The organism is Pedobacter agri, from assembly GCF_032678665.1.
GTDB lineage: Bacteria > Bacteroidota > Bacteroidia > Sphingobacteriales > Sphingobacteriaceae > Pedobacter > Pedobacter agri_A.
On sequence record NZ_JAVTSH010000002.1, the window covers coordinates 115,344 to 230,686 of the forward strand.

The window sequence follows — 115,343 nt, forward strand, 5'->3', positions numbered from 1 at the left end:
TGCACCAACTGCGTAACCTAAAATTATCCGTGTTAGTGGGCTGATCATGTCATGGTCGATGGCATATTTTGCACCAATTGCTACACCTAAAATTAGAATCAGTATACCAATTTTACTAATTAGGTTCTCGCCAATGAATTTTTCAAAGTCAGATTTAACCATGTTTTCACGCTTAAACCGATCGGAAAAGTTACTTTGCGGTTGATTTGAAGGCGGTGGAAATGAGGCCGGAACTGGCTGCGGTGTTGCAGATTGTTGACTTATAGTGCTGGGAGGTGTATTTCTTGGCGGCGGCACAATAGCGGGTTCAGGTGCCTGCACGGGTTTTGTAGGCGTAAAGCCCGGCGATTGCATGGCCTTCACTTCCTGTTTTAGCGCCTCAATTTCTGCCTCAAAACCTTGTTGCCTAAGTAATAAATTTTCGAGCTTAACTAATAGTAAATTTAATCTTTCGGAATTATCCATTCTATATTTTTGGTGCGTAACTTATTTAATAAATATAGGAATGAATTTTACAAGGTTAGTGAAAAATTATCGCTTACTTTTAGATGTGAAATTATTTTTCATCTTGTGGAGCATAAGTAACGATATCAATTCCAACTCCATTTGGGTCTTCAATGGCAAAATGTCTATCGCCCCAAGGTTCGTTTCTAATCTCAATTTTGATGGAAATATTTTGCTTTTTTATGCGCTCATATATCTCATCAACGTTATCAACCTCAATGGTTAAATACATTCCCTTACCAAGAAACGGCTTATGAAAAAATGATTGCTGACTTGGGTGATTAGGCAAAAGAAAACTAATTTCAGAGCTTTTATCTGGCGTGTGCAAAAGCAAATAAAACTCGTTTTCGAAAGTGATTCCAAAATTTAAAACTTTAGTATAAAAAGCCTTGCTTTCGGCTATTTTATCTGTTACAATTCCTGCATTTAGTTTCATGGTGTGCTGCTTTTTTATATTTAACTTGTTTTGCGAAAATACATTGCCACATAAGAACAATAGTATTAAAAGAGTTAAAATTCTATTTTTCATCCTCTTAATTATTTAAATCAAAGTTGATGAAAATGAAAGCACTAAGATTGTAAAAAACGGACAAACTTATTTTCGGAATGCATGATTTGGCGTTACACCATAGAAATTTTTAAAATTTTTGATAAAATGAGCCTGGTCGTAGTAGCCTTGCTCCAAAAATAACTTATTCGATTTTAAACTTTGGATGGATGGTTTCGCCTTTAAGATGTTTTGAAAACGAACCACCTGGCTAAACGTTTTCTGGCTATCGCCGATATAAAATTCGAATAATCTACGGAGTTGCCTGGAGCTTAACCCAACATCTAAATCTTTTTCGATATTCAACACACCGAAATTTTTTAATATGATATTTATGGCATTCTGTACCCTGTTATCATAATTAAAAGAATGTTGATTGATGTAATTTTTAAAAAAAGTATTCAACAAATGAGCTCTTTGAGATTTGTCTAATTCATTGGAAAAATTATCAGAAATAAACTTAGAAATTGATGGTGCAACAGCATCTAGATTTTGAGCATGATTACTTAAATCTTTAGCGTTGATGTTAAAAAGCGCCGGGAACATCGTTGGTAAAAATCTTATACCAATATAATGAAACACATTCTCTAACTCAAACTCTGTATATTTTTTGCAAAAGCCCATTACAAAACTTTCATCAGGATTATTTAAGTCGAAAAAAATATCAATACATCCATCGGCCACAACTCTATAATTAAATTGCTCCGCTAACGGTTGATTTGTTTCTAATTCCCAAAAGCAATAAATGTACGGTTGAAGCTGGATATCGGGAAGAATCTCATTGTAATTTACAGCATCGGCCATTTGTTTAACGGTTGGCTGTATGGGCGTGTAAAGATTCCTAATATTAAATTGACTTTCCAATTGAGATAAAATCGATGTATGATGACTTAGAAAATCTAAATTTCGTAAATTCGAATTAAAAAAAACACTTTATGGATTTATCTTGTCCAATTTCGGTAGAGAGAATTAATGAAAATGTAGTTAGGATTATTGCTTTTATGGTTGCAATAATTGCGGTTTGCTGCATTTTATTTTCGAACTATTGGGCAATATTTTTTTTGGCATTCGATTTTGGGATGAGGGCATTTACGAATGGAAAGCTTAGTTTTTTGAAGTTTTTTGCAATGAAAATTTCGAAGGCGATGAATTTGAACCCAAAACTGACAGATTTGGCACCTAAAAAATTTGCGGCAACCATGGGCTTTGTTTTTTGCCTTTTGATTACCGCTACATTTATATTCAATTTTTTTCCAGGAGCAATTATTCTCACATCAGTTATGACGATTTTTGCCCTACTAGAAAGCCTTTCTGCTATTTGTATTGGTTGTTATGTTTATACTTTTTTACAAATACTGAAAAACGATAAAGCATAATTTACTTCTTCAAAGCTTCTCTAACTTTTGGTGCAATCTGTGTCCCGAAGATTTCAATTGATTTCATCATGGCTGCATGAGATGGGCCACCAACATCCATGTGTGCTGAAAAACGCGTTAAACCAAAGCTTTCCTTCATGGCCAAAATCTTATCAATTGATTCATTAGCGTCGCCAATAATTAAAGCACCATTGCTTCCTCTTCCGGCCTCAAATTGGCTTCTTTGAAATGGTGGCCATCCACGAGTTTTGCCAATTCTATTCATTTGTGCAGAATATAAGGGGAAGTAATAATCAGAAACCTCCTGGCTATTATCGCCAAATAACGAATGCATGTGTACACCAACTTCAAATTTATCCATATTATGGCCATAAGCCTGATATACTTTTTTGTAGTAATCGAATAATGGCTTAAATTGTATCGGCTGTCCACCGATGATAGCAAACATTACCGGCAAACCTAATCTGCCAGCACGTTCAACTGATTCTGGTGTTCCGCCAACGGCCACCCAGATTTTTAAGTTATCATTAACTGCTCGTGGTAAAATCTCCTGATTCGCCAATTCAGGACGGAATTTTCCTTTCCAGGTTATTTTTGGCGCTGCGTTTATTTTTAAAAGCAGTTCTAATTTCTCTTCATAAAGCTCGTCGTAATCCTGAAGATTATAACCGAATAATGGAAATGATTCGATGAAACTTCCCCGACCAGCCATTAGCTCTGCTCTGCCGTTCGAAATTAAATCTACGGTAGCAAAATTTTGGTAAAGTTTTACAGGGTCTGAAGAACTTAAAACCGATACCGCACTGCTTAATTTAATGTTTTTGGTAACTGTTGCTGCTGCAGCTAAAATAATTTCAGGACTCGAAACGGCATAGTCTGGACGGTGGTGTTCGCCAATGCCGTAGAAATCTAATCCTACTTCATCCATTAATTTAATTTCTTCTATAATTTCCTGAAGCCTTTGTTGTGCGGGTTGAATTTCTCCTTTTGCATTTATTTGCAAATCGCCGAACATGCCGATACCTAATTCCATATTGCTAAAATTTGTTAAACAAAGTTAATAGGATAGGAGCAGCGAATTTTTGATGTATGGTAAGAAAGTAAAATCAAAACTTGTTAAGCAATCCAGGTATCTTGAATTTGATCAATTATCCATTTTTCATTCCTTTTTTTGATGAAAATTGTAAATCCTTCCCCACATCTACTGCCACAATAATAAGCAGCAGTTAAAACGCCAAAATTTCTTTTTTTATCAAAATAAATCCTTGAGATAGCGAACGAACCAGAAAAGCTTGAACCATATTTGCTGAAAACGCCATCATCCTTATTTATTTTAGGCATTTTTAATGAATTTCGAAGTCTGAATTTCTTTTTTGTCCTGAAGTTTTGATGGAGAATTGTTAGCGACTCATTTCGTCGCTCTCCCTTTTCATTTTTGATTTTAAAATGAGTAAATAATTCCTTTTTATATTTTTCATTAACATCTTCTAAAACAGGATTAAACTCCACGTATAGGGTACTCGTGTCCTTATCTAAAGAATCCAGTCTTTTTTTAAAAATAATTGAATCCTTTGCTAAATCGGAAGAATCAAATCTGATGAACTTATGATTTTTATCATAAATTGATTTAGGTACAGGTGGTCGAAATTCATAGACCCTCAAATCCATGCAGGCTGTGTCAATTAGCGTAGGGAGAAGTGCAATTATAATATTTTCTTCCTCCTTATCCTTATCTTCTTTTGTTTGGCAGCTTGCCAAGAGAAATAATAAGAGCATAACAGAATATAAACTTTTCATGTTAGATTTTATGGAGTGATGAATATATCCACATTTTTCCATAAATAAATCAAATTTGAAACGAGACATAAAAGGTGATGACGTTAAAATGCGTTAGCAGATAATATCATCAGACTTCAGACTGCTGACCTCTAAACTAATCTATCTTCTTCCCCTTCATCGCGGTAGAGATTGCGGCATCCATCACACGCTCTGCAAACGGACGGGTAAATTCGTTCAGCTCATCGGCTTTTTTCAAAATTGTATCTTTTTCTTGTGATGCTAAAGCTGTTTTCAAAGCCTCAATATGAACTTTAGTTTCAGAAATTTCTTCTGAAGTTAAGTGCTCTGAATGTTTTTCAATGAAACGTTCGGCTGTGTAAAGCAGTTGCTCGCCCTCACTACGGGCTTCAATCAGCATCCTTTGTTCTACATCACTTTGTGCGTGTTCAATGCTATCCAACAGCATTTTCTCCACAGTATCATCGCTCAAGCCATAGCTTGGTGTAATTTCAATTTCCTGTTTCACTCCAGAACGTAATTCAATCGCCTGAACAGTTAAAATTCCATCGGCGTTGAGCAAAAAATTAATATCTACTTTCGGTAAACCCGCAGGCATCGCCGGGATTCCTTTCAAATCAAATTCAGCCAATTTGCGGTTCTCTTTCACCAAATCGCGTTCGCCTTGATAAACCGAAATTTTCATGTTCACTTGTCCATCAACAGAAGTGGTATATTGGCGTCCGGCTTTAGTTGGAACTTTGCTGTTACGGGCGATAATGACATCCATTAAACCACCCATGGTTTCAATACCGAGTGATAGTGGAGTAACGTCCAATAGCAAGATATCAGAACGATTTCCAGCCAACACATCAGCCTGAATGGCTGCGCCTAAAGCTACAACTTCATCAGGATTGATATTATCCTGAGGTTTTTTGCCAAAGAAATTTTCTACAGCTTGTTTCACAAATGGCGTACGGGTAGAACCACCAACCAAAATCACTTCATCAATATCAGCAGCAGTTAAATCGGCATCTTTCAAAGCATTTTTACACGCCGTGATGGTTTCTTCAACTTTTGTAGAAATCAATTGTTCGAAAGTCTGTTTATCTAAAGTACACCAGATTTCGCCAACTTTTTCGTTGTATAAATTTTGGGTAGATAATGCTTTCTTAGCGGCTTCTGCCTGCAAACGCAGCGTTTGCATCAAAATAGTATCTTCAGCTAAAGCCTTAATATCTAAGTTGTTTTTTTCAATCCAGTGATTTAAAATCGCCCTGTCGAAATCATCGCCACCTAAATAAGTATTTCCATTAGTTGCCAAAACTTCAAAAATTCCATTTTGAATTTGCAGGATAGAAACATCGAAAGTTCCTCCGCCCAAATCGTAAACTGCAATGGTTTTTTGCTGCGATGGATCTAAACCAATTCCGTAAGCCAAACTTGCAGCTGTAGGTTCGTTTACAATACGCATCACATCCAGGCCAGCGAGTTTACCCGCATCACGTGTTGCCTGGCGTTGGCTATCGTTAAAATAGGCCGGAACAGTAATCACCGCCCTGTTTACCGGAGTTTTCAAAGCATGTTCCGCTCTTGCTTTAAGTTCCTTTAAAATCTCTGCCGATAACTCGATTGGGGTATAAAAACGGTTTCCTGCTTGGATTTTTACCAGTGAATCCGAATCATCATCAATAATTTTGTAAGAGAAAATATCTTTATGTTCTGCCACATCTTTGTAAGAACGACCTAATAATCTTTTTACAGAAAATATGGTATTTGATGGGTCGGTAGTTAAAAATTCTTTCGCCTCGTTACCTACAACGGTTTCATTTTGACTGTTGAAATACACCACCGATGGCACCAAAATTCCTTTGCCAGAATCGTTAATTACTTGTGGATTTTTATCAGGATTAATGAAAGCCACCAGACTATTTGTGGTACCTAAATCTATTCCAACTATAATTTCTTCCTTTTGAAACGAACCTGTAGCAAGGTTAATTGATATTTTTGCCATGGGGCGAATTTACGGAGATTGTTGCAATGTTTTAAGGTTGAAATGTTTTAATGTTGTAAAGAAAGTCTGAAAGTTCCTAGGTTCAAATTCTAAAAAAAAATAGCTTAAAAACCTTAATTCATCTTATGATTCAAGAATTTTAGTTGGAAATGATTGGTTCGGTATTCCTTAGGAAGCTGTAGCCCTGCTGTACACTATAGCCGCTCCCGATTGAAAATATCGGGAGCGGGCTGCCGTTTCCATCAGGTTTATAAACAAAGACAGCGGCTTTTAGGGAAGAAAACCACTCTAACCATTCAAATCATGTTTTAAGAATTTTATCTTAACCTCATCGTCGCTGAATTTATTTCAGCATCTTTTTTGTATGAAAAGCCTTGAAATAAATTCAGGGTGACGAACACCCTAATTAAATAAAAAAAAATTCTTAACGCGAACTATATCTTCGGACTTCAGCCTAAAGACCTCGGACTACCTCTTATTTTTCTCCTCAATCCACAACGACATATACTTTGTACTTTGAACCGTATGATGATTCAAAATCTGGCCAATAAAATTCTGCTTGCGATGTGAAGTTAAATCCAATTTTTCAATTAGGGTAATAAATTTATCAGCAAAATGCGAAGCAGAATAGCGCTCATTAATAATTTTCACTCCATTTTGTTGCGCTGATATCCAGGCAGCTTTATCATTGTACAACAAAACTGCTTTCTGAATAAAATCATCCAAATCATCTTCAATAAATCCATTCCAATCTAACGAACCTTTCATCGCTTCTGCACCTACAGATGTAGTGACCGATGGCGTACCAACCTGCATCGCATCAATAAATTTTCCTTTTACACCGGCTCCAAATTGGATCGGAGCAAGCAAAATCCGGTGCTTTGAAATTGTCTCCTGAGCATCAGCCGCTCTTCCGCGGATAAAAAATCTTTCGTTTTTATTCTCCAATTGCAGAACTTTTTGTGAGGGGTAAGCGCCATAAATATTCATGCTTACACCAGGCAATTTCTTCCTTAATGCTGGCCAGATTTTAGTTTTTAAAACCTGAACAGTATTCCAGTTCGGTTCGTGGAGGAAATTTCCGATGAAAACAAAATCTGCCCGGTCTTCGAACAAATTCCAGCTTTTAACATTATCTGCGGTAATTTCATTTTCCAGAAATGGGAGGTAATAAAGCAACGAGGAATCGATTTTAAAGGTCTCTTCCAGGATTTTCATTTCCACTTCCGAGATGATTAATGAAAGGTCGCAACGTAAAATGGAAGCAATTTCTCGTTTGGCGGTGTCAGAAAATAAATCAATTTCTGTTTGTTTTTTATCACTTTGCTGACGGGCATTTCGCAGGCAATGTAAATCTTCGGTATCTAAAATTTTAAGTGCATCCGGACATTCCTGCTGTACCCGCCATCCGTATTGTTCCTCCACCATGAATCGATCGAACATTACCATTGTTGGGTTCAATTCTTTTAAAAATGAATTAAAGCTTCCGTCGTTGAGTTTTATTTCTTGTTCGGTAACAGCAATGCCAGAGAAATCATAACTAAAATCACTTTTTGAAGCTGCAGAGGCAAAAGTGATTTCATAACCACTGCGCAAAAATAAATCAATTAATTGAATCATCCTTGTTCCTGCAGCCGAAGAGGTGGGCTCAGGCCAAACTAACCCAATAATCAATAATCTTTTTGTACTCATGGTTTAAAATTTGTGCAAAATAAAGGTTTTTTATTTGGGGTGAATTCATTTTTCGCAGATTTGAGCAAATAAGGTTCGCAGATGAGCGCAGATTTAATTAAGGATAAAATTCCATTTCAATCAGTGGTTTTTAAATCTCCGTTGATCTGCAGGAAATTCTTAATTTTGCAGCTCAAGTACACCACCACATGTTAGGATTAAAATTATTGACAGACCCCCGTTGGGCAAATATTGCAGAATCGAATTTAGAGGAAATTTTGTCTGACCATGCCTGGTGTGAACAAAAAGCAGCCTCGAACGCCATTACTTTAATTACACAAAATTCTGAACATCAGGATTTAGTGGATGAATTAACAGCTATCGCGATTGAAGAAATGCAGCATTTTCAGATGGTAATTGAAATCATTAAGCAACGCGGATATACGCTTAGCCGAGAGCGTAAGGATGATTATGTGGGTCGTTTAGTAAAGTTTAGCAAAAAAGACGGAAGCAGAAACCAGGCATTTATTGATAGGTTATTGTTCGCTGCAATGATCGAAGCCAGAAGTTGCGAACGTTTCCGTGTACTTTCTTTAAACATTAAGGATGAAGAATTGGCTAAGTTTTATCATGAGTTAATGGTATCTGAGGCTGGTCACTATACAACATTTTTGAATTTTGCCCGTAAATATGCTGTTGATGTTGATGTAGAAAAACGCTGGAAAGAATGGTTGGAGTTTGAGGGCGAGTTGATCCAAAGTTTTGGAAAGAAAGAGGCGATACATGGGTAGCGTGTTGCGGGTTACAGGTTACAGGTTTGGAGACCCAAACTTTAACCTTAAACTTTCAACTTTCAACCTTTAACTTTCAACCTTCAACTTTCAACTCATTCCTATGTATATTCCACAGCCAAATTACAATATCTTGATAGCTGTTGATTCCTTTTTTCTGGTTATTGAGTTTTAAAAAACTGTCAAAAGCGGCATCCATATAGCCGAACATGTCGCCGTTATATTTTCTCCAGAACTCTTTTTCGGCTTTAAAATCAGCTAACACACCAGCGGATAATTTATCATGAAGAAGCTTGTAGTCATCGGGAGATTTCATCCTGATTTCGAACAGAATATACCTCAACATCTCGTAATTGGCAGAATATTGATAATTTATATCAGGGCTATTGCTTGCCGTTAAATAACCCAAAAGGTTAGCTTCGTCTTCGTAGGCAATACCCAATTGGTGCGCAATTTCATGGCAGGAAACGTAAGGTTTTACAAAATCAGGAAGATTCATATTCATATTTGCCTCGCCTGTTAATGGCGCATAATAGCCCTCAATTCCAATTTTGCTTATTATCCAGGAGTTTAAAACTGATTTTAAACATAGGTTTTGATAACGAAATAATGAATTTTGTTTCTCCATCAAATTGTAAGCCTTTGCTGAATTCGTCTCTAGATCACTAATGGAATATGTTGGGACTTTAGTTTGTTTCAGTTTTAAGTTATTCGTTTTATTGACAAAATAATCACCTAATAAAACCAATTCTTTTACGCTATATTTTTCGTTTCCGATTCCTAATTCATCACTTATACTTGGTCTGCTGTAATTTAAACCCCAAACCAATTTGAAGATGATGTAAAGAATTAAACAAAAGTTTAAAATTTGAAGCGGAACGATAACTCTGTGCGCTCTAACTAAGTCTTTTCTCCTTTTAACAAACTTGATGATCTTGTAAAGGATAAACCCGATTATCAAAGCGTAAACGATATCGCCGATAGCAAAAGGAAAAATTGTTGAGATAAACCTCAATGAAGAAGATATGTATGGATAGATGCCTGTTGAATAATATTTCTGGACGTATGCAGGGAAGAGCCCGAAAATGAAAATCAGAATGGATGTACTGACTACAATGATTGTTTTTTTTAATATTGAATGGTTTATCATTTACTATTTGTAATGACCTCTTAAAGAATAAATATTTAAAACATTGTTTATTACATCGTATATAATTCTATGTTCTTCATTTATTCTTCTTGACCATTGACCTGACAGGTTATATCTCAATTGTTCTGGTTTACCAATGCCCGTGTAAGGATTTTCTTGAATGGCTAGGATTAATTGTTCAATCTTTTTTTGAATTGCCTGATTTCTTCCAGAATTCAAAGTCAACAATTGCCTGTTCATGTAATTCTATTTGCATACCAATAGCTAGATTAATTGGGATGCAATAAAATAGGGTAAGACTAGAAGATTATTTCCACATAGTTTTAGTATCGATAATTTTTCCCGACTTGCCAGATTTTCTGGCATTTACTCCTTGTAAAACTTTATTTACAAACTCGGGATTATAAGGGCTTTCTTCAGTTTCAAAATCAATTTTTAAAACTTTCATCACTGCTTTCAGAGCAGTAGCTTGTTCTTCGTTTTTAGGATGTGCGATTAAAGTTTCCATTTTGATATTGCTTAATAAACAAATATAACAAATCTATCTGGCAAAAGTTAGGCGCTTACCAATCTGGTCGGTAGTGAATTTGCCTTTTTGATAGGCTAAATTTCCTGATACGAAAGTGTGTGTAATGCTGGCTTGAAAAGTATCACCATCAAAAGGACTCCAGCCACATTTGTAAAAATTGTTGAGCTTGGTAACTTTCCACGAGTCTTTCAAATCAACCAAAACCAAATCTGCCCAATAACCTTCACGGATGAAACCACGTTTTTCGATATCAAAGCAAATGGCCAGATTATGGGCTGTTTTTTCCACAATTTTTTCTAAAGAAATTTTGCCTTGCAAATGCATTTCCAATAAAGCAGGCAAAGCATGTTGAACCAACGGGCCACCCGATGGAGCCTGTGCATAAGGTTGGTTTTTTTCTTCTAAAGTATGTGGTGCATGGTCAGTAGCAATAACATCGATGTGATCACTCAAAACACCAGCTAATACTCCATTTTGGTCTGCCTCTGTTTTAACCGCAGGGTTCCATTTTATAAAATTTCCCTTTGTGGCATAATCTTGATCATTAAACCAAAGGTGATGAACGCAGGCTTCGGCGGTAATTTTTTTATCTTTTAATGCGATGGTATTATCAAATAAAGCAATCTCTTTAGCCGTGGAAATATGTAAAATATGTAAACGTGTCTGGTATGTTTTTGCCAATTCAACGGCTAGCGATGAAGATTTATAACAAGCCTCAGCACTGCGGATGAGCGGATGCATGTCGATGGTTAAATCATCGCCGTATTTAGCTTTAAATTCTGCCAGGTTATGACGGATAGTTGCCTCATCTTCACAGTGTGTAGCCACCAAAATGGGTGCCTTGCTGAAAATGTTCTCTAAAGTTTTTTCATTATCAACCAGCATATTCCCGGTTGATGAACCCATGAAAACCTTAATGCCGCAAACATTTCTGGCGTCCGTTTTTAAAACTTCTTCAATATTATCATTGCTGGCGCCCATGTAAAAGGAATAGTTGGCTAACGAAGTTTCTGCGGCAATGGCGTATTTATCGGCCAGTAAATCTTGCGTTAAAGTATTCGGAACAGTGTTTGGCATTTCCATAAAAGATGTTATTCCGCCCGCAACTGCAGCCATGCTTTCGGTGAAAATATCGGCCTTATGTGTTAAACCCGGCTCACGGAAATGAACCTGGTCATCAATCATTCCTGGTAAAAGATATTGGCCCTCGGCATTAATTTCCGTTGCACCTGCAGCAGAAAGATTATGACCGATTTTTGCAATAAATCCATCTTCAATTAATACATCTGCCACAATTTTTTGTCCTTCGTTTACAATTGTGGCGGCTTTTATCAGGTAAGAATTCATGGTTTCAAAGGTAGTGTTTTAGTAGAAAGTGGAAAGTAAAAAGTGGAAAGTAAAAAGGCGAAAGTAAAAAGTAGAAAGTATAAAGTAACGAGATTGGGCGGATGAAAGGTGCGGATTAGGTTTGATGTTGCTGTTTTGAGTTAAATAAACCTGATAAAGTGGAAATACTTTTTGGGGCAGGTCTTCACGATGCTTGCACAAACAATCGCAAAAAGATTGGAACGGTAGCAGGACTATCGAAGCCAAAGAATCACTGGAATTGCTTTACCCTTAAAACACTTTAAAGTGTTCGTCTTTATATTTCAGACTCGCGACTTCAGACTCCGAACTTCAGACTAATTTAAGCCTTTCGGCTTAAAAAACCTATCTTTGTGCGCTATGGCAAAATCGTTCGAAGAATTTAAGTTAAACAGGCAAATTTTAAATGCAGTTGCCGATGCAGGTTATACCGTTGCCACACCTATACAGGAAAAAGCAATTGCACCGGTTTTATCGGGACAGGATATTTTTGGTATAGCTGAAACCGGAACCGGTAAAACTGCCGCTTTTGTTTTGCCAATTTTAATGCAACTGAAATACGCTCAGGGCGAAAATCCGAGGGCTTTGATTTTATCGCCTACACGAGAGTTAGCGATGCAGATTGCCGAGCAGGTGAAGTTATTTTCCGTTTACACAGATTTACGTTCGCTGGTTATTTTCGGCGGAATTGGTCCGAAAACGCAGAAAGAACAAATTGCCAAAGGCGTAGATATTCTAATTGCCACACCGGGAAGATTCCTTGATTTATATTTGGCAGGAGATATCAATACGCAAAGTTTAAAATTTTTGGTGTTAGATGAGGCCGATAAGATGATGGATATGGGCTTTATTGGCTCCATTCACCGGATCTTAGAAATCGTTCCACGTAAGCGTCAAAACTTATTGTTCTCTGCAACCATGAGCGATTTAGTTCAAAAAATTGCAGGAGATTTTCTGAACAATCCACTGGTAATTGAGGCATCGGCACAAGCTACACCAGCGGCAAACGTAACGCAAACTTTATATTACGTTCCGAATTTTAAAACCAAAATTAACTTATTGCAGCATTTGCTAAAAAATGATGAGACTTTTAACCGTCTGATTATTTTTTGCAAAACGAAAACAGTTGCTGATAATATTTTCAGTTTTATTGAGCGAAGATATGGTGCTGATAATGTTCGCGTAATACATGCCAACAAAGGGCAAAATACCCGGATTAATTCGATTAATAGTTTTAAAGAAGGCAATATTAGGGTTTTGGTAGCTACGGATGTGGCCAGTAGGGGCATTGATGTGAGTGATGTGAGTCATGTGATTAATTTTGATGTGCCGATAATTATCGAAGATTACGTACACAGAATTGGACGTACAGGTAGAGCCTTTGCCAAAGGAGATGCGATTACTTTTGCTACCGATGCGGAGAAATATTACATCCGCAAAATTGAAAAATTGATCCGCCAGTATATTCCTGTTGCTGAAATTCCTGAAGGTGTGTATGTTGAAGAAACACCTTACGAGGAACGCCAACATATCGCAAGGGAAATTGATATGCAAAAACGCAAGGAAGATCCTGATTTTAAAGGCGCTTTCCACGAGAAAAAACATGCTGCAGCGATTGATAAGAAGGCTAGAGAGAAAGCGAAGGCAAAAGCGGGAAAAGAAATCAAAAGTTTTAAAAAAGGTAAACGTTTCGATAAGAAAAAGTAATGAAATTGAGGATTACACCTTTGAATATTATTGGTGCTATAGGTTTAGGTTTAGCGGCATTTAATATTTTAAGTGAAAAGGATACAGCACCACGGCAGGTAGATATGAGCGGTTTTTACCTGCTGATATTAGGTTGCCTGATTCTGGTCACCTTTGTTACCGATTTGATTTTTCGTTTTACGCTAAAAGATTTGAAAAGGATCTGGATTGTTGAATCTGTTTTTATTCTATTTACAGCAATACTGATCTTAATCATTCAAAAACTAACGTAAAATATTTGTAATCATTAAACGCTGCAGACTATTCAATCTGCGGAATCGCTAAAATTTAATCATCTTTGCACCCGTAAAGATAAACCGATAATCTGTGTAATCCTTTTATCGGTGTAATCAATTCTAAAAAAAAATGAAGACAGCAGAAATAAAACTAACAGTAGAATTAGATGAGGCCAACAATCCCGATAACATTCTTTGGGAAAGTACAGATTCAGGAAACGCTGATAAAGTGCCGGCAAAGGCCATGTTTTTATCGGTTTGGGATCATAACTATAAAAACACTTTGAAAATAGACCTTTGGACAAAGGATATGCCTGTTGATGAAATGAAACGTTTCTTCTACGAAACTTTGCAAACCATGGGCGATAGTTTTTTAAAGGCTACAAATGAAACTTTGATTGTTGAAGATTTACGCGATTACTGTGCACACTTTGCAGAGAAGATGGGGATTATTGAGGGACAGTAGGTTGAAGGTTGAAGGTTGAAGGTTGAAGGTTGAAGGTTGAAGGTTGAAGGTTGAAGGTTGAAGGTTGAAGGTTGAAGGTTGAAGGTTGAAAAAATAAGCCAAACAAGTTAGTCAATTTTTGTTTACACTAAACAACTAAACAACTAAACAACTAAACAACTAAACAACTAAACAACTAAACAACTAAACAACTAATCAACCAACTAAAAAACAAAAACAAAAATGTTAATACTAAATAAATTCAGGGCTTGGTTAGGCATTTTATTATGCGTTATTGCAAGTTTCTGCCCGATGTTAAAAGTGCCTATAAAAGGCAACTGGAACTTGTATCAGTCTGATGCTCGTTTGTTTATAATTACTTACGCGATTCTTGCACTTTCTGTTTTGATACTTTTTATCAGAAAAGCCGGAGCATTTCGTTTCATGAGTTTTGTAATGGCAATCTGGTATGTTTTAGCGGTTGGGGCAGTTTATTTTACAGCAAATAATTATACCAAATATGGCTTCGCGAATAAGCTAATAGGCAAAGTTGTTCATTTCCAATGGGGATGGATTGTACTCTTAGTTGGTGTAATTTTTATGCTGTTCAGCACTAAACGAGGCGAAAAAATCGTAGTCCAGAATACTAGTCTTTAAATTGTGAAGTAAGCTTATTCACTTCATAACCTTTGGCCTTACAACGGGCCACAATTTCATCATGAGTTTTTTTCGGCATGGTTTGATTACGGCTCATGATGAACAAAAACTTATGATCCGGATGGCCAACAACTACATAAGAATAATCATCCGCCAGTTCAATAATCCAATAATCTATCTTTATTGGCCATACAAATTGAGCTTGTAACTCTCCATTATTTCCCTCTTCCGATGGAAACATTTTTGAATTTCTTGAATAAACCTTCTCATCGTTAGGTTTCTTATAGGTAGTTAATACGTTATAATAACCTTCCTTATTCAGCGTATATTTTGTCGTGGTTTCTCTACTTCCTTTATCGAAAATTGTTGGAATGGAGTATAGTGAATACCAGGTGCCGGAGTATTTTTTCAAGTCGAGTTTAGCTACAGGAGTATTTTTCTCTATTGGTAAATAGGTAAGCAAGATTAAAAATATTGAGCATATTGTTTTCATAACATCGGTAGGTTTTGATGTTACTTACGCATTATTGCAATTTGTGGTTCTAAACAGTGTAAAATTTATGCTGCTTTTTTCACAATTGAGATACAGTTTTGACTTTATGGTAAGATATTGTTGACTAGCTGATTAAATTAGGGTAAGCAAAATTTACCCATGACTTTTGACGAAAAAAAAGATTTAATCGGCTGGGACATTACGAATTGGTTTAAAGCTATTCCATATTGGGAGAGGCATATTAAGATTGAAACGAGAGATAAGGTATGTTTGGAGCTTGGCGCCAGCAATGGCGGCTTGTCGCTTTGGATGGCAAGACATTTTAATACCGTAATATGTTCTGATTTAAAATTGCCAGGAGCAGCTGCTTTGAAAATACATTCGAAATATGAATGTAAAGACCGCATTCGCTACGAAGCTGTTGACGCAACAAACATTCCTTACGAAAACTATTTCGACGTAGTGGCTTTTAAATCAATTGTTGGCGGAATAGCTGGGTTTTATGGCAGCAATGCATATAAAGCCAAAACCATTAAACAAATTTATAGGACATTAAAACCTGGAGGAACGCTGGTTTTCGCTGAAAATTTAAAAGCAACCAGGTGCCACGCATTTCTAAGAAAGCATTTTGGAACCAAAAACTGGAATTACCTGCACCTTGATGAATTAAAAACTGTGTTTTCTGATTTTAAACAGGTTCAATACACCACAGTTGGTTTTTTTGGTTGCCTGGGAAGAACTGAAAAACAGCGAAATATCCTCGGAAAAATTGATTCATTTATTGAGAGATTTATACCATGCAGCTGGCATTATATCGTAATTGGTGTTGCCAAAAAGTAAATTAATGGGCAGTAAAATAATCTTCAGCTTCATCTGCCAAAGGAATGTAAATCCGTTCCCATTCATTACCATCTAAAATTTCCCAGCTATGGCCATCGCCTAATGTATCTGCGGCTATTAAAATTATTCCCGGCTCAATGATAAAACTCTCTCCATTGGTAACTGAAAATTTAAGTTTACCCTTTATTGTAATCACATACTGTCTTCGAGGTGCCGGATGTGGGCTATGCTGTAGCGCAACATCATTTTTTGCGAAAAAATGGCTGGCATTGATGTGTTGCAGCACAGGTATTTTTCCAATCTCGAAACTGCATTTGCCATCTTCGATATTGATTAAACGAATTGCTTTTAAATAATTTTTGGTATCGGCTTGATCTAATGTATTCATGTTAAAATTTTAATGCTGTTTGTCCTTGCTGTGAAATCTCGCGTTCGTGTTGTAATAGCCACTGTTTTCTCCATAAACCACCAGCATAGCCTACCAGTTTTCCGTTGCTGCCAATTACTCTATGGCAAGGAACCACTATCGCTATGTTGTTTTTTCCATTGGCTGCGGCAATGGCTCTGATCGCCAAAGGGTGATGTGCCGAAAATTTCGCGTATGAAATGGTTTCGCCAAAAGGAATGCTCAATAAATTCTGCCAAACGCCTTGTTGAAATTCAGTGCCTTTTTGATTAATGGGAAAATCGAAATCTTTTAGATCTCCACGAAAATAAGTCTCTAATTGCTGTGCAGCGTTTTTAGTTAATTCATTTTCGCTTAATCCATCAATGTTTTCTTCTGAAAAAGTGATTGCGCATACGAACTCATCATCAGCTAAGATGGTTAACTTGCCAATTGGCGATTCAATAGTCGATGCGTATTTCATAATTTTTTGCCACGGAAGCACGGAGGTCACGGAATGAAATAAATTAATTTTCCGTGTATTCTGTGTTTCCGTGGCTAATCTTTTTTGACTAATTTTTAAACAATGTTACAGTTTTTTGCCACGAAAAACACTGAGCTGACGGAATTAAAAGAATATTTTTAAGTGTATTCTTTGTTTCCGTGGCAACCATAACAAAGGCCAAAATTCCAAACAATATTACAACAATCCAACAAATTACCCTCGCAATATTTATCAATAAAAGTATCTTTGCGGTTATGCAACTGGCCAAAGAGGTTAAATATTTAATCCACAAGGAAGTACTGTTAGAGTGGCGCTCCAAATATACCATCAATGGTGTATTGTTATATGTGGTTTCTACTATTTTTACCTGCTATTTATCTTTTGTCAGTTTAAGCGATAAACTTGCCTGGAATGCTCTTTTTTGGATAATCCTACTTTTTGCATCAATCAATGGCGTTTCTAAAAGTTTTCTCCAGGAAACCAAAGGACAACAATTATACAGTTATATCCTGGCTAGTCCAGCTGCGGTATTAATTTCTAAAACAGTTTATAATATCATATTGATGCTGGTATTAACCACCATTGCATTGGGTTTTTATACACTGGTTTTTGATTCATTTACACCTCCCGATTTATTGCTCTACTATGTTGCTGTCGTACTGGGAAGCATCAGCTTTTCAACGGTTTTCACCATGGTGTCGGCGATTGCAAGTAAAGCTGGCAATGGGGGAATGCTGATGGCAATTTTAAGTTTTCCTATTATTATTCCGGTATTGATCCTTCTAATAAAATTAGCTAAAAATGCTGTCGATGGCTTGCCATGGGAGAATAGCTATGATGAAATAGGGATGCTTCTCGTTGTGAATGTGCTTACAGTTGCCACTTCATTATTGCTATTTCCTTACCTTTGGAGAGACTAAAAAATTAGTGAATGAGAGAATTAGTGAATGAGAGAGTGGGAATATAAATGAGAGAATGATAGAATGAGTGAATTTTGAATGAGAGAATGGGAATACAACATTCATTAATTCAATCATTCACTAATTCAAAAATAAATACATATGAATAAAACTTGGTGGAAAATTTTAGGTTCAGTACTGGTAATTTATACTGCAATTGCAGGTTTGTTACTTGGCGTGCCCCGTTTGCCTATTTTAAATGAATCAATCCGCAATTTGTATTTCCACGTACCGATGTGGTTTGCAATGATTGTATTGTTCTCAATTTCTGTTTTCTACAGCATTAAGTCGTTAAGTTCTAAAAGTGAAATTGATGATTTAAAAGCAGTTGAAAGTGTAAATGCAGGTATCATTTTCGGTCTTTTAGGTTTAGTAACCGGAGCCATTTGGGCAAAATACACCTGGGGCCAATTCTGGAGTTTCGATCCTAAACAAAACTTTGCCGCCATTTCCGTTTTACTGTATTTTGCCTACTTAATTCTTCGCAATGCGATAGACGAGGAACAAAAAAGAGCTAAAATTTCAGCGATCTATAACATTTTTGCTTTCCCAATGATGGTGGTTTTATTGTTCGTTTTGCCACGGTTAAAAGATTCGTTACACCCTGGTAACGGCGGAAATCCAGGTTTTAATAGTTACGATTTAGATAGCCGTATGCGCATGGTTTTTTATCCGGCCTGCCTGGGTTGGATATTAATTGGCTATTGGGTTTACACCATTCGTTTCAGATTACGTTCTTTAGAAAACAAACAACAACACAATTGAAGGATTAAGGAGCAAGGACAAAAGATCAAGGATCAAAGATAAAAGACAAAAGATCAAAGATTAGTCTTACAATCATTATACGTTAACTTTTCAACATTACAACCTTCACAATAACCTTTCAACATTTAAACATTTCAACTCAGCACAAAATCAACATGAAAAAGATAATATTCTCACTAATATTAATGTTAACCACCATCCAACTTTTCGCTCAGGATAATGGCGTAGAGATGGCCGATACACTGCGTAGCAATGGTAAAATTTACGTTGTGGTAGCCTGTATCGTTATAATTTTAGTTGGTTTATTGGCTTATCTATTCTCGATTGATAAAAGATTAAAAAAAATCGAAAAAGAAAACTCACCTAAAAACTAAGTTTAAACTGTTTAAAGCTGTTTTTCTTTAACAAACTTACTGGTGTTTGCTATACACTAAGTGTTTTTTCATTTGGATATATGCGGTTTTTTTAGGCAATTTTGCGGCATACTTAATTCATAAAAAATAAAAAATGGCTAATCTAGCAGACGAGAACAAGTTTTTTGCAGATGTATGCAAAAACTTTGACAGTGCGGCTCAATTCACCAACCATCCTGAAGGTTTATTGAACCAGATTAAAGCGTGTAATAGTGTGTATCGTTTCCAGTTCCCAATTCGTCGTGGAAATGGTTTCGAAGTAATTGATGCATGGCGTGTAGAGCACTCGCATCACATGAGCCCAACCAAAGGTGGTATTCGCTATAGCGAAATGGTTAACGAAGATGAAGTAATGGCGCTTGCAGCCTTAATGACATATAAATGTGCCATCGTAAACGTTCCATTTGGTGGTGCAAAAGGCGGTATTAAAATCAATACTAAACAATATAGTGTAGCTGAGTTAGAAACCATCACCCGTCGTTACACTACAGAATTAATTAAGAAAAATTTTATTGGCCCTGGTATCGATGTTCCTGCTCCTGATTATGGATCTGGCGAACGCGAAATGAGCTGGATTGCAGATACGTATATGACCATGAATCCAGGTCAGTTAGATGCTTTAGGCTGTGTAACGGGTAAACCAATTGCATTACATGGTATCCGCGGACGTAAAGAAGCTACCGGTCGTGGTGTGGCTTATGCCGTTCGTGAGTGTGTAGATGTTGCTGAAGATATGGCTAAAATCGGTTTTAAGGCTGGTTTGGGCGATAAAAGAGTGATTGTTCAGGGTTTAGGTAACGTTGGTTATCACTCTGCAAAATTCCTTGCTGAATTTGGTGCAACAATTGTTGGTTTATGTGAGTACGAAGGTGCAATTTACAATCCAAATGGCTTAAACGTTGATGAGGTTTTTGCGCACCGCAAAAATACCGGTTCAATTTTAGGTTTCCCTGGTGCAACTGATTTCAAAAATTCAATGGAAGGTTTAGAGCAAGATTGCGATATCCTGGTTCCTGCAGCTTTAGAAAACCAGTTCACAGAACACAATATTCGTAACATTAAAGCTAAAATTATCGCTGAAGGAGCAAATGGTCCAACTACGCCAGAAGCAGAAGCAATTTTTACGGAAATGGGCGGTATCATTATTCCAGATATGTATTGCAACGCCGGAGGTGTTACAGTATCTTATTTTGAGTGGTTAAAAAACCTTTCACACGTGGCGTTCGGTCGTATGGAAAACCGTTATGCGGCAAATTCAAACGCTAACTTAATTGCAACGTTAGAAAATTTAACGGGTAAAACCATCCTTCCTGAACACCGCTTAATGATTGTTAAAGGTGCTTCAGAAATTGAATTGGTAAACTCTGGTTTAGAGGATACCATGATTCATTCGTATCACGAAATTCGTGAAACCAGAATGGTTAAGCCAGATACGAAAACATTAAGAACAGCTGCTTTTGTGAATTCAATTGATAAGATTGCAGTTTCATATATGAACTTAGGCGTTTGGCCATAGCCTAATTGCCTTCATTGCGAATCTCGATTTTTCTTCGAGATGTAGCAATCTCATTCGAAAGCGTTGTAGAATTATCTGCAACGCTTTTTTATTTTGAAAATGGATGGTTCCGTGTTTTGTAGGGTAGGGCTGGTCCCGCTTTCGTTCCAATCTTTTTAAAACAAATTCTGTCATTCTGAGGCACGAAGAATCTGTGTCATCGGTTGCAGATGCTTCGTACCTCAGCATGACAATGATATTTGCGCCACTAAAATTTAAAAAGTATTTCCACATCAATCGGGTTTAAGATCAACGGTCAGTTTAGCAAATTCACCATGAATGTTCGTTATTGTGAGGGACCGCTTATCCCGTCTATTTCGTGAAAGCAATTTCTTTTGCCAAAAAAATGTTTCGAATGAGATTGCTTCGTCGGCCGAAAAAGCCTTCTCGCAATGACGACCGACTAAAAATGCTAGTCCACATATCAATCGTGAAATTATAACACACAAGCGAAACGATTGCGCCAGCAGTTGATTCAAACTAATCTCCTTAATCCGAAGAAGAAATACTCAATTCCTCCAGATCCAGTCGCCATTCTTCTTTCCTGATGATATCATCATCATAATTTTTGTTGCTTTTCAAAAGGTGCAATTCATCCCGTTGAACCTGGATCAATGCCAACATAATTTCATGATAAGCTTTTAAGTCTACCTGATCGATTTCCCCATTTTTGAAAGCTTTTAAGGTGTCTTTTTTCTCCGTTAATGAATGTTGAAGTTCAGCCTTTAAATTAACCATCAATTCATTGTGTGTACACTGATACTGATAGTCGGCCTTCAATTTATCCAGGGAAAGATCAATTAGTTTAAGCTTAATCTGGCTGGTTTGCTCCTGTTCAGAAAGTTTATGTTTTGGTTCAGGTATTTTTAGCCATTTAATAAATAGGGGTAAAGTTAATCCCTGAACCACGAGCGTAACAAAAATCACCACAAAGGTGATAAATAAGATCAGGTTTCTTAATGGGAAAGGAATTTGCTCCGATATCATTACCGGAATAGAAAGTGCTGCCGCTAACGAAACCACGCCCCGCATGCCTGCATATACAATAACCAGGGTTGAATGCCAGGTCATATCCTGATAACGTATCCTTGTTTTTTTATTAAAGAGTGCAGTAACTCGTGAAGTAGAAAAAATCCATAAAAAACGGACGATGAGTGCCAGAATGCTGATGCCAACACCATAACCAATCGCCTTCGCAATTGGATAATCGGGACCTAATCCAGCCACGATATCTGGCAAGGCTAAACCAATTAAAATAAACACTACACCATTTAATAAAAATATCAGAGCAGACCATACAGAAACAGTTTTTATCCTTGAACTGGAAGTAAGGATAACGTGTTGCTGGCTAGAAAGCAGCAGGCCACCTGAAACCACAGCCATCACTCCTGAACCGTGAAAATGTTCAGCAACGATATACATAAAATATGGCGTAATTAAGGTAAGTACCGTATCGATGTTTTCTGTGGTAGGCAACCAACGGTGTATGGCATAAAATATTCCACCTATCGCTAAACCCACTAAAACACCACAACCAGCTACCGAAACAAAATCGATAGCGGCATCATGAAGTACAAATGTTCCGGTTGCAACAGTGGCCAAAGCGAATTTAAATACGATTAAACTTGATGCATCATTTACCAGGCTTTCGCCTTCCAAAAGCGAACTAACCATTTTTGGAATTTTCAAGCCCTTAAGTACAGCTGCGGCAGCTACAGCATCTGGCGGAGAAACAATTCCACCCAGTAAAAAACCCAGCGCCAACGTAAAACCCGGAATAAAAGCAACGGATGCATAAGCTATGGCAACTGAAGTAATAATGACTAAACCTACTGCCATTAAAAAAATAGCACCCTTGTATTCCCAAAAATCCTTCCATGAGGTAAACCAGGCCGCTTCGTAAAGTAGGGGAGGCAGAAATAGTAAGAATACAATATTAGGATCTATTTTAAGATGAGGTATTCCAGGGATGAAACCAATAATTAAGCCGGCTAAAACAAGGAATATAGGATAAGAAATTTTTAGTTTCTGGCCAACCATCACTAAAATGGTTACGCCAAGAAGCAATATGAGGATTAAAATAAGGTTATCGTGAAGCATGAAATAGATATTGTTTGTAGGTTTATGCGCTAAATTTATTAAGAAATCTGGAATTTGAAAGGATAGCTACATAACCTTCAGGATTTGGTAGAGCGTATTGATGTTTTCATTTACGAAAGTCAACGTTCCTTCTATTCGAATTTTATTATTACTGGTAGCTTTTCCTACAACATTTAAATGCTTAAAACTTTTGAAGTAAGGTTTAAAGAATGGAAAGCTTGCTTGCTTATTTAAAGGCTTAAAATTGATGTTCAATCCAAAAAAAATATTTGAAGAAATAAAGTTTGAATTGAGATCAGCAGCCTTTTTAGTGCTTAAAATTAATTTTTTATCGGCTTCACTAACAAAAAGTTTATAGAGCGGGAAAACAGATTTATTAATTGTTCCGCTATCTAAATTCATCACATTTTGTCGGCTGAGATAATTTTTAAATCCCTCGACAGCATCAATACTCATCACTAAATTTGGTATTTCGCGTTTTTGCACTGTTATTTTTTCAACCTTTTCGAAATCATCATTGTATTCGTAAGTGATAATTGAATCCAGCTGATGTGTTGTTCCTGTCCATTCAAAATCCATATAGCCATTATAGTATTTTGTTAAACTATCGCTATCCAAACTTATATTTTTAAGCCTATGAGTTTTATTAGAAGTACTAACGAAATCTGCATTGAACCACATATTCATTACACTTTGATTATCAAATTTTCGGTGTGTTGTTTTTTTTTGTGGCACAATTGTTTCTGATACAAAGTCATTTTCGAACTTCAGTAACCCCTTTTCGAAATTGATCGACGCATTATTTTTAATATTGTAGAAAGCAATATGGTCTGTTGATTGCGATATATATTTAAATTTACTCTTTTCAAGCTGGATTTGATTTTTCTGGTTTAATATTTCGGTTAACGTAGCAACATACTTTCCTGCTTCATTTGAAAAAACAATCGCTGCGTTGTCGGCATTATATAACACTTCTAAATTTCCTAGCTTGGATTTTCCATGATTTAGACCATCTTTTTTGGAAAGCTGCAACTTCAACGTGTTTTTAATAAAAAGTTCAAATTTCTTAAAATCATCGATGATTAACCTGGAAAACAAAGCTGTTGTGGGCTGGTCTTGAATCGTGTATAGGTAAATGCTTGATGGAATTTTTAGGCCGTGATCAAATTTATTAGTTTTTGAAAGGCTATTTTTCTTCAGATCTGATTTTAAATAAAAACCCGGATGGGTAATCATATTCAAGGCCAAACTTTTATACATCTCATCAACACTAATTTTAATTAATGTCGTAGTGTTCTTTGGTATCAATATCTGACTGGCCTTATACTGCCTGTATTTAAAGGTGCCGACAAAAAAAATAAGCAGTGATAATACAATCACTGCCGTTATCTTTAAAAATTTCTTCATGGTTTATTTTTGCCACAGATTTGTACAGATGAACAAATGGTGACAGCTTAAATCTGTCTTCATCCTTCTGATCTGTGGTTAATAAATATTATTTCGCTGCATTCTCGATTAGGGAAAACAAATATTTCAAAGCATTTTCATGCCCGTTAGGAATTTCGGCGCTAATATCTGCAGAAACGACATTTCCTTTAATCGGGTTGGATTTCATGTACACATTCCCCATTTTACCCAAAGTTTCATTAAATTTTTTCGCTGTTTCTTCGCCGCCAATTTCCGAATCAGGTACTTTTCCGACTAAATTTTTAGCGTTGAACAGGAAGCTGAAATTGTTTTTAGCCAATAACTTTTTGTGCATTTTGCTTATGCTCGAAACGTAGTTATTATTGCTGATACCTTGCATTTCGGTAAGCGAATTTCCAAAGAATACAATACCATCTTTGATCATAAAGTAAATGTCTACCGGGCTTTTCTTCTCTTCGATTTTATAAATGTTGTTGTTAAGCGTAACATAATTTTTGTTCATGCCATATTTAATCAACTTATTCATCAAACGATTATCTTCTGATGAAAACATGAAAAGGAAATCAGGTAGGGTTTCTTTTTTTGTTTTCGTTACTTCTTTACGGTTGTAATCATCATCATAATCGTAAGTGGTGTAAGTAACATCTCTTGTATTTAAGCCGTTAATTACAAATAAGGCATCTCCTTTAATTACCTGGCTCACTGCTTCCTCATCCAGTAAAAGCGAAAATAAATCGGTGCCCAGCTCAATTTCTTCTTCCATATTCTTACCCAGAAACGAGCCATAAGTTTGTTTCATCAACTTAGGGAATTCTTCTAAATAAGCTTTCGTATCGATGCTATATCCCATAAAACCAATTGCTTTCTCACTGTTGATATATTTTAGAAACTTCTTATTCAACTTCCGGTTCATGATTTTTTTATAAGCATCGGCTTGCTCTTTAGCCAGTTCTAAACCTGTTGAAATCCTAAAACTTTTATCATCCATAAAAAGTTTAGCACCTAAACTACCGTAACCTTTCATCAAACCATTTTTACCATAGGTTCCTAATTCTGGAGAAATTGAATTGTAGGCGTCTTGCAGGCTCGAAACCCAAATTTCGGCAATTGCTTTGTTGTCCAAGCTTTCTGAGTATGATTTATTGCTTTCGATGGATTCGTAATTGGTAGTGAAAATTTTATTGGCTTCGGCAGTCATCCAAACCATTGCCAGTTCTTTTTTCATGCTATCCTGCTTTGCTCTCTCTTTTTGATATTCATCATATCGATCATCAGCAGCTCCGGTTTCTGTTTGCATCACAACATCCTCAGCTTCCTGGTATTCGCCCGACGTCGCAACATCAGTTATTTCAACCTCTTTTATTTCTTCAATTTGTTTAACAGGAGGATTTTTCTTCGCTGGTTTCTTTTTGCCTGGTTTCGTAGAGGATGCTTTTTTGCTTGCCTTTTTTTGATTTACTTTTTTATGCTGATTGTATGGTTTCGATGAAACTGGTGGTGGTGGAGCAATAATTACATCAGCAACCATAGGTTCTGTTGTGGTGGCATAAGCAGAATCTACTACAACAACCGTACTGTCGGCTATTTGATCATCATAATTACCTTGATACCTGATTTCCTTAATTCCGTAGCGAGCAGAATTTGCTGAATCGGCAAAGAATGAACCCTTGATGCTTCCGGTGATGAAATACATCATATCGTTATTCCATTTGATGATGAGCCCGCCATTATCAGGCATGTTTAAGGTTCTAATATCACCCGCTCTTTTAATTTTTTTATCCTGATCAGTAATTAGGCTTTCGAATTTTGCGGCATCCTTTAGCGGAATAAGAAAGCAATTATAGCTGATACTATCGCTCAGTTGATTGAAATAGTACATGTTTTTCTCCAGATTGATTCCGAAATCTTCAATGCTGGTCAAGTTTCTATCCAATGATTTTGAGGTTTCCGTCAGTAATTTCTTTCCTAAGAACGATTCGTTAAAATCTTTTACAAACATGAGTTTGAAAACATTATCGCCCTTTATGGTGGCCACGGTAAAAGCGTTGGCTGGAATCTTTTTCACCAGGTCTTGAGCGTAAGTTAGCTTGGTTAAAAAGAAGAGAGCGGTTACAATTAGAATTTTTTTCATTTTATCTAGATAGTTGTATTTGATTGGAAACGTTAACTTTCCCGTTTATTAAATCCATAATGCTGCTTTTCAGCATTACAGCTTTTTTCGATTTTGATACATTTGATGCCGGATTGCTGGTACTTGTTACAAGCGACTCAAAACGAAAAATACTGGTATAATTTGCGCCATTAAAAACAGCCTTATCCTGGCTTTTTAATTTATTAAATTCGGTTTTAGCAGTAGCTACAGGCTGATATTTTCTAAAGAAAGTTTTGGTGACTTTATTGTAACTGTAAGTTGAAGTATTGGTTGCCTTGATTTTTTGTTTAGCCAGGATGTTTTTAGTAATGTTATTGATGTTTGCTACATCTTTAAATGTAAAACTAATCGTGGCGATGTAATTGTTAAAGTCACTCGTGCTCTTCACATTTGAAATTCCTTCCGTTTTACGTAGGTAAGCTACAGCTTCATTTAGTTCTTGTTGAATTTTCTGTTTACTGGGTACTTTATATCCCTGAACGCTATCCAAAAGCATTACAGATGCTATTTTAGTTTTACTTTGACTTAAGTTAATGGTTAATAAAACATCGCCTGTTCCATCATTTTTCATCGTAATTTCTTCAATTACTTGAAAACAAGAACTTAAGGTTGTTGTCAGCGAAATAAATAAAATAAAAACGTAGAGCTGCTTACGGTTCATATCGAAGAATTTTGAATTTTACGAGGATGTAAAAGTGAGAATGATCTGATGCCTCAAACATAATAATTTAATGTGGAGTTTTGTTTATCCCGTACAACAGAAGATCTGTTTTATCCTCAACTCAAAAAAACTAAGATGCTTTTTAAGTCATTCTTCAGACCGATTATTGATTACCATAATAAATCAGTCCAGATCATGGAAAATAATCAGCTAATTGTCAATATAAAGACAAGAAAAATGTTAATGAATGTTCACTATGCCTATTTTTCTATCTTTGTTGCCAGCTTTTACAACAATATACAAAATGAAAAAAAGTGCAATCATTGGTCTGATTACCATTGCAATTTCTGTGGGAATCTTATTTAGCTTAAACGCAAATACTGATACTTATTCTAATTTTAAAGAAGCCTCAACTTCTGGTAAAGAAGAACACGTAATGGGCTACTGGGAAAAATCGATGGGCATGTATTATGATGCGGTAAAAGATGCCAATCACTTTTCATTTCACATGAAAGATGAAAAAGGAGAAATCCGTGAGGTGATTTATAGTGGAACTAAGCCTCAGGATTTTGAAAAATCTGAAAAATTGGTGCTAATCGGAAAGATGGATAAGGACAAATTTTATGCGTCGAAAATTTTAATGAAATGCCCATCTAAATATAATGATAATCTTGTTGAAGTAAATAAAGATGGGAAAGTGGATACAGTAGACCAGAACGGCGATAAAAAATATAATTAATTTTAATGGACATTCAATTTGTAGGCGAAAACCTGTTACCGGGTAAAATCGGACAGTTTTTTATTGTGTTGGCTTTTAGTGCATCGTTACTTTCAACAATTGCATATTTTTTTGCCAGTCGCAAAGAAAATTTAGAAGATAAATCCTGGAGAAATCTCGGTAGAATTGGATTCTTAGTTAATTGGGCCAGTATTGTTGGTATAGGTATCACCTTATTTTACCTTATTCTTGGCCATTATAACGAATATAATTACGTTTATTTTCACTCTTCAAAAGCACTTCCTATTTATTATATTGTTTCTGCCTTTTGGGAAGGACAAGAAGGAAGTTTCTGGCTTTGGGCTTTCTGGCAATCATTTTTAGGTGCGCTATTAATCTGGAAAGCTAAGACCTGGGAACGCCCGGTAATGACGGTAGTTGCTTTTTCACAGGTTTTTTTAACCTCGATGATGTTGGGCGTTGAGATTTTCGGCGAACGCATTGGAAGTTCTCCTTTTATTTTATTGAGAGATGCTGTTGATTTAAAAGCAATGGCTCCAGTGGTATTTGCCAACCCTGAAAATTTTGCAAAATATTTAACTTTCATAACCGATGGAAGGGGATTAAATCCATTGTTGCAAAACTACTGGATGGTTATTCACCCACCAACCTTATTTTTAGGTTTCGCCAGTATGGTTGTTCCTTTCGCTTATGGGATTGCTGCTTTATGGCAAAAACGTTATAAGGACTGGATTAAACCTGCAATGCCCTGGACGCTTTTTGCGGTAATGGTTTTGGGTACAGGTATTATTATGGGGTCGTTTTGGGCCTACGAAGCGCTAAACTTTGGTGGTTTCTGGGCTTGGGATCCGGTAGAAAATGCATCACTTATTCCATGGCTAACGCTTATCGGCGCCGTACACGTAATGATCGCTTACAAAAACACGGGTCATGCTTATTTTACAGCCATTGCACTCGTTTTCTTAAGTTTCTTATTGGTACTATATGCTTCATTTTTAACCCGAAGTGGTATTTTGGGCGATACGTCTGTTCACTCATTTACGGATATGGGTATGTTTGGGCACTTAATCTTGTACAACGTGGTGTTCGCAGCACTAGCGGTTTACCTGATTATCAAAAGGTGGAAAGAATTGCCAATTACTACAAAAGATGAGGAAACATATTCACGTGAATTTTGGATGTTCATTGGTGCGTTGGTGGTAACTGTTGCCTGTATTCAAGTGATTTTTTCTACATCAGTTCCGGTATTTAACAAAGCATTTGGAACAAACTTTTCGCCACCGATTGATGCTGTAAAATACTACAACAAATGGCAGGCTCCGTTTGCCGTTTTAATAACGTTGATTTCAGGTTTTTCTCAATATTTAAAATATAAAAGAACAGATCCACGCAAATTTTACAGCAGTTTAATTTCTGTGGTGTTGTTTTCAATTGTTCTAACCGGGGGTTTGGTATATGTTGCAGACATTTATACCAATACCATGTACATTTTGATTACGTTTAGCTGTTTGTTTGCGGTGTTTTCAAATGCAGCAATATTGTACCAGGCATTCGGTGGCAAAGCAAAATTGGCTGGTTCAGCCATTGCGCACATCGGTTTCGCCTTTTTAATTCTGGGCGCACTAATTTCAGCCGCAACCAATAAGCCACTTTCTATCAATGCCAATAAGTTCATTCCGGTTAAAGATTTCGAGAAAACGGAGAAACCCGGAGAGAATATCATGTTATACAAAAATGAGCCTAAACAAATGGGCAAATACACGGTAACATATGTAAGTGACACCACTAAGGCGCCAAATACGATTTATACTTTAAACTTTAAAGTTTTAGATAAAGAAGGCAAGGTTAAAGAAGATTTTAATCTACATCCACATGTGCAGGATAATGAGAAAATGGGATTAATCGCTTCGCCGGATACAAAACATTATTTAACCTATGATGTGTATACGCATATTACAAGTGCGGCAATAAAAAAGGAATCTCACGATGATCATGAAGGTCATTCAGATGATGAGAATTACAAAGCGCCGAGAATTGTTAAAGTAGCGGTTGGAGATACGATCCATACTTCAAGTGGTGTTGTAACGGTAAAAGCTTTAAATAACAAACCAATTGTAAAAGATTTAGTATTGGCGCAAGGTGATTATGCAGTAGGTTTGCCATTGGAAATTAACTCGGCTGGTAAAATTTATACGGCAGAGCCGATGTTCTTAATAAAAGGAAACAACACATTCGATTTTGCCCGTAAAGTAGAGGAGCTGGATTTGAAATTCAGGTTTGCGCAAGTTTTACCCGATGAGAAAAAGGTAGAACTTCAAATTTTCGAAAAACCACAGCAAGCCAAGGATTGGGTTGTTTTTAAAGCGATTGAATTTCCATTCATCAATTTATATTGGGCAGGTACCATCATAATGGTTGTTGGTTTCTTACTTTCTATTTTTAGAAGAAGAAAAGAAGCTAAAATCGCGTAAATCATGAACATTGTTTTACTAGGTTCGGGAAATGTAGCCACGCATTTAGCTAAAGCATTAAAGGCTAATGGTGAAAACGTATTACAGGTTTATAGTCGGAATCTGGTAAATGCCAAATGGCTTGCCGATCAGTTATCTGCAGAAGCGGTTGATGACCTGTCACACATTAATCAAAGTGCTGAATTATATATCATTTCAGTAAAGGATGATGCGATTGAGCCTGTAGCGGCATCATTAGCTCATGTGAATGGACTGGTGGTTCATACATCTGGCACAACTGATATTCAGGTGCTTGCTTCACATGTTAAGCAAGCTGGAGTTTTTTATCCGCTACAAACATTTTCTAAACTTAAAGATGTTTCATTTTTGAATATTCCGCTTTGTATAGAGGCTACAGATCAAGCTACGCTGTTAATATTAAAGCAGTTGGCTGCTAAACTAAGCGAAAAGGTTTACGAACTGGATGGGGAAAAAAGAAAAGTACTTCATTTAGCAGCCGTTTTTGCTTGCAATTTTCCTAATCATTTATATGCCATGGCGAATGAAATTCTCCAGGAAAATGGTTTAGATTTTGATATCATCCGGCCGCTTATCGCCGAAACTGCCGATAAGGTAATGAACAATTTGCCTGAAAATGTGCAAACCGGACCGGCAATAAGAAACGACGAAACCACTATGAGTAAACATTTAGGGATGTTAGAAAGCAAACCTGAAATGAAGCACATTTATCAAACATTAAGCAATAGCATAAAATTAATGCTGAAATAGCATTATTACGGCTTTTGCTTCTTACTTTTGCAAAATAATTATGAGCATTTTTAAACTAAAAATAAATTTTGAAGAAGCAGATCACGCCCCTGTAGAATTACCTATAGCTGCTGGTGAATCTGTTTTAGATGTTTGTCTGGATAACGGCATTGAACTTCAGCATAACTGCGGAGGTGTTTGCGGTTGCAGTACTTGCCACGTTTACGTTACGAAAGGCATGGATAATATCGAAGAAATCTCAGATAAAGAAGAAGATTTTATTGATAGAGCAGTCCGTCCGAGAATCACTTCTCGCCTGGGTTGCCAGTGTGTGGTTATCGATGGCGATATAGAAGTAACCATTCCAGATCAATCTGGCTTTATGGGGCACTAGTTAGTCCGGAGTCTTTAGTTCGGAGTCCGATAATTTTGAGACTGATTTTCAACTTCCCAGCTAACATTACAACATTTAAACTTTAAAACTTTTCAATCTAACAAACATGAACAACGATAAATTTGCCTTACCCTTTTACTGGAATGATTACGAAGATATAGCAATGTCTTTATACGAAAAGTTTGGCGATGAGTTTGGCGAAACTAAAATCTACCGAATCCGTTTTACTGAACTTTTAGAATGGGTTTTGGAATTACCAAACTTTAAAGGCACTCGTGAGGAAAGCAGCGAAGGCCATTTAGAGCAAATTCAATCTGCCTGGGTTTACGAGTGGAGAGATAACCAGGATTAATTGAGTTACAAGTTTCAGGTTATAAGTTAGCGGTTTGGATCTATAATTTTATAGCCCTAAACAGTATCCCTTATCTTATAAATAGCTAATGTGATACGATTTAATGACTATGCCTGCAAATCTGATTTGTAACTCCAAACTCCAAAAAGGGAGTATCAAGATATTAAATTAAAAGTATTATGACCGCTGGAAATTCAAAGTCCCCTTCAGGGGATTTAGGGGTTATGTTTCTTCAAAAGCTAAAAAGTATCACCACTTTCATTTTTGATGTTGATGGTGTGCTTACAGATGGTTCTGTTCAGGTAACTGATAGTGGCCAATCTTTACGCACATTTAATATCAAAGATGGTTATGCCATGCAACTGGCCGTGAAGCGGGGGTATCATGTTTGTATCATTTCCGGTGGTGATGGCATTGCAATGGGGAAACGTTTTTTCAATCTTGGTATTACCGATGTGTTTTTGGGTACGGGAGATAAGGTTGCAGTTTTTAATCAGTATCTTATTGATAAGCACATCAATGCAGCAGAAGTGCTTTACATGGGTGATGATATTCCTGATTTAAAAGTGATGAAATTGGTTGGCTTACCAACTTGTCCGGCTGATGCCGTAGAGGAAATTAAAGCCATTGCTACATTTGTTTCTCCTTACAACGGAGGTAAAACTGCCGTTCGCGATATTATCGAAAAGGTAATGAAAGTGCAGGGAAGGTGGCATGATGAAAACCCGGCAGCCTCCGATTCTGGTAAATAAAGCATCAGCAAAATTGATCAGTTTAGCGCAGGCAGAGCGCTGATACCACCAAATATTTTAACGCCAATCTCACTAATTCTGCAACAAGGAAGTTACACCATCAGTGTTAAACTATCCAGCTAGGATTTACTCCAACAAGTCTAAATTTCAAAACAAAAAACATGAAAAAATTAATGATGATTTGTGCATTGTTATTCTCGGTAATAACTTATGCAAGTGCGCAGCAAGGTGGTGGTCGTGGTGGTATGATGATGAAACCTGAAGACAGGGTAAAACAGCTGGACGAAAAACTGAAACTGAGCGAAGAGCAAAAAACAAAATTAACTGCTGTTTTTACTGAACAAGCAGACGCAATGAAAAAAATGCGTGAGGAAGCGCAAGGCGGAGACAGAGATGCGATGAGAGAGAAAATGCAAAAATTTCGTACAGATAGCGATGTTAAAGTGAACGCAGTGTTAACTGAAGATCAGAAAAAAATGTACAAAACCTGGCAGGATGAGCAACGTGCTGAAATGCAGAAACGCATGCAGGAACGTGGTGGAAACAACTAATTTGATAATAATATCAATAACAAAAGCGGCTTATCGGCCGCTTTTGTTATTTTAGCGCTTTTTAAAATTCGTAGTTATGCTGTACAACACACCAATTATCCTTGCTTCAAAATCGCCACGCCGTCAAGAACTTTTAACATTGATGGGATTAAATTTCAAAGTTGAGCTTAAAGATGTTGATGAAAGCTATCCGGAAGCGTTAAGTCCGGCCGAAATTGCAGTTTACATCTCAGAACAAAAAGCCAAAGCATTTAAAGCAAACGGTGAAATCGTAATTACTGCAGATACCATTGTGGCTTTGAATGGAGAAATTCTGGGTAAACCACGCGATCGGGCACACGCACAGGAAATGCTCGCGAAACTATCGGGCAGTAAACATGAAGTTTTCACAGGCGTAACGCTTGTTAAGGGAGCGCAAATGGTTTCTTTCTATGATCGTACCGTTGTTTCTTGTAGAAGTGTTACAAGCGAGGAAATTGATTTTTACATCGATAATTACAAACCATTTGATAAAGCCGGCAGTTATGGGGTACAGGATTGGTGGGGAATTGTGGTGGTGCAAAAAATTGAGGGTTCTTACACAAATGTTATGGGCTTACCAACGGAAAAGCTATATGCTGAACTTCAAAAGCTGGTATAATTTCAAATCAATTATGGAATCGTAAAATATTTTTCATCATGTAGGCAAATACTTCAAAGATGAAAAACACGCAAGCCATAGTTACGATCGATAAACCTTGTGCCCAGAACTGGGACGAAATGGAAAAAAAAGATGGGTTTAATTTTTGCGAAGCCTGCAATAAGTGCGTAATCGATTTTACAGGTTACACTAATGCCGAAATTATAAAAACATTGGCCAATGCTTCATCAGAAGTTTGCGGAAGGCTTAGTGAAAATCAACTGGCTCAGCTCAACTATCACTTAGCTGTGGTTCCGCCAAATAGAAACTGGATGAAATATTTAGGTGTTTTGGCTATTGGTGTAAGCATATTTGGTCAAAATTTAAACGCCAGTGCTGCCAATTTTCCGGCTCATACAGAAATTTTAAGTGAGTTAAAGGGTAATCCTGATGAACTTAAGCCGATTAACATCAAAAAACTGAGTGGCAGAATTATCGGTGCCGATAAAAAACCCTTACAAGGCATCAAGTTAATAATTCCAAACACAAAATATTATGCCTTAACGGATAAAGATGGGCGATATGAAATTAAATTCGCCCAGGGTATTGATCCAAAAAACAATATTATCGTTGTGCAGAGTTTGCGGTTTGCCGGTGAGATATCAATTAATTTTTCGATGGAAAAACAAAGAGATTTATTGGCTCAGGAACGGGAGAAGATCATTATGGGCGGTATGGGTTATCGACCTCTAAAAACGAGCGATAAAGTTATAAAAAGTTAGCCAACGATCCCATTTTTAAATCGTAGGTAGATAATGTTAGCTGATTTATTTTAGTACGACCAAGAATATAATTGGTGATCAGTGCAGCCATCACAATCATATCTACCCGTAACGGGATCATTCCGGGCAAGGCAGCCCGTTCACTGTGGTTAAGATTTAAAAGCCGAATTGCAACTTCGATATAATCATCAAAATTGAAAACGTAGGTTTTAGCTTTGCTAATATCAACCTGTTGATTTTTTTTATTGATGATTAATTCTGCGAAAGTTTCGAATGCACCAGCCGAGCCAATTAAAGTTTGTGGTTGATACCGTTCGCAGATCTCGAAAAGATCAACCAGTTCGCTCTGAATGTGATATAGAGTTGCATTTCTGTCATTATCACTGATTGGATCTGAATTGAAAAATTGCTGGGCCAGGCGAGCAGCACCAACATTGTAACTTTTTTTCCAGATGAGCTTCTCGGTATCGCAAAGAATAAATTCTACACTGCCGCCACCAATATCCATAATTAAGGATAAATTTTGAATCGCCCCACTTAGTTTTACTCCCTGATAGATCAATTCCGCTTCATCATCACCGGAAATTATCTCAATAGTAATACCTGTTTTTTCTTTTACAGCTTGTACGAAATCCTGCCCGTTTTGTGCGCTGCGAACAGCTGAGGTTGCAGTCGCTCTAACCTGATCTACCTGATACGCAGCCATGGTTTCACCAAAACCCGTTAAACACGCCGAACCTCTTTCGAAAGCCGCAGGAATAATTAGGTTCTCATTTATTTTTCCTTCCCCCAGCTTAACCGGAACATTTGTTTTATAAATAACTTCAAAGTTATTTTGCTTTATTTCGGCAATTAACAGGTGAAAGGTATTGGTTCCGAGATCGATAACGGCAATGCGCATATTTTGAAATATGTTTTACGGTGCACTATAAAAACTTAAATAGTTGCAATGAATGATGTAAACTAAACCGGATTGAAGCGATATCTCCCGATTCTTCATCGGGAATTTAGCGGAAAGCCGGGCGGTTTTAACCTAAAAGTGATGTGCCTGCTTTACTACATCAAAACAGATTTCTTAAGCCATCAAAAATACTTTCGAAAAATGTACCGATATTTAATCCACTGCTATGGTTAAAGTAAACAAATATCAGGAACGCCACTACTACAAATATGATTAGTTTCCGGAAGGCAAAAGCGATAATTACTAATGCGATTGGAATGATGAATAACCATAAACTGTTGATGGAATAGGGCGTTAGATCGGTATCTTTTTTGTAAACGTAAACCAATTTGCTGTGTGTACCGGTATCGTTTTGGTGTTTGATGTACACGAAAGTAGATTTATCAATTGGTAGCGGTAACACAGCGATTCCATCATTAAATTTTAAAATTTGTGTAAATCCGCTCACGCTAAACGTGTATGTGCCGTTGATATTCTCGTTGGGTACATTTAGCGAATCGGCTGCAATTATGGCCAGCTTATTGTTTTTAAGCAGGTTTTCTTTAACCAGAAAATTATTAATGGCAGCAGTTTGAGCAAGGCCTAAGCAGCTAACTAGGCAGAGCGAAAATATGAGAAGTATTCGTTTCATTCGATAGAACGTTTATTGTATATGAGGTAACCGATGTGCAATAATACACCATTTCTTTTTATTGCGTCATTATATAAATTATAGCTTAAGCTCACGGGGCCAACTGGTGTATGGTAAACTAGTCCGGCTGTAGCAGCATAGCGTATTTTACTGATGGCTTTCGCGTAATCTATATCTTGAAAATTATTTAGTTCGAACTCTTTGTGCGGTAAAAATAAATAACCTTCCAATCTAAAGTCTAGATTTTTTTGAAAATTGTAAATGTTTTTGATTCCGCCGGCGGCATAAGTAGTGGCCCTGAATTTATCTAAAAACAACGAGCGGCTATCTTGCAATGGGTAAAAAGCCGGAGAAACCAACAAGGTAGAATAGTAGTTGTTAAATAAAGGTTGATTAGAAATTACGCCTTCTACAATATAACCCAAAGTATATTTTTTAATGTGAAGGAAGTAGTTTTCCTGAGTGAGTTTAATGGCTCCCCATTGCCGTAAATTGCTTGCGCCTGGAGCTTTAATCAAACCTGGCGTATTACGAAAAATATTGCCGGGATTATAGTTTTCCCTGCCGGTGGTGTAATTTACACTTAACGAAAAGCTCTGGCCATTTGTGGCATACTGTTTTCTATTTAGCGAATTTTTCTCCAGGCTTATTGATCCTCTAAAGCCGTTGAAAATGGTTTGATCGAGCAAATCGCCTACGGCAAAGGTGTTATTAGGGCTATAGCGATCATTATTGTTTATAAAACTGGCGTGAAGCACTACCTTAGTATTATAATTTAAGGGTGCGCCCATGGCTAAATCTATCTTCCGATCAGATTGTTCGATGTAGATGGGGCGGGGGTTTTCGATAAAAATTTTACTGGTATTGTAGAAATTCCAGTGGTTGTAAGTGAGTTCTGCAGCCAGGAACAGCGGTAGTTTCGTGGGATAATCTATGCGTCCGTTTACTTGCACAGATTCGTAAAAGCGTCCGGAATAAAAGCTGGTTCCAAATGTATAAGCCTTTCTGTTGAGATAATTGTATTCAGCGCCTAAAAAAACATTGCTGATTGGCCTGGTGGAGATATTGCCTCCCAGGTCGAGTTTAAAACTTTTTTTGGGCTGAGCCACCACTTCGAAGGTATAACTATCGCTAAGCGGCTGATAAGTGATTTTCGGATAAATGGTTTCGAAGGTTTGATCGGCAACGAGCTTATAATACCCACGTTTAATATCCTGAAGATTAAAAGTAGCTTTATCGCTTTTAAAAAGCCTTTCTACATATTTCTTTTGCTGGCTGTTAACACCTGAAACAGTGATGTTGCTGAAATTTAAATCTGGTTTTTTAGCATTGAACTGCGCTCTTTTCTTTTCCAGCGCCGCTGGATCAACCCTGTTTTTAATAAGTGCTTTGATCCGGGGCATGTCGGCCATTGTCGCGTCGTAACCTTTTTTAATCAAATCTTCAACAGGAGCAAAATTGGTTACGCTATAATCGCCCAGATCGGGTTGAATATAAACGCCATTTTTGCCAATCATTGTTGAGTCAGACTTGGATAAAAACATATATACCAAAAAACGGTTCATCAGGCGGTCATCAATATTTTTGGGGTATTCATTATAGGTTTTTGAGGAAACATTTACACCAATTACATAATCTGGCTTAAATTCCTTTTCCATTACATCGGCTGGGAAATTATTGTATAAGCCTCCGTCAAACACATATTTGCCATCTAATTTAATAGGACGATAGATGATTGGGACGGTCATTGTTGCCCTAACGGCCTCAGCCAAATTCCCTTTGCCGACAGTAATACTTTTTTGCGACAATACATCGGCTACCATGCATCTGTAAGGCACAAATAAATGGTCGAAATTATTTTTTGAAACTGCCGAAGCTTGCGAAAACAATTCGAGAAAGGCAAAGTTTAAGGGAATATCGTTGATGATATTCGAACGAAAGCTAAAATGGAATCCGGTATCAATAGCGACTTTAGCGGTAAGCATTGATGCATTTGGTGCGTTTTTTTGAAAATAATAAGTGTAGTCGCTGGTGTAGCGCCCATTTACCCAGTTTTGGAAATCCTTGCTTATGGCAATTTCCTCAATTTGTTTTGGAGAATAACCCGCTGCATACATGGCACCCACAATACCACCCATTGATGTACCTGTAATATAATCTATTGGGATATGATTTTCTTCCAGGGCTTTTAATGTTCCAATATGCGACAAACCTTTGGCGCCGCCTCCGCTAAAAACCAAACCAACTTTTTGTGCATGCAATTGGGTACAGCACAAAACGAAAAGGATCAGCAAAAGTCTCTTAAAAGCTACCACTCTTCTAAAATAGTGTTTTCTTTTAAAATTAATTCAATATGAAAATGTTATAGGTTAAAAATGATGCAAAACTTACCCAGAGTATATAAGGAATAAATAGATAGCCTGCCCATCTATCTATTTTATAAAATGTTATGGCATTGGCAATGATGACCATTAGTAAAAGGATGATTTCGAATAAAGCAAATCCTATCTCATGCAAATAAAAGAAAATGAAAGACCAGGCCAGGTTTAAAATAAGCTGAATAAAATAAATGGCAACTGTTCTGGGCAGGTGTTCAATTTTGTCTCGCTTAACCCAAACCAGATACGCAGCAATGCCAATTAATATATACAAGCTTGTCCAAACAGGCGCAAATAGCCAATTTGGCGGATTAAAAGAAGGTTTATGAAGTGTAGGGTACCATGTTTTAACAGACTGTGCTGTTGCCCAGCCACCTAAGGCACCTATACCCAGTGTAATGGCAATATTAATAATAAATGCTACTGGCTTAAATTTCATGATTCGAGTTTGGGATTAAACACTGGCAGAACCCGAAAAGTTTAACGCCCTATTCCTGGAACCACAGGTAAACTCTCATTACCATCCTGGCCAACGCTTTGTACGGCAAATAAATAATTGTCTTTACTGTAAGGAATCCGGAGTTCGGTTGTTGTTGTAAAAAATTTCTTTTCCCAAACGGCACTGCTGGTTTCACGCATTAACACATAATAACCTTTTGCAGTGCCGTTAGCGGGTGCTTTCCAATACAAATAAGATGAATTGCTTAGGTTTTTAACATCTATCTTTACCTCTGTAGGTGTAGATGGCGCTGTTGCCAGATTGGCTAAAACTGCAATATTTACTGCGGTATTTTTACGTAAATATTCAAAATCCATAAACTCTTGTAAATCTCCGTAGCGTACGCCGTTTTCCGTTCTTAAATCCTGGTGCTGATGCTCGAAATTTTCATTCATTTCTGTAATGCGAACTGCTGGGAATCCATTTTCTACAAAAGGCGTATGGTCGCCGCCACGTAAAAAACGATCATTTCTGTAAATCAGTTTAATTTCGAGCTGATCTACATATCTCTCTCCAATTTCCTTTACATAACGTGCCAGCTGACGGCTTTTTCCGTCGTTTTCCAAACCAAACTGGCGAATTGATTTTGCATTTTTATCCAGTTCGTAGCTTGGCAAACCTTCGCTAAAAACCCTTAGCCTGGTGTTGTCTATAATTTGTGTTTCGCTACTATTGTTGCTGCCAATCATGTCATTGTTTAACATGGCATCAATATTCCAACCTTCTTTTTTTGCCTTTGCAGCCATAAAGCCAGAGCCTAATAAAGATTGTTCTTCGCCACTTACCGCAACAAAAATTACGGTGGCCGCAAATTTATGCTTACTCATTATTCTTGCAGCTTCGATTACGCCTGCTACGCCACTGCCATCGTCATTGGCGCCAGGTGCATCACTGGTTCGGTTCATCACATCCGTTACGCGACTGTCGAGGTGGCCACTTACTACATAAACACGTTTATCATTAGCATCTGTCCCTTTTAAAACCGCAACGGCGTTGCCAAGCAGGGTAGCTTTGTCTACCCTTTTTCCATCCGGCTGAAAAGTGGTGGTGTCTAAAAAAGCAGTTAATCTTCCGTCACTCTGTTTAGCGAATTGATTGAACTTGGCTACAACCCAGTTCCTTGCTGCGCCAATGCCTTTAGTTTTACTTTTAATATCGCTTAAAGTATTACGGGTGCCGAAAGCAACCATTTTAGTAATGTACGATTTTAAAGAATCCTGGTTAACCGATTTGACCATATCGTTGATGTCGGCACTGCGGCTGATAATGGTTTGCGATTGAGCAGAAATGCCAATAAAGGCTAACAACAGGTAACATAAGAATTTCTTCATCGAGGAATAATTGAGGAAGCTAATATATTGAATGATTAGCACAACTATAACTAACTAATCGTAATACCTGTAACATTTTTAAACAAAAAAGCCCTTTGGTTTTATGCAAAAGGCTTCATGTTTTAAAAATAATTCGGGACTATTTTGCTAGTGCATGATTTTGTTTATGGTTATTCCATGTGGCAAAAGCTTTTTTTGCAGCTATTTTTGCAGCATCTAATTCTATATTGCCGGCTATCGTTAAATAGGTTTTCTCTGGAGAAATTTCGTTATAAAATTCTTTAACATCATTTAGCGTTAAATTACCAATCGACGTTTCATTTACAGTTTGATCGTAATCATAATCCTGTAATTTAATGCTGGTTAAAAGTTTTGCTTTAGCGGTATTAAAAGTTTGCTGATCAATGTTTGCATTTTGTAAAATGGATGCCATGTTGGTTAATTCCTTATCGAAATCAATAGCGGGTACCGCCAGTTTACCCCCGTTATCTCTAAAATTTAAAACACTGTTTTTTGTGGCATTTTCATTTAACACGGCATTCAGCATTTCAACAATGCCATCTTTTTTATTACTGAAGGCTTTATTATCTAATGTGAAACTTGCGTAAGCTTTTGGCGAACGATTGCTTTCAGAAACAATGATGTTCATTCCATTCTTCAATTTGAAACTTACAGGTTCTTTAAAGGTTTGAGCGTAGATAGATGTTGTTAAAATTACACTGAAAAGTGAGAGAGAAAGTGTTTTAATGGTATTCATTTGATGTGTATATGTTTTTTTATGAATGATTTTATGGTTTCAAAATTATTTCTAAACGCTTGATTACTATAGAAGTCATCGCTAGAAAGGCATTTTTACCAGATGAAAGGGCATATATACGGGTTTAAATTTCACCTGGATTTTCAAAAATGAAAATTTATTCATTTTATTCATTATTATTCCGAATGGACTGATTGCAAGTGGATATTGCTAGTTTTATTATCAACGCTAATCTGATAAAATGAATTGCCTGATTGTTGATGATAATCCGATTGCTTTAAGTACGCTTAAAAACTTGCTTAAAATTGAGGAATCTTTACGGCTTGTTGGCGAGTGTGAAAATGCAACCGATGCCTACAAAATATTAGCCACACAACAAGTTGATTTATTGTTTCTGGATGTAGAAATGCCGGGCATTAGTGGAATTGAATTGGTAAAGGGCTTAGGTGATAAAAAACCACTTATCATATTTATTAGTACCAAACGTGATTACGCTTCTGATGCATTTGACCTAAATGTAATCGACTTTATTGCCAAACCAGTAACACCAGATCGCTTTCTAAAAGCTGTTATTAAGGCAAAAGAGATCTTTAAGAATCACAATTTATTCGTGGCTTCAAAAAAAGATGAATTTATTTTCATCCGTGAATCTAATATTATCAGGCGTTTAAAATTCAGTAATATTAATTACCTGGAAGCCCAGGGCGATTATGTTAAAATCTATCTGGAGGATAAAAGTTATTTGATTCATTCCTCTTTAAAATCAGTTGAAGATAAATTACCGATGGATATGTTCTCCAGGGTTCACCGATCTTTTATCGTAAATATTGGGAAGATAGACACCATGGAAGGAGGAACTTTAATTATTAATCAAAATTTTGTTCCGGTTTCTGATGCTTACAAAGCATCATTAAACAAAAGGATGTTGATCTTATAGTACCTGGATAATAGTAATTGTGAAGATTTATGATGCAGCAAGTTGACGTATTAATAGCAGAAGATAACCTGATCGATCAAAAAATATTATCCACTTATCTGGCGGAGTATGATATCACCTATATGGTTGTAGATAGTGGCGAAGCGGCCTTGAGAAAACTACAGTCCGTTGCTTTTAAACTGTTGCTTTTAGATATTTCTTTACCGGGAATTGACGGCTATCAACTTACAAAAATGATACGGGAAGAGATGGAGATAGATACGCCAATAGTAGCCATTACGGCTTACAGTATTGATGAAGCCAAGGATAAATGTTTTGCTAGTGGCATGAACGCTTGTTTTAGCAAACCCATCAGTAAAATTGAATTGGTGGGTATGCTTACTCAATTTCTACCCAAAGAAAAATTAACTTCAGCTCAAAGCCGCAAATTCGAAGTGATTAACTTAAGCTATTTAAAAGAAATAAGTTTAGGAGATCTGGATTATGAAATGGAGATTACCGATAAATTTGTTGAAACAATTGAAAGTGATTTGTTAGACCTGGAAGACAGTTTTCTGAGCAAAAACAGAAAGCAGCTCAGTATAGTAGCACACCGTACGCTATCAACAATATACATTATGGGCTTAAAATCGAAATTAGAAAGCACACTATGTGCGATAGAGCGGGCAGATTTATCCTATAATGAATTGAAAGATAATTTGGAACATGTTTACGAAATATGCCAAATGGCTAAAATTGAAGCACAGCTATTTATCGAAGATCTTAAAATTTGTAGGCATTACTAAGTGTAAAGTCTATTGGTTGATCATTAACCTTTTTACCTTCAATAAAATCTTTTATTTCCCTGATGGTTTCTTTTGGTTCACTAATATGCGGAAAATGACCTGTTGCCTTCATAACCACTAAAAAATTATCTCTGGTATTTTGATGTATATATTCTCCCGCCGACTGGGGTGCCATCATATCATTGCTGCTTTGAAGTGTTAAACTGGGCACGCGAAGGTTTTTTATTTGGTGTCGGTAATCAGCCTTGAATGTTGCCATTGCAAATGCTAAGGCGATGCTTGGCTCAGTTTCTTCAAAGCACTCTTGTAAAAAATCAGCAAGTTCGGGCTGTTCAGCTTTATCCATCACAGCAGGTGAGATGCCTTTTGTCCAGCCTACATAATCTTCAGCAATCTGGGTAAAAATAGATTCAATATCTGCCGATTCGAAGCCGCCAATATAATCTCGATCGTTTAAGTATCTGGGCGATGGCCCGATAAAGATAAGTTTCTTAAAAGATTCGGGTATCTGTAAAGCGGCGATCATTCCAATCATACTGCTCACCGAATGACCAACAAAAATAATGTCTTTTAAACCGAGTGCTTCAATTATATCGATAACATCGCAGGCATAACCTTCTAAAGTGGAATATTTATGATAATCATACTGGTTTTGATCCGATTGTCCGGAACCCACGTAATCAAAAAGAATTACCCTGTAATCTTCCAGAAAAGCATCTGTAATATATTTCCAGGAACTTTGTGCACATCCAAATCCATGTGCAAACATAATAACCTGACTACCTTGGCCAAGAATTTTTACATTATTTCTAATTAATATGGTGTGCAAAGCTCAGAAATTTAGATGAATACATAGCGAGTCTACATTTGAATTTAGAGAATTGTTTTCCCGTTTAAAAAATTAAAAAAAAATGAACAGACAAGTTCGTTTAAAGCTAATCAGGGTAATTTTTTGAGTTTTTTAATACACTTGATGTATGTTGTTCATTTTCTTAATCCTTCGGTCTGAGCTGAAATGATAAAATAAAAACGCCAGGTAACTCTCTGAAGTTATCTGGCGTTTTATTTAGCAACTTAAATTTACTTTTGTACTTTAATTTCAGTTCTTCTGTTTACAGCTCTTCCTTCTTCGCTGGCGTTTGAAGTTATCGGATCTTTTTCTCCATGACCAACAATCTTAAATTTATCGCCGCTTAAACCAGCATTTACAAAATACGATTTTACAGCATTAGCCCTGTCAACAGAGAGCGACATATTGTGTTCTGGTGTACCTTCAGCCGAAGAATGTCCATGTAGTTCAAACTTAGCATCAGGCGCTTTTTTCATCTCAGCTACAGCTTTATCTAAAATAGCAAAAGAAGATGTTTTAAGAACAAATGAGTTAAATTCGAATTGAATATTATCTAAATTGAAATTTGCTTTTTCAACAGGTGCTTCCTCTTCTTTTGGTGGGGGAGGTGGCGTTGGTTTTTTTTCTTCTACTGGCGGAGTAGGTTTCGAAACCGGAGCTGGATCTGGCTTGGCAACTAATTTCTTCGATTTGCAGGAGTACATCATCAAAGTAGATGCGCCAATCAGTGCGGTAAAAAAAAGTTTTTTAGTGATGTTCATCTTTTAAAATTGGTTTTAGGTTAATTTGTGTTTGGTCAAAACTACAAATAATGATTAAACCTATAACGCAAGTTTTCAAAAGAACTTATGTTAAGCTACGTGAGGGAGTCCTGCTTTCTTATTTTGCGCTTCCTATTTGTGTAATAAACTGCGCTATAATTCGATATCCATTCTGTTGATCAGGCCATTTGTAAAAGTATAGATGTGTTTCACATGGCCATCAAAAATTAATGTACCGCTTAAATCTTTAACCAATTGATGTACCAATACCTCCAGCGTTCCATTTTCCCGTTGATGGAATGCAACCGGTTTAACAATGGGGTTAATTTCATTCCATTGCCTTGTCCAATATTCCCTGATTGCTATATGCCCGCTAATGTAACCCCCTTCCCAGGCTTTTGACCATTCTACATGTTCTTGCATGGTTGCCAATGCCTTATTGATATTACGTTCATTAAATGCCTTGTAAGCTTGTTTAATTGTAGGCTGGTTTTGCATCATTTTATTTTATAATTCGGTGTTAATTTTTTCGTTGGCCAGCTCGAGGTCTTCATTGGAAGCTTCGGGAACGTCATTTTTCGTCGCCGCTTTAGGGTTGTACTGTAAATCTACACACATCGGAAAATGATCGGAGCCGCAGCTTGCCAAACGATTAATGCTGCTTAGGGTAAAGCTTGGCGAACAAAATATATGATCAAGCGGAAAACGCAAAAAGAAATATTTTGCGTTAAAGCTGTTGAAAAAACCCCTTCCCCTGCGGGGATCTAACAAACCACTAACCTTACCAAAAAGTTCAGTGGTATAACTCCAGGCTACATCATTCAAATCGCCCATTACGATCACAGGATATTTTGATTCCTTTGCTTTTTTAGCTACCATCAAAATTTCCATATCCCGCTCTGTCGATCTGGGGTTTTCTTGTGGTACCGGAGGTTCGGGATGGAGGCAAAATAATTTTACCAATTGTCCCGACGGTAATTTCACCAGCGTCTCAATAGAAGGAATATCTGATTTTACCAGATACTTAATTTCACCATCCTGAAGTTCGAATCTTGAATATAACAACATTCCATAAGTGTTGGCTAGTGGAATTTTCAATTGGAAAGGGTAACGTTTTGTCAGCGTATCCATTTGTGTTTGCCACCACTTATCGGTTTCAACCATCAATATTACATCCGGATCGCATGTGTTAATTTCTTTATGATATTCAGAAGCTTTTTTGTTTTCTTGATAAACATTGGCAATGAACACTTTCAAATTGTTATTGCCTGATCTCTCTAAGCTGCTGATAATTTGTTTTTTACCGAAAATGGTGAAAGGAAAAATCAAATAAACCAGATAAGAAATGTTTATAAGCATTGCAACGAAAACGAGGTAGTCGGTAGTTTGCTGCGGATATGCAAATATTAAAATTGCTACAATGACCAAAATATTCAATACCAGTTTTTGTAACCTTGGATACTCAAAAATCCTAAAAACCCAGAAATCATGTCTTATAAATGGAACAAGGGTGGAAAGAATAACGGCAATACTCAGGTAGAAAAGGATTTCGTGAATCAATTTGTTAGATTTAGCTTGTTCGTAATTGATTGAAAATTTTAATATTCGTTAAAGTTGAGTAACAAACGTATGTTGCTATAATATTGTTTGCCGAGAGGCTGTCAAAAGGCATTTTTATGGAAACTACTTGATTGCCATCTCGTGTTAAGCCGATATCAATATAAAAAATAATTGGATGAATATGATTACGGGGCACCGTTGACGATGGTTTTTTATTATCATACATCAATGTCTGGGGAAAATACAGGCACTATTTTTGAAAATCATTTACGGGAAATTAATTTAACTAAAACTGATATCAAATGAGAAAATTATTTTTTGCGCTTCCTGCGCTTTTACTCCTTGCATCATGCGGTGGATCTTCAACTGATAATGCAAAAACCACTAGCGAACAAACCGCTGCAGAACAAAAAGGGGAAACCTTAACACTTGATACTGTGGCAACAAAAGTTGATTGGAAAGCAACCCACAAAGGAGGTTTAGCTCCGCGTTGGGGAAAGATTGGTGTTACTTCTGGATCGGTTTCCATCAGTAATGATTCACTAAGTGGTGGCGAGTTTACCATTAATTTGGCTTCACTTTATGTTGATCCGGCTTCTGTAACAGAGAAGGATAAAAAATCTACTGATTTGGAAGGTCACCTAAAAAGTCCCGATTTTTTTGATGTGGCAAAATTCCCGACGGCGAAGTTTGTGATTACAAAGGTGGCACCTTTTACAGGTTCACAACCGTCGAGTTTAATAACTGATCCAAACTACTTAATCAGTGGAAATTTGACCCTTAAAGACAGTACGTTGAACATTACATTTCCATCGAAAGTGGCCATTGCTGGATCAGATGTAACGGCTACCGCAAAGTTTATTATCGATAGAAGCGCATGGGGAATTAATTATAAAGCAGAAGGAAGTCCGGAAAACTGGATTATTTCGAAAGATGTTGAAATTGGACTAACGCTAAAAGCTAAAAAGAATTAAATTTTATTGAGATTGTTTTGCAGACAATCACCGTCTCGATTACAAATCATAAAAGCGCCCAAAATAAAAATGGAGCGCTTTTTTTACTTATAATTTTTTATTGCGTTCTAATTTATTCATTTGGCTTATTTGCCGTTAACAACGCACCAAGTTTTTTGCCCCGTTCTGTTTCCTTTATACTTGAGCTAAAAGATGAAAAGATTTTCTCGTAATCCAGTGCTTCGCTGTATTTGATAAACATCTCATTAGTTCTCAGTATAAACAAAGCGTGTAAAAAAGTTATGGAAATCGGCGAATCTGTATGGGAAACAAAAAAATCGTTATATTTTAAGCTTTTTATGGCAGCTTTCATATCTAAAAGATCACTATTCAACTTTCCACCCTTTACAATGGCATCATCAATGGAACCCGAAATGAAAATTTTAGTACCTTCTTCTAAAGCGATTTGGCGGGTTTCCGGATCAACAAAGGCAAACCTTCGCCTTGCATCCGCAAAGGTACGGGTAGAATCTTTTCCAAAATAAAGACTCACAATTTTGTTTTCTAAATCGGAATTTTTCGAAAATATAAATTCAAATTTTTTCTCAATAATTGGTTGGATATACCGGGTTTTGGTATCCGCATCATATAAAAAGGCATATTTATATTCTGATAATGAGCTTATCTCTCCAGATAATAATATGCTTTTTGTTTGTGCGAATAGCTTTGATGTTGTTACGATAAGAAGAAAGAGGAGAAAACGTTTCATTTTAGATTATTTAATACTTTCTAAAATAGATAAAATATTATTTACCTGGGCGCCCATTCCGCATTTTGTTTTTTTGCGCTTGATTATTTATTGCTTTTTTTTGAATAGCAATGCTTCAACAATGTGAAAATTTATGACAATAAAAAAGGAGGCAACACGACTAATGTTGCCTCCTTTTGTGCTCCCGACGAGATTCGAACTCATATCGATGGTACCGGAAACCATAATTCTATCCATTGAACTACGGGAGCGCGGGTGCAAATATAGAAAATCAAAATGTTAGTTTCTTGTAATAAGAAGCCTAAAATCAACTTTGTTTGTGTCAAGTTCAAACAAGAGGTTTGGTTTGCTGTTGGTTTTTGAAGATAGCATGGTAATAATGTGGCAGATAGAATGCCCAGGTATTAATTTCTGTTGCATAAAAAGGTGGCTTTAATTGAGGTTTTTGATGAGCGCTGATGGAATTTCATTAGTTAAGGAATTGATTTTCGCTAACCGAAGCATTCAAAAGACAATCTGAAGAGGCGAACTAAACCTTATTGCAGCGATATCCTTTTGAGCCCTTCAGCGAGAAAGATAAAGCGGAAAGAAGGACTGCCGAAACCGAAGGGTTAATGGCCTTGCTTTACTAAAAATTAATGTGCGCTTAACTTCGAAATTGGCATTTCTAAAAATAAAAACGCACCTTTGCGAACCGTTAATGAAGGTTTTGGCATGTAAAAAAAATAAAAATTGTTTATGGAAGAATTGGTTGTAGAAGAGATTCAGGAACTGCTTGAAAAGGAGAATGATAAGGCGCTTAAGCATTATCTGGATGAACTGAATATCTCGGATGTTGAAGAATTAATTGACGAACTTCCGCAATATGCAGCCAAATTTATTGAAACCATTTCACTGAACCGGGCGGTTAATGTTTTCCGAATCCTCGATTTTCCAACTCAGGAAAGAATTATTAAAAAACTTACGGGGAATAAGCTGAATCAGATTATTAAAGATTTGCCACCAGACGACCGTACGGCACTTTTTAGTGAGTTAAAAGGCGATGTGGTAAAGAAAATGATTACGCTTTTACCTCCCGAAGAACGAAAAGAATCGCTTGCGCTTTTGGGCTACAACGAGTATAGTATTGGCCGGTTAATGACGCCTGATTACATTGCGGTTAAGCCTGAGTGGACAATAGCAAGGGTTTTGGCACACATTAGGCGTTACGGTAAGAATTCGGAAACCATTGATGTGGTTTACGTAATTGATAAAGATGGGGCGCTACTGGACGATATCCGAATAAGGGAAGTTTTATTGGCCGATCCGGAAGCGGTTATTGGCGAATTAACCGATAAGCGATTCATTGCACTAAAGGCAAACGATCCACAAGAAGATGCAATTAGTATTTTTAGAATGAATAATCGGGTGGCTTTACCCGTAGTTGACGAAAATAATATTCTTTTAGGTATTGTGACGGTTGATGACATCCTTTGGATTGCCAATGAAGAATATACAGAAGATATTCATAAAATTGGTGGCTCGCAGGCTTTAGATGAACCATACTTGGATGTGCCTGTTTTTGAACTGTATAAAAAACGAATTGTTTGGCTCATCGTTTTATTTTTTGGTGAGCTTTTAACAATTGCAGCCATGTCTAATTTCGAAAACCAGATTGCACAGGTGGTTATTTTAGCCACATTTATTCCTTTGATTATTTCGAGTGGCGGTAACAGTGGTTCTCAGGCAGCAACGCTTATTATCCAGGCCATGGCCCTTGGAGAGGTAACGGTTAGAGATTGGTGGAACGTAATGCGAAGAGAGATTTTTTCGGGAATTTTACTGGGCTGTACTTTGTGCCTGCTTAGCTTCGCTGTAATTGGTGCATGGCAATTGTTTTGGCCAGGCTTTACTGATCATTACATCAGGATTGGCTTAGTTGTAGGCTGCTCATTAATTGGCGTGGTGCTTTGGGGTACTTTAATGGGCTCGATGTTACCACTATTGCTCAAAAAAGTTGGTGCCGACCCGGCGGTGTCTTCTACACCTTTTGTAGCCACCCTTGTTGATGTAACCGGTTTAATCATTTATTTCTCATTCGCCATCCTGTTTTTAAAAGGCGTTTTACTTTAAACTATTATGCAAAAGAAAATTACCACACTTTTTACCGATATCGGCGGCGTATTGTTAACGAATGGTTGGGACAGGCAAGCGAGGGGAGAAGCTGCAGTACTTTTTAATCTCGATTCTGTTGATTTAGAAGAACGCCATCATTTAACCTTTGATACTTACGAGGTAGGTAAGCTAACGCTTGATGAGTATTTGGAACGCATTGTTTTTTTCGAAGAACGTTCGTTTTCTTACGATGATTTTAAGGAATTTATGTTCAGCAAATCCTTGGATTATCCAGAAATGATTGCCTTGGTTTGCGAATTAAAGAAGAAATATAATTTAAAAGTAGCAGTAATTAGTAACGAGGGAAGAGAATTGAATCAATACCGCATCAGCACTTTTAAACTAAATGAATTTGTCGATTTTTTCGTGTCATCGAGTTTCGTTCATTTTCGTAAACCTGATGCTGATATTTTCAAAGTAGCGATTGATATTTCGCAAAGCGATGTAGAGACGAGTTTATACATTGATGACCGAATGCTTTTTGTTCAGGTTGCTGAAGGATTGGGTTTGAAAGGAATTCACCACACCACTTATGAAGATACCAAAGCGCAATTAGCGGGTTATGGATTAGAAGTTTAAATGGTATCCCGCAGATTTAGCTTAATTACGCAGAGGAGATCATGAAGGATATTGGCTTGCAAAATTTAAGTCATTCATCTTTCCTGATTTACAAAAGTTTAGAAGGTATCCCGCAGATTTAGATGATTTACGCAGAATAGAGAACTAAGGATATTGGCTTACAATAATTCACCTCACTGATCTTTCTTGATCTCTAAATAAAAATCTGCGGAAATTTGCGTGATCTGCGGGAAAAAACATAAAAAAGAACCAACAAAAAAGCCACTCTCTCGAATGGCCTTATACTTATCAAATCCTCCTTCAGGGGTTGGGGAATTATACGTTAAACCTGAAATGCATGATGTCGCCATCTTCTACCACATAGGTTTTACCTTCTACACCTAGTTTACCAGCATCTTTACAAGCATTCTCAGAACCTAAGGTTACGAAATCATTGTATTTTATTACTTCAGCACGGATAAAACCTTTTTCAAAATCGGTATGGATTACTCCAGCTGCTTGTGGCGCTGTAAATCCTTTGGTAATTGTCCAGGCTCTAACTTCTTGCACACCTGCAGTGAAGTAAGTGTAAAGGTTTAATAATTTGTAAGCTGCACGAATCAATTTGTTTACGCCAGATTCATCCAAGCCTAAATCGGCTAGAAATTCCTGACGCTCCTCATAGCTTTCTAACTCTGCAATTTCTGATTCAATTTTTGCAGAAATGACTAACACCTCTGCATTTTCATCAGCAACATTTGCTTTTACCAGATCAACATATTTGTTTCCTGTAACAACCGATGCCTCATCAACATTGCAAACATACATCACCGGTTTTTGAGTCAAAAGACCTAAATCTTCGATAAAATCAAAATCTTCCTGTGCCAATGGCGCAGTACGGATCGATTTTCCACTTTCTAAATGTGATTTAACAACAGTTAAAATTTCATAGGTACGTTTTGCATCTTTGTCTCCGCCGGTTTTAGCCATCTTCTCAACTTTTTGAATGCGTTTTTCAACGGTATCCAAATCTTTAAGCTGCAATTCTGTATCAATAATTTCCCTGTCGCGAATCGGGTCAACTGAACCATCTACGTGAATTACGTTTCCATCATCAAAGCAACGTAGAACGTGTATAATTGCATTTGTAGCACGGATGTTTCCAAGAAACTGATTTCCTAAACCTTCACCTTTTGAAGCACCTTTTACTAAACCTGCGATATCGACAATTTCAATTGTGTTTGGTTGTACCTTGTTTGGTTTAACCAGTTCAGCAAGCTTAGTTAAACGCTCATCAGGCACAGTGATTACGCCAACATTTGGTTCAATTGTACAAAACGGAAAGTTTGCTGCCTGAGCTTTCGCGTTTGATAAACAGTTAAAAAGAGTCGATTTTCCAACATTTGGTAAACCTACAATACCACATTGTAATGCCATTTATATTATATTGATTTTATTATTTAAGATTTACGATTTACGATTTCACCTTTCACCTTTCACCTTTCACCTTTCACCTTTTTCAGGCGGCAAAGATAAGCTTTTAAACCTTTATTTAAAGATGGCAATTTGTGGTACATGGATATTTTATCTAAGTTTATAGAAAATTAAAACACATTATGGAAGAATTTGAGCAGCAGAAAGCGGAAGAAGTAAAATTGGTGGTTACCGAAGACATGCGCAGTTATCTTTACGATATTACCAAATGGGCTAAGTTTCTTTCGGTTGTAGGTTTCGTTATTTCTATTTTTATTATTATTGCTGCATTCAGTATCCCTGCATTGGTAGATAATAATCCGGCTATAGCGGCACAAATGGGGCCACTAGGCGCTAGTGGAGCAACAATTATCACCGTAATTTATTTTGTAATGGGCTTGCTGTTATTTTATCCGAGTATATTATTAAACAGAGTGGCGAACAAAGGAAAACAAGGTGTATTATTTGGCGACCAGGAAAACTTAAATCAGGCGGTATCAAATTTAAAATCGCTTTTTAAATTTTGGGGCGTAGTAACGATCGCCATTATCGCATTTTATTTTTTAATGATATTTTTGGTTGGTGCCGGAATGGCCGTAGCCTAGGTATATTTGATCGATACACCTCATGCAAATAAGAAAGCCTTTGTCGATGTAACAAAGGCTTTTTTATTGAAATTATATTTACTTAAAATGAAAAATCATCGGTTGCTTTAGTGCTGTGCTCTCCGTTTTCAGAGTACTCGTAACGTTTTTCAACAACATCCTGGTGAGTTTTAATGTAATCAACAGTTTCGTTTAAACCTTCTGCAAATTTCTCGAAATCTTCCTTGTATAAAAAGATTTTGTGTTTAACGAATACACCGTCTTCTAATCTTTTCTTGCTCTCGGTAACTGTTAAATAATAATCACCTGAGCGAGTAGCCTTCACGTCGAAGAAATAAGTTCTCTTACCTGCTCTTACTTTCTTTGAAAAAACTTCTTCTCTTTCCTTGTTGTCGAATTCTCCCATGGTTGGTATTGATGTTGGTTTTTGGTTTCGGTAAATATAAAGCAAATATTTAAAGTACAAAATACAATTTTAATACAATTTAAATTGTTCTTGTTTCTTCTTCCAGGAGTTGATTGTTATAAAGCTCGGTATAACTGCCATTTAAGCTAAGTAATTCATTGTGTGTGCCTTGTTCAATGATTTTTCCGTTGTCGAGAACTAATATTTTATCGGCATTTTTTATAGTAGAAATACGGTGGGCAATTAATATGCTGGTTCTGCCCAGCATTATTTTACCTAAATTTTGTAGGATTTCTTCTTCAGTTTTGGTGTCAACAGCCGATAAACAATCATCAAATATTAAAATTTTAGGCGATTTGATTAATGCTCTTGCAATGGAAACCCGTTGTTTTTGTCCGCCAGATAATGTAATGCCGCGTTCGCCAAGCATCGTTTGGAATTTTTCTTCAAATCCCATAATGTTATTGTAAACCGAAGCGTTTTTCGCCGCATTAAAAACTTCCTCATCCGTTACCTGATCTAAACCAAAAGCAATATTATTTTTAATGGTATCTGAAAAAAGAAAAACTTCCTGGGGTACAAAACCAATCTGGCTGCGGTAATTCTTAAGGTTAAGCGATTTTAGATTTTCTCCGTCAATGTTAATACTACCGTTTTCAACATCATACATTCGCATCAAAAGATTCGCCAATGTTGATTTTCCTGAACCTGTTTTTCCAATTATGGCAACAAATTCTCCACTTTTAATTTGAAAGTTAACGTTTTTCAATGCTTCAATTCCGGTATCAGGATAGGTGAAACTTACGTTTTCAAACTTGATATTGCCGTTGATTTCCTTTTCTGCTGTATTTGTAGATTGAATATCAGATGGAATATCCAAAAATTCGTTAATACGCTTTTGAGATGCAGCCGCCCGTTGAATGAGCGAAGTTACCCAACCCAACATGGTTACAGGGAAGGTTAACTGATTAATGTAAATGATAAACTCTGCAATATTTCCGGCAGTAATGCTTCCATTCATCACCTGGTTGCCACCAACGTAAATGGTAAGGATGGTACTTAATCCTATTAGTAACAACATGGTAGGATAAAAAAGCGCTGAAACCTTCACCAGGCTCATTGAATCTTTTTTATAATCATTACTTTGAATTTCAAACATATTTCGGGTGTAATCTTCTCGTACGTAAGATTTTATAATCCGAATACCTGAAAAACGTTCTTGTACAAAACTCGATAAATCTGATAATCGCTCCTGTATTTTTCCACTCTTCTTAAATATCAGGGTATTTACATAGTAGATGATGATGACCAGAAAAGGTAGTGGGAGCAGGCAATAGATTGCCAGTTTGGAATTCACATCAAACATCGACCAGATGATGAGTACAGATAGCACAAACGTATTGATGGTATACATAATTGCCGGGCCCACATACATTCTAACACGGTTTACATCTTCAGTAGCACGGTTCATTAAGTCGCCGGTATTGTTCCGGCGGTAAAAACCTAAACTTAATTTTTGATAGTGCTGATAGATGTCATTTTTCATGTCAAACTCAATATGCCTAGACATGAGAATGATCGTTTGACGCATGAAAAATAGAAACAATCCCCGTAAAACATATAATGCGATGACAAGCAAGCCAAAGTATAAAAGATTGCTGCTGAAAATATCGTAAATAATTTGCTGGCGGTTAAAACCATTAAACAAATTGTAAACCTGAACATTTTCTGTAATTAAATCAACAGCATAACCGATAACCTGCGCTGGTACCACGCCGAAAATATTCGAGATCACCACGAAAATACTGCCCGGAATAATCCACCATTTATATTTTAAGAAGTATTTGTTTAATCTGCTCAGATGTTTCATTCCTGACAAATTTAGCCAAAGCAGAGATAATTTTGTTATAGTTTCGTGAAATAGGTGTAATAATGGTTTTTTATTTTAATTTTGCAGCAGGTTAGCCGAACGTTCATTATGCCAGCAAATTCTTCGTCAGATTCATCCATTCTAGAGCAATTGAGTGCTTACGGGCATAAAAAATTGGTTTTTTGTAATGATCCCGATACAGGTTTAAAAGCTATTATTGCCATTCATGATACAACTTTAGGGCCTGCTTTAGGCGGAACCAGGATGTGGAGTTATGCAACCGAAGGTGAAGCGCTTGAAGATGCGTTACGCTTATCTCGCGGTATGACTTACAAGTCGGCCATTACAGGTTTGAATTTGGGTGGCGGAAAAGGTGTCATCATCGGCGATTCTCGTAAAGATAAAACTGAAACTTTAATGCGTAGCTATGGCAGGTTTATTAAAAACCTCAATGGCGAATTCATCACCGCTGAAGAAATGGGAACCAATACGCGTGATATGGAATATATTCGTATGGAAACCAATTATGTAACCGGCGTACCAGAATCAATTGGAGGTGCAGGTAATCCTGCTCCCTTTACTGCTCAAGGTGTTTATTTAGGTATTAAAGCAAGTGTAAAAGAGGTTTTCGGTACTGACATGTTAGCCGGTAGAACCATTGTTGTACAGGGGATTGGAAATGTTGGCGAACATTTGGTTGCTTTATTGAGGAAGGAAAATGCTGAGGTATTAATTAGCGACATTAATCAGGAACAATTGACTTATGTAGCCCGTAAATACAAGGCAAAACCTATCGAGGCTGACAAAATTTTTGGTTGCGATGCAGATGTTTACGCCCCTTGCGCAATGGGTGCCACGGTTAACAACAAAACCATCGAAAGGATGAAGTTTGCAATTATTGCAGGCTCAGCAAACAATCAGTTAAAAGATGAAGTTTTAGATAGTGAGTTACTGCTGAAAAAAGGAATTCTTTTTGCCCCGGATTATTTAATTAATGCCGGCGGATTAATTTCCTGTTATTCGGAATGGACTGGTTTTGGAAAGAAGCGTACTGTTCAGCTTACGGAGAATATTTACGATGCTACACGCAGTGTGATCAAATTGAGTAAAACTGAAAATATATCAACAAATATTGCTGCAAACCGTATCGCTGAAAAGCGTATTGCAGATGTTAAAAAAATCAAATCATCATATTAAATAATTATTAAAACAGGTTTTATAAACCGCACTCGTTCTTACATTCATGTTAAACAGAAGGCACTTAAGAATCAAAGCTTTGCAAAACATTTTTGCATGGCACATGGCAGACAAAAAAGACATTAAAGGTGATCTTAAAACTTTAATGCAAAGCATCGATAGCGTGTACGAAATGTACATCTGGATGTTATCACTAATGGTTGAAGTTACCGAGTTCACAGCCAATGATGCTGCAGAACGTGCTAACAAACACCTTAAAACAGCTGAGGATTTAAATCCGAATATGAAATTGCTACACAATAAGTTTAGCGTTTTAATGCAGCAAAATCCTGAGTATGTTTCAGCAGTAAAAAAGTACAAGGTAGATTGGGGTTTCGATCCGGAAATTCGTAAAACGGTATTTAACTCTTTAAAAGCATCAAAAGAATATGCAGATTACCTTGCCGATCCGAACGAAAGTTTAGAATCATCAAAAGATATCATCAAATATATTTTCAGAAAAATCATCCTTAAAAACCAGGGAATTATTCAGGTTTTTGAAGAGAAATTTATCAACTGGCAAGTAGATCACGAAGTGATGAAAGGTATGGTTGCCAAAACACTGAAGAACTTTACTTTTGATGATCCTTTTAAAAACAAATTAACTGAAATTAGTGCCGACTGGATTGAAGACAGCAAGTTTGTTCAGGATTTATTTGTTTACACTTTGCAAAATGATGCAAAATATCAGGAGTTGATTGCAGAGCGTACAAAGAACTGGGAGTCGGAGCGTATTGCGCTAATGGATACCATTTTAATGAAAATGGCGATTTGTGAGTTGTTAAATTTCCCATCAATTCCGGTAAAAGTTACCATCAACGAGTATCTTGAATTATCAAAAGATTACAGTACACCGAAAAGTAATTCGTTCATAAACGGTATTTTAGACAAAATTTTAGGTGATCTTAAAAAAACGAATACGATCAAAAAGATCGGTCGTGGTTTAATTGAAGAGTAAAATGAAAAAAATATTCATCCTTGCCATTGCGGCTTTATCATTTACTGCTTGTCGCAATGCTAATAATTCAACAACAGCAGTTGCCGGAGGTGATTCATCGGGCACCACAATTGCTTCACCAGATGCAGCAGTAATTGTGTTTGAGAGCGATATTTTTGATTTCAAAAAAATCAATCAGGGCGAAAAAGTTCAGCATGATTTCAAATTTAAAAATACTGGTAAAAGCCCTTTAATTATTTCGAATGCTACCGCTACTTGTGGTTGTACCGTTCCTGAAGTTCCAAAAGAACCAATTTTGCCTGGCAAAGAAGGTGTAATTAAAGTGATTTTTAATAGCGAAGGCAAAGAAGGCATGCAAGATAAGGTAGTTACGGTAACTTCTAATGCAAACCCAACCATTGCCACCGTACATTTGGTAGGAGAGGTACTTACCAAAAAATAATAAATTGAATGATGATGAGTTAACTACAATTAGCCATAATCAACTTTATAAATATAATAGATAAGAAATGACATCAACAGTAATTTTACAAGCAACAGGTGGATTTGGCCAGTACGGACAATTAATCATGTTAGGTGCTATCGCGGTAGTGTTCTACTTTTTCATGATCCGTCCTCAGGTTAAAAAAGCAAAAGACCATAAAAAACTAATCGAAGGATTGAAAAAAGGTGATAAGATTATTACCACAGCGGGTATTCACGGCCGTATTGCAGATATGAATGATACCACTTTCTTAATTGAAGTTGAAGGTGGAGTTAAAATTCGTTTCGATAAATCAGCAGTTTCCTTAGATGCCACTAAAGCGGTTGTAGCACCAGCGGCAAAAGCATAATTTAAGCTTATCTTTTTTGAAGAGGGTGTTCAGATGAATTGGACACCCTTTTTTATTTTATAGTGTTGATAAACTTCAAAAAGAGTTAGTTGATTAGATTATTTTTGAGCCACTACTTAATTTGCTACATTTGAAACAATTGTTACCTGAAACAGAAACTTAAACGCAGTTTGGTTTACTTTACAATATGCCCTTTATTAGATTAACTCAAGTCGAGAGACGCCGTGCACTTACACTTTTAGCCTGTTTATTTCTGGCTGTAGCAGCATGGCTTTTTATGGCGTTGAATAACAAATACAATTATATTGCAAAAACGGTTATTGTCTTCAAAAATAATCCAACCAAGCGGGCGTTTTATCCTTTACAATCTGATACTGTTGATTTAGAAGTTGAAGGAACGGGTTGGCAACTGCTATTCGCCAGATTGAGAATCAGTCCTCCATCTATTTCTGTCAACCTGAGTCAGCTGAATACTAAGGATTTCATCGTGTTTTCTGATCAGCTTTACCAAGTGAATAAACAGGTTGGCAGTGCTCAAAAAGTTATTTCCGTTAAGCCAGATACGCTTTATTTCGATTTTACCAAAAGGGTAGTGAAAAATGTTGATGTTAGGCTGGTTAGCAAACTCGAATTTGCAAAGCAGTATGGTTTGGCTAAAGAAACCATTCTCAGCCCGAGGAAGATAAAAGTAGCCGGTCCGATGGAAGAATTAAGCAAAATTGAGTTCTGGCCAACTGATACTTTGAAAATCAGTAACCTGCAAAATAGTAGTACTGTTAGGATAGGGTTGCAGCACAGCATTCATAAAAATGTAAGTATTTATCCATCGTCAACGGAAGTGAAATTGTCGGTTGATGAATTTACAGAAAAAACTGTTGAAGTACCTTTGAAGATCATTAACAATACAAACTATAATAGCATCAAATTATATCCCAAAAAAATAAAAGTAACATTTCTGGTTGCGCTAGGTAGTTATGCTGAAGTGAATGCAAATTTTATAACAGCTACTGTAGATGTAGATGAGTGGAAGAATTTAGGTCATAAACAATTCGCAGTTAAAATAACAGAATTTCCGGATTACTGTAAGCTGGTTAGTATCAGCCCGTCAAAAGTTGATTTCGTTGTAGAAAAATAATGTATAAAGTTGGTATAACAGGTGGCATCGGTAGTGGCAAAACTACCATTTGCAAAGTTTTCGAGGTTTTGGGTATCCCTGTTTTTTATGCGGATACCGAAGCGAAAAATATAATGGTTCAGGATGAACTACTGATCGCGGGAATTAAAAAAAACTTTGGTAAGGATAGTTATTTTGACGATGGAAAACTAAATAACAAACATATTGCGGGCATCGTTTTTAATAGCGAAGCTGAATTGGCAAAATTAAATGCCCTGGTTCATCCTGCTGTGTTCAGGGCGTTTGATAGATGGGAAGAATCAATTGATCCGAATGTTCCCTATACACTAAAAGAAGCAGCATTACTTTTCGAAAGTGGTTCTTACAAAATGTGCGATACGACGATTTTGGTAACTGCTCCGCTTGAAGTAAAATTGGCAAGGGTAATGCAACGCGATCAGGTGTCAGCAGAGCAGGTTAAAGCAAGGATAGACAAGCAGTGGAGTGATGAAGAAAAAGCAAAATTGGCCAATCATTTCGTTATCAACGATGAATCCAATTCAATTATTGAACAGGTTTTATCCCTACACCATCTTTTTCTGAATACTGCTGCTGGTGTGCAGATTTAATCTTCATCTTATCTTTTATCAATGTATTTTCTCCAAGTGATGTTTCAACTAAAATCATGTTTATCCTTAAATCTTAAAAATCCTGATCAATGATTTTAGACGATTTTATAACCATCACCCCAACAGGTCTATACTGTGTGTATGGCGATTTCTATTTAGATCCGCAACAACCGGTTAATGAGGCAGTGGTATCTCATGCCCATGGCGATCATGCCGTAGGGGGAAGTCAGCATGTGCATTGCACTGCGGCGACACAAAGTTTCATGAAACATCGTTACCGTAAGTTTGCAGCTGGTGATTTTTATACCAGAAATTACCACGAAACGTTTAAAATTAAAGATGTAGCCATTACTTTTTATCCTGCCGGCCATATATTGGGTTCGGCGCAAGTTTTGATGGAATATCAAGGCACAAAATACCTTTATACCGGCGATTATAAAATTGAACCTGACGTTACCTGCGAGCCTTTTGAATTTATCGCTGCTGATGTGTTGATTACGGAAAGTACATTTGCAAATCCTGATACCAAGCATCCATCTCCAATTGAAGAAATTAAGAAACTCAACGAAACCACTGCGAACATTATGTTGGGTGCTTATGCATTAGGTAAAAGCCAGCGGATTATTCATTTACTAAACGAACATTGCCCAACAAAAAATATAATGGTTCACCATAGCATTATGCCTTTTGTGAAAATTTATGAAGATTACGGAATGAAGATCGGCAATTATAAGATGTACGATCGTAAGGTGATGAAAAACCAGCATGAACATCAGGTTTATATCGTGCCTCCTATGGTTTTTCATAGCTACCATAAAGCCATTAATGTTGTTCGTGCTTTTGCTTCGGGGTGGAAGAATCTACAGCAACAAAACGGAATTTCACTTTACATTTCAGATCATGCAGACTGGAATGCAATTTTAGACACGATTGATAAAGTGCAACCGAAGCAGGTATGGACTCTGCATGGCGATGGGAAACAACTAAAGGATTACTTTAAAGGCAGGCTAGAAATCAAGATCATGAATGAATGATAGAATGGGTATGTGATTGAATATTTTGAGTGCGAATGGTAGTAATTAATTCACTATTCAAAATTCAGTCATTCAATAATTCAAAATTCACTCAATAATTTTTTATGAAAGAGGGCGAAGATTTTTATTTTAACGAAGCGGGCTTGATGGTTTTTACAGAAGCTTATCATTTGAAACGGGGCTATTGCTGTAAAAATAAATGCAAGCATTGCCCCTGGGGTTACGGTAAGAAAAAAGAGAAGAAATGAGTAATCTTTCTAAAATTTAACCCGTTTGTAGATATCACTCAATTTAACTTCAAATCCCATTGAAACAAACTTTAAAGCATCTTCAATTGCTTTATATTCAATTAATTCCCAGTTTTGTTTGTCGTTAAGGTAAAAGGCCTCAACCGATATAGATTCAGAATCAATTAGGATGTATTCCTTTAAGGAGGGAATATCTTTATAAAGATCGAATTTATGACCTCTGTCATAATTTTTAGTTGATGGCGATAGGATTTCGATGATTACCGTCGGTTCAATAAAAGTTTCATCATCGGCATTACTTTGTTTGACATCGTTGCAGTAGATAGAAATATCAGGATAAGTGAATAGCGTATTATTTGGAATGTGCATACGCATGTCGCTTCCAAAAGGCTCACAAGTTTTACCTTTTAACTTATTGCATATTTCTCCAAATAAATTGCTGAAAATTCTATTGTGATTTATACCTGCACCAGACATGGAAAATATCTCACCCTGAAAATACTCATGCTTTTCTTGTGATGCTTTTTCCATCTCAAGGTATTCTGCGACTGTAAAATGCCTTTTTTTGTATTCTATATTTGGTTCTTTTACAATTTCGTCCATGTACTAATTTACATAAATTTTAACAAACTCATGTTAACTGCAAACGACAAATTATTAACTCAATTAATGCGCATGTCCGGCGAAAAAACCGATCAAGGCCACACCAATACCCAGTAAAACAGCGATCATTTTTCGGGTGTTGATTTTGTGATCGGCACTTGATTCGAATAAAATTGTAGTAGAAATGTGTAGGAAAATACCGATTACAATACCCATAATTTTATTGAAATAGGCATCTATACCACCTATGGTTCCGTTACTTAAGCCAACGCTTACATAAAAACCAAGCGGTGCCATCGCAGCGAAGATGAGCAAATAGAAAATTATACCTCCTTTTTTAAAATGGTTTTGCATTAAGATGCTTGCCAGTGCAAATGCTGCAGGAATGTGGTGCAATGATATTCCAAAGATGAGTTCGTTATGCTGGTCCTTTGCCAGCGGCATTCCTTCCAAAAATGCATGTAAACATAAACTAATCATGATACCAAAGGGAAACACATGGCCATCATGGTGTTTGTGGATATGTCCATGCTCTACACCTTCTGAAAATTGCTCTAAAAATATCTGAAGTAAAAACCCAATTAAGATAAAAACACCGATTTGCCATTTATCTGGTCCGCTATACGCATCTGGAATTAAATGAAGTACGGTAATGCCAAAGAGATAAGCACCACTAAATGATAAAATCAGTTTAAGTAATTTCGATTTATCGCTTTTAACTAAAAATATAGACGAACCTCCTAATAAGGCGCAGAAAAAAAGTACGGCAAATTTCCAAGCTTCCATTAAAAATCAGGTTGTAGTTTTTTAAAAATTTGTGCACATGTAAAACCGATTATCGTACCCAGTAATGCACCTGTGGTAACATCTACAGGGTAGTGTACACCTACATAAACTTGTGCAAAACTAATAATTGCTGCCCAAAATATGCCAAGTGGTAAAATCGGTTTCCAGCGGCTGTAAAATAAGCAGATCAAAAATACCGCGATGGCAAAATGATTGGTTGCATGTGCTGATGGAAAACTTAATCCGCTGCCGCATGGAACCCGGTGGATAATATCGTTTGCCAGACTTAAATCATTACAGGGTCGAACTCTGGCTACTAAAGGCTTAATCAACCTCGATGCAGTTAAGTCGCCCAAGGCAAATGTAAAGAGCAACATCGCAATAATATAATAGCCTTGTTTTTGGTATTGCTTAATGCAAAAAATAACAATAAATAAGTAAAGTGGCGACCAGAAAAAACGGTTGCGCATTAAAGGCATCAGCCAATCGAAAAAGCCATTAGAAAGTCCACGGTGGATTTTCAAAAACAACTCAACATCAAATTGCTGTATGCTTTCTATCATGCTTTTTTGCAGATTAAAATTAAACGGTCAGAAACGCATTCGTCGAATTCTTCAAGCGAATAACTTCCAAACGTTTTTTCGATCACTATACCCGCCTTAGCCAACATTCGCCGAAAATCTTCGAATGAAAACGCCTGAACCCGTTCTTCAAAGTTGAAAGTCTTGCCCTGATCTTCAAAATTTATCTTCTTGATAATTTTTCCATCAACTACATTTTTGGTAATGTTGAAAGTGATGCCATCAAGTGATTTCACTTCGCAATGGTTTAAATTCCTGATGATTTTCTCTGTGTTGAAATAATCTAATACCAGTGTTCCATTGGCTTTTAAGCACTTCCTAAAAGTTTTTAGTGCATTTACGTGCTCTTTTTCGGTATCAAAATAGCCGAAACTGGTAAAGAGATTTAACGCAACATCGAAATAATTGATGTAAAAAAGTTTGCGCATATCATGCACCAGGAAATGTAACTTATTGTTCTCAAACTGTCTGGCATATTTTATACTTTGCTCTGATAAGTCAATGCCGGTAACATCAAAATCTTTTTTGTTCAGATAAATAGAGTGTCGGCCCTTGCCACAAGCAATATCCAATATTTTTGAATCGGGTAGTGGATTAAGGTATTTGGTAAGGTTGTCGATAAAAAATTCGGCTTCGGCATCGTTTCTTTGTTGATAAAGAATATGATAATATGGCGAATTAAACCAATACTGAAACCACTTGCGCTGCATAAAGAAAAAGCCTTTTGTTTTCGAATCTGCAAACTTAGATAAAATTGAGATAAACAAAGTACATTAATTTCACAGCTACGCAATTTATACTTAATCTGGTTGGAGATCTGGATTTAAATTTTGGAAATCAAGGCTTGGTTTTCCGTTTGGGCATGCAGCCTTACAAGCTTAACTGCGCTAAACCCGACTTAGTGGAAAACCCGCAATCCCGATTTTTCATCGGGAGAGGATTTGAAACGAGGGCGGGACTGTTGTAACCGATATCATGCTGCAACTGCTTTCCGAAAAATTAAAAATCAGTCACACGTTTGATTAAATGCCGTAACTAATTTCTACAAAACATATCGTATAAATAGATATAAAAACAATGTAAATTAACCAACCAGGCAGCCTAAAAATAGCTGCTATCTTGTTTTTTTTCTTATTTTTGAAACCTAATAAAATACACAAAGTGACTTTAATAAAATCAATTTCAGGAATAAGAGGAACCATTGGTGGACAGGCTGGAAATGGCTTAACACCCCTAGATATCGTAAAATTTACAGCAGCTTTCGGTAGTTGGGTTGTACAAAAAACAGGTAACAAAAGAATTGTTTTAGGTCGTGATGCACGCATTTCTGGTGAAATGGTAAACAATTTAGTCATTGGAACTTTGCAAGGTTTAGGCATTGAGGTAATTGATTTGGGATTATCGACCACACCAACTGTTGAGGTTGCGGTACCTGATGAACAAGCCGGTGGTGGAATTATTTTAACGGCGAGTCACAATCCGAAACAGTGGAATGCTTTAAAACTGCTAAATGCAAATGGCGAATTTATTAGCGATTTAGATGGTAAAGAAGTTTTAGATATAGCTGAAAGCGCAAGTTTCGAATTTGCTGATGTAGATAAACTGGGTAAAGTAATTAAAAACGATACTTACCTGCAAAAACATATTGATAAGGTTTTAGCATTGCCTTTGGTAGATGTTGAAGCGATTAAAAAAGCTGATTTTAAAGTCGTAATTGATTGTGTAAATTCAACTGGTGGTATTTTTATACCTGCTTTGTTGAAAGCTTTAGGGGTAACCAGAGTTACAGAACTTTACTGTGAACCAGATGGTCATTTTCCGCATAATCCGGAGCCGCTTCCAGAGAATTTAACAGAAATTTCGAAAGAGGTACAAAAGCAAAACGCCGATTTAGGTATTGTGGTTGATCCGGATGTTGACCGTTTGTGTTTCGTAAATGAAGACGGAAGCATGTTCGGCGAAGAATATACTTTAGTTGCTGTTGCTGATTATGTGTTGAAGAACACGCCCGGAAACACCGTTTCAAATTTATCATCAACACGTGCTTTACGCGACGTGACTGAAAAAGCCGGTTCAGCTTATAACGCATCGGCAGTTGGCGAGGTTAATGTGGTGAACAAAATGAAAGAAACCAAGGCCATTATTGGCGGCGAAGGTAACGGTGGAATCATCTACCCTGAATTGCACTATGGAAGAGATGCTTTGGTGGGAATTGCCTTGTTTTTAACCCATTTGGCTAAATTTGGTAAATCTATTTCATTACTAAGAAGCAGTTATCCGCAATACCACATTTCGAAAAATAAAATTACGCTTACGCCAGAAATGGATATCGATAATTTATTGAAACAGGTAGAGGAAAAATATAAAAACCAGCCTTATAGCACTATAGATGGATTAAAAATTGAATTTGATAAAACATGGGTACATTTGCGCCGTTCTAATACAGAGCCGATTATCCGTATTTACAGCGAGGCTGAGAATGAAACTGTTGCCGAAAACTTGGCCAACAAAATCATTTCAGATATTAAAGAAATCCTTAAATTGAACTAGCAAATGAAGAGAGTTTATTTAGATAACGCAGCTACAACGCCTCTGGATAAGGAAGTGATTGCAGAAATGACAAATGTGATGGAGAACTCTTTTGGTAATCCATCGGCTATTCATGCGCTTGGTCGCGAGGTGAGAACTCTGGTAGAAAAGGCTCGTAAAACAGTTGCCAATCTTCTTGGCGCCTCTCCATCCGAAATATTTTTTACTTCGGGAGGTACCGAAGCTGATAATACGGCTATTCGCTGCGGTATTTCCGCGTATGGAATTAAACATGCCATCACTTCAAAAATTGAGCACCATGCAGTTGAGCATACCTTAAATATGATGCTTAAAAATGGCGAAATTGATAAATTGAGTTTTGTTAATATCGATGAGAAAGGTAATGTTGATTATGCGCATTTGGAGGAATTGCTTGCCAATAATGAACGCACTTTCGTTTCATTAATGCATGCCAACAATGAATTGGGTACCTTAACCGATATGATTAAAGTTGGCGATATCTGCGAGAAATACAATGCCATTTATCATGCCGATACGGTTCAAACCATGGGCCATTACACACACAATGTACGAGAACTGAAAGCTCATTTCATCGTTTGTGCGGCACATAAACTTCATGGCCCGAAAGGCGTGGGTTTCCTGTACGTAAACAGCAACATTAAAATACCACCGATGATTTATGGTGGCGCACAGGAGCGTAACATGCGTGGCGGAACAGAAAATGTTTACGGCATTGTAGGTTTGGCGAAAGCTTTGGAAATTGCTTATGCAGAAATGGAGCAACACCAAAACCATATTCAGGGTTTAAAAGATTATTTGAAAGAGGCTTTAATTGCCGAAATTCCTGGTATTGGTTTCAACGGCGAAACAGATGCAGATAAAAGCCTTTACACGGTGTTAAACGTGTCTTTCCCGGAAATGGATATGGCCGATATGTTGTTATTCAATTTAGATATCAACGGCATCTGTGCTTCGGGCGGTAGTGCTTGTTCTTCAGGATCAAACATTGGTTCACATGTTTTAAATGGCATCAAGGCCGATCCGAATCGTCCTTCTGTTCGCTTTTCTTTCAGTAAATACACTACAAAAGAAGAGTTGGATTACGTTATTGAAAAAGTAAAAATGGTGGTTAAGCAAAATGCTTTAGCCTAAAATATCATTAACCAAATAGGAACAGTCTCGGAGTAATTCGGGACTTTTTTTATGCCTATTATTTCATCGCCGTTGTCATGTTGAGCTTATCGAAACATAAAGATTTTCTGTTTATTGGAAAGCAATAGCAGCCCTTTTTTAATTTTAGTCCTGCTTTCTGTTCCCACAAAAGTAGAAAAGCTTTTTATTTCCACGTCAATCAGGTTCAAGATTACTAGGGTTTGTGGTGCTTGGGAATATAAAAATTACCCGCCTACTGAGCGGAAAACATTCGTAAGATTGCCACTGAGACACAGAAAGCGCTGAAAGATGAGGTAGATTAAACAGTCTGTGGGCAAACTTCCAAAACATCAGCAACGTTTCAAAATACCCCTTGCATATCCCAAAACAAAAACTTATATTTAATTAAGATAAAGGCAATCCAAAGCCAATAACAATTAGTTCCTCAACGAAACCTTATCAAAATCCCATGGTATAAGGTTAGACAAATTTTACAACAGCTTATAAATTCCTGAGTTGCAACTCAAGAATACATTCGTTCTAAAATTTATTCAACCCACGAAAGCAACCAAGCTTTCTATAAATCTTATCGTTATGGAAAATTATGAAATCACTCCACAATCAACAAATCTTGAGACTGGAAAATCTTTAGCAGACAGAAAACACATTTATAAGTTTATTCTGACGCCGTTTTCGTTTGAATCTTCCCATCACTTCAATAAAATACATAAAAGGAAATTTAATTCATTTGGATGTATACACGATTTCAGGAAACTATCGGGATCGATGCTTTGAATTTATAGTTTTAAGTGAGTTTGCGCTTTTGAAACGAGGGCATGGCAAAACTATGTTAAAACTCATTCTTAAAACAACTATCACAAACAAAATAAATTTTTACTTGTTCCTATAATACATCAATTGAAAATACTATGGGAACTGATAAAGAAAAAGGCAAAATCATTGAGAATGAATTGCTAGATAAAACAGCCGAGGATATCAAAGAAAATAGAAACCTTGATGATAACAAGTCATCAAAAGTTGCTACTAATTTATTTGATAAAGATAAAGGACGTAAGAACAATGCTTTTGGTCCGGGTCACGAACCAGGAACTACACCAGGTTCAGGAATCTAACCAATTATTACAAGCAAGTTTATTAAATTTAAGCCACAGCATTTGTTGTGGCTTTTTAAGTTAATTTGAAAAATGGAAAGAAGAAATTTTATTAAAAACTCAGCATTAGCAATGGCCTTGCTATCAATTTATAAAAGTGATGCATTTGCGCAGCAGGAAATATTCCGGGCATATAATTTCAAGCCGCTAAGAAATAATGTTGGTATTTTTACTGAGCAGGGCGGAACCATTGGCTGGTTAAATTCTTCCAACGGTTTTGTGGTGGTAGATTCGCAATTTCCGGCTTCTGCGCCACATGTAATTGAAGAATTGAAAAAACTGGGTGAAAAGCCATTCAAGTATTTGATTAATACGCATCATCACAGCGACCATACGGCGGGTAATATTGCTTTTAAAGGTTTAGCAGAGAAGGTTGTGGCACATCAAAACTCGCTGGTTAATCAAAAAAGAGGAGCCGAGAAAGCCAATAATTTAGATAAGCAGTTGTTACCTGATACTACCTTCGGCACAGGCTGGAAAGCGCCCGTTGGGAACGAAAAAATAAGTGCTTATTATTATGGTTCTGCACATACCAACGGTGATGCCGTTTACCATTTCGAAAATGCAAATATTGTGCATGTGGGTGATTTGGTTTCCAACCGGAAATATCCTTATATCGATAGAGAAAACGGAGCACATATCGGAAACTGGATTGCCGCACTGGAAAAAATTCACAATCAGTTCGACAACGATACACTTTTTATCTTTGGTCATAGCCGCGAGCCGGAGAAAGTAACCGGAAATAAAGCTGATATTAAAGCTTTCCAAAACTATCTTCAAAATTTATTAACTTTTGTGGGTGCGGAAATCAAAGCAGGAAAATCGAAAGAGGATATCTTAAAGGCAACCGCTATACCCAATGCTCCTGAGTGGCAGGGAGAAGGAATTCAGAGAAGTTTAACAGCAGCTTATGATGAGTTAAAGGGCGTATAGGATTTACAAGATAACCACCCGGACCCCTCCTTGAAATAAGGAGGGGAGTAGCTCAGTGCTCTAAATAAGCGTTCGTAAGAACACAAAATTTCCGATTAACGCACCCGGCATTAGAAAATTTGGCAGCAAAGGCTAATTAAATTTTGTTGCATTACCACTCCATAACCGATCGAATCAAGAAATCCTACGAGTGAAGTAGAATCTTAAATACATCACAATTGTTCACACGGCCTAGGATTTCGGATAAAATTTATTAAGTATTTGCAACAAAGGTTCGAAAGCCTTGATTTTTGCTCCACTTTTTATCAAGAAAAAGTGGAAAGCCTGTCTGGCTAAGACAAAAAATAACTATCAAATCTTTTTTCAATTTATAAACATTCTATATTTAAAATAAATCCTAACCGTAGTATCTAAACTACTTAAGCTTAGGCCTTATCTGTTATATTTGCGTTACACAAATCCAAATCAGATATGGATGATTTTTTAGCAGCCCGCTCCCAGATGGCCTTATCATTAGGCTTTCATATTATTTTCTCATGTATCGGAATGGTAATGCCCTTTTTTATGGCCGTATCGCACTACAAATGGCTAAAAACAAATGATGAAGTTTATAAAAATTTAACTAAAGCCTGGAGTAAAGGTGTGGCTATCTTCTTTGCCACAGGAGCGGTTTCCGGAACAATGTTATCTTTCGAACTTGGCTTGCTTTGGCCAAAGTTTATGGAACACGCCGGACCAATCTTCGGAATGCCCTTTTCTTTGGAAGGAACAGCCTTTTTTATCGAAGCAATTGCCTTGGGGTTTTTCCTTTATGGTTGGGATAAGTTAAATAAATGGTTTCATTGGTTTACGGGAATGGTTGTTGGTGTCAGCGGATTGGCGTCGGGAATCTTAGTCGTGGCTGCAAATGCCTGGATGAATAGTCCGGCAGGATTTGATTTTGTGAATGGGAAATACCTGAATATTGATCCCATCCAGGCCATGTTTAATAAAGCCTGGTTCTCGCAGGCATTACACATGTGTTTGGCTGCATTTACAGCTACAGGTTTTGCCGTTGCGGGGGTTCACGCTTTGATGATTCTTCGAAATCAAAACAAAGTATTCCATTTAAAAGCTTTTAAAATTGCGGCAGTATTTGCTTGCATAGGTGCTTTACTTCAACCCTTAAGTGGCGATATTTCGGCTAAAGATGTGGCAAAAAGGCAACCCGCCAAGTTGGCTGCTATGGAAGCCCTTTATACTACTGAAAAACCTGCTCCATTACTCATTGGTGGAATTGTGAACGAAAAAGATAAAACCGTAAAAGGTGCGATAAAAATACCCGGAGCATTAAGTTTTCTGGCTCATGGCGATTTTAAAGCAGAAGTAAAAGGCTTGGATCAAATTCCCGCAAATGAGCAGCCACCAGTAGCCATCACACACTATGCATTTCAGATAATGGTCGGTATCGGAACTTTGCTGATGCTCGTTTCCTTAATTTACTTTTTCATCCTGTTCAGAAAAAAACCACTATTGGAAAAGAGGTGGTTATTAAAATTGTTCGTGTTAGCTATCCCGTTGGGTTACATCGCCTTGGAAGCCGGATGGGTGGTAACAGAAGTAGGGCGTCAGCCATGGATTATTTATGGAATTATGCGTACTAAAGATGCCGTGACACCGATGCCGGGTATTGCATTTTCATTTTACATTTTTTCCGCTATTTACCTTTCACTAAGTGTTATCGTAACGTTTTTACTTTATCGGCAAATTAAAATGGTTCCGGTGTTGTATAATCATCCAGGCTCAAAAACCTCAACTCATTAATGATGGAATACGTTGTAATTACCTTTTTATGTTTAGGGATTTTGCTTTATTTCCTATTGGGTGGAGCAGATTTTGGTGCTGGTATCATTGAGCTTTTTACCTCGACGAAGAATAGAAGTAGAACCCGCAAAACAATGTACCAGGCCATTGGGCCCGTATGGGAAGCTAACCACATGTGGCTAATTATCGCAATTGTGATTTTGTTTGTAGGCTTTCCGCACATTTACACCACCATGTCGGTTTACCTCCATATTCCTTTGCTCATTATGCTTATCGGCATCATTGCCCGAGGCACAGCGTTCGTATTTCGCCATTATGATGCCATTAAAGATGATATGCAATGGCTATACAACCGGATTTTTAGGTATTCGAGCTTTGTTACCCCGCTATTTTTAGGCATCATCGCCGGAAGTGTGATATCAGGTCATATCGATACCGATGCGAAGGATTTCCTTTCGGCTTATGTTTACAGCTGGTTAAACTGGTTTTCAATTGCAGTAGGCTTATTCACCGTAGCGCTCTGCGGTTTTCTTGCGGCCATTTACCTTATTGGCGAAACGGATAACGATCATGATAAACGCAGGTTCATCAAAAAAGCAGAGTACATGAATATTGCTGCTGTAATATTTGGTGCAATGGTCTTTATCGCCGCCCAATTCGACCACATCCCATTAATTGATTGGGTTTTTAAAAATACGGTTGGGCTTACCGCTATTATTTTAGCAAGCCTATCTCTGATTTTGCTCTGGTATCTTTTGATTAAAGGTAAAACTCAGATATTAAGGGTTTTGGCTGGTTTTCAGGTGACGATGATTCTAGTAGCTATTAGTTATGCGCATTTTCCAAATTTTATCCGATTGAAAAATGGTGAAGCAATTTCCCTTTTTGAAACCGTTGGCCCACCGAAAACCATTTACAGTTTGGGTTTAGCACTATTGTTGGGCAGTATCTTGATCCTTCCTTTTCTCGGTTATTTGTTTTATAAGTTTAAAAAGAAAGAAGAGTAATAGCTTTTTCACATTGCGAGGTACAGCTTGCCCCGACAGTTCGGGGAAGCAATCTCAATGCTATTAAAAATCAAAAAAGCTTTTGAAAAGCAAATGCAGTAATCCTCGGCTCCGATAGTCCCGCTATCGTTCCAATCTTTTTTAACTTCTATCGTTCGTTTTTTCATCGTCATTGCGAGTAGTAACGTCGTGTCATTCTATTAAATTCAGATTAATAAAAAAGTATTTCCACTTTATCGGGTTTAGGAAGAAAGCGCATTGCATGGAAACCACTCAAAACGGTGATGCATAAAGTTAAATAGGAACAGAACCTAAGCCAAGAATAACAGGTTTTGCGCTTCAAAATAAAATTAGCAATAATTACATTTCATTTAGGGTAACCCGAGAAAAGGTCTTCCAGTTTAGTTAAATGTTTCTAACTTGTTAAAAGATTTCTCCGCTACGGTCGAAATGACGATCGCCCGATTTTTAAATTTTAGCCTAGACAAACTTATCTCTTGCGAAATGAAATAGAGTACTTGCTCTATTTTATAATGGAAATGTTAGCCACGCATAAAAAAAGAGCACCTGTTTCCAGATGCTCTTTCAAAATATGTTTAATTTCTACTACAAACCACCTTTTCTGGTTGCTTTTCTGGCTTCTGGCCAGGCAGCTGGTTTTCCAGTACGTTCGTTTACAGGTAAATCAGTAGCTTTTTCTGTCGAAGTTTTTTCTGGATCTTCACAAGCCATATAAACCATAATCGCAGCTAAAATTACATTGCTGCGAATTTCATCAAAAACTAATTTATCATAGCTATCACGATTGGTGTGCCAGGTATAAGTTCCGTAATCCCAGCTGGTAGAGCTTAATGAATAACCCAAGGCACCTGCCGCTACAAATGATGCAAAATCAGAACCTCCGGCACCCGGCATACCTGGGAAACTTGTTTTAATCTGGTTTTTAATGGTATCAGGAACGGCAGCCAACCAACGTGTAATGTAATCTTTAGATTTAGCAAATCCTTGTCCGCCGATATTAACCACTCGACCAGTTCCATTATCCTGATTAAATAAAGCCTGTAAGTTTCCTACAATTTCCGGATGATCTTCTACAAAAGCTCTGGAACCATTTAAGCCTTGTTCTTCACTTCCCCAGTGCCCAACTAAAATGGTGCGCTTTGGATTTGGATAGAATTTCTTTAAAATGCGCATGGCTTCCATCATCATAATTGTACCTGAACCATTATCGGTTGCGCCACTTGCGCCATCCCATGAATCAAAATGAGCGGAAAGCATCACATATTCTTTAGGTTTTTGCTTGCCTTTAATCTCTGCCAAAGTATTAAAAGTTGGTACTACGCCATGTTCTTTCGATTCTGATTCAATCTTTAGCGTTGGTTTGTTTCCACTTTGTGCCAAACGGTAAACTAAACCATAATCTTCTACAGATAAATCCAATGTAGGGATCTTCGTGGTATTTGCACCGAAAATTTTATCTACTCCAAATCCTTGCGACCAGTTATTGATAATGATACCTGCAGCTCCATTATTTTCAATGGCTAAGGCTAAATTTTTAGCATTTAAACCCGTTTTTGCCATGCCAGCACTCCAGGCTTTCAAAGCATCTGCTTTATCTTTTTTATATTTTTCAAATAAGTCTTTCGTAGCGAATTCTTCCCAGTTTTTTTCTGGTCGACCAGAAAGTTGGTTCATAGAAATTAAAACCAACTTACCTTTTACATTTGGCAACCATTTTTGAAAAGAAACTGAATCGGTAATTGCCGGAAGAATAATGGCTTCAGCATTAATTGCTTTTCCGTTTGTTGATGGACTCCAGGCCAATTGGGTACCTTCTAAAGTTCTTAATCTTGGACTAACTAAATCGATGTGCGTTACGCCACGTTCCCAGCCACGCCATTCGCCCCATTTTTCATTTTTTGCCGAAATTCCCCAATCGCTGTATTTTTTAACTGCCCAGTCGTTGGCTTGTTTCATTTGTGGCGAACCTACTAAACGTGGTCCAACAACATCTAAAAGCTCGTGAGCAAGTTTCTCTAATTGTGAGTTTTCGTTAACCTCTTTAACAATGTTGTCGATTACTTTCTTGTCTTGCGCAAAAGCAAAAGAGGAAGTAAGCAGAAGTAAGGTTGGAAAAAGTAGTTTTTTATTCATTTCAGTTTGCTTAATTGATGGGCTAATTTACGTAATTGAGCAATGGGAGCGCTAATGTTAATGGAAATGTTGCAGTCACCAAGCAGCGATCTTTCTCCTTTTAGCTTTCTCTGCTTTAGGCTTTCAGCTTTGCGCATAATTAGCTATTTTTGGGCTTTTAATATAATTCATGAACATTTCCACCAAGTACAATCCTGCAGAAACAGAAGATAAATGGTATAGCTATTGGCTATCGAAAAAGTTTTTTCATTCAGAACCTGATGAGCGTGAGCCTTACACTATTGTAATTCCGCCGCCGAATGTTACTGGAGTGCTGCATATGGGGCATATGTTAAACAATACGATTCAGGATGTTTTGATTCGTAAAGCCCGTATGCAGGGTAAAAATGCTTGCTGGGTTCCAGGCACTGACCATGCTTCCATCGCTACGGAAGCGAAAGTTGTGGCAATGTTGAAAGAGCAGGGGATCAACAAAAAAGACCTTTCCCGTGAAGAGTTTTTTAAATATGCCTGGGAATGGAAGGAAAAATACGGCGGTATTATCTTGGAGCAGTTGAAGAAACTGGGTGCCAGTTGCGATTGGGACCGTACACGTTTTACAATGGAAGAAGATCTTTCTGAAGCCGTAATCGATTCGTTTATCCATTTATACAAAAAAGGTTGGATTTATCGCGGTATCCGTATGGTAAATTGGGATCCTGCAGGTAAAACAGCGGTTTCTGATGAGGAAGTGATCCGTAAGGAAGTTAATCAAAAGTTATATTACATCAGGTATAATATTGTTAGTCCGAAAGTCGGAAAGTCGGATGATATAGATGCCAAATCTCCAGACAAAGGACTTCAGACTCCCGACTACCTTGTAGTTGCAACTACTCGTCCGGAAACCATTATGGCCGATGCAGCAATTTGTATCAACCCGAACGATGAACGTTTTGCGCACTTGAAAGGTAAAAAGGTTTTCGTTCCACTTGTTAACCATGAAATTCCGGTTATTGAGGACGAATATGTTGATATTGAATTTGGTACAGGGTGTTTAAAAGTTACACCAGCGCATGATTTAAACGATTATGAGTTGGGTGTGAAACATAATTTGCCTGTTACCGATATTTTAAATGATGATGGAACTTTAAACGAACTGGCGGTTATTTTAGTGGGCGAAGACAGATTTGTTGCCCGTAAAAAGATTGCCAAAATGTTGGAAGAAGCTGGTCATCTGGATAAGGTTGAAGACTATAAATCGCAGGTTGGTTTCTCTGAACGTACTGATGCGGCCATTGAACCAAAACTTTCGATGCAATGGTTTGTGAAGATGAAGGAAATGGCTCATCCGGCTTTAGATGATGTTTTAAACGGCGACGTAAACCTGATTCCGAATAAATTTGAAAATACTTACCGCCATTGGATGGAAAATGTTCGCGATTGGAACATTTCTCGTCAGCTTTGGTGGGGACAGCGAATTCCAGCCTGGTACGATGACAAAGGAAACTGGGTTGTTGCTAAAACAAAAGATGAAGCTTTAGAGGAATTCTGGAAGAAAAAACATTTGGATGAAAGCTGTTCAGAAACGGAAAAGGCAGGATTTAAACATCAACTGGAGCCTTTTTTAAGGCAAGATGAAGATGTAATGGATACCTGGTTTTCATCATGGTTATGGCCAATTTCTGTTTTCGATGGTTTTAAAAACCCTGATAATAAAGATATTAATTACTACTACCCAACCAATGATTTGGTTACCGCACCGGAGATTTTGTTTTTCTGGGTGGCACGTATGATTATGGCCGGACATGAGTTTATGGGCAAAAAGCCATTTACGAATGTTTACTTAACGGGTATCGTTCGCGATAAGCTGGGTCGTAAAATGTCTAAATCGTTAGGTAATTCGCCTGACCCAATTGGATTGATTGAAAAATACGGTGCTGATGCAGTTCGTGTGGGCATGTTGATGTCTTCTCCGGCAGGAAACGATTTGATGTTTGATGAAAGCTACTGCGAACAAGGACGTAACTTCGCTTCGAAAATATGGAACGCTTTCCGCCTGGTTAAAGGTTGGGAAGTAGATGAAAACCTAGAAAATCCGAATACACAGGCGATTTCCTGGTTTGAAAACCGTTTCAACGAAGCTTTGGTAGAAATTGAAGCAAACTTCAAGCAATACCGTTTATCGGAAGCTTTAATGACAACCTATAAATTGGTTTGGGATGATTTCTGTGCCTGGTATCTGGAAATGGTTAAACCTGCATACCAACAACCGATCGACGCGGAAAGTTACAAAGCAACGGTTGGTTTCTTCGAGCAAATCATCAAGTTATTGCACCCTAATATGCCTTTCTTAACGGAAGAATTATGGCATGATGATTTGTTTGGTGAACGCGGCGAGCTGGATTGCTGCATTGTTGCCGAATTCCCGAAAGGTGGAGCAATCGATGAGCAATTGCTAAAAGATGCGGAGGTAATCAAAACCGTTATTGCGGAGATTAGAAATGTGCGTAACCAGAAACAAATTTCGCCAAAAGAGGCTTTGCCTTTGAGCTTGAAAGTGAACTCTGATATTAATTACGAAAAATGGCTAAACATTGTTTTCAAATTAGCCAACGTTTCTGAAGCTGAAATTGTAAATGATAAAATTGCAGGTGCAGCGGCTTTCATGGCTGGAAAGGATGAGTTTTTCATTCCTTTAACCGAAAATATTGATGTTGATGCAGAACGCATCCGCTTAAATGCTGATTTGGTTTACCTGCAAGGTTTCCTGAAATCAGTTGATGCAAAACTGAGCAATGAACGCTTTGTACAAAATGCTAAACCCGAAATTATTGCCAACGAACGCAATAAAAAAGCAGATGCAGAAGCAAAAATCAAGATAATTGAAGAAAGCCTAACGATGTTGGGATAAAATACGTATCAAATTTTTTTTTTTTGATAAACCCTTTAGAATTCAGTTTTTAAAGGGTTTTGTTTTTTAGGCGCTCGCTAAGGTCAACCAAACCTATTGCCTTAGTTCCGGTGATGAGTTTGTTAAACCGTTTCTAAATTGTTACTAAACCGTTTTACAATCTTTCATCTAAAAGCACTATTTTGTGGTAGAAAAAGCGCTCAAACGCTGCTAACCAAATTTCAATTCATTATTCACATTTTGCCGTTAATGAATACTTAACTTAATTGAGAATGAGCGTAAAAACTGTAATCATCCTATTTCTCCTTTTGCCTGTAGTTTTTAGTTTTCAATCAGATAAGAAAACAATCATGCCATTGGGAATTGTAGCATCGATAGAAAAAGACAGCCTCATACATGCATCTGGATTTAAATTGATGGGAGAGTCGGTGGGCAAAATGATTTCTCCTTCACTAACTGAAGAAAAGTTTACAGAAAATTTAGCACGAATTGAAAAGCTTAAGACTAAACTATACATGTGCAATGTGATGTTTCCTGGTGATATGAAAATCGCTGGTCCAAATGTAAATGATACAACTGTACTTGCTTACGCAGATCGGTTATTTGCCAGAGCGCAGAAAGCAAAAATAAAGGTAATTGTGCTCGGGAGCGGAACAGCCCGGCGGTTGCCAGATCATTATGATGTGAAAAAAGCAACAGCAGACTTTGTGGCTTTGAGCAAAAAAATAGCAGTAATTGCCGCTAAATATCAGGTGAAGATTGCACTCGAAAATCTTCAGAGCAAAGAAACCAATTTTATCAATACAGTGAAATCGGCAGCGGAAATTGTAAGGTCGGTCGACCATCCAAATTTTAAACTTAATGCTGATATTTTCCACATGCGACGAGAACATGAGCCGCCTCAGCATATCATCGATGCAAAAGATTTGCTAATTCATTGCGAAATCGCCGAAGATGCCGAACGGACACTACCAGGAATTAGAGGAGATGATTTTACACCATACCTCGAAGCTTTAAAAAATGCCAGCTACAAAGGGCCAATATTTGTCGAAGCCGGAAGTAATTATTCCGAGGCGCAAATGGCTTTTTGCGTTCAAGTTTTAACCAAACAAATCGAAAACGTTTACAAAAACTAATCACATCAACCCTTGCTATTAAACCAACATTATGGAAAACTCCAGAAGAAAATTCATTAAACAATCTGCCATATTCGCTGCGGCTACCTATGCGGGTAGTATGGGCATGAGTGCGAAAAGTTATGGCAGAATCATTGGTGCCAATGATCGCGTACGCGTAGGTGTGGTAGGCTTTTCAGATCGTTTTAAAGATACTTTGCTGCCTTGTTTTTTAAATCACAACAAGGAGTTGAACTTTGACATTGTTGGCCTTTCAGATCTGTGGAATTATCGCCGGGATTTAGGCATTGCCCATTTGAAAGAAAAATTCGGGCATGATATTAAGGCCTGCAGAAATAACGATGAACTTTATGCTACAAAAGATTTAGATGCCGTAATTATCAGCACAGCCGATTTTCAACATGCGTTGCATACCATTGAAGCAGTTAAGGCCAATTGCGATGCTTATGTGGAAAAGCCATTCGCAGAAACCATGGATGATGCTAAAGCGGCGTTAAAAGCAGTAAAAGCAACGGATAGAATTGTGCAGATTGGCTCTCAACGCCGGAGCGGTGAAAACTATGTAAACGCAGCAAAATTCATTCAGGATGGAAAATTTGGGCCCATTACCGCGGTAGATTTGGTTTGGAATGTAAATCAGCCTGGCCGTTGGCGCAGACCAGATTTAGTGGCTAAACTTAAGGAAGAAGATATCGACTGGAAAAGATTTTTATTAAACCGCCCCAATGAAGCTTTCGATCCAAGGAAATATTTAGAGTATCGTTTATTCTGGCCATATTCTTCAGGCATGCCAGGTCAGTGGATGTCGCACCAGATTGATACCGTTCACTGGTTTACCAATTTAAAGCATCCAAGAAGTGTAGTAGCCAACGGTGGCATTTACACCTGGAAAGATGGCCGTAGAAATTGGGATTCGATGGTCGCAGTTTTTGACTACGGTCAGCCAAACACCGAAGATGGGTTTCAGGTTACTTTCACTTCAAGAATGCAAAATAGTGTGGGCGATGTGGGCGAAGTGTATTATTCAAACGGAGGAGAATTAAACCTGATCACCAATAAAGTATCGCCAAAGGGTGGTTTAAAGGAACGTGAAGCTGCGGCAATGGGCATGAAAGCTAATTTGCTGCCAGAATTTGACTTAAGTAAAACCGAAATTAAAGCCGCAACGGGCGCAAACATGGGTGGAGATTCACTGACATCCGGTCACATGAGAAACTGGATGGAATGCGTTCGCAGTCGTAAAACACCTAATGCACCAGTAGAAGCAGGTTATTCGCATTCTATTGCCAATATCATGACCAATGCTGCTGTGCGAACCGGATCGAAAGCAACTTTCGATGAAGGCAAACAGGAAGTGATTGCCAATGGAAAAGTTTTTAAATATTAATCATTCAATCCATCGTCATTGCGAGGTACGAAGCAATCTTACAACGATCGCTATCTAAGCGCAAAGCATTTAGGTTGCTTCTTACCTCGCAATAACGACAAACTCAAAAACATGTTAAACATCAGAAAATACAGTATTCTTGCCCTTTCCTTTATCAGTTTATCCGCCGCTGCGCAAAAGGTAAAACCACTTTTCGATGGCAAAACCTTAACCGGCTGGAAAGCTGTTGCCGGAGCAGCACCCTACAAGGTTGAAGATGGAATGATAGTAGGTACCATGACTAAGGGAACACCAAATTCATTTTTAATTACTGATAAAGAATACGGAGATTTTATCCTTGAGCTCGATGTGAAATTGGAGGGTGAAACCACCAATTCTGGTATCCAAACCCGCAGTCATATCAAACCAGAGGGTAACAATGGTAAAGGTTTGGTTTTCGGCAGGCAGGTTGAAATTGATCCTACGCCCAGGGCCTGGACCGGTGGAGTTTACGATGAGGCCCGACGTTTATGGCTTTACCCGCTGGAATTAAATCCTACAGCAAAATCATTATATAAAAATAATGAATTTAATCATTACCGCATCGAAAATATCGGCAATGAACTTAAAACGTGGGTGAATGGAAAACCTGTTTCTTACGTCATCGATACCCTTGATCAGGCTGGATTTATAGGTTTGCAGGTTCATGGGATAGGGAATAATCTAGAGAATGATGGAAAAAAAGTGTACTTTAAAAACATCAACATCCAAACAGATGGCTTGAAACCCAAAGCATTTCCTAAAGGGATTTATGCCGTGAATTTTACGCCAAATACGCTATCGTCTTATGAACAATCGGAGGGATATAAGCTGCTTTTTGATGGAAAAGGTAACGCTGGTTGGGTAGGCGCACATAAAAATGCCTTCCCTGAAAAAGGCTGGAAAATTCAGGATGGCATCATTAGCGTGGAACCTTCAGGTGGTGCGGAATCAACCAATGGCGGAGACATTGTAACCAAAGAAGAATTCTCCGCTTTTGATTTATCGTTCGAATTTAAATTAACTCCGGGCGCCAATAGTGGCGTAAAATATTTCGTTACTTTGAATGAAAAAAGCGCTGGTTCGGCTATCGGTTTAGAATACCAGGTTTTGGATGATCAACTGCATCCTGATGCCAAATTAGGTAGGGATGGTAACCGCACTTTAGCTTCGCTTTATGATTTAATCACATCAAAAAAAGAAGCCCGTTACCTTCGTCCAATCGGCAGCTGGAACAATGGCCGTTTAATCGTTTATCCAAATAATAAGGTGGAGCACTATCTAAATGGTGTAAAGGTTTTAGAGTATGTTCGTGGTTCAGAAGAATTTAAAAAGCTTGTAGCCATCAGTAAATACAAAGACTGGAAAAACTTTGGTGAGGCTGAGAAAGGGCATATTCTACTTCAGGATCATGGAAACAAAGTAGACTTTAGAACCATAAAAATTAAAACATTAAAGTGATGGCCGTATTTGTTTTTTGAAAATGAGCGCATGCTTGTAATGGCAGGCTGCAGCCCCGCTATTCGCTGCAATTTTTTAAATTACTTTTGTCATTCTGAGGAACGAAGAATCTGTTTCATCGTTAGCAGATGCTTCGTTCCTCAGCATTGACAGCATAGTTGCGTTGGTGCATATTTAAAAAGATTTCCGCTGCTATCGGGTTTAATATGAACGTTGCTGCATTAAATCCCACCCAAAGGCAAATGCCAGCAGTTAAATAGCCCCGACATAAACGGATTCCGATTTAAGCATTGTCTTAAATTTTTGAAATTATGCTTGCTTATTTCACAGGTTTCATCGGAAGAAGTATTGGCGGGACTATCCGCTCAAAAGGACTACAGGTTTTGCGCTCCAAAAAAAAATATATTTATCATTAGCTTTCATTTAGAAAAAGATCAAAATTCATATCATGCACCGTCGTTCGTTTATTAAAAAGTCAGCACTATTGGGTTCCGGTTTATTTGTTGCCGATGCAGCGTTTGCAAACCTGGGTTTAGATCGAGAAAAGATAATCAATATTGCGATGATCGGTTGTGGAGATCGTGGCAAAGGAGTGCTGTCAGTGATCAAATCCATGCCCATGAAATTTAATATTTCGGCCTATTGCGATGTACTCGATTTTCGATTAAAAGAAACTGAAAAATATGTTCCTGCGGGCGCAAAACCCGTTAAAGATTACCATAAAGTACTGGATGATCAAAAAATCGATGCTGTTTTCATCGCAACACCCTTAAGTGAACACTTTAAGATTGCCAAAGATGCTGTGCTTGCCGGTAAACATGTTTATGTAGAGAAAACCATGACTTACAATATTGCTCAGGCCATGGAACTAAAAAAACTGGTTAAAAAATATCCGAAGCAGGTTTTTCAGGTAGGTTATCAATACCGGTATTCGCCGCTGTATTTCAAAGTGAAAGACATGATTCAAAGTGGCTACCTGGGCAAGGTTTCGCAAATCGATTGCCGTTGGGATAGGAACTGGAATTGGCGTCGTGCAGTTGCTGATCCAGCTTTAGAAAGACAGATCAACTGGCGCATGTACAAAGAATATTCAGGCGGGTTGGCTGCCGAATTGTTATCTCACCAGATTGATTTTATCAACTGGGCTTTTGAAACCCAGCCAGATGAAATTACTGGGACAGGAGGGATCGATGTTTTTAAAGATGGTAGGGAAACTTACGATAATATTCAGGCAACACTTAGGTATAACGAAAAGGGCATGATCGGAAATTTCGGCGCAACCTGTGGCAATGCCCGCGACGGCTATCTTTTTAAAATTAAGGGTACCAGAGGTTCAGTATCATTACTTACCAGCACCGGCTTGTTTTATCCTGAAGAAAGCACCAGAAAAGAATTGGGTATTGTAGACGGGGTAACCGGAGCCACTAAAATTGTTGTTAATCAGGATGGTGGTATCCCGATTCTGGATAAAGCCACCCAGGATGGAACAACGTATGCATTAGATGAATTTTACAAATCGATAATGAACCAGACGCTGCCTGCTTCAAATATTAACACCGGCACCCAGGCTTCAATTTGTGTGGCCATGTGTAATGAAGCCATTTATACCGGAAATAAACAGCTCTGGAAAAACGAATATGATTTATAAAGTTATCTCATCATCATTTCGATTGGAACGCAGCAAAACAGAGAAATCTTTATAATCAGTTTCTATTTCTCAACTTGTCATCCTGAGCTTGTAGAAGGAGTTGTAGAACAGGTCTTCGACTACTCGGGCCGAAACTTCGGGAAGCTCGGACTTACAGGCTATTCAACTACAGCGCTAAATAATCAGGCATTTCAGGAACAAAGACAAAACTTCCCTTATCAAAATCCATTTTGGCGTATATATGTTGTAAACCATTAGTTAAAACAATCCATTTTGCCTGATGAATGGAATTATATCTCGATGCCTGTTCAAAAACGGATGGCGTGATTTTAACTTTTGGTGCCTTGCATTCGATTAACATCAGTTTTTCTCCTGCAGTGTTGTAAACCAGGATATCGCTGCGCTTCTGTAACTGATTTAAAACAAGTCCACCTTCGATTTGAATTAGTGTTTTAGGAAATTTCTTGTTGGCTATGAGGTCTTGTATGAAATGCTGACGAACCCATTCTTCAGGAGTTAAAACCAGGTGCTTTTTCCTTAACTCATCAAAAATGAAAACCACATCATCTTTTTTACTGATTTTAAATGGATACGGTGGAAGGTTAAGTGGGGTAGGATTAAACATCTTGGGTTTTAAATAAGCAATTACCAATCATCAATCGAACAATCATCAATCAAACAATTAAGCAATTCAACAATTAAGCAATTCAACAATTAAGCAATTAACCAATTAACGAATTAACCAATTCACCAATTGAACAATTAAGCAACAAGCGCCAAAGTTAATATTGTTTATAAACATTTGCTCAATTCATAAAAGCTAAATTGTAATTTTACGGCAATGACTGCTTCCGAAATTATCAAAGACATCAAAGCCCGTAAATTTAAACCGGTGTACTTGTTGCATGGCGAAGAATCGTATTATATCGATCAGGTAACCGATTTCATTGAAGATAAATTGTTGAATGATGCCGAAAAAGGTTTCAATCAAACTGTTCTGTACGGGAAAGATACCGACATGGCAACGGTTTTGGGTGCTGCAAAGCGATATCCAATGATGTCAGACTATCAGGTGGTTATTGTTAAGGAAGCGCAGGATTTGAAATGGGGAAAAGATGATGGTGGGAGCAAGGAAGCTGAATTTGTACTGAGCTATTTCGAAAAGCCTCTGCCAAGTACCATTCTGGTATTGGCTTTTAAATATGCTAACTTCGATAAACGTAAGAAAATATACAAAGCCATTAGCAAAAGCGGTTTAATTTTTCAGTCAGATCCGGTGCGTGATTACAAACTGGTTCCCTGGATAGAAGAATTTATTAAGGAAAAAGGTTATAAAATCGATCAGCAGGCTTCAGCTTTGATGGCAGAATATTTAGGGACTGACCTTTCAAAGATCGCCAATGAAATTGAAAAGCTGATGCTTAATGTACCGAAAGAGGTTACGATTAATGCAGATCTGGTTCAAAAAAATATTGGAATTAGTAAGGAATATAATGTTTTTGAACTCCAGAAGGCTTTAGCCATTCGCGATGTTTTGAAATGCAATAAAATCATTAACTACTTCTCAAGTAATCCAAAAGCCAACCCAACGGTAATGGTACTCGCTAATTTGGGCGGTTATTTTACCAAACTTTTAAAATACCATTATATTCCCAATAAAGCAGATGCGGCATCTGCACTTGGTGTACCACCATTTTTTATTAAAGATTACGAAGTGGCCGCAAGAAACTACAATACAGGTAAGGTTTTTCAGGTAGTGAGTTTATTGAGAGAATATGATTTAAAAAGCAAAGGGCTAGATAGCTCTGGAAATGTAACCGACGGCGAACTTTTAAAGGAATTGGTTTTTAAAATAGTACACTAATGCTTTAAATATTTCGTGAAAAACGATGCTTAGCCTTTAGTTAGAGTGTTATCAATGCAGAAATTCCCGCTAGTACAACAATAGCGCCTGCAATAATGACATATTCGCCCGCACCTTTTCTGTGCGAAGTTTTACTATAAGCAAAATTGCGATAAGTTTTAACGTAGGCAGAATCTCTTAACAAAGTGGTATCTGAAACGTTTTCGACTCTTGGCTTGAAATAATCAGAGGTTCTGCCACTTTTCCCTTTTCTGTAAATTTTCAGGTCCGATTTACTTAATTTAAAATTTTTAACGTCATTTCGGGCAACTTCTTCTTGTCGCAGAAGTTTTTTATGCGATTGTGCAAAAACATGGCTTCCGATCATCGAAAGCAAAAGAATTAAAAGCGTATATTTTATTTTCATGGGAAGGGATTACTGTATCAAATTTAAATAAATTTTTTGTAGTATAAGTACTAATTGCATGTAGTTAAACGCATTTTTTGTGTAAAATGTTTTATATAAAAAAAGCCTGTTTTTCCCATCATATATTGATGATTAAAACATTAATTTATCGTGGAAATTGTAAATTTGAGCCTTAAATAAATAAAGCAAATGAATCATTGGTTAGTCAAATCAGAACCTTTTAAATACAGTTGGGAGAAATTTAATGAAGATGGGCGTACCTTTTGGGATGGCGTTCGCAATTATCAGGCCCGTAACAACCTGAGAGAGATGAAAGAAGGCGATTTAGTGCTGTTTTACCACAGTAATGAAGGTAAGAATGTGGTAGGAATCGCGAAGGTGGTAAAAGAGTTTTATCAGGATCCAACAACCGATGATAAAAACTGGGTTGTGGTTGATTTATCGCCTGTTGAAACTTTGAAAAAGCCTGTAACTTTGGAGCAGATTAAAGCAGAACCTAGCTTAGCCGACATTTCGCTCATACGTCAGGGACGTTTATCGGTAATGCCGTTAAAAGCAACAGAATTCGATAAAATTCTAGAAATGGGAAGTTAGTTTCCTTTATATTTTCTGAAAAATTACTCGAACAACAAGCAATTTCAAGTCTATAAAATTGCTTGTTGTTTTTATGCCGTAGTTTCTTCCACTTTCCGTTTACTCAACGCAATGCCCAAAGTCATTACCAGACTTGATCCCAGTACCACCAGGAACAAAAAAGATGTGCCTACCTCGGGTATTTTCAGCGAAGCTGGCAGGTTGAAGTACAGCAATATACTGATGAGTCCCCGTGGAGCAATATATAGGATGGGTGCAATAGAATCTTTCTTGAAAATTTTGAGGAAAAATATTCTGATCACATAAATTGAAGCGAGGATGAATAAGCCATTTCCTATAATGGGTAAATTGTTCAGCTCCTGAACGTTCATGGTAAAACCGAAAATCACAAAGAAGAATGTGCGTAAAATAAATGCACTCTCGGCTGATAACTGGTAGAGTTGAGATAAATCAGCCGATAGGTTTTTGTATAAAAATATACTTCTAAACCATACATTCTGTATTGCATCAGCATTATTTAAAAACAAACCTGTACTTAATATTAAAACAAGCGACGATAGGTGATAGGATTGCCCGATTGCGTAAACTAATATTAAGATCGATATGATCAGGAAGAATTTAATGTGATGTACCAATCTCCCCATAATATACAACAACACCACACAGGCTATTGCTGAAAGTAAAATAATTAAGAAGGTACTTAAACCAAGTCCAATAAAGGCCGAGGTTGTAATGGAATGATTGGTTATGGCAAAGTTAAAAATAATGATCCCCAGAATATCGGAAAAAGACGATTCATAAACAACAAATTCTTTATCTTTTCCGCCCAATGCCGCTGCAGATGGGATAGCAATGGCCGAACTAATTACGCTAAAAGGAATTGCATTGGCAATGCAGGTATATAAATCTTTGTGAGATATCTGGTAGATAATAACCGTAATTAACGTTGCTGTACCCAACAGAATCGTGAGCGCTGAGAAAAATGCACTTTTAATGATTTTATTTTTATTCTGGTCGTATTTAAGTTCCAGCGATCCCTCAAATACAATCAGAATTAGCCCTACGGTGCCAAGTGTAGGTAAAATAGACAGAAAATTAAAGGTGTGGATATTCAGGTATTCTACCAAAAACCTTAAGCCAATACCAAGCAATAGCAATAGTAAAACCGACGGTATTTTGGTTCTACTCGCCACTAAATCAAACAGATATGAGAAAATTACTAATCCGCTTAAAATAATCAGAATGGTGTATGTAGTCATAATTTCGAGCGAATGATGAATTGCTAAAATAAAATAAACCTTTTAAGCACCAAGAAGTTTTTTGTAAAAATTACGCTTTAAAGAAGAGCGCTTTCAATTCACTGGCATCATCTGGATGCATTTTGCCACCTAAAACCAGTCGCAATTGTCTGCGTCTTAACGCACCATCAAACAGATCGATTTCTTCGGGTGTTTCAGGTACTAATTCAGGAACCGGTATCGTTCTGGCACTTTGATCAAATGCTACAAAAGTGTAGTAAGCCTCATTACTTTTCTGGCGGGCACCACTCGGAATATTTTCAGCCCAAACATCTAAACGAACTTCCACCGAAGTATTAAATGCTCTGGTTACTTTAGCTTCGATGGTGATCACATCGCCTAATTTTATAGGATGTTTAAAAGAAACATTATCTACTGAAGCGGTAACTACAATGCGGTTACAATGTTTTTGCGCCGAAATGGCTGCAGCGATATCCATCCAATGGAGTAAGCGGCCACCCATTAAATTATTTAAGGTATTGGTATCGTTGGGCAATACCAATTCATTCATAATGGTAAAACTCTCTTTGGCAAATTTCTTTTTCCGACTCATATTCGAGCGCAAAAGTAAGTAAAATGTAACTTAAAATTTCAATCTATTAATGAATGGGCGTTGCCTTCCTGTTGAAATTGAGTTTACTTTTAATTTGTAAACAAAAAAAGCTGGACTTAAAATAACCAAAGTTATTTAAGCCCAGCTTTTTGTATGATACTTCAAATGCCAATTAGTCTATCCGTTCAAATGAACCACTGACTAATGAACTATTGATCAACTTAATTATTCATCATCTTAATAAAAGCGCCTAATTTAGCTTTCATGGCTCTTCTATCAACAATAAAATCAAGGAAACCATGTTCCAATACAAATTCAGAAGTTTGGAAACCTTTAGGCAAATCTTTTTTAATGGTTTCTTTAATAACCCTTGGACCTGCGAAGCCAATTAAAGCACCAGGTTCAGCAATGTTGATATCACCAAGCATGGCATAAGATGCTGTAACGCCGCCAGTTGTTGGGTCAGTTAATAAAGAAATATATGGAACTTTAGCCTGACTCAATAAAGCAAGTTTTGCTGATGTTTTAGCCATTTGCATTAACGAAAATGCAGCTTCCATCATACGGGCACCGCCTGACTTTGAAATCATCAGGAATGGAATTTTATGTTTAATGCTGTAATCAATTGAGCGGGCAATTTTTTCTCCCACAACCGAACCCATTGAGCCACCAATAAACGCGAAATCCATACAGGCGATTACAATATCCTGACCTTCAATTTTGCCTACTCCCGATCTGATTGCATCTTTTAAACCTGTTTTAGCCTGGCTTTCAATGATTCTATCAGTGTAAGGTTTATTATCGTTAAAGTTTAATGGATCGCCGGAAGTTAAGTTAGCAAAAAGCTCTTTAAATTCATTGTTATCAAATAAAACTTCAAAATATTCTTTAGAACCTACTCTCAAGTGATAGTTACAGTAGTGGCAAACGTATTTGTTTTCCTGAAGTTCTGCCTGATGAAGCGGTTTTTTGCAATTTGGACACTTATTCCACACGCCATCTGGTGCCTCTTTCTTCTCTTCGGTGGTGGTAATGATACCTTTATTTTCTCTCTTAAACCAAGCCATATAATTTTTTAAAGAATTGGATTGCAAAGAAACGAAAAATATAATTAAGATAAAGAATTACCAATGATCAAATTAGAATCAAATGCAGATCATTAATTAACAACCAATAATCAAATTTCAATGATCAGACTGGCAAGCGCACCAACAATTCGTATAAACCAATATATCATCAAGCATCAGCAGGCTGAGTTTTCTAAAAAGCGTTGCCGGGTTTGATTATTGATCATTGTGAATTATTTATTCCACAAGTGTGTGTTTTTTACACTAAGGATAATGTGCTATTTACACTAAACAGCCCTTATTTGGTTGTAAGGCAAATAATTCTGTTGTTACAAAAGCTTGGAATGTTAATTTTTTTTTTAACTTCGGACTTAATAAAATTAACAAGAGATGAGTTTAAAAGGCTACAAAGGCGTAATTTACGGAGATGCCGTTCAAGAATTGTTTGAGCAGGCTAAAAAACATCAGTTTGCTTTACCAGCAGTAAACGTAACCGGTACAAATACGGTTAACGCGGTATTGGAAACTGCTAAGGCAGTAAATTCGCCTGTTATGATTCAATTATCAAATGGTGGTGCGCAATTTTACGCAGGTAAATCTTTAGATAATGAGAAATTACAGGCATGTATTTTAGGTGCTGTATCGGCAGCTAAACATGTACATTTATTGGCAGAACATTATGGTGTTGCCGTGGTTTTACATACCGACCACGCCGCTAAAAAATTGTTGCCTTGGATTGATGGCCTTTTAGATCATGGTGAAAAATTCTTCGCTGAAACAGGAAAACCGTTATTTTCATCACACATGCTTGACTTATCGGAAGAGCCGATCGAAGAAAACATGGAGATTTCTGCAAAATATTTTGAGCGCATGGCGAAAATGAACATGACGATCGAAATTGAACTTGGTGTTACAGGTGGCGAGGAAGATGGTGTTGATAACAGCGATGTAGACAGCTCGAAATTATATACACAACCAAGTGAAGTTGCTTATGCTTACGAAGAATTAAGCAAAGTTTCTCCACGTTTTACAGTTGCTGCAGCGTTTGGTAATGTACACGGCGTTTACAAACCAGGTAATGTGAAATTACAGCCAGTTATTTTGAAAAATTCTCAGGATTTTATCAAAGAAAAATTCAACTTAACTGCAGAGAAACCTATCAATTTTGTTTTCCACGGTGGTTCAGGTTCTTCTCAGGAAGAAATCAGAGAAGCGATTTCTTATGGTGCAATCAAAATGAACATCGATACCGATATGCAATGGGCATTTTGGGAAGGAATTTTAGAATATTATAAAAAGAACGAGGCTTATCTTCAAGGCCAAATCGGTAACCCTGATGGTGATGATAAACCGAATAAAAAATATTACGATCCACGTGTTTGGTTACGTAAAGCTGAAGAAGCATTTGTTAAACGTTTAACGCTTGCATTTGAAGACTTAAACTGTATCAACGCAAACGATAAACTTTAATATTTGAATGTTAAAGTGTTATAACGTTGGAACAAGCTAACTTTACAACGTTACAATTTTTTTAACATTCAAGCTCAGAACGAAAGCGCCATTGGTAAAAAACCGATGGCGCTTTTGTTTGTTTATGATTATATTTAATCAAATAAATGTGATGACAAAAGCTAAAAACCATATCAAGAAAAATAATTTTTTTGAGAAATTCGCCAATGCTGCAACAAAGTTTACAGGCAGTTCAGTTGCATTTATTGCTGCTACAGCTATCGTAATGATCTGGGCGGTAACTGGTCCGGTTTTTCATTATTCAGAAACCTGGCAGCTGGTGATTAACACAGGCACAACAATTATCACCTTTCTGATGGTATTTCTAATTCAGAAAGCGCAAAATAAAGACGGAAAAGCAATCCAGCTAAAATTAAATGAACTTATAGCCGCTCAACAAGGCGCAAGCAACCGTATGGTGGATATTGAGGATTTAAGCGAACGCGAACTGGATCAGTTGCATAAATTTTATGTTACGATTGCCACACTTGCCAAGAAAGAGGCCGATATTCATTGCTCGCACTCCATAGATGTGGCGAAAGAATTAAACGAATCAAAATTAAAAACGAATAAACATTTTAAAAAGCAGAAGTAATGAGTTTACAGGTTCAAAAAGTTATCCATCCCGAAGATTTAGACAAAGTATTTGCTATACGTAAAATTGTATTTGTAGATGAGCAAAATTGCCCGCCTGAACTGGAGTGGGAGAACGAAGATGTGTCTACTCATTTTCTTGCTACCCAAAACGGACAACCTTGTGGTGCTTGCCGCTGGCGTAAAACAGATAAAGGATACAAGCTGGAACGTTTCGCAGTATTGAAAGACTTTCGAGGTCAGGGTGTTGGAAGGGCATTAATTGCCGAAGCGCTTTCTGATTTACCTGAAGATGCACATTATATTTACCTCAATTCTCAGCTTGATGCAGTAAGTTTATATGCTAAGTTTGGTTTTGTTTCTGAAGGTGATCAATTTGAAGAAGCCGGAATTCAGCATTTTAAAATGGTAAAGAAGGTTTAGGTTTCTTCGTCATTGTGAGGTACGAAGCAATCTTAAAGCATTAGCAATAATATTGAAGTGTTTTAATTGATTTAAATCTTACCCAAGTTGTAGGATTGCTTCTTACCTCGCAATGACGACTCAAGTAAAATTTATTATTTACCCAAAAATTCTTCCTGATAAAAGCATTGCCTCATTCCACTTTTCCATGTTGAGATTGAGTTCTTCGCCTTTTGAATTTAAATAACTGATGACATCTTCCGTTGCGATGTTTCCTGTTAAGTCATCAGCAGCCATTGGGCAACCTCCAAATCCCTTCAAAGCTGAATCGATTCGCTTTACACCACAATCGTATGCAGCTTCAATTTTTTCAAACCTTTCAGTAGGAGTGGAGTGTAAATGAATGCCAATTTCTGTGCTTTTAAATTTTGTAATCAACTGTGGCAAAATCGCTGTTATCTTTTCGGGAGTAGAAATTCCTACTGTATCGGCTAGTGAAAGAATCTCCACACCTTTGCTAACCAATACATCTGCCCATTTCTCCACAATTTCATAATTCCATTCATCTCCATAAGGGTTGCCGAAACCCATTGACAAATACACTACAGCTTTTTTGTTGTTTTTGGCGCAGAGGTCGAGCATTTCTTCTACAGTAACAAGTGATTGCTCAATGCTAGAATTGGTATTGCGCTGTTGAAACGTTTCTGAGATCGAAAAGGGAAATCCGAGGTAACTAATCTCCTTATGCAAAACAGCCTGCTCTACACCTCTTAAATTGGCTACAATAGCCAGTAACTTTGTCGCGGTATTACTCAAGTCTAAGTTGGCTAAAACTTTTTCAGTATCTGCCATCTGTGGAATGGCTTTTGGTGATACAAAACTCCCAAAATCGAGCGTATCGAAACCAACCTGCATTAATAAATTTAAATATTCTGATTTTAGTTCGGTAGGAACAAAGTCATGTAATCCCTGCATGGCATCACGAGGGCACTCTACTAATTTGAATTTGTCTCGGCTCATATGATCTGGTTTAACCGCAAAGTGCGCAAAGTTTTTCGCAAAGAAAAGAAGTTATGGGGAAACATTTTTGTTGAGGCCGTAGTCGATAGTCCATAGTCTGTAGTTCATAGTCGATAGTCTATAGTTCATTGACCATTAGCGATCAACTATAGAACTTCCTTAACTTCCTCCCGGTAATCAACACTTCTATCCTTGGCAAAGGTTCTGATAATTAGCCTTGTTCCTCTATCGTAACTAAAATAGCTCCATAACCAGTTCACAAACACAATGATTTTATTTCTAAATCCTACCAAGGTCATCAAATGCACAAACATCCAGGTAAACCAGGCGAAAACACCCTGGAAGCGAATTTTGCCAAGATCTACAACCGCTTTATTTCTACCCACTGTAGCCATGGAGCCTTTGTCGAAATATTTGAATTTTTCTAACGGTTTATTTTCTACAATGTTTACTAAATTCTTTGCCAGGTGATGTCCCTGTTGAATAGCCGCAGGAGCAACTCCGGGATGGCCATTCGGCGTTTCTTCATCAATAATTGCTGCCACATCGCCAATGGCGTAAATGTTCTGATAACCCACTATCAAATTTTGAGTATCAGTTTTTAATCTTCCTCCTCTAACAACCTCTGCTTTGTCCAAGCCTGGAATCACTTGTCCTTTTACACCGGCGCTCCAGATTACTGTTGAGCTTACAATGGAAGGTTTTTCCTGGAGTGTAAGTGTGTGCCCATCGTAACCTAATACGCGGGTCTCGTTCATTACTTTCACACCCATCTTAAGCAAAAATTCTTTTGACTTTTCCTGTGCCTGCGGCGACATTGGTCCTAAAAGTTCCGGAGAGTTTTCTATCAAATAGATGTTTACTTTACTTAAATCCATCTCTGGATAGTCATTTGGTATAACGTGTTTTTTCAACTCGGAGATTGCTCCGGCAGTTTCTACGCCAGTAGGGCCGCCGCCAACTACAACAAAGTTTAATAATGCACTCTTTTTTTCCGGGTTAACCTCAATCAGTGATTTTTCGAAATTCTGCAATATCAAACTTCTTAAATCCAAAGCTTCCGGAATTGATTTCATTGGCATCGAATTGTCTTCGATTTCTTTATTCCCGAAAAAGTTGCTGGTAGAACCTGTGGCCATAACCAGGTAATCATATTTAACGTTTCCGATATCGGTTTGTAAGCAGTTTTCACCGGCATTTATCCCTGTAACCTTCGTTACCCTAAAAATGAAGTTTTTTTGTCCTTTAAATATTTTTCGAAGCGGAAAAGCGATTGATTCTGCTTCTAAACCTCCGGTTGCTACCTGATAAAGTAATGGTTGAAAAGTGTGGTAATTATGTTTATCCAGCATGACTACCTGAAAAGGTTTGTTTTTTAGTCTTTTTGCTAATTCAATGCCACCAAATCCACCACCAACAATTACTACTCTTGGGTATTCACTTTTTGGAAGTTGTAAATCCATTTTATCTGCTTTTTTTGTTTGCAAACGTAACAAAAAGATAGCCAAAAGGTTTAAGTATTGAATTTTCAATGATTATTGAAAATAATATAACTTTAGCATGACGCGAAGGGTTTTCCGAGGTTTTGACAATACATTGAGTGAGATAAACCTGATGGAAACGAACATGAAGCGCAGCGGAATAAAGTGTACAGCAGGGCTGCTGTCTCCTATGAAATACCGGAACTGATTTTCAAAAAATAGAGGATAAGTTAATTCTTGTAAACAAAAAACGCCCCGATAAAATCGGAGCGTTCGTTTTATTAAGATTTTGACGTTTACTTTTTCTTTTCTTCTGAGCTACCCAAATCGATTACGATAGGAGTAGAGATACATAGTGATGAGTACGTACCGATCACACGACCAATCAATAATGCGAAGATAAATCCGCGGATGCTGTCTCCACCGAAAATAAAGATTACCAATAACACGAAGAATACCGTTAATGAAGTTAAAATGGTACGACTTAATGTACTGTTCAACGCGAAGTTGATTAATTGGTTACGCTCTTCGCCATGTAAATCTTCTTTACCAGCTTCTTTCAAACGCTCACGGATACGGTCGAATACAACAACGGTTTCTGTCATGGTGTAACCCATTACCGTTAAAATTGCTGCAATGAAATCCTGACCAATTTCTAATGAGAATGGCATTAAACCATCTAAAATAGTGTAGAATGATAGTACCATTAAAACGTCATGCGCTAATGCCAATACAGCACCTAAACCATATTGCCACTTTTTAAATCGTACTACGATGTAGATAAACATGAATACACATGAAATTAATACCGCATAGAAAGCACCATTTACAATATCGCTGGCGATAATTGGGGTTACTTTTTGCGAGCTTACAATTTCATATTTAGATCCAGTTAATCCTTTGTTTAAAGCATCTTCAACAACTTTATCAGTTTTGATATCCTGATCTTCGATGTGGAAAGTAGTAGTAATTTTAACCTGGCTGGCTTCACCTGCTGTTTTAACCTCAGGCGTTTCGTTACCAAAAACTGGCGTTAACTGAGATTTGATATCTTCAGTATTCACTGCTTTATCGAAGTGAACCAGATAAGTTCTACCACCTTTAAAGTCAACACCAAGGTTTAAACCACCATTTTTAAAGTACATTCCAATACCTGCAAGGATAATTACGGTAGAAATGATGTAATAAATTTTACGGCGACCAACAAAGTTGAACGCTAGGTTTTTGAATGCGTTACGGGTAAAGTTGTTATCGAAACTGATTTCCATTTTACGATCTAACATCGCTTCGAAAACCACTCTTGAAATTAATACAGCTGCAAACAATGAAGAAAGGATACCAATACACAAAGTAGTGGCGAAACCTTGAACTGGTCCGCTACCGAAAGCATAAAGGATAGCACCTAAGATAAATACCGTAATGTTAGCATCTAAAATAGATGGCATTGCATGTTTGAAACCTTCTTTTATTGCAGTTGGAATGTTTTTGCCCAACGCAAGTTCCTCACGTACACGTTCGAAAATCAGGATGTTCGCATCAACTGATAAACCGATGGTTAGCACGATACCAGCAATACCAGGTAAAGTTAAAACCGCACCTAATGATACCAAAATACCAATGATGAAGAATAAGTTAACCAATAAAGCGAAGTTAGCAACCCAACCTGCACGGTGATAATATAATGCCATGAAGATTAAGATTACGATAAACGCAATCACAAATGAAATTAAACCATCGTGAATGGCTTGTGCACCTAAAGTTGGTCCAACTACGTAGCTACCAGCAATACGAGCTGGAGCTGGCAATTTACCTGCTTTTAAAATGTTTGATAAATCTTTAGTATCGGCTTGTGTAAAGTTACCGGTGATTGATGAAACACCACCACCAATTTCATTCTGAACTGTAGGAGCAGAATAAACCATGTTATCTAATACAATCGCGATAGATTTTTTATTGTTTGGATCAGCAGCAGCTTCAGCAGTAATTTTTTTCCATTTCGCAGCACCTTCGCTGGTCATGTACATGGTTACTTCTGGTTTGCCTTTTTGATCGAAATCAGCACGTGAATCGCTAATTGCATCACCACCTAAATCTGGTTTGCCATCAGCACTGGTTACTTTAATTGCATATAATTCGAAAACTTTAGAACCTTCTCTCGGTTTAACGCTCCACATAAATTTCATCGTAGATGGAATTGCAGCCGCAACTTCTGGAAGTTTTAAGTATGAATTAACTTTAGCAGTATCTTTTTGTAACGACATACCCACAACTGCACCCGGCATTAATTGTTGTTGTCCGTTTTCTCCCTGGTAAATTGGAAGACTTAAAACCGCATATAATGGGTTAGATTTTGCTAATTCGGCTTTAACCGCTGTAGAATCTTTTTTCGCTAAGCCGGCAAGTTTGCCTTTATCAGTAGAATCTTTAGCTGCGTTTTCTAAACCCGCTAATTTACTTCCAGCTTTAGCAGCAGTATCAGTAGTTGTAGCAGGTGCTTCAGTTTTTAAAGTTGATGCTAAAGTTTTATTGATGTTTTCTAACAAAGGTGCAACTTCCTGAACCTGGTAAACCTGCCAGAATTGTAATTCTGCAGAACCCTGTAAAAGTTTAGCAATACGCTCTTTATCTTGAACACCCGGCATCTCGATTAAGATGCGGTTACTGCCTTCTTGCTTTTGCATGTTCGGGCTCACAACGCCGAAACCATCAATACGAGAACGTAAAACAGTAAATGAACGGTCGATAGCGCTTGTTGCTTCTTTTTCTAAGAAAGATTCAACCTCGCCATTGCTTGCGCTAGGTTTTAGTTGTGATGCATTATCCTGGTTTGAAAAATAATCAGCAAGTTTTACACCCGGGCTTAATTTTTCAAATTCATCAACAAAAATTTTGATGTAGTCTTTACCACCAGCATTTAACTGGATTTGTGCATTTTGAACTGCTTTGTTGAAGTTTGCATCAGTAGGGTTGCCCGCTAATGATTTAACCAACTCCGCTAACGATATCTCCATCGTTACGTTCATACCGCCTTTTAAGTCTAAACCTAAATTAATCTCTTTCGATTTAACCTCGCCATAAGTAAATCCAACAATTGGATAAACTTTTTCGGTACTCATCGAATCTAAATAAGCCTTTTCTTTGGCTGCATCACCTTTCGCATAGTTTTTTGCGTCTTTTTCCACCTTGGATGCTACCAAAGTAAAAGAAAGTGCATACGCACAAACGATAGCCAATACTATCGCTATAAACTTAATAAAACCTTTTCCTTGCATTGTTTGTTTAAAATAATTTGTCTTTCGCTGTTTTTTAACAAGTCGGCAAATCTAATTAAATTTTTAAATTATAGAACCCCTTAATTGATAATTTATTAAGATTAATTTTCGACAGAGAATTATCACTATAGATTCGTTACATCGAACATGTTTTAGCGATAAATCATGCGTCGATTTATTTGGAAAGCAATTGCAGTAGCATTTGGCTTTGGTTCGGTCCCGCTATCGTTCCAATCTTTTTTTTCCACTGCTGTCATGCAAAGGCACGAAGCATTTGTTTCATAGGTTGCAGCTGCTTTCCCGAAAGGTCAGGACATGCTGTACCTCAGCACGGCGGTTCACCAACATTTGTGCAAAAAAAAGTATTTCCACTTTATCGGGTTTAGGTGGCAACTGTACAACTAATATTGTTGGCTACTAGCCTAATGCACTCGTCATTGCCTCGTACCTCGCAGTGACGACTTTTGGGTTATTTCCTTTTTAAAACCTCAAAAGTATAATCGTATTTATTCTTTTCATCGGCTTTGTGGGGTTCAGCACTCACAAGCTCCCATTCGTTTCGATCGATCTCAGGGAAGAAAGTATCTGCATCGAAAGTATGATGGATGGTAGTCAAATAAAGGATATCTGTTTTTGGCAAAGCCTGACGGTAAATCTCGGCTCCACCCACAATGAAAACTGGTTTATCTTCGTCTTTAGTGATTTTTAACGCTTCATCCAGGCTATTAACCACCTCAACACCCTCAATTTTTAGGGCTGAATCTCTGGTGATTACAATGTTTCTGCGGTTTGGTAGTGGTCTGCCAACAGAATCAAATGTCTTGCGCCCCATTACAACCGCATGACCTGAAGTGGTTTGTTTGAAAAACTTTAAATCGGCAGGCATGTGCCACAGGAGTTGGTTGTTTTTGCCAATGGCAAAGTTTTCGCCAACTGCAACGGCGATGGAAAGGTTTTTTGGTTGATTGGTCATTAGTTCATTAGTATAAAGTAGGGAAGGAAATTTTAAGATAGCGAACTAACTTAAAATGAGATTGCTTCGTCGTTCCTCCTCGCAATGACGACAATCGGTGCGTCATTGCGAACTGGAGTGTGGGGATTTGAGCCGGAGTGAAGCAATCTGATTTTTACACTCCATAATTTCCATTTTGCTTTTAGCTCCCCGTTTAGGGGGTTGGGGGGGTTAAACCGCCACCACTCCTTTAATATGTGGATGTGCTTCGTAATTCTCCAAAGTAAAATCCTCAAACTTAAAATCAAAGATGCTTTTCACGTCAGGATTGATTTTCATTGTAGGCAATGGCTTTGGGTCACGGCTTAACTGTAAATGAGCCTGCTCAATGTGGTTGTTGTATAAGTGTGCGTCGCCTAAAGTATGCACGAAATCGCCCGCTTCTAAACCGCAAACCTGTGCCACCATCATGGTTAATAAAGCATAAGATGCAATATTAAACGGAACACCAAGGAAAATATCGGCACTGCGTTGGTATAACTGACAACTTAATTTTCCATCGGCAACGTAAAACTGAAAGAAAGCGTGACAAGGAGGCAAAGCCATATTTTCTATCTCTGCCACATTCCATGCAGAAACAATAATTCTACGCGAATCAGGATTGTTTTTTATTGTGTTGATGATGTTAGTAATCTGGTCGATGTGTTGTCCATCTGGTGTTGGCCAGCTTCTCCATTGCGAACCATAAACTGGCCCTAGATTTCCGTTTTCATCTGCCCATTCATCCCAAATTCGAACGCCATTATCTTTTAAGTATTTAATATTGGTGTCGCCGGTTAAAAACCAGATTAATTCATGGATAATAGATTTTAAATGTAATTTCTTAGTGGTAACCATTGGAAAACCTTCTTGCAAATTAAAACGCATTTGATAGCCAAAAACACTAATGGTTCCAGTTCCTGTACGGTCGTGTTTTTGTGCGCCGGTATCCAACACGTGCTGCATTAAATCTAAATATTGTTTCATAACCCCAAACCCCTAAAGGGGCTTCTAAAATCTTAAATAAATAACTAACTACAAATATCTAAAATTTATGATTTGTTGGTGCGCCTTTTTATGCACACTTAATATTTACTAACATTGCAATGATTTTAGGCGTTACGGTTTTTTGAAACTTAAATAGTTGTACAAATTTTGCGATATAGCCCTGGGTGCAGCGATACCCTGCAGCGAGGAGGCACGACGAAGCGAAGCGTAAAAGCGAAACACAGGAACAGACTTGAATAGGTTTACAGGCTTTGCGCTTCAAGTTCGGCTGGAGAAATTCTGCAGAAACATCAATCACTAAAAACACTTTTGTATGTTTGTGTGCGTATCGATTTTAACTTTGACGGAAATCGTAAATCGTAAATCAAAAATCGTATATCAGCATGTTATCCTTTCCAAACGCAAAAATAAACCTGGGTTTAAACATCACCGAGAAACGCAGCGATGGTTACCATAACCTCGAAACCGTTTTTTACCCGATAAATATTAAAGATGCAGTTGAGATTATTGATGCTGATGAAACATCTTGCAAAATTCATGGCATTGATATTCCAGGCGATGCTAACGACAACCTTTGTTTAAAAGCATTTAAATTAATAGAAGCTGATTTTGATATTCCTGCACAGCAGATAAATTTATTGAAAAATATTCCCGTAGGTGCGGGTTTAGGAGGCGGCTCTGCAGATTGCGCCTTCGTTATCAAACTGATCAATGAAAAGTTTCGGTTGGGTTTATCTGTTAATCAAATGGAAAATTATGCCCGACAGTTAGGCGCAGATTGTGCTTTTTTTATCGAAAATAAGCCTGTTTACGCTTTTAACAAAGGCGATGAATTTGAAAAATGTGAAGTCGATTTGTCAGCGTGGTTTAAAGTTTTGGTAAAACCGCCCGTACACGTAAGCACAGCCGATGCTTATGCTTTAGTAAAACCTCAAAAGCCTTTGCAATCCTTAAAAGAAATCATACATTTGTCGCCAACAACATGGAAAAATAAGGTTATCAACGATTTCGAGCCATCGGTATTCGCAAAGTATCCCCAAATTCATCAAATAAAAACCAGTTTATACGATGCAGGCGCAACATTCGCTTTAATGAGTGGTAGCGGTTCGTCGGTTTTTGCAATTTTTAACGAACCCGTTAAACTGCCCGAACTGGAAAAAGACAATTTAGTTTATTATAATATTTAAATGGAGCTGAAAGGTAAAAGCAGAAAGCAATTTGTCTTGATACTTTATACCGACTACTCGATACTAGAATACTAACAACATGAATATAAATCTCATCCGCAAAAGCGGAAAGTTTAATTTCGAGGCTGAAAATGAAGGCGGTTTTACCGTCGAATTAGATGCAAAAACGGCAATTGGTGGCGAGGGAAAAGGTTTTAGACCGATGGAAATGCTATTGGTTGGTTTAGGTGGATGTAGTGGAATTGACATGATAAATGTGTTAACGAAACAAAAAGAACCTTTAGATGATATTAAAATTGCCATCAATGCTACACGTAAAGATGAAGAAATGCCTCCGATTTTCGATGTAATTGATATTCATTTCGAATTATCTGGCGATTTAAATCCGACAAAGGTAGAACGTGCTTTAGCGATGACCTTTGATAAATACTGCTCGGTGTCGAATATTTTAGGCCGATCTGCAAAAATTAACTTTACATATAACATAAATAAGGTTTAGGTTAAGGGGTTTAGGGCTTAGGGTCTGAATCGCATATCACAAATCTCAATACTCATATCTTAGTAAAAAATGAAATCCGAAAATTTTGAAACCATAGCAATACGCACCCAGGTTGAACGCAGTTTACACAAAGAGCATTCAGCACCCATATATTTAACATCGAGTTATAAATTTGATGATGCGGAAGAAATGCGGGCGCTTTTTGCTAACGAGAAAGAAGGGAATGTGTACAGTCGATATGCAAACCCAAATACTTCAGAATTTATCGAAAAAATGTGTTTGCTGGAAGGCGCTGAAGATGGCTTTGCAACAGCTACCGGAATGGCCGCAATTTTTACAACCTTTGGCGCATTTTTAAAAAACGGCGATCATATTGTTTCCAGTCGCTCGGTTTTTGGTTCTACACACCAGTTGCTAACCAATGTTTTTTCTAAATGGGGCGTAACTTTTGATTATGCTGATTTGGATAAACCTGAAGACTGGGAAGGTTTGATTAAGCCCAATACAAAAATGATTTTTGTGGAAACGCCGTCGAATCCTGGGATCGATATTATTGATTTAGCATTTTTAGGTGATCTGGCGAAAAAACACAATCAGCTTTTGGTGGTGGATAATTGTTTTGCAACGCCATATCTACAGCAGCCACTTGCCTTGGGTGCTCATATCTCCATTCACTCGGCAACGAAATACATTGATGGACAAGGGCGAGTTTTAGGAGGTATAATTTTAGGTTCGAAAGCCTTAATCACGGAAGTAATGAATTTTGCCCGTCACAGCGGACCATCTTTATCGCCGTTTAACGCCTGGATTTTGTCAAAAAGTTTGGAAACATTGGCTGTTCGTATGGACCGCCATTGCGAAAATGCCTTAAAAGTTGCCGAATACCTGGAGAAACATCCTAAAATCAAATTGGTGAAGTACCCGTTTTTGCCGTCGCACCCACAATATGAAATTGCTAAAAAGCAAATGAAACAGGGCGGTGGCATTGTTACCATCGTCATTGAAGGTGGCGTAGAAGGTGCCCGCAAATTTATGGATGGACTGAAAATGTTCTCTATTTCAGCGAACCTGGCCGATACACGTTCCATCGCAACACATCCGGCAACGAGTACACATAGCAAGCTGACCGAAGAAGAGCGTAACATTGTTGGCATTGAGCAAGGTTCTATTCGTTTATCAATCGGTTTAGAGCATATCAATGATATTTTAGCTGATATTGAGCAGGCGCTGACCTAAGCTGGCCGTCATTCTGAATTTATTTCAAAATCTTAATTAGAAAAGCAAATACAGTGGGGCTTCGGTTACGATAGCCCCGCTTTTTGTTTCAAGCTTTTTAATACTCACTGTCATGCTGAGACACGAAGCATCTGTTTCTTCGCTTGCAGATGCTTCGTGCCTCAGCATGACAGTGCTTTCAGGGTTGCTGCAACTTAAAAAGCCTTTTCACTACAATCGGGTTTACTTAACTTAGGTAATTGCTAAAAACCTAAATTAGTGTTATGAACGATAGAAAGTTAAAACCTCTTTCAGTGGATTCTGGGTTGGGCGATAGAAAGTCAAAGTCCCCTTTAGGGGATTTAGGGGTTACAGACTTTATCCTATCCGAACTAAAAGCCATCAGTGAACCTGAATATTTAAAAAAGATGGCGCATTTTGGAATTGATACCTCAAAGGCTTTTGGTATCCGTGTGCCCAATATTCGAAAGTTGGCCAAAACCATTGGTAAAAATCAGGATTTATCTTTACAGCTTTGGGAAACTGAATTTCACGAAGCCAGGTTGTTAGCCACCTTTATTGGCGATTATAAACTCGTTACAGAAACGCAAATAGATTCCTGGACAAAAGATTTTAATTCATGGGATATTTGCGACCAGGCCTGTGCTAACCTTTTTGTTAAAACGCCGTATTTTAAATCAAAGGTTTTCGAATTTGCACAAGCTGAAGAACAATTTGTAAAACGAACAGGTTTTGTTTTGATGGCAACATCAGCTGTTCATCTCAAAAAAGAACCGAATGAAACTTTTCTGGAGTTTTTGCCAATCATCGAGCAGGAAGCTTATGATCATCGAAACTTTGTTAAAAAAGCCATTAATTGGGCATTGAGGCAAATCGGAAAAAGAAATGCTTTTTTGCATCCGTATGCAATCGAAACTGCAAACAATATCTTAGCTAAAAACAATAAAAAAGCCAATTGGATAGCTTTAGATGCACTGAGAGAACTCAATAGCGATGCCGTTTTAGCAAAATTTAATCGTTGAGAAATTAAAACTGCAGACTTCGGACTCCGGACTTCTGACTAAACACTTCAGACTTTCTTACCCTACATCAATGCACAGGCTTGAAACCTGCAGTAAATTTGTATCATAAACAAGAAAGGAAATTTATGTCACAGTTTATTTTGCACAAAGAAAACACCAGAGGCCATGCAAATCATGGTTGGTTAAACGCTCACCACTCTTTCAGCTTTGCTAACTATTACAATCCTGAAAGAATGCACTTTGGAGTTTTGAGGGTTTTAAATGATGACTTGATTGATGGTGGAATGGGTTTTGGAACGCATCCACATGATAATATGGAAATCATCACGATTCCATTAGCCGGAGCCATTGCACACAAAGACAGCATGGGAAATTCAGCAGTAATTAAAAGCGGAGAAATTCAGGTGATGAGCGCCGGAACTGGTGTTAGCCATAGTGAGTTCAATGCTTTGCCTGATGAAAAACTAAGTTTATTGCAAATCTGGTTATTTCCAAACAAGAAAAACGTTACACCACGTTACGATCAGTTAGCATTAGATGTTGAAGCTCGTCGCAACAATTTCCAGCAAATTTTATCTCCCAACCAGGATGATGCTGGTGTTTGGATTTATCAGGATGCCTGGTTTTCGTTAGGTAAATTTGATGAAGGCTTCGAAACCGAATACAAAATTAAAAAAGAAGGAAACGGTGTTTACGCTTTTGTAATTAGTGGAGAAGTAACCATCAACGGACAAACTTTAAGCAAAAGAGATGGTTTAGGTATCTGGGATGCAGATAGCATTAGCTTTAAAGCAAATACCGGCGATGCTGAAGTTTTGTTAATGGATGTTCCGATGGAATTATAATAATTTAGTGATGTGTTAAAGGTTGCGGGGGCTAAATGCTTTTACTCGCAACTTTTAACCTTTAACCTTCAACTTAAAATTATGCAAACAACCATACTTTACATCGGAAGAGATACAGAAATAACAATTGTAATGAACCGCTTGCTAAACGCCCGACCAGAATGGAAGGGGATTTGCGTTTGTACCGATGAAGAAGCGCTGTCGATTTTAAAAGCGCAGGATGTCGATTTAGTGCTTTTGGGTAACGGTATCGATCCAGAATGCGAAAAAGCGCTTAGAGTGAATATAAATACGCTAAAACCCGAAGTTAAGATTATTCAGCACTACGGTGGCGGAAGTGGTTTGCTTTACGGAGAGATTATGACCGCATTAGGCTAGTTGTCTTGACTAGGATTTTTAAGATTCAAGGATTCTAAGATTTGATTTTTTAGTATTTAAGCTAGTTGTCTTTACTAGGATTGTTAAGATTAAAGAGTTCTATGATTTGCTTTTTTAGTATTTAAGCTAGTTGTCTTTACTAGGATTGTCAAGATTAAAATATTTTAAGATTGACTGCTCATATTAAAGTTCTATTATCTGGATGGCTAGTGTTGTAAACTCTTTTAAATGTAAGGCTTTTGCTTCCAAAGTTTATAAGCAAGCCGATTGGAAGTTTATATGCTTCCAGATAATTTATTGCTTGATTCAGGTGTAAGTCACTAAGCTCGGAAACTGCCCTTAATTCGACCATTATAATATCTTCTACAAAGAAATCGACTCTTCTTATGCCGATTTGAATGTTATCGTAGAAAATTGTCATTTCCATTTCTCTACAAAAACTCAAATTTTGTTTCTGCATTTCAATTGCAAGCGCTCTCTGATAAATTACTTCCTGAAAGCCCGAGCCCAAAGCTCCGTGTACTTTCATCGCACAGCCGATGATTTTTCCTGTTAAATCGCCATATTTCATTTTAGAAAAACTAAATTTTACTATTTAGAAATAGGGATACGCTAATATCGATTAAATTTTTTAATCAGTTACACATTGTTTTGAACCTCTAGCAACCAAAAGATCCTAAAATCATTTAATCCTCAAAATCCTGGCAAGTCTTCGCTACTTGTCTTTAAGAAATATAATCTCTATCTTCATCACTCAGTTCTTTTTTTGTCGAAACCGGTTGATTTCTTTCAATTTCGGCATCGTAACTACTCACTGTTTTTCTTGGTCGGCCGACAATGAAACCGATAATAAAACCAATGATGATGCAAATGCCAATAACCAAAAGTTTAGATACCGCTACGGTTGATACGAGGAAATCGAAATCGACTGGCTCGGTGTTCACCATCAAAAAAATGGTTAACAATGCTGTTAGGATGATGATGAAGATGGTTTTTCCGCTCATGGGTTTAAAAGCTATAATTAAATGAAAACTCTAATATCGGATTTTGATTGTAAATCTTGTTAACAAAAACCAATCTCGCTCCTACATCAACAACAGGTTGATACCTCAAAATGTTTAAGCTACTGTTCAATTCTATGCCATAAGTTTTAGGTTCGCCAAAATTGGTGCCTGTGCCGATGTTTTCATAATGGCAAAATAAGCCAGCCCTGAAATTGCGCACATAAGCGAGTGAACTCAATTCCCAATCGGGAAAGGCAAAGGGAAAGCGATAGTTGAAAAGCATGCTGTTTTGCAGTTTGCTTTTCGCGGGGATATTATTGTAACCATAAACCGTGGCAATTTCTGTAGCATATTGATTTACGCCGCTTGCTTTCTGATAATTGAAACTTGCCAGAAAGGAATGGTTTTTTGCAAATCCTGGAAAATAAAAGAAACTTTCCAAAGCCATAATTTCTCCGCCCAGGTTTTTATCGAAAGGTTGGTGGTTGTAAGTTGCCCTGAAAACCTGAGCCCATTTCGGAGCAATATCTCTTTCGGTTGTGCGCACACTATGATTGAAAGTAAAATTGTATTCCAACGGGAATTTTAATGTGCGGATAAAATTAGTTGGCATGTTCTCTGGCAAATATCGTTGTGTAAAACTGGTAGCCGCATTTAGGGTGAAAGAATAGTTTTGGTTTCTGGCATTGAATGATAAAGGAACAGCTGCATTAAGTTTAATGTAGTGCTCTCTCCAATCGCCCTGCTGAATCGCATTTTTAGCCCGATAGAACGTTCGTTTTGGGCGGTTGCGATACAGAACACTAAAAATAGGGTAGAGTGCTTTATAGCTCACATCTGCTGTGTACTCAAAACGTTTTAAATCCCGGTGATATTTTGCACCGGTGTAAAAATCCATGGTATTCAATAAATTGTTAGATTGTAGCTCCAGTCCAAAAACATACTCGTTATCGATCACTGGAATGATACTGTGAAAGCTAAATAAATTTAAGCCCTGACGAAAACGTTTTGATTGGTACGTACTATCAGGAATATTTTCAAATACATTGCCTGCATGCTCTTGCTTTTCTGCTGCTGAAGAAAAATCAACGAAAGTATTTTCACCCACTGGTTTTTCAGTAATTGTTTTCTCGGCAATTTCATAACCGTTGATTTTGTAATCGTTGAAAATGATTTTTTCATCATCAGTTTCTGTCGGATTGAAGGCGCCATATTTCGAACTTGTTAATGCGCTGATTTTTTTGGAAATGGTGTCAATGCCGTAGATATTATCGATGCCGTTAAAGTGTGCATTGAAAACAATTTTATCCTGAATAAAAATTGGTCGGCTGAGCTGTTGCCTGCTGTTTGATATGAGTGATGTTTTTTTTGCTCCACTCATTAACCATAAACTTTTTCCTTTTTCGCTAACGCTGATGTATGCAATCTTGTTTCCGCTTTTATCAAATCCCGATGTCTGCAAAATTTCATTCTCCGGGTTAGGATAAGTTTTCAATACCTTGCCCGATGAAGCATCGATTTCTACCAAATTAAATTGATTGCTAAGTTCAACTTTTACCGCAATAATTTTTTTGCCATCTTCTGAAAGGGTAGGAGAGAAGAGCCGGCTCCGGCTACTTAATTTTTTGAATTTCCTGGTCTTTAAATTATACGAACAAATCACGCTATAACTTCGTTGTTTATATCGCGGATCATAACGGATTTCATCCCATACCAAGACACCATTTTTATAGCTGAACCAGGGCTGTTCCTGATAACCGATTCCGAACAATCTTTCCTCTGTTTTGTCCTGATTGATGATAGTGAAAAACCGGGCTTCCTGCTTACTTTCTTTAAGGGTTAAAATTTGATTTTTATTTAAACGAACAGGGAGAAAATAATTGCTTGCGATTGATGTTTTTTTATTCAAACTAATATAATTTTCCGCCTGATTTTTTTCGTCTTGATCTTTCCAGTTTTGTGCTAGTTTTTCCTGTGTCGAAAGGAAATATTTTTTGGTGTTTTTTCCGGTGATTTTTTTCAGGCTTTGTGAAAATGGATAAAGCCTCAGCGGTCTTTTTCTGATGTCGCCAAGCAAACTGTCGGAAATGAACTGGCCATATTTTTCTTTCATGTCGGCGACCATTAAATAACCGGTTTGATAGTAACCCGGAGTGACATCTTTGTTCGAGCCAAAATAGGCTTTGCTGTAGCTGAATTTTTTACCCTCTAAAATTGAAGTTCGAAAAGGCATGATCCAATTGGGTTGTCGGCCACGGCCTGACTGGGTCAAAGCGGTTTCGTTCACTACGGCATCTCCCTCGAAAAACCACGTTGGCAAGCCAGCACCAAAGTAAGCAAAGTAAACCAACTCCGGGAAGGGATGTGCTTGCGTTTCTGTCAATTTGTCAAACTGTGCGATGTGTCGGAGTTCATGTACGGCAAGGTTATTCAGCCAGTCTTGGCTATCGAAATATTGAGGTGGCGTGGCATAGAACTCCGACTTCTTCGGACCGAGCTGAACGAAGCCATTTGCAATGGTTCCGCGGTTCTGAAGCAGCACTGGAATGGTGGTGTTTTGTTGCCTTAAACCCAGACCAATTTTCGGGTAGATAAAGGGTAGGGTATTGGCCATTCGTTGTGCTTCATTTTCAAGTTCTGCAGGGTAGATGATTTTGAAGCCTCCTGAATGAATGTAGTTCCATTTTACACTAAGTGGGTTCTGTGCACTGTTGAAAATCTGACCAAAAACTGATAGTGAAATGAAACTTAATGTTATAAAGCATAAGTATTTGATAATTAACAATTTATTTGATTGTTCTAAATTCATCTGTATTGAATGCTAAAATATTTAGTTTTATTAAATTTTTTATCTGTCGTTTAACTCTCGTTTTAATTTATTTAAAATTCATAAAGTACTGATAGATATAACAATGTGAATTTTATATAAATCGATATTATTTAAATTATAATATGGATTTTATCGCCTATCTTACGCAAGAAATCGATAGATAAGGTGATTTGTTTTTATCCTATTTTATGCGCTTAATTTACACTTAATAATCGATTTTCTTTGAAATTTTTTAGAGCAGATTTGTGTTTTTGTATACTCAATTGTTCATATGAGGTTGACGTTTTTCCGAAATTTTAATCATTATTTAGGCGAAATTTTTCGAACTAATATTCTGTTTTTCGTAGCAATTTCGCTTCCAGGAGCTTGCGGATTTAGTATCAGATTTTGATGGTTTTTTCATTTATTTCGCTGCTCAATCTTGGTGTTTAAGGCTTACGGTAATTGCTAAAAATCATGAAATTTTAACAGATCGATTGTCTCGGAAATTTTAATGGAAATGATCAATGGTGACTTAATGGCAGTTTGTAAGGATCAATTTTTAAGTCAGAATAAGAGCGGTCTAATAAATGATTGCTATTTATCACAACCTTTTGTAGTGCTGGAGGCAGAAATTTTTGTTAGCAATTAGCTTGGTTTTACCACAATAAATCTACGTTCGAGATCATCGAAATCACCAAAAAATCTTGCAGTTTGAGGTAGCAAATAAATCAAAAACGTATGTTTTTGAGTGTTTTTTCAGCTAAAATTCACTTCAATTTGATGCTCATAATGGCATTTCCTTCGCATATTCGACTGTGAATAGTCGAATTTTAATTTTTAGGCTAAAAACTTTAATATCTGTAGAACGTATTGTTAATCAGTATTATATCTCGTTATTTTCAATATGGTATGTTATCCAATTTTTTCAAGCCTTTAGCGTGCGATAGGCATACAAATCGTAAGTTTTTAGGTAGGTAATGCTGTTTTAAGCAAGTAGAATTTCGATAAAAATGTCCAGATTCAACTGCTGAAAAAATTGAGATTTGTGTCTGTGAATCTTCTTAACTGATTCTGGATTGTTTAATATGTCAGTAAATTTATGATCGAAAATCCATCATGTTCAGGCTAATGTCTGCCGATATATTGCCTCGTTTTTCAGTCTGTTATTAGGTGTTTAAGTGGCTAAAAATCCTATTGAATTTAATTGAATATAGCGTCAATTAAATCAGGTTTGGGGTGAGTTGATATGCGATGATATCTACCTTGTCTTGAAGGCGGTTTTAGTCTGTTTGTTGTCTGAAGTCTAGGCCCTGAATTACTGCTTATTCTTTCTTTTTTTATAGATAGGATACAGGAAAATAGAACCTAAAATAATCAGTGCACCAATGTAAAATCCCCCTGTCATTTGCTCTTTATCTTTAAAGAAAAAGAAGGCTAATATAATGCCGTAAACAGGTTCCAGATTGGTAACTAAAGCGACACGAAAAGCTGATAAAGTTCTCATTACGGATACCCCTGCTACATAGGCTACAGAAGTGCAAAGTGTTCCTAAAATGCCGATGTAAAACCAGTTTTTAAGATCCAGATTAAAGGGCAAATTGATCAGCGACCCATCGTAGAACCGATACAATGTAATCCAGAATAATCCGCCAATTAATTCATAAAATCCGATAATTGAAGGTTCGCTTTTTTGAACCAACGTTGAGTTTATAGTAGAAAAAAGACTAGATGCTACGGCGGCCAGAAGGCCGAAAATTATCCCCAACGTGTACTGACCTTCGAATTTGAAGATCATATAAATTCCCAAAATTATTAATAAACCAATTAAAATATCACCCATTTGAATGGGCTGCTTTTTAATTAATGGTTCTAAAATCGCCGTAAACAATGTGAAAGAAGAGAGGCAAACCAGCGTGACAGAAACGGTAGAAACTTTGATGGCGTGAAAGAAAAATATCCAGTGAATGGCTACAATTCCGCCTGTTAGAAAGAACTGAAAGAATTGCTTTTTGGTTACTTTGATGTTCTTTTTTGTAACTAAAAACCAAAGGAAAAGTGTTGATGTTGCGATCAAAACACGATACCAAACGAGCGGTACAGCATCAATTGTAATCACTTTCCCAAGTACTCCTGTGAAGCCCCAGATCAGCACAGTTAAATGAAGAATAAGGAGATTTTTTTTATTGATATCCATTATTACTTTGGCGCTTTTCTCAACAGGTAAATGCCCAAAGTACCAAACACAATCGTTGGTAAAAGTACTGCTATAAATGGTGGGAATCCACCCTTTGTAGAAAACATCTGTGTGAACTGATTAAACACGATATAAGCAAAGCTAATGAAGATTCCTATACCTAATGAAACGCCTACACCACCACGTACCTTGCGAGATGATAGTGCCACGCCAATAAGCGTTAAGATGTATGCAGAAAGTGGGTGCAAATAACGCTTAAATTTTTCAAATTCCAGGTCGTTCATGATGCCAGTTCCACGTATTTTTTCTTTCTGAATTTTCTCTGAAAGTTCCTTTGTAGAAAGGTTTTGTATTACATTGTCGTATGCTGAGAAATCATCCGGGCGCATGTCTAAAATGGTATCTTTCACCTTGCCGCTGCCATAAATCATAGATTCTTTTAGTCCGTCAATTTTTCTGATGGAGTAATTGCTTAGTTGCCATTTGCGCTTCAATGAATCCCATTTGATGTTATCGGCAACTATCTTTTTTACCATTACATCGCCATTGAAATTATCTAATGTGAAACGGTAACCATAATTGGTTTTGTTATCAAAACTTTCGATATAGATGTAAGTTTTGTTATCCAGTTTCATGTGGATATTTGACTTCGTTGAAGGGTCATTACGCTTAACGTACGTGTTTTCAAAACTGTTTTTAAGCGTATTGGTGTACGGTAAGATGTAAAGGTTAGAAACTAAATTGGCAGAAAAAATTACCGTTGCTGAAACAAAATATGGGAAAAGAAAGCGGTTAAAACTTACGCCGCCACTTAATATCGGAACGATTTCTGTCTGATCGGCCATTTTAGCGGTAAAGAAAATTACTGCAATAAAGTTGATCAAAGGCGAAAGCATATTCACATAAAAGGGAATGGAACCGGCGTAATATTTAGTTAACACGCCCCAGAAACTGAGTCCGCTTTTCATAAAATCATCCATCTTTTCTGATAGATCAAATACCACGATAATGATTACGAAAATCGCCAGGGTGTACACAAAGGTGCCCAGATATTTACCAATAATATATTGATCGATGATTTTTACTTTTCCCTTTAAGAAACCCATTTTACAGTTTTTGGCCTAAAACTTTTACCATTTTGTTTTTCCACTCATAGAATTCTCCGGCAATGATTTTCTCACGAGCTTGTTTTACCAACCACAAATAAAAGTGCAGGTTATGTAAGGTAGCAATCTGTGCGCCAAGCATTTCTTTGCTATGAACCAAATGCCTTAAATAAGCCTTACTAGTCACTTGATCGGCATGTAAATCACTTTCAGCATCCAATGGAGAGAAATCATTTTCCCACTTTTTATTTCTAATGTTGATAATGCCGTTTCGGGTGAATAACATTCCGTTACGGGCATTACGTGTTGGCATTACGCAGTCAAACATATCAACGCCTAATGCAATATTTTCTAATATATTAATTGGCGTTCCAACACCCATTAAATAACGCGGTTTTTCGTAAGGTAATATGTCGCACACAATTTCAGTCATGGCGTACATTTCTTCCGCCGGCTCGCCAACAGATAAACCTCCAATGGCATTTCCCTCACGATTCATACTGGCAATAAATTCTGCCGATTTTACCCTCAAATCTTTATAAACAGAACCTTGAACAATAGGGAATAGGGTTTGATCAAAACCGTATTTCGGTTCTGTATTATCAAAATGAGTGCAGCAACGTTTTAACCAACGGTGGGTCATTTTTATCGACTCAGCCGCATAAGTATAATCACAAGGGTAAGGCGTACATTCATCAAAAGCCATTATAATATCGGCTCCGATAGTTCGCTGAATATCCATGGCATATTCTGGCGTAAAAAGGTGTTTCGAGCCATCAATATGCGAATGAAAGGTAACGCCTTCTTCTTTAATTTTACGAACTTTGCTTAAAGAATAAACCTGGTAACCACCGCTATCTGTTAAAATCGGGCGATCCCAACCGATAAATTTATGTAAGCCGCCAGCCGATTCCAATATATCTAAACCTGGTCTCAGATAGAGATGGTAGGTGTTTCCAAGAATAATTTGTGCATTAATATCTTCCTTTAATTCCCGTTGATGAACGGCTTTCACTGTTCCAGCGGTGCCCACAGGCATAAAAATAGGTGTTTGTATTTCGCCGTGAGCGGTGGTTACTGTTCCAGCCCTGGCTTTTGATAAAGGGTCGTTAGCCTGTAAAGTAAATTTCATATAGGATGCAAAAGTAACAAATTTAAAACACCTATATATACTGTTAACTCGTTTAATGGCGCAAAGCAAACAATAAAATATACCCGGCGTTTATTTATTAAAACCCTTTATTATGAGATCATTTTTTCATCAGATATTATTCTTATTTTCAGGCATTATCATTGGTTTGCCAGCGATTGCGCAATATGATGCCGGAGCAACCCTAAGCTTGGGAATGGGGCATGGCTATAATGCTTTAAGTCAAAGTGTAATGAGCAATGCTTTCAAAAATAACGGTAATCATGCGGTTAGTAAATCAGATAACGCAGATTATATTTATTTAGGTGCAAGTAATTTCAGCAGGTTCGAAGAAAAAATTGCGAAAAGTTTAACGGACAGTAATCCAAAAAACGATAAGGGTAAAGTAAGAAGTTTTCTTTCCAGCACCAGAACAATGTTTCATTTCAATACGAAAAGCAGAGCGTATGGGTTAAAAGACACTTATCTATCTGATCTGCTTGCAACCGGTATTGCATGGAATTGGGAAATGTATCATCAATCCAAGGCTGACAATAAAAAGGTAGTTAATCTTCGCAACGCGATCAAAAATAATATGGCAAAAAGTACAGTTAAAGGTCAGCTTGCTAAATTATCAGAAGATCAGCGTCGTGAGTGGATACTAGGTTTTATGTATAATCATAGTATGTTGGCTCAAACCATCAAACAATCGGGCAAACTTTCTGCTACGCATAAGCAGCAATTGGCAGAAATGGCAAAAAATGCTGGTGTACCGAACATTGCAACTGTTTCTTTATAGTAATATTAGGATGTTTTTTTCAACATAGGGTGTATTGCAGATTTAAAATGAGAAATTTGCGCCTATTTATTTTACCATCGTGATATTAACCCTACTTGAAATTGTACTGCTTTCCATTTTAGCTTTTTGCTTGATTGTTCAGTTATATTATGTTCTTTTCGTACACTTGAGGCTGGCAAATACCAGCGTTGAAGAAGTTCCTGCAGCTGCCAGAAAACCCGTAAGTGTAATTGTATGTGCCAGAAATGAAATCAAGAATCTGGAACAATACTTACCATCAGTGTTAAATCAAAATTATCCGGAGTTTGAGGTGGTGGTAGTAAATGATCGTTCTTGGGATGGAACGGAAGAGTTTTTAGAAGCCTGGGAGAAAAAATACAGTAACCTTAAAGTTGTTAAAATTTTAGACAATGAGAAGTTTATTGCAGGCAAAAAATTTGCAGTTACCATGGGAATTAAAGCTGCAAAACATGATTGGTTAGTTTTTACAGATGCTGATTGTATGCCCGCTTCAACAAATTGGTTAATGGATATGCAGCAGCCAGCTAATGAGGATACCGATATTGTACTGGGTTACTCGCCATATTTGAAGCGCAGGGGTTTATTGAACGCTTTGATCCGTTTTGAAACCTTTTTTACGGCGGTAAACTATCTCGGTTTTGCGATAAAAGGCATGCCATATATGGGCGTGGGTAGAAATATGGCCTATAAAAAATCGCTTTTTTTCAAGAGTAAAGGTTTTGCTGCGCACATGCATATTCCCTCAGGTGATGATGATTTGTTTGTAAACGCACACGCCAATAAATACAATACCGAAATTAGGTTAAATCAGGATAGTCATGTATGGAGTGAACCTAATCGTACCTGGGGTGGTTATTTAAAGCAGAAGAAGCGTCATTTCGGAGCTGGAAAGTTGTATAAATCAAAACATAAATTTATGCTAAGTCTTCAAATTATATTTCAGTTCTTGTTTTACGGATTTTTTGTAGGATGCATGTTTCTGAGCAGAGATGCGCAATACTTCGCAGGAGGAATCCTCTTGCTCAGCATTATTATCAGGTGTTTTGTATACCCGAAATTGCTGAAACGGTTAAACTATAGCGATTTGCGTTGGTGGTTCCCGATATTAGATATACTTTTGTTTTTATTTCTAAGCCTGAACGGATTCTTGGCAATGTTTGGTAAGAAAAAAGTTAGCTGGAAATAAGGAATTAAGATTTACAATTGACCACCACCTAAAATTAGATTTATAGTAACATGATGCAATTTGGAGCATTTGACTTTAAACTTTTAACCCTCTAATTTAATTTACAAATATGGCTGACGTAAAACCAGATATCATTTTAAAATACTTTCCTGATTTAACTAAGAAACAAATCGATCAGTTTTCGCAACTATTTGATTTATACGTTTTTTGGAATGCACAAATCAACGTAATTTCTAGAAAAGATATTGAAGAATTATATGAACGTCATGTTTTACATTCATTAGGCATAGCCAAAATTTGCACTTTTAAAGTAGGAGAATCCGTTTTAGATGTAGGAACTGGCGGTGGTTTCCCTGGTATTCCGCTGGCCATTTTATTTCCTGAAACACAATTTTATTTAGTTGATTCCATCGGCAAAAAAATCAAGGTGGTTAAAGAGGTGGCTTCTGCTCTTGGTTTAGAAAATTTAAAAGCTGACCATTTAAGAGCCGAACAAATCAAAGAAAAATTCAATTTTGTAGTTTCCAGGGCTGTAACCCGCCTTGGAGAATTTTACCCGTGGATACAAGGCAAGTTTAAAAAAGAATCAATAAATGCCATTCCGAATGGAATTTTATATCTAAAAGGTGGCGATTTAGCTGAAGAGATTAAGGAATCAAAACTGAAAGCAGAATTATATCCGCTTTCAGAGTTTTTTAAGGAAGAATTTTTTGATACGAAATATGTGGTTTATGTGCCACAGTAAGGGTTAAAATTTATTCACTTTCTGAGGATTATCCCGCATCAGCATTTTATCTTTTAATGTTTGCTGTAAACCTGTCTGTTTATCTATGCTGATCACTACATCCAAAACGGTTTTTGCAGCATCGCTGAAAAATTGTTTGGTGATTGTCGAATACTCATCGGTTGCTTTGTGATAATCTTTATGATCTTCTACACCAAAATATAAAAAGGGAATATTTTTGGCATTAAATGCACCCTGATCACTTTGATTTGTCCAGTCGTCGTGGCCCAATTTAGGATCATCGTGGCCCAAAATTACTTTGATTTCCTTTCTTGTGGTATCAATATATTTTTTTAACTCCGGATATTTGAAGGTACCTGCCACATAAAGTTCACCTTTATCGCTGTGGCCAATCATGTCCATGTTCAGGTTAACAGCAATGGTGTTAATGTTTACTGGCGGATTAGCCACAAAAGCTTTTGCACCCTGTAAACCCATTTCTTCAGCATCAAAGGAAGCAAAAATGATGGTGTTATTGGGCTTGTTTTTTGCAAAGTAAGCCGCGATTTTCAATAATCCGGCTGTGCCTGATGCATTATCGTCGGCGCCATTAAAAACCTGATCTTTTACCACACCCAGGTGGTCGTAGTGTGCTGAAACCACAATCACATTTGTGCCTTTGCCAGGAATATAGCCAATTACATTTGTTCCGTTAACTTTTGCGCCACCTCTCGAATTAAAAGTAAATTCCTGTGCGTAATTTACATTTTGTGGGTAAGATTTTAAACCAAGTTTCTGAAAACGATTAATAATGTAAGCTCTTGCCATCTCTGCACCTTTTGTTCCGGTTTTTCTACCTTCGTAGGCATCAGACGACAATACCTCAACATCTTTTAAGAGTTGATTATCTAATTTGCCAGATCCGGTTTGAGGTTGATTTTTAACTGATGAACAGCAACTTAGCATCATGGCTAAGGGAATGATATATAGAATTTTCATGTTATAAATTTTTGTCATTTAGCGATACAACGCCATCTTAATGATTATAGCTGTTTGAAATATTTCTTGCCTCGCCGTGACATGATGTTTAATTGAGTTTAA

The 115,343-nt window shown here is 37.3% G+C and carries 113 protein-coding genes and 1 tRNA gene (1 of these 114 only partly in view); 59 read left to right on the top strand and 55 right to left on the bottom strand.

Annotated elements, in window-relative coordinates; all coding sequences use genetic code 11:
* The 3 genes from R2Q70_RS03950 to R2Q70_RS03960 form a co-directional block, all read right to left on the bottom strand.
* Positions 1 to 465: the start of a DUF2339 domain-containing protein gene (locus tag R2Q70_RS03950; protein ID WP_316806357.1), read on the bottom strand. 1,908 nt of this gene lie to the left of the window's left edge; 465 of the gene's 2,373 nt are visible here — the first part of the coding sequence; it begins with the start codon at positions 463 to 465; the stop codon falls past the left edge of the window.
* Positions 466 to 556: 91 nt separating this feature from the next.
* Positions 557 to 940 (bottom strand): VOC family protein, encoded by a 384-nt coding sequence (locus R2Q70_RS03955; RefSeq protein WP_316806358.1) that lies wholly within the window; start codon positions 938 to 940, stop codon positions 557 to 559.
* Positions 941 to 1,099: 159 nt separating this feature from the next.
* Complete coding sequence (locus R2Q70_RS03960) at positions 1,100 to 1,855, bottom strand: helix-turn-helix domain-containing protein (protein WP_316806359.1); 756 nt, start codon at positions 1,853 to 1,855, stop codon at positions 1,100 to 1,102.
* 131 nt (positions 1,856 to 1,986) lie between these two features.
* On the opposite strand from R2Q70_RS03960, the gene R2Q70_RS03965 reads away from it, so the two are divergent.
* Positions 1,987 to 2,427 (top strand): DUF4395 domain-containing protein, encoded by a 441-nt coding sequence (locus R2Q70_RS03965; protein ID WP_316806360.1) that lies wholly within the window; start codon positions 1,987 to 1,989, stop codon positions 2,425 to 2,427.
* A 1-nt stretch (position 2,428) separates the two neighbouring features.
* On the opposite strand, the gene R2Q70_RS03970 is transcribed toward R2Q70_RS03965, so the two are convergent.
* The 4 genes from R2Q70_RS03970 to R2Q70_RS03985 form a co-directional block, all read right to left on the bottom strand.
* Positions 2,429 to 3,460, bottom strand: coding sequence for an Atu2307/SP_0267 family LLM class monooxygenase (locus tag R2Q70_RS03970; RefSeq protein ID WP_316806361.1), 1,032 nt, complete (start codon positions 3,458 to 3,460; stop codon positions 2,429 to 2,431).
* An 83-nt stretch (positions 3,461 to 3,543) separates the two neighbouring features.
* Positions 3,544 to 4,224, bottom strand: coding sequence for a hypothetical protein (locus R2Q70_RS03975; RefSeq protein ID WP_316806362.1), 681 nt, complete (start codon positions 4,222 to 4,224; stop codon positions 3,544 to 3,546).
* A gap of 136 nt (positions 4,225 to 4,360) precedes the next feature.
* Positions 4,361 to 6,217 carry a Fe-S protein assembly chaperone HscA gene (gene hscA, locus R2Q70_RS03980; RefSeq protein WP_316806363.1) on the bottom strand — a complete coding sequence of 619 codons (1,857 nt, stop codon included), beginning with the start codon at positions 6,215 to 6,217 and terminating at the stop codon, positions 4,361 to 4,363.
* Positions 6,218 to 6,685: 468 nt separating this feature from the next.
* The gene (locus tag R2Q70_RS03985; protein ID WP_316806364.1) at positions 6,686 to 7,909 is read right to left on the bottom strand and encodes a glycosyltransferase family 4 protein; all 1,224 of its coding nucleotides are present in this window, start codon (positions 7,907 to 7,909) and stop codon (positions 6,686 to 6,688) included.
* A gap of 188 nt (positions 7,910 to 8,097) precedes the next feature.
* Here R2Q70_RS03985 and R2Q70_RS03990 point away from each other — a divergent pair, with 188 nt between their 5' ends.
* Positions 8,098 to 8,679, top strand: coding sequence for a tRNA-(ms[2]io[6]A)-hydroxylase (locus R2Q70_RS03990; RefSeq protein ID WP_316806365.1), 582 nt, complete (start codon positions 8,098 to 8,100; stop codon positions 8,677 to 8,679).
* A 76-nt stretch (positions 8,680 to 8,755) separates the two neighbouring features.
* Here the strand turns inward: R2Q70_RS03990 and R2Q70_RS03995 are convergent, their stop codons facing one another.
* The 4 genes from R2Q70_RS03995 to R2Q70_RS04010 all read right to left on the bottom strand — a co-directional run bounded on the left by R2Q70_RS03995 (position 8,756) and on the right by R2Q70_RS04010 (position 11,705).
* Positions 8,756 to 9,829 (bottom strand): DUF3810 domain-containing protein, encoded by a 1,074-nt coding sequence (locus tag R2Q70_RS03995; RefSeq protein WP_316806366.1) that lies wholly within the window; start codon positions 9,827 to 9,829, stop codon positions 8,756 to 8,758.
* A gap of 3 nt (positions 9,830 to 9,832) precedes the next feature.
* A complete protein-coding gene (locus R2Q70_RS04000) occupies positions 9,833 to 10,069 on the bottom strand; it encodes a Txe/YoeB family addiction module toxin (protein WP_316806367.1) in 237 nt (78 codons plus the stop codon).
* 67 nt (positions 10,070 to 10,136) lie between these two features.
* Positions 10,137 to 10,337: a DUF2683 family protein gene (locus R2Q70_RS04005; RefSeq protein ID WP_316806368.1), complete on the bottom strand. Its 201-nt coding sequence runs from the start codon at positions 10,335 to 10,337 to the stop codon at positions 10,137 to 10,139.
* Positions 10,338 to 10,370: 33 nt separating this feature from the next.
* On the bottom strand, positions 10,371 to 11,705 hold the full coding sequence (locus tag R2Q70_RS04010) for a dihydroorotase (RefSeq protein WP_316806369.1): 1,335 nt from the start codon (positions 11,703 to 11,705) through the stop codon (positions 10,371 to 10,373).
* Between the two features lie 378 nt (positions 11,706 to 12,083).
* Here R2Q70_RS04010 and R2Q70_RS04015 point away from each other — a divergent pair, with 378 nt between their 5' ends.
* The 4 genes from R2Q70_RS04015 (at position 12,084) to R2Q70_RS04030 (ending at position 14,807) form a co-directional block, all read left to right on the top strand.
* Positions 12,084 to 13,430: a DEAD/DEAH box helicase gene (locus R2Q70_RS04015; protein WP_316806370.1), complete on the top strand. Its 1,347-nt coding sequence runs from the start codon at positions 12,084 to 12,086 to the stop codon at positions 13,428 to 13,430.
* A complete protein-coding gene (locus R2Q70_RS04020; protein WP_316806371.1) occupies positions 13,430 to 13,702 on the top strand; it encodes a hypothetical protein in 273 nt (90 codons plus the stop codon). The genes R2Q70_RS04015 and R2Q70_RS04020 overlap by 1 nt, the downstream gene beginning before the upstream one ends.
* Positions 13,703 to 13,835: 133 nt before the next feature.
* Positions 13,836 to 14,171, top strand: coding sequence for a gliding motility protein GldC (gene gldC, locus R2Q70_RS04025; protein WP_010602534.1), 336 nt, complete (start codon positions 13,836 to 13,838; stop codon positions 14,169 to 14,171).
* Between the two features lie 222 nt (positions 14,172 to 14,393).
* On the top strand, positions 14,394 to 14,807 hold the full coding sequence (locus tag R2Q70_RS04030) for a hypothetical protein (protein ID WP_124914864.1): 414 nt from the start codon (positions 14,394 to 14,396) through the stop codon (positions 14,805 to 14,807).
* On the opposite strand, the gene R2Q70_RS04035 is transcribed toward R2Q70_RS04030, so the two are convergent.
* A complete protein-coding gene (locus R2Q70_RS04035) occupies positions 14,797 to 15,300 on the bottom strand; it encodes a lipocalin family protein (protein ID WP_316806372.1) in 504 nt (167 codons plus the stop codon). The genes R2Q70_RS04030 and R2Q70_RS04035 overlap by 11 nt on opposite strands.
* A 159-nt stretch (positions 15,301 to 15,459) precedes the next feature.
* Here R2Q70_RS04035 and R2Q70_RS04040 point away from each other — a divergent pair, with 159 nt between their 5' ends.
* Complete coding sequence (locus tag R2Q70_RS04040; RefSeq protein ID WP_316806373.1) at positions 15,460 to 16,140, top strand: class I SAM-dependent methyltransferase; 681 nt, start codon at positions 15,460 to 15,462, stop codon at positions 16,138 to 16,140.
* 1 nt (position 16,141) lies between these two features.
* Here R2Q70_RS04040 and R2Q70_RS04045 read toward each other — a convergent pair whose 3' ends face one another.
* Both R2Q70_RS04045 and R2Q70_RS04050 read right to left on the bottom strand, forming a co-directional pair.
* A complete protein-coding gene (locus tag R2Q70_RS04045) occupies positions 16,142 to 16,528 on the bottom strand; it encodes a hypothetical protein (RefSeq protein WP_316806374.1) in 387 nt (128 codons plus the stop codon).
* A gap of 1 nt (position 16,529) precedes the next feature.
* Positions 16,530 to 17,009 (bottom strand): methylated-DNA--[protein]-cysteine S-methyltransferase, encoded by a 480-nt coding sequence (locus R2Q70_RS04050; RefSeq protein ID WP_316806375.1) that lies wholly within the window; start codon positions 17,007 to 17,009, stop codon positions 16,530 to 16,532.
* 275 nt (positions 17,010 to 17,284) lie between these two features.
* Between R2Q70_RS04050 and R2Q70_RS04055 the strand changes: the two genes are divergently transcribed.
* The 4 genes from R2Q70_RS04055 to R2Q70_RS04070 all read left to right on the top strand — a co-directional run bounded on the left by R2Q70_RS04055 (position 17,285) and on the right by R2Q70_RS04070 (position 20,683).
* On the top strand, positions 17,285 to 17,950 hold the full coding sequence (locus tag R2Q70_RS04055; RefSeq protein ID WP_316806811.1) for a heme exporter protein CcmB: 666 nt from the start codon (positions 17,285 to 17,287) through the stop codon (positions 17,948 to 17,950).
* Between the two features lie 141 nt (positions 17,951 to 18,091).
* Positions 18,092 to 18,754 carry a cytochrome c biogenesis protein CcsA gene (gene ccsA, locus R2Q70_RS04060; protein WP_316806376.1) on the top strand — a complete coding sequence of 221 codons (663 nt, stop codon included), beginning with the start codon at positions 18,092 to 18,094 and terminating at the stop codon, positions 18,752 to 18,754.
* 155 nt (positions 18,755 to 18,909) lie between these two features.
* The gene (locus tag R2Q70_RS04065) at positions 18,910 to 19,128 is read left to right on the top strand and encodes a CcmD family protein (RefSeq protein ID WP_316806377.1); all 219 of its coding nucleotides are present in this window, start codon (positions 18,910 to 18,912) and stop codon (positions 19,126 to 19,128) included.
* A 133-nt stretch (positions 19,129 to 19,261) separates the two neighbouring features.
* Positions 19,262 to 20,683, top strand: coding sequence for a Glu/Leu/Phe/Val family dehydrogenase (locus tag R2Q70_RS04070; RefSeq protein ID WP_316806378.1), 1,422 nt, complete (start codon positions 19,262 to 19,264; stop codon positions 20,681 to 20,683).
* 528 nt (positions 20,684 to 21,211) lie between these two features.
* Here the strand turns inward: R2Q70_RS04070 and R2Q70_RS04075 are convergent.
* From R2Q70_RS04075 to R2Q70_RS04090, 4 genes are all read right to left on the bottom strand, one after another.
* Positions 21,212 to 22,822 (bottom strand): Na+/H+ antiporter, encoded by a 1,611-nt coding sequence (locus R2Q70_RS04075; protein ID WP_316806379.1) that lies wholly within the window; start codon positions 22,820 to 22,822, stop codon positions 21,212 to 21,214.
* 66 nt (positions 22,823 to 22,888) lie between these two features.
* Complete coding sequence (locus R2Q70_RS04080) at positions 22,889 to 24,229, bottom strand: hypothetical protein (protein WP_316806380.1); 1,341 nt, start codon at positions 24,227 to 24,229, stop codon at positions 22,889 to 22,891.
* 88 nt (positions 24,230 to 24,317) lie between these two features.
* Positions 24,318 to 26,381, bottom strand: coding sequence for a hypothetical protein (locus tag R2Q70_RS04085; RefSeq protein WP_316806381.1), 2,064 nt, complete (start codon positions 26,379 to 26,381; stop codon positions 24,318 to 24,320).
* 1 nt (position 26,382) lies between these two features.
* Entirely contained in the window at positions 26,383 to 27,063 is a 681-nt protein-coding gene (locus R2Q70_RS04090; RefSeq protein ID WP_316806382.1) for a hypothetical protein, read from the bottom strand.
* A gap of 304 nt (positions 27,064 to 27,367) precedes the next feature.
* Here R2Q70_RS04090 and R2Q70_RS04095 point away from each other — a divergent pair, with 304 nt between their 5' ends.
* From R2Q70_RS04095 to R2Q70_RS04135, 9 genes are all read left to right on the top strand, one after another.
* The gene (locus R2Q70_RS04095) at positions 27,368 to 27,802 is read left to right on the top strand and encodes a cytochrome c maturation protein CcmE (protein ID WP_316806383.1); all 435 of its coding nucleotides are present in this window, start codon (positions 27,368 to 27,370) and stop codon (positions 27,800 to 27,802) included.
* A 5-nt stretch (positions 27,803 to 27,807) separates the two neighbouring features.
* Entirely contained in the window at positions 27,808 to 30,273 is a 2,466-nt protein-coding gene (locus R2Q70_RS04100) for a heme lyase CcmF/NrfE family subunit (RefSeq protein WP_316806384.1), read from the top strand.
* A gap of 3 nt (positions 30,274 to 30,276) precedes the next feature.
* Positions 30,277 to 31,041, top strand: a complete 765-nt coding sequence (locus R2Q70_RS04105; RefSeq protein WP_316806385.1) for a Rossmann-like and DUF2520 domain-containing protein — start codon at positions 30,277 to 30,279, stop codon at positions 31,039 to 31,041.
* 40 nt (positions 31,042 to 31,081) lie between these two features.
* Positions 31,082 to 31,414 carry a 2Fe-2S iron-sulfur cluster-binding protein gene (locus tag R2Q70_RS04110; protein ID WP_010600444.1) on the top strand — a complete coding sequence of 111 codons (333 nt, stop codon included), beginning with the start codon at positions 31,082 to 31,084 and terminating at the stop codon, positions 31,412 to 31,414.
* Between the two features lie 106 nt (positions 31,415 to 31,520).
* Positions 31,521 to 31,766, top strand: coding sequence for a Fe-S cluster assembly protein IscX (gene iscX, locus R2Q70_RS04115; protein WP_010600445.1), 246 nt, complete (start codon positions 31,521 to 31,523; stop codon positions 31,764 to 31,766).
* 179 nt (positions 31,767 to 31,945) lie between these two features.
* Complete coding sequence (locus R2Q70_RS04120; protein WP_316806386.1) at positions 31,946 to 32,518, top strand: KdsC family phosphatase; 573 nt, start codon at positions 31,946 to 31,948, stop codon at positions 32,516 to 32,518.
* Positions 32,519 to 32,679: 161 nt separating this feature from the next.
* Positions 32,680 to 33,069 (top strand): hypothetical protein, encoded by a 390-nt coding sequence (locus R2Q70_RS04125; protein ID WP_316806387.1) that lies wholly within the window; start codon positions 32,680 to 32,682, stop codon positions 33,067 to 33,069.
* 76 nt (positions 33,070 to 33,145) lie between these two features.
* A complete protein-coding gene (locus tag R2Q70_RS04130) occupies positions 33,146 to 33,709 on the top strand; it encodes a Maf family protein (protein ID WP_316806388.1) in 564 nt (187 codons plus the stop codon).
* A 59-nt stretch (positions 33,710 to 33,768) separates the two neighbouring features.
* Positions 33,769 to 34,470 (top strand): hypothetical protein, encoded by a 702-nt coding sequence (locus tag R2Q70_RS04135; RefSeq protein WP_316806389.1) that lies wholly within the window; start codon positions 33,769 to 33,771, stop codon positions 34,468 to 34,470.
* Here R2Q70_RS04135 and R2Q70_RS04140 read toward each other — a convergent pair.
* The 6 genes from R2Q70_RS04140 to R2Q70_RS04165 all read right to left on the bottom strand — a co-directional run bounded on the left by R2Q70_RS04140 (position 34,457) and on the right by R2Q70_RS04165 (position 41,027).
* Positions 34,457 to 35,371 (bottom strand): exopolyphosphatase, encoded by a 915-nt coding sequence (locus tag R2Q70_RS04140; protein ID WP_316806390.1) that lies wholly within the window; start codon positions 35,369 to 35,371, stop codon positions 34,457 to 34,459. The genes R2Q70_RS04135 and R2Q70_RS04140 overlap by 14 nt on opposite strands.
* A gap of 160 nt (positions 35,372 to 35,531) precedes the next feature.
* Positions 35,532 to 36,062 (bottom strand): hypothetical protein, encoded by a 531-nt coding sequence (locus R2Q70_RS04145; RefSeq protein WP_316806391.1) that lies wholly within the window; start codon positions 36,060 to 36,062, stop codon positions 35,532 to 35,534.
* Positions 36,059 to 38,377: a patatin-like phospholipase family protein gene (locus R2Q70_RS04150; RefSeq protein ID WP_316806392.1), complete on the bottom strand. Its 2,319-nt coding sequence runs from the start codon at positions 38,375 to 38,377 to the stop codon at positions 36,059 to 36,061. The genes R2Q70_RS04145 and R2Q70_RS04150 overlap by 4 nt, the downstream gene beginning before the upstream one ends.
* Before the next feature lie 28 nt (positions 38,378 to 38,405).
* Positions 38,406 to 38,879 (bottom strand): TspO/MBR family protein, encoded by a 474-nt coding sequence (locus R2Q70_RS04155; RefSeq protein WP_316806393.1) that lies wholly within the window; start codon positions 38,877 to 38,879, stop codon positions 38,406 to 38,408.
* Positions 38,880 to 38,920: 41 nt separating this feature from the next.
* Positions 38,921 to 40,270 carry a M20/M25/M40 family metallo-hydrolase gene (locus R2Q70_RS04160; protein WP_316806394.1) on the bottom strand — a complete coding sequence of 450 codons (1,350 nt, stop codon included), beginning with the start codon at positions 40,268 to 40,270 and terminating at the stop codon, positions 38,921 to 38,923.
* A gap of 139 nt (positions 40,271 to 40,409) precedes the next feature.
* Positions 40,410 to 41,027, bottom strand: coding sequence for an insulinase family protein (locus tag R2Q70_RS04165; RefSeq protein ID WP_316806395.1), 618 nt, complete (start codon positions 41,025 to 41,027; stop codon positions 40,410 to 40,412).
* 241 nt (positions 41,028 to 41,268) lie between these two features.
* On the opposite strand from R2Q70_RS04165, the gene R2Q70_RS04170 reads away from it, so the two are divergent.
* Both R2Q70_RS04170 and R2Q70_RS04175 read left to right on the top strand, forming a co-directional pair.
* Positions 41,269 to 41,964 (top strand): LytTR family DNA-binding domain-containing protein, encoded by a 696-nt coding sequence (locus tag R2Q70_RS04170; RefSeq protein ID WP_316806396.1) that lies wholly within the window; start codon positions 41,269 to 41,271, stop codon positions 41,962 to 41,964.
* A 29-nt stretch (positions 41,965 to 41,993) separates the two neighbouring features.
* Positions 41,994 to 42,749: a response regulator gene (locus R2Q70_RS04175; protein ID WP_316806397.1), complete on the top strand. Its 756-nt coding sequence runs from the start codon at positions 41,994 to 41,996 to the stop codon at positions 42,747 to 42,749.
* Here R2Q70_RS04175 and R2Q70_RS04180 read toward each other — a convergent pair.
* The 4 genes from R2Q70_RS04180 to R2Q70_RS04195 all read right to left on the bottom strand — a co-directional run bounded on the left by R2Q70_RS04180 (position 42,727) and on the right by R2Q70_RS04195 (position 45,920).
* Positions 42,727 to 43,578: an alpha/beta hydrolase gene (locus R2Q70_RS04180; RefSeq protein ID WP_316806398.1), complete on the bottom strand. Its 852-nt coding sequence runs from the start codon at positions 43,576 to 43,578 to the stop codon at positions 42,727 to 42,729. The genes R2Q70_RS04175 and R2Q70_RS04180 overlap by 23 nt on opposite strands.
* A 251-nt stretch (positions 43,579 to 43,829) precedes the next feature.
* Positions 43,830 to 44,360 carry an OmpA family protein gene (locus tag R2Q70_RS04185; RefSeq protein WP_316806399.1) on the bottom strand — a complete coding sequence of 177 codons (531 nt, stop codon included), beginning with the start codon at positions 44,358 to 44,360 and terminating at the stop codon, positions 43,830 to 43,832.
* Positions 44,361 to 44,513: 153 nt separating this feature from the next.
* Positions 44,514 to 44,861 (bottom strand): nuclear transport factor 2 family protein, encoded by a 348-nt coding sequence (locus R2Q70_RS04190; protein ID WP_316806400.1) that lies wholly within the window; start codon positions 44,859 to 44,861, stop codon positions 44,514 to 44,516.
* 6 nt (positions 44,862 to 44,867) lie between these two features.
* Positions 44,868 to 45,920: an endonuclease/exonuclease/phosphatase family protein gene (locus R2Q70_RS04195; RefSeq protein ID WP_316806401.1), complete on the bottom strand. Its 1,053-nt coding sequence runs from the start codon at positions 45,918 to 45,920 to the stop codon at positions 44,868 to 44,870.
* Between the two features lie 302 nt (positions 45,921 to 46,222).
* On the opposite strand from R2Q70_RS04195, the gene R2Q70_RS04200 reads away from it, so the two are divergent.
* Positions 46,223 to 46,894 carry a YceI family protein gene (locus R2Q70_RS04200; protein ID WP_316806402.1) on the top strand — a complete coding sequence of 224 codons (672 nt, stop codon included), beginning with the start codon at positions 46,223 to 46,225 and terminating at the stop codon, positions 46,892 to 46,894.
* Between the two features lie 112 nt (positions 46,895 to 47,006).
* On the opposite strand, the gene R2Q70_RS04205 is transcribed toward R2Q70_RS04200, so the two are convergent.
* Positions 47,007 to 47,642, bottom strand: a complete 636-nt coding sequence (locus R2Q70_RS04205) for a hypothetical protein (RefSeq protein WP_316806403.1) — start codon at positions 47,640 to 47,642, stop codon at positions 47,007 to 47,009.
* 179 nt (positions 47,643 to 47,821) lie between these two features.
* Positions 47,822 to 47,893, bottom strand: a tRNA-Arg gene (locus R2Q70_RS04210).
* A gap of 487 nt (positions 47,894 to 48,380) precedes the next feature.
* Here R2Q70_RS04210 and mgtE point away from each other — a divergent pair.
* Together mgtE and R2Q70_RS04220 are read left to right on the top strand one after the other, a co-directional pair.
* Complete coding sequence (gene mgtE / locus R2Q70_RS04215) at positions 48,381 to 49,754, top strand: magnesium transporter (protein ID WP_316806404.1); 1,374 nt, start codon at positions 48,381 to 48,383, stop codon at positions 49,752 to 49,754.
* 6 nt (positions 49,755 to 49,760) lie between these two features.
* Positions 49,761 to 50,375: an HAD hydrolase-like protein gene (locus tag R2Q70_RS04220; RefSeq protein WP_316806405.1), complete on the top strand. Its 615-nt coding sequence runs from the start codon at positions 49,761 to 49,763 to the stop codon at positions 50,373 to 50,375.
* Between the two features lie 315 nt (positions 50,376 to 50,690).
* Here the strand turns inward: R2Q70_RS04220 and ychF are convergent, their stop codons facing one another.
* Positions 50,691 to 51,791, bottom strand: coding sequence for a redox-regulated ATPase YchF (gene ychF, locus R2Q70_RS04225; protein WP_010600464.1), 1,101 nt, complete (start codon positions 51,789 to 51,791; stop codon positions 50,691 to 50,693).
* A gap of 179 nt (positions 51,792 to 51,970) precedes the next feature.
* On the opposite strand from ychF, the gene R2Q70_RS04230 reads away from it, so the two are divergent.
* Entirely contained in the window at positions 51,971 to 52,432 is a 462-nt protein-coding gene (locus tag R2Q70_RS04230; RefSeq protein ID WP_316806406.1) for a DUF5362 family protein, read from the top strand.
* A gap of 82 nt (positions 52,433 to 52,514) precedes the next feature.
* Here the strand turns inward: R2Q70_RS04230 and R2Q70_RS04235 are convergent, their stop codons facing one another.
* Both R2Q70_RS04235 and R2Q70_RS04240 read right to left on the bottom strand, forming a co-directional pair.
* Complete coding sequence (locus R2Q70_RS04235; RefSeq protein WP_010600466.1) at positions 52,515 to 52,838, bottom strand: DUF3276 family protein; 324 nt, start codon at positions 52,836 to 52,838, stop codon at positions 52,515 to 52,517.
* 79 nt (positions 52,839 to 52,917) lie between these two features.
* The gene (locus tag R2Q70_RS04240; protein WP_316806407.1) at positions 52,918 to 54,708 is read right to left on the bottom strand and encodes an ABC transporter ATP-binding protein; all 1,791 of its coding nucleotides are present in this window, start codon (positions 54,706 to 54,708) and stop codon (positions 52,918 to 52,920) included.
* Between the two features lie 108 nt (positions 54,709 to 54,816).
* Between R2Q70_RS04240 and R2Q70_RS04245 the strand changes: the two genes are divergently transcribed.
* From R2Q70_RS04245 to R2Q70_RS04280, 8 genes are all read left to right on the top strand, one after another.
* A complete protein-coding gene (locus R2Q70_RS04245; RefSeq protein ID WP_316806408.1) occupies positions 54,817 to 55,905 on the top strand; it encodes a Glu/Leu/Phe/Val dehydrogenase in 1,089 nt (362 codons plus the stop codon).
* A gap of 46 nt (positions 55,906 to 55,951) precedes the next feature.
* Positions 55,952 to 56,902 carry a transcription antitermination factor NusB gene (nusB, locus tag R2Q70_RS04250; RefSeq protein WP_116167513.1) on the top strand — a complete coding sequence of 317 codons (951 nt, stop codon included), beginning with the start codon at positions 55,952 to 55,954 and terminating at the stop codon, positions 56,900 to 56,902.
* Position 56,903: 1 nt separating this feature from the next.
* Positions 56,904 to 57,344, top strand: a complete 441-nt coding sequence (locus R2Q70_RS04255) for a DUF1573 domain-containing protein (RefSeq protein WP_316806409.1) — start codon at positions 56,904 to 56,906, stop codon at positions 57,342 to 57,344.
* A 67-nt stretch (positions 57,345 to 57,411) separates the two neighbouring features.
* Positions 57,412 to 57,735 carry a preprotein translocase subunit YajC gene (gene yajC / locus R2Q70_RS04260; protein WP_316806410.1) on the top strand — a complete coding sequence of 108 codons (324 nt, stop codon included), beginning with the start codon at positions 57,412 to 57,414 and terminating at the stop codon, positions 57,733 to 57,735.
* Between the two features lie 187 nt (positions 57,736 to 57,922).
* Positions 57,923 to 58,870, top strand: coding sequence for a YbbR-like domain-containing protein (locus tag R2Q70_RS04265; protein ID WP_316806411.1), 948 nt, complete (start codon positions 57,923 to 57,925; stop codon positions 58,868 to 58,870).
* Complete coding sequence (coaE, locus tag R2Q70_RS04270; RefSeq protein ID WP_316806412.1) at positions 58,870 to 59,478, top strand: dephospho-CoA kinase; 609 nt, start codon at positions 58,870 to 58,872, stop codon at positions 59,476 to 59,478. The genes R2Q70_RS04265 and coaE overlap by 1 nt, the downstream gene beginning before the upstream one ends.
* An 89-nt stretch (positions 59,479 to 59,567) precedes the next feature.
* Entirely contained in the window at positions 59,568 to 60,512 is a 945-nt protein-coding gene (locus tag R2Q70_RS04275; protein ID WP_316806413.1) for an exonuclease, read from the top strand.
* 104 nt (positions 60,513 to 60,616) lie between these two features.
* Positions 60,617 to 60,760 (top strand): DUF5522 domain-containing protein, encoded by a 144-nt coding sequence (locus tag R2Q70_RS04280; protein ID WP_316806414.1) that lies wholly within the window; start codon positions 60,617 to 60,619, stop codon positions 60,758 to 60,760.
* Between the two features lie 9 nt (positions 60,761 to 60,769).
* Here the strand turns inward: R2Q70_RS04280 and R2Q70_RS04285 are convergent, their stop codons facing one another.
* The 4 genes from R2Q70_RS04285 to R2Q70_RS04300 all read right to left on the bottom strand — a co-directional run bounded on the left by R2Q70_RS04285 (position 60,770) and on the right by R2Q70_RS04300 (position 63,440).
* The gene (locus R2Q70_RS04285; RefSeq protein ID WP_316806415.1) at positions 60,770 to 61,363 is read right to left on the bottom strand and encodes a Uma2 family endonuclease; all 594 of its coding nucleotides are present in this window, start codon (positions 61,361 to 61,363) and stop codon (positions 60,770 to 60,772) included.
* A 63-nt stretch (positions 61,364 to 61,426) separates the two neighbouring features.
* Complete coding sequence (locus R2Q70_RS04290) at positions 61,427 to 62,149, bottom strand: ZIP family metal transporter (RefSeq protein WP_316806416.1); 723 nt, start codon at positions 62,147 to 62,149, stop codon at positions 61,427 to 61,429.
* Positions 62,149 to 62,712, bottom strand: a complete 564-nt coding sequence (locus tag R2Q70_RS04295; protein WP_316806417.1) for a phosphatase PAP2 family protein — start codon at positions 62,710 to 62,712, stop codon at positions 62,149 to 62,151. The genes R2Q70_RS04290 and R2Q70_RS04295 overlap by 1 nt, the downstream gene beginning before the upstream one ends.
* Entirely contained in the window at positions 62,709 to 63,440 is a 732-nt protein-coding gene (locus R2Q70_RS04300; RefSeq protein ID WP_316806418.1) for a class I SAM-dependent methyltransferase, read from the bottom strand. Before R2Q70_RS04300 ends, R2Q70_RS04295 begins: the two co-directional genes overlap by 4 nt.
* Positions 63,441 to 63,891: 451 nt before the next feature.
* Here R2Q70_RS04300 and glmM point away from each other — a divergent pair, with 451 nt between their 5' ends.
* From glmM to R2Q70_RS04330, 6 genes are all read left to right on the top strand, one after another.
* Positions 63,892 to 65,280: a phosphoglucosamine mutase gene (gene glmM, locus R2Q70_RS04305; protein WP_316806419.1), complete on the top strand. Its 1,389-nt coding sequence runs from the start codon at positions 63,892 to 63,894 to the stop codon at positions 65,278 to 65,280.
* A gap of 3 nt (positions 65,281 to 65,283) precedes the next feature.
* Positions 65,284 to 66,432: a cysteine desulfurase family protein gene (locus R2Q70_RS04310; protein ID WP_316806420.1), complete on the top strand. Its 1,149-nt coding sequence runs from the start codon at positions 65,284 to 65,286 to the stop codon at positions 66,430 to 66,432.
* 929 nt (positions 66,433 to 67,361) lie between these two features.
* Positions 67,362 to 67,565 (top strand): hypothetical protein, encoded by a 204-nt coding sequence (locus R2Q70_RS04315; protein WP_010603361.1) that lies wholly within the window; start codon positions 67,362 to 67,364, stop codon positions 67,563 to 67,565.
* A 72-nt stretch (positions 67,566 to 67,637) separates the two neighbouring features.
* Positions 67,638 to 68,537 (top strand): MBL fold metallo-hydrolase, encoded by a 900-nt coding sequence (locus R2Q70_RS04320; RefSeq protein ID WP_316806421.1) that lies wholly within the window; start codon positions 67,638 to 67,640, stop codon positions 68,535 to 68,537.
* A gap of 471 nt (positions 68,538 to 69,008) precedes the next feature.
* A complete protein-coding gene (locus tag R2Q70_RS04325; protein WP_316806422.1) occupies positions 69,009 to 70,340 on the top strand; it encodes a cytochrome ubiquinol oxidase subunit I in 1,332 nt (443 codons plus the stop codon).
* A gap of 2 nt (positions 70,341 to 70,342) precedes the next feature.
* Positions 70,343 to 71,347 carry a cytochrome d ubiquinol oxidase subunit II gene (locus tag R2Q70_RS04330; protein WP_316806812.1) on the top strand — a complete coding sequence of 335 codons (1,005 nt, stop codon included), beginning with the start codon at positions 70,343 to 70,345 and terminating at the stop codon, positions 71,345 to 71,347.
* Positions 71,348 to 71,953: 606 nt separating this feature from the next.
* Here the strand turns inward: R2Q70_RS04330 and R2Q70_RS04335 are convergent.
* A complete protein-coding gene (locus tag R2Q70_RS04335) occupies positions 71,954 to 73,501 on the bottom strand; it encodes a M20/M25/M40 family metallo-hydrolase (RefSeq protein ID WP_316806423.1) in 1,548 nt (515 codons plus the stop codon).
* Positions 73,502 to 73,670: 169 nt separating this feature from the next.
* Here R2Q70_RS04335 and R2Q70_RS04340 point away from each other — a divergent pair, with 169 nt between their 5' ends.
* The 5 genes from R2Q70_RS04340 to R2Q70_RS04360 all read left to right on the top strand — a co-directional run bounded on the left by R2Q70_RS04340 (position 73,671) and on the right by R2Q70_RS04360 (position 82,041).
* Positions 73,671 to 76,391, top strand: a complete 2,721-nt coding sequence (locus R2Q70_RS04340; protein ID WP_316806424.1) for a valine--tRNA ligase — start codon at positions 73,671 to 73,673, stop codon at positions 76,389 to 76,391.
* A gap of 272 nt (positions 76,392 to 76,663) precedes the next feature.
* Positions 76,664 to 77,527: a sugar phosphate isomerase/epimerase family protein gene (locus tag R2Q70_RS04345; RefSeq protein ID WP_316806425.1), complete on the top strand. Its 864-nt coding sequence runs from the start codon at positions 76,664 to 76,666 to the stop codon at positions 77,525 to 77,527.
* Positions 77,528 to 77,558: 31 nt separating this feature from the next.
* Entirely contained in the window at positions 77,559 to 78,914 is a 1,356-nt protein-coding gene (locus R2Q70_RS04350) for a Gfo/Idh/MocA family protein (RefSeq protein ID WP_316806426.1), read from the top strand.
* Positions 78,915 to 79,025: 111 nt separating this feature from the next.
* Positions 79,026 to 80,393 (top strand): DUF1080 domain-containing protein, encoded by a 1,368-nt coding sequence (locus R2Q70_RS04355; RefSeq protein ID WP_316806427.1) that lies wholly within the window; start codon positions 79,026 to 79,028, stop codon positions 80,391 to 80,393.
* Between the two features lie 448 nt (positions 80,394 to 80,841).
* Positions 80,842 to 82,041, top strand: coding sequence for a Gfo/Idh/MocA family oxidoreductase (locus R2Q70_RS04360; protein ID WP_316806428.1), 1,200 nt, complete (start codon positions 80,842 to 80,844; stop codon positions 82,039 to 82,041).
* A 166-nt stretch (positions 82,042 to 82,207) separates the two neighbouring features.
* Here R2Q70_RS04360 and R2Q70_RS04365 read toward each other — a convergent pair whose 3' ends face one another.
* A complete protein-coding gene (locus tag R2Q70_RS04365) occupies positions 82,208 to 82,666 on the bottom strand; it encodes a type I restriction enzyme HsdR N-terminal domain-containing protein (protein WP_316806429.1) in 459 nt (152 codons plus the stop codon).
* Between the two features lie 216 nt (positions 82,667 to 82,882).
* Here R2Q70_RS04365 and holA point away from each other — a divergent pair, with 216 nt between their 5' ends.
* Complete coding sequence (gene holA / locus R2Q70_RS04370) at positions 82,883 to 83,905, top strand: DNA polymerase III subunit delta (protein ID WP_316806430.1); 1,023 nt, start codon at positions 82,883 to 82,885, stop codon at positions 83,903 to 83,905.
* Positions 83,906 to 83,945: 40 nt separating this feature from the next.
* Here holA and R2Q70_RS04375 read toward each other — a convergent pair whose 3' ends face one another.
* The gene (locus tag R2Q70_RS04375) at positions 83,946 to 84,311 is read right to left on the bottom strand and encodes a hypothetical protein (RefSeq protein ID WP_316806431.1); all 366 of its coding nucleotides are present in this window, start codon (positions 84,309 to 84,311) and stop codon (positions 83,946 to 83,948) included.
* 189 nt (positions 84,312 to 84,500) lie between these two features.
* Between R2Q70_RS04375 and R2Q70_RS04380 the strand changes: the two genes are divergently transcribed.
* Positions 84,501 to 84,905, top strand: coding sequence for an EVE domain-containing protein (locus R2Q70_RS04380; RefSeq protein ID WP_316806432.1), 405 nt, complete (start codon positions 84,501 to 84,503; stop codon positions 84,903 to 84,905).
* A 71-nt stretch (positions 84,906 to 84,976) separates the two neighbouring features.
* Here the strand turns inward: R2Q70_RS04380 and R2Q70_RS04385 are convergent, their stop codons facing one another.
* The 3 genes from R2Q70_RS04385 to accD form a co-directional block, all read right to left on the bottom strand.
* Entirely contained in the window at positions 84,977 to 86,164 is a 1,188-nt protein-coding gene (locus tag R2Q70_RS04385; protein WP_316806433.1) for a sodium:proton antiporter, read from the bottom strand.
* 70 nt (positions 86,165 to 86,234) lie between these two features.
* Complete coding sequence (locus R2Q70_RS04390) at positions 86,235 to 86,756, bottom strand: acyl-CoA thioesterase (protein ID WP_316806434.1); 522 nt, start codon at positions 86,754 to 86,756, stop codon at positions 86,235 to 86,237.
* A gap of 221 nt (positions 86,757 to 86,977) precedes the next feature.
* Entirely contained in the window at positions 86,978 to 87,823 is an 846-nt protein-coding gene (gene accD, locus R2Q70_RS04395) for an acetyl-CoA carboxylase, carboxyltransferase subunit beta (protein WP_316806435.1), read from the bottom strand.
* Between the two features lie 390 nt (positions 87,824 to 88,213).
* Between accD and fbaA the strand changes: the two genes are divergently transcribed.
* The 3 genes from fbaA (at position 88,214) to R2Q70_RS04410 (ending at position 90,349) form a co-directional block, all read left to right on the top strand.
* Complete coding sequence (fbaA, locus tag R2Q70_RS04400; protein ID WP_316806436.1) at positions 88,214 to 89,293, top strand: class II fructose-bisphosphate aldolase; 1,080 nt, start codon at positions 88,214 to 88,216, stop codon at positions 89,291 to 89,293.
* Positions 89,294 to 89,444: 151 nt separating this feature from the next.
* The gene (locus tag R2Q70_RS04405; protein ID WP_316806437.1) at positions 89,445 to 89,927 is read left to right on the top strand and encodes a low affinity iron permease family protein; all 483 of its coding nucleotides are present in this window, start codon (positions 89,445 to 89,447) and stop codon (positions 89,925 to 89,927) included.
* Complete coding sequence (locus tag R2Q70_RS04410; RefSeq protein WP_116167537.1) at positions 89,927 to 90,349, top strand: GNAT family N-acetyltransferase; 423 nt, start codon at positions 89,927 to 89,929, stop codon at positions 90,347 to 90,349. The genes R2Q70_RS04405 and R2Q70_RS04410 overlap by 1 nt, the downstream gene beginning before the upstream one ends.
* A gap of 138 nt (positions 90,350 to 90,487) precedes the next feature.
* On the opposite strand, the gene R2Q70_RS04415 is transcribed toward R2Q70_RS04410, so the two are convergent.
* From R2Q70_RS04415 to R2Q70_RS04435, 5 genes are all read right to left on the bottom strand, one after another.
* Positions 90,488 to 91,348: a hydroxymethylglutaryl-CoA lyase gene (locus tag R2Q70_RS04415; protein WP_316806438.1), complete on the bottom strand. Its 861-nt coding sequence runs from the start codon at positions 91,346 to 91,348 to the stop codon at positions 90,488 to 90,490.
* A gap of 146 nt (positions 91,349 to 91,494) precedes the next feature.
* On the bottom strand, positions 91,495 to 92,811 hold the full coding sequence (locus R2Q70_RS04420; RefSeq protein ID WP_316806439.1) for an NAD(P)/FAD-dependent oxidoreductase: 1,317 nt from the start codon (positions 92,809 to 92,811) through the stop codon (positions 91,495 to 91,497).
* Between the two features lie 314 nt (positions 92,812 to 93,125).
* A complete protein-coding gene (gene secDF / locus R2Q70_RS04425; protein ID WP_316806440.1) occupies positions 93,126 to 96,101 on the bottom strand; it encodes a protein translocase subunit SecDF in 2,976 nt (991 codons plus the stop codon).
* 469 nt (positions 96,102 to 96,570) lie between these two features.
* On the bottom strand, positions 96,571 to 97,074 hold the full coding sequence (locus R2Q70_RS04430; RefSeq protein WP_316806441.1) for a dihydrofolate reductase: 504 nt from the start codon (positions 97,072 to 97,074) through the stop codon (positions 96,571 to 96,573).
* 210 nt (positions 97,075 to 97,284) lie between these two features.
* Entirely contained in the window at positions 97,285 to 98,079 is a 795-nt protein-coding gene (locus R2Q70_RS04435) for a thymidylate synthase (RefSeq protein WP_316806442.1), read from the bottom strand.
* Positions 98,080 to 98,483: 404 nt separating this feature from the next.
* Here R2Q70_RS04435 and ispE point away from each other — a divergent pair, with 404 nt between their 5' ends.
* The 6 genes from ispE to R2Q70_RS04465 all read left to right on the top strand — a co-directional run bounded on the left by ispE (position 98,484) and on the right by R2Q70_RS04465 (position 103,267).
* Positions 98,484 to 99,287, top strand: a complete 804-nt coding sequence (ispE, locus tag R2Q70_RS04440; RefSeq protein WP_316806443.1) for a 4-(cytidine 5'-diphospho)-2-C-methyl-D-erythritol kinase — start codon at positions 98,484 to 98,486, stop codon at positions 99,285 to 99,287.
* A 79-nt stretch (positions 99,288 to 99,366) separates the two neighbouring features.
* Positions 99,367 to 99,786, top strand: a complete 420-nt coding sequence (locus R2Q70_RS04445) for an OsmC family protein (protein ID WP_316806444.1) — start codon at positions 99,367 to 99,369, stop codon at positions 99,784 to 99,786.
* Between the two features lie 69 nt (positions 99,787 to 99,855).
* Positions 99,856 to 101,022: a trans-sulfuration enzyme family protein gene (locus R2Q70_RS04450; protein WP_316806445.1), complete on the top strand. Its 1,167-nt coding sequence runs from the start codon at positions 99,856 to 99,858 to the stop codon at positions 101,020 to 101,022.
* Between the two features lie 263 nt (positions 101,023 to 101,285).
* Entirely contained in the window at positions 101,286 to 102,044 is a 759-nt protein-coding gene (locus tag R2Q70_RS04455; RefSeq protein ID WP_316806446.1) for a DNA alkylation repair protein, read from the top strand.
* 125 nt (positions 102,045 to 102,169) lie between these two features.
* Positions 102,170 to 102,889, top strand: a complete 720-nt coding sequence (locus R2Q70_RS04460) for a pirin family protein (protein WP_316806447.1) — start codon at positions 102,170 to 102,172, stop codon at positions 102,887 to 102,889.
* 81 nt (positions 102,890 to 102,970) lie between these two features.
* Positions 102,971 to 103,267, top strand: a complete 297-nt coding sequence (locus R2Q70_RS04465; protein ID WP_316806448.1) for a hypothetical protein — start codon at positions 102,971 to 102,973, stop codon at positions 103,265 to 103,267.
* A gap of 178 nt (positions 103,268 to 103,445) precedes the next feature.
* Here R2Q70_RS04465 and R2Q70_RS04470 read toward each other — a convergent pair whose 3' ends face one another.
* From R2Q70_RS04470 to tgt, 6 genes are all read right to left on the bottom strand, one after another.
* Complete coding sequence (locus R2Q70_RS04470; RefSeq protein ID WP_316806449.1) at positions 103,446 to 103,838, bottom strand: GxxExxY protein; 393 nt, start codon at positions 103,836 to 103,838, stop codon at positions 103,446 to 103,448.
* Positions 103,839 to 103,992: 154 nt separating this feature from the next.
* Positions 103,993 to 104,271 carry a lipopolysaccharide assembly protein LapA domain-containing protein gene (locus R2Q70_RS04475; protein ID WP_316806450.1) on the bottom strand — a complete coding sequence of 93 codons (279 nt, stop codon included), beginning with the start codon at positions 104,269 to 104,271 and terminating at the stop codon, positions 103,993 to 103,995.
* 4 nt (positions 104,272 to 104,275) lie between these two features.
* Positions 104,276 to 107,080, bottom strand: coding sequence for a hypothetical protein (locus R2Q70_RS04480; protein WP_316806451.1), 2,805 nt, complete (start codon positions 107,078 to 107,080; stop codon positions 104,276 to 104,278).
* Positions 107,081 to 108,398: 1,318 nt separating this feature from the next.
* Positions 108,399 to 109,277, bottom strand: coding sequence for a DMT family transporter (locus tag R2Q70_RS04485; RefSeq protein WP_316806452.1), 879 nt, complete (start codon positions 109,275 to 109,277; stop codon positions 108,399 to 108,401).
* Between the two features lie 2 nt (positions 109,278 to 109,279).
* Positions 109,280 to 110,383, bottom strand: a complete 1,104-nt coding sequence (locus R2Q70_RS04490; RefSeq protein ID WP_316806453.1) for an LptF/LptG family permease — start codon at positions 110,381 to 110,383, stop codon at positions 109,280 to 109,282.
* Between the two features lies 1 nt (position 110,384).
* Positions 110,385 to 111,515 carry a tRNA guanosine(34) transglycosylase Tgt gene (tgt, locus tag R2Q70_RS04495; protein ID WP_316806454.1) on the bottom strand — a complete coding sequence of 377 codons (1,131 nt, stop codon included), beginning with the start codon at positions 111,513 to 111,515 and terminating at the stop codon, positions 110,385 to 110,387.
* 112 nt (positions 111,516 to 111,627) lie between these two features.
* On the opposite strand from tgt, the gene R2Q70_RS04500 reads away from it, so the two are divergent.
* The 3 genes from R2Q70_RS04500 to rsmG all read left to right on the top strand — a co-directional run bounded on the left by R2Q70_RS04500 (position 111,628) and on the right by rsmG (position 114,263).
* Positions 111,628 to 112,311, top strand: coding sequence for a hypothetical protein (locus tag R2Q70_RS04500; RefSeq protein ID WP_316806455.1), 684 nt, complete (start codon positions 111,628 to 111,630; stop codon positions 112,309 to 112,311).
* A 79-nt stretch (positions 112,312 to 112,390) separates the two neighbouring features.
* On the top strand, positions 112,391 to 113,518 hold the full coding sequence (locus tag R2Q70_RS04505) for a glycosyltransferase (RefSeq protein WP_316806456.1): 1,128 nt from the start codon (positions 112,391 to 112,393) through the stop codon (positions 113,516 to 113,518).
* A 109-nt stretch (positions 113,519 to 113,627) separates the two neighbouring features.
* Complete coding sequence (rsmG, locus tag R2Q70_RS04510) at positions 113,628 to 114,263, top strand: 16S rRNA (guanine(527)-N(7))-methyltransferase RsmG (RefSeq protein WP_316806457.1); 636 nt, start codon at positions 113,628 to 113,630, stop codon at positions 114,261 to 114,263.
* Positions 114,264 to 114,266: 3 nt separating this feature from the next.
* Here rsmG and R2Q70_RS04515 read toward each other — a convergent pair whose 3' ends face one another.
* Positions 114,267 to 115,241 carry a M28 family peptidase gene (locus R2Q70_RS04515; RefSeq protein WP_316806458.1) on the bottom strand — a complete coding sequence of 325 codons (975 nt, stop codon included), beginning with the start codon at positions 115,239 to 115,241 and terminating at the stop codon, positions 114,267 to 114,269.
* Positions 115,242 to 115,343: the final 102 nt, after the last annotated feature.

Bases quoted from the DNA above. Each gene is read 5' to 3' on its own strand.
- R2Q70_RS04490 (WP_316806453.1), bottom strand. From the start codon at position 110,383: ATGGGTTTCTTAAAGGGAAAAGTAAAAATCATCGATCAATATATTATT.
- R2Q70_RS04110 (WP_010600444.1), top strand. From the start codon at position 31,082: ATGAGCATTTTTAAACTAAAAATAAATTTTGAAGAAGCAGATCACGCC.
- R2Q70_RS04035 (WP_316806372.1), bottom strand. From the start codon at position 15,300: ATGAAAACAATATGCTCAATATTTTTAATCTTGCTTACCTATTTACCA.
- R2Q70_RS04350 (WP_316806426.1), top strand. From the start codon at position 77,559: ATGGAAAACTCCAGAAGAAAATTCATTAAACAATCTGCCATATTCGCT.
- R2Q70_RS04085 (WP_316806381.1), bottom strand. From the start codon at position 26,381: ATGAAAAAAATTCTAATTGTAACCGCTCTCTTCTTTTTAACCAAGCTA.
- yajC (WP_316806410.1), top strand. From the start codon at position 57,412: ATGACATCAACAGTAATTTTACAAGCAACAGGTGGATTTGGCCAGTAC.
- R2Q70_RS04145 (WP_316806391.1), bottom strand. From the start codon at position 36,062: ATGAAACGAATACTTCTCATATTTTCGCTCTGCCTAGTTAGCTGCTTA.
- R2Q70_RS04005 (WP_316806368.1), bottom strand. From the start codon at position 10,337: ATGGAAACTTTAATCGCACATCCTAAAAACGAAGAACAAGCTACTGCT.
- ychF (WP_010600464.1), bottom strand. From the start codon at position 51,791: ATGGCATTACAATGTGGTATTGTAGGTTTACCAAATGTTGGAAAATCG.
- R2Q70_RS04050 (WP_316806375.1), bottom strand. From the start codon at position 17,009: ATGAAATACGCATCGACTATTGAATCGCCAATTGGCAAGTTAACCATC.
- R2Q70_RS04455 (WP_316806446.1), top strand. From the start codon at position 101,286: ATGAACGATAGAAAGTTAAAACCTCTTTCAGTGGATTCTGGGTTGGGC.
- R2Q70_RS04450 (WP_316806445.1), top strand. From the start codon at position 99,856: ATGAAATCCGAAAATTTTGAAACCATAGCAATACGCACCCAGGTTGAA.
- R2Q70_RS04385 (WP_316806433.1), bottom strand. From the start codon at position 86,164: ATGACTACATACACCATTCTGATTATTTTAAGCGGATTAGTAATTTTC.
- accD (WP_316806435.1), bottom strand. From the start codon at position 87,823: ATGGCTTGGTTTAAGAGAGAAAATAAAGGTATCATTACCACCACCGAA.
- R2Q70_RS04380 (WP_316806432.1), top strand. From the start codon at position 84,501: ATGAATCATTGGTTAGTCAAATCAGAACCTTTTAAATACAGTTGGGAG.
- R2Q70_RS04125 (WP_316806387.1), top strand. From the start codon at position 32,680: ATGAAAAAATTAATGATGATTTGTGCATTGTTATTCTCGGTAATAACT.
- R2Q70_RS04420 (WP_316806439.1), bottom strand. From the start codon at position 92,811: ATGGATTTACAACTTCCAAAAAGTGAATACCCAAGAGTAGTAATTGTT.
- R2Q70_RS04345 (WP_316806425.1), top strand. From the start codon at position 76,664: ATGAGCGTAAAAACTGTAATCATCCTATTTCTCCTTTTGCCTGTAGTT.
- R2Q70_RS03955 (WP_316806358.1), bottom strand. From the start codon at position 940: ATGAAACTAAATGCAGGAATTGTAACAGATAAAATAGCCGAAAGCAAG.
- R2Q70_RS04480 (WP_316806451.1), bottom strand. From the start codon at position 107,080: ATGAATTTAGAACAATCAAATAAATTGTTAATTATCAAATACTTATGC.
- iscX (WP_010600445.1), top strand. From the start codon at position 31,521: ATGAACAACGATAAATTTGCCTTACCCTTTTACTGGAATGATTACGAA.
- R2Q70_RS03995 (WP_316806366.1), bottom strand. From the start codon at position 9,829: ATGATAAACCATTCAATATTAAAAAAAACAATCATTGTAGTCAGTACA.
- R2Q70_RS04155 (WP_316806393.1), bottom strand. From the start codon at position 38,879: ATGAAATTTAAGCCAGTAGCATTTATTATTAATATTGCCATTACACTG.
- R2Q70_RS04415 (WP_316806438.1), bottom strand. From the start codon at position 91,348: ATGAGCCGAGACAAATTCAAATTAGTAGAGTGCCCTCGTGATGCCATG.
- R2Q70_RS04445 (WP_316806444.1), top strand. From the start codon at position 99,367: ATGAATATAAATCTCATCCGCAAAAGCGGAAAGTTTAATTTCGAGGCT.
- R2Q70_RS04190 (WP_316806400.1), bottom strand. From the start codon at position 44,861: ATGATGCAAAACCAGCCTACAATTAAACAAGCTTACAAGGCATTTAAT.
- mgtE (WP_316806404.1), top strand. From the start codon at position 48,381: ATGGAAGAATTGGTTGTAGAAGAGATTCAGGAACTGCTTGAAAAGGAG.
- R2Q70_RS04330 (WP_316806812.1), top strand. From the start codon at position 70,343: ATGGAATACGTTGTAATTACCTTTTTATGTTTAGGGATTTTGCTTTAT.
- R2Q70_RS03985 (WP_316806364.1), bottom strand. From the start codon at position 7,909: ATGAGTACAAAAAGATTATTGATTATTGGGTTAGTTTGGCCTGAGCCC.
- secDF (WP_316806440.1), bottom strand. From the start codon at position 96,101: ATGCAAGGAAAAGGTTTTATTAAGTTTATAGCGATAGTATTGGCTATC.
- R2Q70_RS03960 (WP_316806359.1), bottom strand. From the start codon at position 1,855: ATGGCCGATGCTGTAAATTACAATGAGATTCTTCCCGATATCCAGCTT.
- R2Q70_RS04470 (WP_316806449.1), bottom strand. From the start codon at position 103,838: ATGAAATATGGCGATTTAACAGGAAAAATCATCGGCTGTGCGATGAAA.
- R2Q70_RS04065 (WP_316806377.1), top strand. From the start codon at position 18,910: ATGAAAAAGATAATATTCTCACTAATATTAATGTTAACCACCATCCAA.
- R2Q70_RS04160 (WP_316806394.1), bottom strand. From the start codon at position 40,270: ATGAAGAAATTCTTATGTTACCTGTTGTTAGCCTTTATTGGCATTTCT.
- R2Q70_RS04355 (WP_316806427.1), top strand. From the start codon at position 79,026: ATGTTAAACATCAGAAAATACAGTATTCTTGCCCTTTCCTTTATCAGT.
- R2Q70_RS04410 (WP_116167537.1), top strand. From the start codon at position 89,927: ATGAGTTTACAGGTTCAAAAAGTTATCCATCCCGAAGATTTAGACAAA.
- R2Q70_RS04020 (WP_316806371.1), top strand. From the start codon at position 13,430: ATGAAATTGAGGATTACACCTTTGAATATTATTGGTGCTATAGGTTTA.
- gldC (WP_010602534.1), top strand. From the start codon at position 13,836: ATGAAGACAGCAGAAATAAAACTAACAGTAGAATTAGATGAGGCCAAC.
- R2Q70_RS03965 (WP_316806360.1), top strand. From the start codon at position 1,987: ATGGATTTATCTTGTCCAATTTCGGTAGAGAGAATTAATGAAAATGTA.
- R2Q70_RS04175 (WP_316806397.1), top strand. From the start codon at position 41,994: ATGATGCAGCAAGTTGACGTATTAATAGCAGAAGATAACCTGATCGAT.
- R2Q70_RS04335 (WP_316806423.1), bottom strand. From the start codon at position 73,501: ATGAATAAAAAACTACTTTTTCCAACCTTACTTCTGCTTACTTCCTCT.
- R2Q70_RS04310 (WP_316806420.1), top strand. From the start codon at position 65,284: ATGAAGAGAGTTTATTTAGATAACGCAGCTACAACGCCTCTGGATAAG.
- R2Q70_RS04120 (WP_316806386.1), top strand. From the start codon at position 31,946: ATGACCGCTGGAAATTCAAAGTCCCCTTCAGGGGATTTAGGGGTTATG.
- R2Q70_RS04500 (WP_316806455.1), top strand. From the start codon at position 111,628: ATGAGATCATTTTTTCATCAGATATTATTCTTATTTTCAGGCATTATC.
- R2Q70_RS04405 (WP_316806437.1), top strand. From the start codon at position 89,445: ATGACAAAAGCTAAAAACCATATCAAGAAAAATAATTTTTTTGAGAAA.
- R2Q70_RS04090 (WP_316806382.1), bottom strand. From the start codon at position 27,063: ATGAACCGTAAGCAGCTCTACGTTTTTATTTTATTTATTTCGCTGACA.
- R2Q70_RS04240 (WP_316806407.1), bottom strand. From the start codon at position 54,708: ATGAAACATCTGAGCAGATTAAACAAATACTTCTTAAAATATAAATGG.
- R2Q70_RS04170 (WP_316806396.1), top strand. From the start codon at position 41,269: ATGAATTGCCTGATTGTTGATGATAATCCGATTGCTTTAAGTACGCTT.
- R2Q70_RS04485 (WP_316806452.1), bottom strand. From the start codon at position 109,277: ATGGATATCAATAAAAAAAATCTCCTTATTCTTCATTTAACTGTGCTG.
- R2Q70_RS04435 (WP_316806442.1), bottom strand. From the start codon at position 98,079: ATGAAACAATATTTAGATTTAATGCAGCACGTGTTGGATACCGGCGCA.
- R2Q70_RS04365 (WP_316806429.1), bottom strand. From the start codon at position 82,666: ATGTTTAATCCTACCCCACTTAACCTTCCACCGTATCCATTTAAAATC.
- R2Q70_RS03975 (WP_316806362.1), bottom strand. From the start codon at position 4,224: ATGAAAAGTTTATATTCTGTTATGCTCTTATTATTTCTCTTGGCAAGC.
- R2Q70_RS04055 (WP_316806811.1), top strand. From the start codon at position 17,285: ATGCAACTGGCCAAAGAGGTTAAATATTTAATCCACAAGGAAGTACTG.
- R2Q70_RS04070 (WP_316806378.1), top strand. From the start codon at position 19,262: ATGGCTAATCTAGCAGACGAGAACAAGTTTTTTGCAGATGTATGCAAA.
- R2Q70_RS04245 (WP_316806408.1), top strand. From the start codon at position 54,817: ATGCCAGCAAATTCTTCGTCAGATTCATCCATTCTAGAGCAATTGAGT.
- R2Q70_RS04290 (WP_316806416.1), bottom strand. From the start codon at position 62,149: ATGGAAGCTTGGAAATTTGCCGTACTTTTTTTCTGCGCCTTATTAGGA.
- R2Q70_RS04460 (WP_316806447.1), top strand. From the start codon at position 102,170: ATGTCACAGTTTATTTTGCACAAAGAAAACACCAGAGGCCATGCAAAT.
- R2Q70_RS04255 (WP_316806409.1), top strand. From the start codon at position 56,904: ATGAAAAAAATATTCATCCTTGCCATTGCGGCTTTATCATTTACTGCT.
- nusB (WP_116167513.1), top strand. From the start codon at position 55,952: ATGTTAAACAGAAGGCACTTAAGAATCAAAGCTTTGCAAAACATTTTT.
- fbaA (WP_316806436.1), top strand. From the start codon at position 88,214: ATGAGTTTAAAAGGCTACAAAGGCGTAATTTACGGAGATGCCGTTCAA.
- R2Q70_RS04300 (WP_316806418.1), bottom strand. From the start codon at position 63,440: ATGCAGCGCAAGTGGTTTCAGTATTGGTTTAATTCGCCATATTATCAT.
- holA (WP_316806430.1), top strand. From the start codon at position 82,883: ATGACTGCTTCCGAAATTATCAAAGACATCAAAGCCCGTAAATTTAAA.
- R2Q70_RS04315 (WP_010603361.1), top strand. From the start codon at position 67,362: ATGGGAACTGATAAAGAAAAAGGCAAAATCATTGAGAATGAATTGCTA.
- R2Q70_RS04390 (WP_316806434.1), bottom strand. From the start codon at position 86,756: ATGAGTCGGAAAAAGAAATTTGCCAAAGAGAGTTTTACCATTATGAAT.
- R2Q70_RS04515 (WP_316806458.1), bottom strand. From the start codon at position 115,241: ATGAAAATTCTATATATCATTCCCTTAGCCATGATGCTAAGTTGCTGT.
- R2Q70_RS04325 (WP_316806422.1), top strand. From the start codon at position 69,009: ATGGATGATTTTTTAGCAGCCCGCTCCCAGATGGCCTTATCATTAGGC.
- R2Q70_RS04010 (WP_316806369.1), bottom strand. From the start codon at position 11,705: ATGAATTCTTACCTGATAAAAGCCGCCACAATTGTAAACGAAGGACAA.
- R2Q70_RS04340 (WP_316806424.1), top strand. From the start codon at position 73,671: ATGAACATTTCCACCAAGTACAATCCTGCAGAAACAGAAGATAAATGG.
- R2Q70_RS04000 (WP_316806367.1), bottom strand. From the start codon at position 10,069: ATGAACAGGCAATTGTTGACTTTGAATTCTGGAAGAAATCAGGCAATT.
- R2Q70_RS04360 (WP_316806428.1), top strand. From the start codon at position 80,842: ATGCACCGTCGTTCGTTTATTAAAAAGTCAGCACTATTGGGTTCCGGT.
- R2Q70_RS04285 (WP_316806415.1), bottom strand. From the start codon at position 61,363: ATGGACGAAATTGTAAAAGAACCAAATATAGAATACAAAAAAAGGCAT.
- hscA (WP_316806363.1), bottom strand. From the start codon at position 6,217: ATGGCAAAAATATCAATTAACCTTGCTACAGGTTCGTTTCAAAAGGAA.
- R2Q70_RS04015 (WP_316806370.1), top strand. From the start codon at position 12,084: ATGGCAAAATCGTTCGAAGAATTTAAGTTAAACAGGCAAATTTTAAAT.
- R2Q70_RS04075 (WP_316806379.1), bottom strand. From the start codon at position 22,822: ATGCTTCACGATAACCTTATTTTAATCCTCATATTGCTTCTTGGCGTA.
- R2Q70_RS04200 (WP_316806402.1), top strand. From the start codon at position 46,223: ATGAGAAAATTATTTTTTGCGCTTCCTGCGCTTTTACTCCTTGCATCA.
- R2Q70_RS04135 (WP_316806389.1), top strand. From the start codon at position 33,769: ATGAAAAACACGCAAGCCATAGTTACGATCGATAAACCTTGTGCCCAG.
- R2Q70_RS04430 (WP_316806441.1), bottom strand. From the start codon at position 97,074: ATGACCAATCAACCAAAAAACCTTTCCATCGCCGTTGCAGTTGGCGAA.
- R2Q70_RS04265 (WP_316806411.1), top strand. From the start codon at position 57,923: ATGCCCTTTATTAGATTAACTCAAGTCGAGAGACGCCGTGCACTTACA.
- R2Q70_RS04105 (WP_316806385.1), top strand. From the start codon at position 30,277: ATGAACATTGTTTTACTAGGTTCGGGAAATGTAGCCACGCATTTAGCT.
- R2Q70_RS04165 (WP_316806395.1), bottom strand. From the start codon at position 41,027: ATGAATACCATTAAAACACTTTCTCTCTCACTTTTCAGTGTAATTTTA.
- R2Q70_RS04185 (WP_316806399.1), bottom strand. From the start codon at position 44,360: ATGAACATCACTAAAAAACTTTTTTTTACCGCACTGATTGGCGCATCT.
- R2Q70_RS04140 (WP_316806390.1), bottom strand. From the start codon at position 35,371: ATGCGCATTGCCGTTATCGATCTCGGAACCAATACCTTTCACCTGTTA.
- R2Q70_RS04295 (WP_316806417.1), bottom strand. From the start codon at position 62,712: ATGATAGAAAGCATACAGCAATTTGATGTTGAGTTGTTTTTGAAAATC.
- ispE (WP_316806443.1), top strand. From the start codon at position 98,484: ATGTTATCCTTTCCAAACGCAAAAATAAACCTGGGTTTAAACATCACC.
- R2Q70_RS04040 (WP_316806373.1), top strand. From the start codon at position 15,460: ATGACTTTTGACGAAAAAAAAGATTTAATCGGCTGGGACATTACGAAT.
- R2Q70_RS04030 (WP_124914864.1), top strand. From the start codon at position 14,394: ATGTTAATACTAAATAAATTCAGGGCTTGGTTAGGCATTTTATTATGC.
- R2Q70_RS03970 (WP_316806361.1), bottom strand. From the start codon at position 3,460: ATGGAATTAGGTATCGGCATGTTCGGCGATTTGCAAATAAATGCAAAA.
- R2Q70_RS03990 (WP_316806365.1), top strand. From the start codon at position 8,098: ATGTTAGGATTAAAATTATTGACAGACCCCCGTTGGGCAAATATTGCA.
- R2Q70_RS04205 (WP_316806403.1), bottom strand. From the start codon at position 47,642: ATGAAACGTTTTCTCCTCTTTCTTCTTATCGTAACAACATCAAAGCTA.
- R2Q70_RS04220 (WP_316806405.1), top strand. From the start codon at position 49,761: ATGCAAAAGAAAATTACCACACTTTTTACCGATATCGGCGGCGTATTG.
- ccsA (WP_316806376.1), top strand. From the start codon at position 18,092: ATGAATAAAACTTGGTGGAAAATTTTAGGTTCAGTACTGGTAATTTAT.
- R2Q70_RS04045 (WP_316806374.1), bottom strand. From the start codon at position 16,528: ATGAATACATTAGATCAAGCCGATACCAAAAATTATTTAAAAGCAATT.
- coaE (WP_316806412.1), top strand. From the start codon at position 58,870: ATGTATAAAGTTGGTATAACAGGTGGCATCGGTAGTGGCAAAACTACC.
- R2Q70_RS04235 (WP_010600466.1), bottom strand. From the start codon at position 52,838: ATGGGAGAATTCGACAACAAGGAAAGAGAAGAAGTTTTTTCAAAGAAA.
- R2Q70_RS04130 (WP_316806388.1), top strand. From the start codon at position 33,146: ATGCTGTACAACACACCAATTATCCTTGCTTCAAAATCGCCACGCCGT.
- R2Q70_RS04465 (WP_316806448.1), top strand. From the start codon at position 102,971: ATGCAAACAACCATACTTTACATCGGAAGAGATACAGAAATAACAATT.
- tgt (WP_316806454.1), bottom strand. From the start codon at position 111,515: ATGAAATTTACTTTACAGGCTAACGACCCTTTATCAAAAGCCAGGGCT.
- R2Q70_RS04080 (WP_316806380.1), bottom strand. From the start codon at position 24,229: ATGAAGAAATTTTTAAAGATAACGGCAGTGATTGTATTATCACTGCTT.
- R2Q70_RS04100 (WP_316806384.1), top strand. From the start codon at position 27,808: ATGGACATTCAATTTGTAGGCGAAAACCTGTTACCGGGTAAAATCGGA.
- R2Q70_RS04475 (WP_316806450.1), bottom strand. From the start codon at position 104,271: ATGAGCGGAAAAACCATCTTCATCATCATCCTAACAGCATTGTTAACC.
- R2Q70_RS04230 (WP_316806406.1), top strand. From the start codon at position 51,971: ATGGAAGAATTTGAGCAGCAGAAAGCGGAAGAAGTAAAATTGGTGGTT.
- R2Q70_RS04280 (WP_316806414.1), top strand. From the start codon at position 60,617: ATGAAAGAGGGCGAAGATTTTTATTTTAACGAAGCGGGCTTGATGGTT.
- R2Q70_RS04095 (WP_316806383.1), top strand. From the start codon at position 27,368: ATGAAAAAAAGTGCAATCATTGGTCTGATTACCATTGCAATTTCTGTG.
- R2Q70_RS04275 (WP_316806413.1), top strand. From the start codon at position 59,568: ATGATTTTAGACGATTTTATAACCATCACCCCAACAGGTCTATACTGT.
- R2Q70_RS04320 (WP_316806421.1), top strand. From the start codon at position 67,638: ATGGAAAGAAGAAATTTTATTAAAAACTCAGCATTAGCAATGGCCTTG.
- R2Q70_RS04375 (WP_316806431.1), bottom strand. From the start codon at position 84,311: ATGAAAATAAAATATACGCTTTTAATTCTTTTGCTTTCGATGATCGGA.
- rsmG (WP_316806457.1), top strand. From the start codon at position 113,628: ATGGCTGACGTAAAACCAGATATCATTTTAAAATACTTTCCTGATTTA.